Raw genomic sequence first — 82,998 nt, 5'->3', positions numbered from 1 at the left:
CCATGCCCGTGATTATTTTCGCGGGCATGGCCCGCTCCCACAGATAATCACCAGCCTCCCTAACGTGGACGAACGGCCGCTCCCGCCATGTTGCAGTCATTGCAGATGCAATTACGGCGAATGATCGTGAACGGATTCTGGGAAGAGAGCGCCTGGACGTCGCGGCTGCCACATCCAGGCGAAGAGAGGCGGCACGGGATGAGCCCGTGCCGCGTGGGCAGGTCAGACGCCGATTTCGCCGCCGTCGTTGCGCTGGATCACCACCGTGGAGGCGCGTGGGCGGACGGTGGTGCCGGCTGGCGTTTCTTCGGTGGCAACGTCGCTATAGGGCCAGTTGCCCGGGTGCTGGATGTTGACGAACATCGACTTGTTGTCTGGCGTGAAGGCGATGCCGGTCACTTCACAGCCGTTGGGGCCGACGAAGAAGCGGCGCAGGTCAACCTGGTTCTGCGCGTTGACCGGTACCTGCTGGCCATTGCTGTCGACCAGGTTGCTGGGGATCACCGCCAGCATCTGGTCGTTGGTGTAGCTGGTCACGCTGGATTCGCCGTTGTCGGTCTGGATCCACAGCACCCCACGGCTGTCGAAGCTCATGCCGTCCGGGCTGGCGAACTGGTTGAGTTCGGTCAGGCCGGAGCGGTTGATGTCCGGGGTTCCCGAGGCATTGGCGCCGAACACGAAGATGTCCCAGGTGAAGCTCAGCTGATCGTCGCTGTCGTGCCAACGGATCACGTGGCCGTGGCGGTTCGGGCCACGTGGGTTGGCGGCGTCGACTTGCGCGGCGGTGCGCGCGCTGTTGTTGGTCAGGGTCAGGTAGACATCGCCATTGAGCGGGTTGACCGCGGTCCACTCCGGTCGATCCATCGGCGTTGCACCGACGGCATCGGCCGCGCCGCGGGTGTTGAGGATGATCCCCGGCAGATCGGTGAACTTGGCGCCCAGGGTGCTGCCGTCGGTGGTCGGGGTGGTCGCCACCAGCGGGATCCAGGCACCGCTGCCGTCGGCATCGAAACGGGCCACGTACAGGGTACCGTTGTCCATGTACTTGGCGCCGGTGGCCAGGCGGTCGCTGGGGTTGGCGTCGGCGGCCTCCCACAGGGCGTTGGACACGTACTTGTACAGGTACTCGTTGTTCGAGTCGTCGCCGCTGTAGAACACCACCGGCTTGCCGACCACCGGCAGTGCCGGCCAGCAGCCCTCATGGCGGAAGCGGCCCAGGGCGGTACGCTTGACCGCGCGGGTGCTGGCATCGAAGGGATCGATCTCGACGATGTAGCCGTAGGTGCTGGCTTCGTTGCGGTAGTCATCGGTGGCCGACGCACCGCTTGGGGTGATGTTGAAGCGGGTGAATTCGTCGTTCTGTTCCGAGGCGTCCCCGGCGGCGGTTTCCCAGCCATAGCGGCCGGTGCTGGTAGCGATACCGATACGCGACTGATCGGCAGGGCGGGTGCCGGTATTGATGAAGATCGACGGCCAGTTCTCTTCGCAGGTCAGGTAGGTGCCCCAGGGGGTGTAACCGTTGCCACAGTTGTTGTTGGTGCCGCGGGTCTGGGTGCCGGTCGGCGAGAACTTGGTCTTCAGGTGGTCGGTGCCGCTCAGCGGGCCGGAAATGTCCATCACGCTGGCGGTGGTGAAGCGGCGGTTCAGTGGGTCGTTATCGACCACCTGCCAACGCCCGTTGACCTTGCTGATGCGGATGACACCCGCGCCATGGGCGTTGATTTCCTTGCGCACTTCCTCGGCCGGGCGGCGGCCGTTGACGGTGGTCGGGCCATTGGGGTGCAGGGCGTCTTCGTCGATGTATTCGTAGTTGACCGCCAGCAGGCCATCTTCGGAACTGTCGTTGATGGGGAAGAAGTGCATGCCGTCGTGGTGCATGCCGGCCGAGTTTTCCTGGTCGGTGGCAGTGTTGCTGCCATCGTTCTTCCAAGGCGCGGCCAGAGAATTCAGCGGCGTGCCCCAGGGCGCCAGCACGTAGGCGCTGTAACCGGCCGCCACCACGCAGGCATCGGTGCGCGAGCCGGCGATGGACTGGAAGCCGAGGGCCAGTTTCGGCTCGGCCGGTGGCTCGCTGGGGGAGCTGTCGTTGCTGGAGCCGCCGCTGTCGAAACAGCCGGTGAGGCCGGTGCCGGCGATCATCGCGATCGCCGCGCCAAGGCCGCCACGCATCACGCTGCGGCGGCTCAGGTAGGCATCCAGAACCGAGGCCATGGGCAGGTTGCCACTGGTATTGCGATCCAGGTTATCGCCGGTATCTCGACTCATCAGGTCATGTCCTTTTTCTGTTGAAGCGGCTTGAGGAAACCGGGACTTTAGAGACCGTGTGTGATGATTTTTTGGCAGTTGTGTTAATGGCTATTGAAAGCTTTGTGACGCTAGCTTTCTGATTTATTTGATTTTTTCAAAATACAGTGGTGGTGGGGCTGTCGAATAACCGCCATTAAACTGTCACATTAGCTGCCCAGTATCCCGCCCCGACAATGCATAAAGATGAGGCGAGCGGGGCGATGACAGACATCGGCAGACGGGAAGTGATGAGCTGGATGGGCATCGGGGCGATGGCGCCGCTGCTCAGCGCATGCTCGGGCTTCGCGACACCGCGGCCGGACGGGCAGGCGGAGCTGGATCTGCTGTATGTCGCCGATACCCTGGATGCCCGCCAGCCGGGTCAGCCGGTGGTGCCGGCCACCCGGCTGGGGCCGGTTTCCCACCTCGGCCGCGCGCCCTGGCTCAGTGGCAGCCATGCCCACCAGGCGCGCAGCGAACTCAATCCGCTGCTCGATGCGCGCCTGGCCGAGGGCGTCAGCACCGGTGGTTACGCCGTGCTGGGCGCGCTGCTGGAAGAGCTGCGCCAGCGCCAGGGTGCCGAGCGCTGCCTGACCCTGGAGAACGGCCAGGGCTGGAATGGCAGCGGGCTGGCCTACCTGACCCAGGGCGAGAGTGGCGCCCAGGGTAGCCAGCTGCTGGGCAGCGAGGTGCGGGTCTGCAGCGATGAGCGGGTGTTGTGGCCGCAGCGCTGCGCCGGCCTCTATCGCCAGTTTGCCCAGCCGGTGCTGGGTGCCGGGCTTGCCGAGGAGCAGGCGCAGGCGCTGGGCGTGCAACCCTTCACGCTGATCCGCCGCGCCGGCCTGCGGATCGCCGTGGTCGGCATTACCGACCCTTATGCCGGCGACCAGAAGGCGTCCCTGAAACAGTGGTACCAATCGCTGTTGCCGGCCTTCAAGCAGGCGCGTGGCCAGGCCGATCTGGTCATCGCCCTGGCCGACGTGGGCACCGGGCCCGGCCTGTGGCTGGCCGAGCGGCTGAGCGACGCCGATCTGCTGCTGTGTGCCCGTGGGCAGGATTTCTGGCCGACGCCGATCGAGGTGCTGCAGAGCAGCGGCAGGCGCGTGCCGGTGGTGCTCGGTGGCTGCCGGGCCAGCGGTGCCTTTCATATCGGCTGCCAACGCCAGGCGGGGCAGTGGACCTTCGTCGCGCGCTTTCACCCCGCCTTCGAGCAGCTGCTTTCCCCGGCAGGCCAGGCCCATGCAGCGAACCTGCGCAGCCAGCTGCAGGGCCAGCGCGCGCCCCACGCCGCCTGGCTCGACCAACCGCTGGCCAGGGCGCCGCAGGCGCTGTGGCGGCGTGACACCCGCGGTGGCAGCTGGGATCGCCTGCTCCATCAGGCACTCTCCGATGACGGCCAGATGCAGGTGTTGCTGCCTGGCCTGCGTTACGACAGCCCGGTAGCCGCCGGCCAGGCGATTACCCGCGAACAGCTGATCAGCCTCACCGGCGGCTACCCGGCCGCGGTGGTCGAGGCGCCAGTAAAACCGCTCGAAAGCGTGCTGGAAAACGCCGCCGAGCAACTGTTCGGCGACCCCCTGCTGCTCGACAACAGCCAGGATCTGCCGCGCTGGCAGGGGCAGGCCTGGCAGGTCAGCTACAGCCCGAGCGGCAAGCGGGTTTCCGGCCTGGCGCCCCTCGACGGCCTGTGTCGCAGCGTTTCCCTGAGCGCCGACGCCGGCGCCGGCGAGCCGCTCTGGCAGCGTGTGGAAACCTGGTTGAGCAGGCAGCCAGCCGACTGGCAATTGCCAGCTTTGCAGCTGCCCAGCGTGCGCTATGTGCAGGGCCATCCTGGCTGGCACCCCAGAGGCGTCAGTTGATCAGCGCGCAGCGTTTGTGGCGCGGCCTGTGGCTGACCCTCGGTGCATGGCTGGCAGCGCAGTGCGTGCTGCAGCTCAGTCGTGAGCCGCAACCGGCCCGTGCCGCCGCCGTCGAGGTGGCCGCGCCGCCGGGCCTGTTGGTGGGCCACTGGCAGCTGCAGGCCGACGGCGGCGACTTGCCGTTGACCCGCTTGCCGATCCAGTACCTGGGTGGGCTGCGCGCCCAACCGCTGAGCGCCACGGTGGTGGTGCTGCGCTACGGCCAGCAGGTGCGTAGCTACCAGCTCGGGCAACGCCTCGCGCCCGGCATCGTGCTGCAGTACATCGACGAAGCGGGGCTGATTTTCGATAACCAGGGGCGGCGCGAGCGCCTGCCCTGGCCGCCACGGCCAGCCGTGACCGGCTTCAAGCGGCAAGGATAAGAGATGATCGTTCGCTACTGCCTGGCCGCGCTGCTGGCCCTGGGTGCCACCCCGATTCTGGCCGAGGAGGTGCTGGACCTGCCGGTCGCCGAGTCGCCGCTGTACGAGGTGAATTTCGTCGACACCGAGCTCAGCGAGTTCATCGACAGCGTGTCGCAGATCACCGGCATCACCTTCATCGTCGACCCGCGGGTCAAGGGCAAGGTCACCGTGCGCACCGTCGAGCGCCATGACAGCGAAGCGATCTACGACATCTTCCTGGCGCAACTGCGTGCCCAGGGCTTCGCCGCGGTCAACCTGCCCAACGGCAGCGTGAAGATTCTGCCTGACCAGGCCGCACGCCTGGAGCCGGTGCCCGTGGACCCCAGCGGCGGGCAGCCGGCCGCCGGCGACGGCATCGCCACCCGGGTATTCAGCGTGCGCAACGCCGCCAGCGAGCAGCTGCTCGGCATCATCAAGCCGCTGATCGATCCGCGGGTCGGGGTCATCACCCCGTATCCTGCCGCCAACCTGCTGGTGGTCACCGACTGGCGCAGCAACCTGGCGCGTATCGACCGCCTGCTCGCCGAACTCGATCAGGTCAGCGACGAGCCGCTGCAGGTGATGCCCCTGCAGCACGCCAGCGCCGCCGACACCAGCGCGCTGATCACCCGCCTGTTGGCCAACGACAAGGGCGCCGACAGCGCCCAGGTGATCGCCGACCCGCGCAGCAACGCCCTGCTGGTGCGCGGCAGTGCCGACAGCCGTGAGCGGGTGCGCGCCCTGCTCAAGCAACTGGATCGCCCGGGCGGCGAGCTGCGCGCCTCCAACACCCAGGTGATCTACCTGCGCCATGCCAACGCCAGTGAAGTGGTCAAGGTGCTGCGCGGTCTCAGCCAGGAGGCGCCCCAGGCGCCCGGCGAAGGCGCCGAGGGCGCCCAGGTCGCGCGCCTGCCGATCAGCGATTCGGGGGTGCGCCTGGAGTACGAGGAGGGCACCAACGCGGTGGTGATGGTCGGCCCGGACAGCGAGCTGGCGGCCTACCGCTCGATCGTCGAGCAACTGGACATCCGCCGCGCCCAGGTGGTGGTCGAGGCGATCATCGCCGAGGTTTCCGATTCCCGCGCCGAGGAGCTGGGCGTGCAGTGGCTGTTCGCCGACGAGAAACTCGGCGCCGGGGTGGTCAACTTCAGCGCCGGTGGCGCCAATATCGCCAGCATCGCAGGTGCCGCGGCCAGTGGTGACAACGCCGCCCTCGGCGAGCTGCTGTCGGGCGTCAACGGTGCGACCGCCGGCATCGGTAATTTCGGTGGTGGCTTCAATTTCGCCGTGCTGCTCAATGCACTGAAGAGCAAGAGCGGCTTCAACCTGCTGTCCACCCCGACCCTGCTGACCCTGGACAACGCCGAGGCGTCGATCCTGGTAGGCCAGGAAGTGCCCTTCGTCACCGGCTCGGTGACCCAGAACAACAGCAACCCGTACCAGACCATCGAGCGCCGCGAGGTCGGCGTGAAGCTGCGCATCAAGCCGCAGATCAATATCGACAACAGCGTGCGCCTGGACATCGTCCAGGAAGTGTCGTCGATCGCCGACTTCGCCTCGGCCAGCGACGTGATCACCAACAAGCGCGAGATCAAGACCAAGGTGATGGTCGAGGACAACGGCCTGATCATTCTCGGCGGGCTGATCAGCGATGAAACCAGCAATACCGATCAGAAGGTGCCGCTGCTCGGCGACATTCCCGGCCTCGGCCGGCTGTTCCGCTCCACCGGCAAGAGCGGCGTGAAGCAGAACCTGATGGTGTTCATCCGCCCGCGCATCCTGCGCGACGGGCCGAGCATCGCCAGCTTCAGTGCCGAGAAATACCAGAACCTGCAGCGCGAGACGGCGCTCAAGTTGCCGGCGCTGGACGGCGATGCCGGGCTGCAGCAGCTATTCCCGGCCAGCCGTGCGCGCCTCGATGGGGGCGCCTGGTAATGAGCCTGCTGCCCTATCGCCTGGCCCGGCAAGCCGGCCTGGCCTGGGTGCCCGGCGAGGGCAGCTGGGGCCTGTGGCTGTGCGAGGACGCCGACACCGACCAGTTGCAGGAACTGTTGCGCGTCGCGGGCGCGCCGGGTGCGGTATGCCACTTGTCGCGGGCCGAGTTCGAACAACGCCTGGGCCAGCTGTACCAGGCTGGCGAGGGGGCCAATGCGGCGCTGATCGAGGGCATCGGCGAGCAGGTCGATCTCGACAGTTTGATGAACGACATGCCGCGCATCGAGGACCTGCTGGAGAGCGATGACGAGGCGCCGGTGATCCGCCTGATCAACGGCCTGTTCGCCCAGGCCCTGCAGTTGCAGGCCTCGGATATCCATATCGAGACCTTCGAGCAGAGCCTGGTGGTGCGCCTGCGCATCGACGGCCACCTGCGCGAAGTGCTGCGCCCGCCACGGGCACTGTCGGCGATGCTGGTGTCGCGGATCAAGGTCATGGCGCGCCTGGACATCGCCGAAAAGCGCCAGCCCCAGGATGGCCGTATCACCCTGCGGGCCGCTGGTCGCGAGGTCGACGTGCGGGTTTCCACCCTGCCGGGCATCCATGGCGAGCGGGTGGTGATGCGCGTGCTGGACAAGCAGGCCAGCCTGCTGGCGCTGCCCAACCTGGGCATGCCGCCCGCGGTGGAGCAGGGCCTGCGCGCCTGCCTGGGCCGCCCCAACGGTATCGTGCTGAGCACCGGGCCGACCGGCTCGGGCAAGACCACCACCCTGTACGCCAGCCTCAACAGCCTGAATGACGGCAGCCGCAACATCCTCACCGTCGAAGATCCGGTGGAATACGCCATCACCGGCATCGGCCAGACCGCCATCAACCCGCGGGCCGGGCTGACCTTCGCCAGTGGCCTGCGGGCGATCCTGCGCCAGGATCCGGACGTGATCATGCTCGGCGAAATCCGCGACCGGGAGACCGCGCAGATCGCCGTGCAGGCCAGCCTTACCGGGCACCTGGTGCTGTCGACGCTGCACACCAACAGCGCCGTGGGCGCGGTGACCCGCCTGCGCGACATGGGCATCGAACCCTTCCTGATCGCCTCGTGCCTGCGTGGCGTGCTCGCCCAGCGCCTGGTGCGCCGCCTGTGCAGTTGTGCCGAGCGGCGCCCGTTGCAGGCCGCCGAGCGGCAGCTGCTGCCGGAGCTGGCCGGGCTCGATCACAGCTTTCATCCGCTCGGCTGCGAGCTGTGCCAGGGCAGCGGCTATCAAGGCCGCCTGGGGCTGTACGAATTCATCGAGCTGGATGACGGGCTGATCGCCCTGCTGTACAGCGGCGCCAGCGAGGTGAGCATGCACGCCTACCTGGAAGACCGTCGGCAGAGCCTGGCGGCCATGGCCTGCGATTGCCTGGGCCGCGGCGACACCAGCCTCGCCGAAGTGCTGCGCGCGGTGCAGGGCTGAGCATGCCGACCTATCGCTATCAGGCCGTCGACCTGGCCGGCAAGGCGCACAAGGCCAGCCTGCAGGCGGACAGCGAGCGCCACGCCCGGCAGTTGCTGCGCGAAAACGGGCTGTTCGCCCGTGAGCTGCACCGTCACGACCCGCAAAGCCGCCAACCGCGCCGCCAGCGGGTCAGCCGCGCGCAGTTGTGCGAGTTGACCCGGCAACTGGCGACCCTCACCGGCGCCGGCATTCCGCTGGTCGACGCCCTGGGCACCCTGGAGCGGCAACTGGTGCAGCCAGCCCTGCGCAGCTTGCTGGTGGCGGTGCGCGGCTCGCTGGCCGAGGGCGTTGGCCTGGCCCGCAGCCTGGCCCGCCAGGGCGGGGTGTTCTCGACCCTGTACTGCGCGCTGGTCGAGGCCGGTGAGCGCTCCGGTCGCCTGGCCCAGGTGCTCGAACGCCTGGCCGAGCACCTCGAACAGGTGCAGCGCCAGCAGCACAAGGCGCGCACCGCGCTGATCTATCCGGCGGTATTGATGGGCGTCTCCCTGGCCGTGGTGATCGGCCTGATGACCTTCGTGGTGCCCAAGCTCACCGAGCAGTTCGCCCATGCCGGGCAGAGCCTGCCATGGATTACCACCTTGCTGATCGGCATCAGCAACACCCTGGTGCTGCTCGGTCCCTGGCTGCTGGGGGCGGTACTGCTGGCGGCGTTGCTCGGCAAGTTGCTGCTGCGCAAACCGCACTGGTGCCTGCGCCGCGACGATCTGCTGCTGCGCCTGCCCCAGGTCGGCGTGCTCCTGCAGGTGCTGGAGAGCGCACGACTGTCACGCAGCCTGGCGATCCTGGTCGGCAGCGGCGTGCCGTTGCTCGAGGCCCTGCAGGTGGCCACCGCCACGGTCAACAACCGGCGCATCCGCCTGGCCCTGGAACGGGTCAGCAGCGAGGTGAAAGGCGGCGTCAGCCTGCATCGGGCGCTGGAGGCCAGCGGCCACTTCCCGCCGTTGCTGCTGAACATGGTCGCCAGTGGCGAAGCCAGCGGCACCCTGCCGGACATGCTCGAACGCGTGGCGGACAACCAGGAGCGTGGCTTCGCCCGCCAGGTGGACACCGCCATGGCGTTGTTCGAACCCTTGATGATTCTGGTGATGGGCGGCGTGGTGCTGTTCATCGTAATGGCCGTGCTGCTGCCGATCATGCAGCTCAATCAGGGCCTGACACTGTAAGGAGGAGCGCCATCATGCGCAGCAATCGTTTCACCCAACGGGGCTTCACCCTGATGGAAATCATGGTGGTGATCTTCATCATGGGCCTGCTGATCGCCGTGGTCGCACCCAGCGTGCTGGGCAGCCAGGACAAGGCCATGAAGCAGAAGGTGATGGCCGACCTGTCGACCTTCGAGCAGGCCCTGGACATGTACCGCCTCGACAACCTGCGCTTCCCCAGCAACGAGCAGGGGCTGTCGGCACTGGTGGCCAAACCGACCGTCGAGCCGCTGCCGCGAGCCTGGCGCGCCGACGGCTATATCCGCCGCCTGCCCGATGACCCCTGGGGCAAGCCGTATCAGTACCGCAGCCCCGGCCAGCATGGGCGGGTCGATATCTATTCGTTGGGCGCCGATGGCCTCGAAGGCGGCGAGGGCATCGATGCCGACCTGGGCAACTGGGAGCTTTGAGCGGCCGCTTATGACCCTTTGCCGGAACGCGATGGCAATCAACCAACGTAGGGTGGACGACGCTTCATCCGTCCACCGTTGCAGCGGCGCGATGGTGGATGAAAAGCGCGTCATCCACCCTAGGTCTGCGCAGCGCGGGTTCAGTCTGCTGGAGTTGCTGGTCGTGCTGTTTATCGCCGGCCTGCTGACCAGCCTCAGCGTGGCCTGGCTCGACAGCGGCCAGGCGCCGGCGCGGCAGGCCCTGGAACGCCTCGCTGCGGCCAGCCGCGCCCAGGCTGCAGAGGCGCTGCACGCCGGGCAGATTCATGGCCTGCGCTGGAACGGCCGGCGCCCGGAGTTCGTGCGCCAGGTTCGCGATCAGCAGGGGCTGCGCTGGCAGGTCGAGGCGGTCGCGCTGGGCGAATGGCCGGCGCTGCTGAGGCCTGACTGGCCGGCTGCCGGCGAGCCGCGCCTGGTGTTCACGCCAAACGGTGTCGGGCGTGCGCAGGCATTGCGCTGGCACTGGCCCGAGGGCGGTGAGCAATGGCAGTGGGACAGCGCCGGGCGCTTGCAGCGGACGTCGCTGCGATGAAGCGCCAGCGTGGGTTCACCCTGCTCGAAGTGATGGTCGCCCTGGGTATCGCCGCCACGCTGGCGGTCATGACCAGCCAGGTGCTGCGCCAGCGCCTGGCCGTGCAGCAGAGCGTTCAGCAGCATCAGCTCGGAGCGCTGTGTGCCCGTGAGCTGGAAGCACGTTTTGCGGTCGAGCAACTGTGGCCGGCGCAGAACAGCCTCACCGGGGTGCTCGTCCAGGGCCCTGGCAGCTGCCACTGGCAACTGCAGATGCAGGGCACCGGGGTACGCAACCTGCGGCGTGCCGAGCTGAGCCTGTTCGCTGATGGCGAGCGCCGTGAGTCGCTGGGGCTGTATCAGCTGTTTCTGGTGCGCCCGTGAGCGCCAGGCAGGGCGGTTTGACCCTGATCGAGCTGCTGGTCGCCCTGGCGCTGACGGCCTTGCTCGGTGTGCTGTTGGCCGCCCTGGTCAACGGCTGGATCAATGTGCGCGAGCGCCTGTCCCAGGGCTCGCCAGGTATGCCGGTACTGGATTTCTGCCTGGCCCTGGAGCGGCGCTTCGACACCACCGTGCTGCGCCAGCTGCATGAGCGCCGCTTGCCGCTGGCGTTGAACTGGCTGGATTGGCAGCCAAACGAGCTGCAACTGCAATGGGTGGCGCTCGGCGCCTGGCCGAGCGCCGAGGGCGGCGCCCGCCTGCAGCGCCAGCGCCTGGCTTACGACCGGCGCAGCCAACGTCTGCTGCTGCACACCGCCAGTGATCTGTACGCCACCGGCGCACCGCTGTGGACCCTGCGCGAGCAGCTGGACGGGGTGCAGTCGGTGAGTTTCAGTTTTCGCCAGGACAGCCGCTGGCTGGCCTGGCCATCGACGGACAGGCTGCGCCCGGACCGGGGCGTGCGCCTGACGTTTCAGCGTGATGGAGCGCCCTATGTCTGTACCTTCGCCCTGCCGTGGGGCCGTTCATGAAACTTGAGCGTTGGCGTCGCCGCGCGGCACGGCCGTGGTTGTTGCTGCGCCCGGGGGCCCATGCCGAGGCCTGGCAGTGGGCGCGGGTCGAGCAGGGCCGCGTACAGGCCTCAGGCTCGGGAGAGCCGCCGGCGATGCCGGGCGCACGGGTGGCGCTGGTGCTGCCGGGCGAGCGCTGCAGCCACTTCCAGGTAGCTGCGCCGCCGGGGCTCAAGCGTCACGAGTGGCCGTTGTTGCTCGAGGATCGCCTGCTGCAGAGCGCCGAGGAGCTGGCCTGCGGCTGCCTGGCCCGAGAGCCCGGCAGTATGCGCCTGGTTTGCGTCGAGCAGGCGCTGCTCGACGGTTGGCTGGCGCGATGCGCCGAGTGGCAGCTGGATGTGCAGCGCTGCTGGGCGCAGTTCCAGCTGTTGCCGGTGCCGGCTCCCGGCGCCGCCTGGTGCTGGCGCCAGGAGGGCGGGGCGAGTCTGTTCGTCGGTAGCAGCGCCGAGGCACGCCAGCACTGGCTGGCATGGCCGGTCGAGCTGCAGGCGGTAGCGCCTGCCGGTATCTGGGGCGAGCTCGAGATACACCGGCTCGAGGGCGCCTGGCCCGAGCCGCTCGCCGCGCTGGATGGCCTGCCCAGCCTGTTCGAACGGCGCCGGGCGCAGCGCCAGGCCCGCCTGCCCGGCCCTGGCCTGTGGCGTCTGCCGGCTGCCTGCCTGGCCTTGGCGGTGCTCTGGGCGGGCCTGTGGGCCAGCCAGCAATGGCGGCAGCAGGGCGTGTATCAGGCACAGGTGGAGGCCGTGGTCGGCCCGGTCACTTCATTGCGCGAAGCCGCGCAGCGGGTGAAACAGCAGCGGCTGGGCGCGGATGAGCGGCAGCTGCGCCTGCGACAATTGCAACACCTGCAGACCGAACTCGATGGCTGGTTGCGCGCCAACGCCGGCTGGCAACTGAGCGCTGCGCAGTTCGATGGGCAGCGCTGGAGCCTGCGCCTGCAGGGGCACGAGGCCGTCGACGATTCAACCTGGCAGGCGATGGCCAGCGCTATCGGCGTCGCGGTGCAGGTGACCCAGGCCAGCGACGAACTCAATCTGACTTTCGATCTGGGAGGCGCATCATGAGCCTGAATCTTCAGCACCGCGGCGTACGCCTGCTGGCGGTGGCGATCATCGCCGTGCTGCTGGCGCTGCTGGCCTGGCGTGAAGGCCAGCAGCGCTGGCAGGCCTTTGGCCAATGGCAGGCGCTGGCAGGTTCGAGCCTGGCCCTGGGCGCCGACAGGACGCTGAGCGCCGATGACCTGCAGCAGGCCGCCAAGGCCCGCAACATCAGCATCGAAGCCCTGGAACCGGACACCGGGCAATGGCTGGTACGCGGTCGGTTGCAGGACGAACGGGTGTTGCAGGACTGGCTCCTGCAGCTGGAGCGGGAGGGCGCGCAGCTGTTGCGCTGGAGCCTGCGCCGTGAAGAGTCGGCGCTGCACTTCGAACTGGCGCTGCAGCGATGAGTCGGCGCGCCTGGCTGTGGGCGCTGCTGGTATTTGCCATCACCCTGCTGGTCGAGCTGCCCGCCCGCTGGCTGTTGGCGCCGCTGCCGATACCGCTGGCAGGTATCAGCGGCAGTATCTGGCAGGGCCAGGCCGAGCGCCTCGGTGATCTCGGCCCGCTGCGTTGGGCGTGGCAACCCTGGCGGGCGACGGCCCAGGCCAGTGCCGGTTATCAGGGGCAGCGCTGGCAGTTGCAGGTGTCCGGCTGGCCCTGGCGTTGGCATGCGGCGCTGCAGCCGGCCAGTGATGCGCACACCCTGGCGACCGATTATCGCCTGGCGGGGCAGTGGCAGGGCATGATCGAGCTGACCGGCAGCGGCTCACGCTGCCTGTCGGCGAAGGGCAATTTACAGGTTGATGGGCTGGCGCTGCAGGCGCCCTGGCAACTGGAGTTGGGCCAGGCCCGTGTGGCGCTCGATTGCACGGCGGGCTGGAAACTGGCAGGGCAGTTGAGTTTGCCCGGTCAGCATCATGCCGACCTGGCGGCCGACCTGCTGGCCAGGCAGGCCAGGTTGACGGGGCGCGTCGAGCCTGGCGCGGCGCTGCAACCGCTGCTGGTCAGCGCGCAATGGCTGGCACCGGGCGGCACCCAGGTGGCGCGTACTATCCGTTGGTAATCACCCCAGCTCAATAGCCTGTTAGGGGCGGATCTCGATCAGCGTGCCGTCTTTAACCAACGCCCAGACCTCGCGCATGTCGGCGTTCTTCATGGCGATGCAGCCCTCGGTCCAGTCCAGGGTATGGAAGAACCACTCGGGGTATTCGTCGTCCAGCGGCGTGCCGTGGATCATGATCATGCTGCCCGGTTTCACGCCGGCGGCCTTGGCCTGTGCCTGGTCACGGGCGTTGGGGTAGGAGATGTGCATGGACAGGTTGTACTTCTCGCTCTTGCGCCGCCAGTCGATCCAGTAGAAACCTTCCGGCGTGCGCAGGTCGCCCTCGCGCAGCTTGGCGCCGAGCGGCTGCTTGCCCAGGGAGATGCGATACGACTTGAGCGTCTTGCCCTGGCTGATCAGTTGCAGCCGGCGCTGGGATTTCTCCACCAATACCTTGTCGACGGTCGCCACGGGAGCGACGGGCGCAGTGGCGGCATGCCCGGCCAGGGCCAATGAGAAGAGCGTGAAGGCGAGCAACCAGCGCATGGGGATTTTCGACTGAGCAGATGGCCGGCGGGCGGCGGAGGCTCATTCTAAGGCAGGCGTATATAAGCGCCTAGGGGCAGGCGACCTGTGCATCGAATTGCCTGGGTAGCCTGGCGTAGCGCGCAGCGAAACCCAATCCCGGGTATCGCTGCGTTCAACGTCAGGCTACGGCGTACCTATCAGGAAAGCGACGGCAGTTCGTTGGGGCGCAGGTCGAACACCAGCACTTCGGCCTGCTGGCCATGGCTCAGGTGCAGCTCGCGCACGTCGCGCAGGCGCACACCATCACCGGCCTGCAACTGCTCGCCGTTGAGCTGAACGCTGCCGCGGGCCACATGAACGTAGGCGTAGCGGTTGTCGTCCAGTTGCAGATGAGCCTGCTCGTCAGCGTCGAACAGCCCGGCGTACACCCGCGCATTCTGCCGTACGCTCAGCGAGCCATCGGCGCCATCCGGCGAGATGATCAGCTGCAGGCGGCCGCGTTTCTGCGCTTCGCTGAAGTGCTCCTGCTGGTAGCGTGGCTCGGCCTGGCGCTCGCTCGGCACGATCCAGATCTGCAGGAAGTGCACCGGCTCGCTGGGCGAGTGGTTGAATTCGCTGTGCGACACACCGGTACCGGCGCTCATCAGCTGCACGTCGCCGGGGCGGATCACCGAGCCGGTGCCCAGGCTGTCCTTGTGCTCCAGGGCGCCTTGCAGCACGTAGGAGAAGATCTCCATGTTGCGGTGCGGGTGCTCGCCGAAGCCCTGGCCGGCGCTGACGGTGTCGTCATTGATCACCAGCAGGTCGGAGAAGCCACGCTCCTTCGGGTTGTTGTAGCTGGCGAACGAGAAGGTGTGGAAGGAGTTGAGCCAGCCATGGTTGGCATGGCCACGGTCGGTCGCTTTACGGATAGCCAGCATGATGAATCCTCCGGTTGATGAGTGCGGCCTTGGTCGGCGGCATGGAGGTGATCTTACTTGCTGTCGGGAGATTGATTAACCGGCTGTAAATGGACTTATTGTCCTATTGAGGTTGACGGTTTCAGGCGCTCAGGTGCTCGATCTGCTGCTTGATGAAATCCGAGAACACCTGCACTGCGCGGACGGATTGTCGGTGCTGTGGATACACCGCATACACCGCCGCCGAGGCCGGCCAGTGCTGATCGAGGATCGGCAGCAGTGCGCCGCTGTCCAGGGCCTGGCCGACGATGAAGGTGGGCAGGTAGGCGATGCCCATGCCGGCGACGGCCGCATCGCGGATCAGCTCGCCGTTGTTGGCGCGCAACTGGCCGCGCATGCTCAGGCTCCTGGGTTTGCCGGCCTCGCGCAGGCGCCATTCCACGTGGCGGCTGTGGCCGTAGAGCAGGCAGGCATGCTGCTGCAGTTCGTCGAGGTTGGCCGGCGTGCCGTGTTCCTCGAGGTAAGCGGGGCTGGCGCAGAGGATGGTCTGCATGTCGGTCAGGCGCTTGGCGATCAGGCTGGAGTCTTCCAGGGTGCCGATGCGGATCGACATGTCGTAGCCATCGGCGAGCAGGTCGACGGCGCGGTCGTTGAGGTCGATCTCCAGGTTGATGTGCGGGTGTTGCTGCATGAACAGCGGCAGCACCTGGCTCAGGTGCAGGGTGGCGAAGGTCATCGGCGCGCTGACCCGCAGGGTGCCGCGCAGGGAAGCGCCCTGGGCCGAGACCAGCTCCTGGGCATCGCGCAGGTCGGCGAGGATGGTGGTGGCCTTGTCGTACAGCAGCAAGCCCAGTTCGGTGGCCTGCAGGCGGCGCGTGGTACGGTTGAGCAGGCGCACGCCAAGCAGCGCTTCCAGGGCGGCGACGCGGCGGCTGACGTACTGTTTGGTCACCCCGAGGGTGTCGGCGGCAGCGGTGAAGCTGCCCGCGTCCAGGGTGGTGACGAACAGGCGCAGGTCTTCGACGTTCATGGGCTTCTCATCGGTTGGCCTGCGATTATTACCGGGTGCGTGGGCTTCGCGCCATCGGCTATCCTCGGCGTCTGCCTCAACTGCCCAGGACGCCTCGATGTTCACCAGCAAGTTGCCCGCTGTCGGCACCACCATCTTCACCACCATGTCCCAGTTGGCGGCCCAGACCGGCGCCATCAACCTGTCCCAGGGCTTCCCAGATTTCGATGGCCCAGAGGCGCTGCGCGAGGCGCTGGCCCGGCATGTGGCGGCGGGGCACAACCAGTACGCGCCGATGACCGGCCTGCCGGCGCTGCGTGAGCAGATCGCCGTGAAGATCGAGGGGCTGTACGGTCGCAAGGTCAGTGCGGACAGCGAAGTGACCGTCACGCCGGGCGCCACCCAGGCGATCTTCTGCGCGATCCAGGCGCTGATTCATCCGGGCGACGAGGCGATCGTCTTCGACCCCTGTTACGACAGCTACGACCCCAGCGTGACCCTGGCCGGCGGGCGTTGCATCCATGTGCCGCTGGCCGAGGGTAGTTTCGCCATCGACTGGCAACGCCTGGAAGCGGCGCTGAGCCCGCGCACCCGGTTGATCGTGCTCAACACACCGCACAACCCCAGCGGCGCGCTGATCGGCCGCGCCGAGCTGGACCGCCTGGCCGCGCTGATCCGCGACCGTGACATCCATATCCTCAGCGATGAAGTCTACGAGCACCTGGTGTTCGACGGCCGCCAGCACGCCAGCGTCCTGGCCCATGACGAGCTGTATGCACGGGCTTTGGTGGTCAGCTCGTTCGGCAAGACCTACCACGTCACCGGCTGGAAGACCGGTTATGTGGTGGCGCCGCCGGCGCTGAGTGCCGAGCTGCGCAAGGTGCACCAGTACGTCAGTTTCTGTGGCGTCACGCCGCTGCAATACGCATTGGCCGACTTCATGGCCACCTGCCCGGAACATGTGGCCGAGCTGCCGGCGTTCTACCAGGCCAAGCGCGACCTGTTTTGCGACCTGCTGGCCGGTTCGCGTTTCACCTTCACGCGCACGCCGGGCACCTATTTCCAGCTGGCCGATTATTCGGCGATCCGCCCGGAGCTGGACGACGTGGCCATGGCCCAATGGCTGACCCGCGAGCATGGCGTGGCGGCGATTCCGGTGTCGGTATTCAGCGAGCGGCCGGACCCGGCACAGCGGCTGGTGCGCTTCTGCTTCGCCAAGCGCGAGGACACCCTGCGCCAGGCCGCGGAAAAACTCAGCGCCATCTAGCGCCTTGTAGGGTGGACAACCGCGAAGCGTTGTCTACCGCTTGGCATGCGATATCACGGAGGGCTATCCATGAGCAAACAAGACCACCTCGAACTGGCGCTGATCCAGAGTGACCTCGCCTGGCACGACCCGGCGGCCAATCGCGGCCACTTCGAGACGCAGCTGCAGCAGGCCGCGGGCGCCGATCTGGTGATCCTGCCGGAGATGTTCAGCACCGGCTTTTCCATGCAGTCGGCCGAGCTGGCCGAACCGGAAAACGGCCCCACCAGCCAGTGGCTCAGGGAGCAGGCGCAGCGCTTGAATGCGGTGATCACTGGCAGCCTGATCATCCAGGCCGCCGATGGCAGCTACCGCAATCGCCTGCTGTGGGCGCGGCCGGACGGTTCGCTGGCCCATTACGACAAGCGCCACCTGTTTCGCATGGCCGGCGAACACCAGCACTATGCCGCCGGCGAGCGCCAGGCGGTGTTCGAGGTCAAGGGTTGGCGGGTGCGCCCGCTGATCTGCTACGACCTGCGCTTCCCGGTATGGAGCCGCGATGCCAAGGGCACCGACCTGCTGCTCTACACCGCCAACTGGCCAGCAGCGCGACGCCTGCACTGGAACCGCCTGCTACCGGCGCGCGCCATCGAAAACCTCTGCTACGTGGCAGCAGTCAATCGCATCGGCGTGGACGGCAAGGGCCACCCCTACAGCGGCGATTCCCAGGTGCTGGATTTCCAGGGCGACAGCCTGCTCGATGCCGGAGGCAAGGCCGGCGTGTTCCATCAGCGCCTCGACGGCGCGGCCCTGGCCGCCTACCGCGAGCGCTTCCCGGCGCATCAGGATGCCGATCCGTTCGAGTTTCGCTGAGCCAGAAACGCCACCGGCCCGGCTCGCAAGGGCGAGACCGGGCCGGTGTGCGATCAGCTGCTCGCGTTACGCCGCGCTCTGATCCTTGGCCAGGGAGGCCATGTCGATCACGAAGCGGTACTTCACGTCACTCTTGAGCATGCGTTCAAAGGCTTCGTTGATGTTCTGGATGTCGATCATTTCGATGTCCGAGACGATGTTGTGTTCGGCGCAGAAGTCGAGCATTTCCTGGGTTTCGGCGATGCCGCCGATCAGCGAGCCGGCCAGGCGGCGGCGCTTGAGGATCAGGCTGAACACTTCCGGCGACGGGTGTGGCGAGTCCGGTGCGCCGACCAGGGTCATGGTGGCGTCGCGCTTGAGCAGGCCGAGGAAGGCATCCAGGTTGTGCGGCGCCGCGACGGTGTTGAGGATGAAGTCGAAGCTGTTGGCGTGGGCGGCCATCTCGTCGGCGTTCTTCGACACCACCACTTCGGCGGCGCCCAGGCGCAGGGCGTCTTCACGCTTGTTCGGCGAGGTGGTGAACAGCACCACATGGGCGCCCATGGCCGCGGCGATCTTCACGGCCATGTGGCCAAGGCCACCGAGGCCGACCACGCCGACCTTGTCGCCTTTTTTGACGTTCCACTGGCGCAGCGGCGAGTAGGTGGTGATGCCGGCGCAGAGCAGCGGCGCAACGGCGGCCAAGTTCTCGGTGTGGCGGATGCGCAGCACGAATTTCTGGTCGACGACGATGTTGTCCGAGTAACCACCGTAGGTGTTCTCCCCACCGAACATCGGGCCGTTGTAGGTACCGGTGAAGCCGGCTTCGCAATATTGCTCCAGGCCTTCCGAGCACGACGGGCAGCTCTGGCAGCTGTCGACCATGCAGCCAACGCCGGCCAGATCGCCGACCTTGAAGTTCGTGACGTTGCTGCCCACGGCCGTCACCTTGCCGACGATTTCGTGGCCGGGTACCGAGGGGTACAGGGTGTTCTTCCACTCGTTGCGCGCGGTGTGCAGGTCGGAGTGGCAAACGCCGCAGTAGAGGATGTCGATCTGCACGTCGTTGGCGCCGACGGCGCGGCGCTGGAAGCGGTAGGGCGCGAGAGGTTTGCTGGAGTCCTGGGCGGCGTAGCCGAGAATGGTGGTCATGGGCAATTCCTGTCGTCTGTCAATCAGCGGCTTGTGGCCGCGTGGGTGGGTAAGCGTAGTGCAGCCCTGTGTCGGGTCGATTGCACAATCCTGTCGCTGTCTGTCCTGATCCTGCGTTTTTAGGAGGTGCAGGCAGGTGGATGGTTCCCGTGCCCTGCCTGCGGGCTGGTTCTAATTCGCCTGCCCACGCTCTGCCCGGGTCTAGCACCAGGCGTGATGACGGCGTGGTTAACGCCGCGCAGAGGGATCGGCTAGCGACTGTTGAGGCGCGCGCGCAGCAGCGGGGTGAGTTCGTCGAACAGCGCCTGTACCGAGCGTAGTGCCAGGCAGTCGGGGCGGGTCAGCAGCCACAGGTGGGTGTCACAATCAACCAGGGCCTCGCTCAGGCGCTCCACGCCATCCAGGCTGCGGGCCATGAAGTCGGGCAGGGCGGCGATGCCCAGGCCGGCCTGCACCAGGGTGGCGACCGCCGACATGCTGCTGCAGCGGTAGCGTGGCACCAGGCTGGGGTGCACCTGATGGCGCCAGGCCACGGTGATGTGGTCGGGCATCGAGTCGTCCGGGGCGATCCACGGCACCGAGGTGGGGGCCTGCACAAAGGCGTCGCGGTGTTCCGGGCGGCCGTAGATGTAATAGGCGGTATGGCCGAGTTGACGGCCAACCAGGTGTTCGGGCGGCGCGTTGGACAGGCGCAGGGCGATGTCCGCGTCGCGGCGGCTGAGGTTGGCGAAGGTGTTGGTGGTGGCCAGCTCCAGCGACAGCGCCGGGTAGCGCGGCATCAATTCGGCCAGGCTCGGCAGCAGCAGGTTCTGCAGTACCGCATCGGTGCAGGTCAGGCGCACGGTGCCACTGATGACTTTCTCGCCCTGCTGCAGGGCGATGCGCGCGGCATCCAGCGCCTGTTCGGCGCGCTCGGCCTGCTCGGCCAGGGCCTGGGCGCTCTGGTTCGGCATGTAGCCGCGGCGGCTCTTCTCGAACAAGGCGATGCCAAGGTTGGCCTCCAGCTTGCGGATGGCCCGGAACACCGTCGACACATCCACCTGCAATTGCTCGGCGGCCCGTGCCAGAGAACGGCCGCGCACCAGGGCGAGCACCAGGGCAAGGTCGACATGGCTGATCTGGTATTGCGTAGATGCAATCATAAATTGCTCTGTTGCCAGTATCGGTTGCGTGTGCGCCCACTTATACTCAAGGCGTTGCCTAGAATCAAATCCGCTAGCGGATACCCAGAATAATGAGGCGCCAAGGCTCGTGAGATGTCTTCCGCGGGCGCGCCGATGCGAAAGGATGTATTTCCCATGACTTCGGTTACCCCCCGTGTCGTTCAGCTCAACGAAGCGAACACCTTCCTCAAGGATCACCCCGAGATCCAGTACGTCGACCTGCTGATCACCGACATGAACGGTATCGTGCGTGGCAAGCGTGTCGAGCGCGCCAGCCTGCACAAGGTCTACGAAAAAGGCATCAACCTGCCGGCTTCGCTGTTCGCCCTGGACATCAACGGCTCCACAGTGGAAAGCACCGGCCTGGGTCTGGATATCGGCGACTCCGACCGGATCTGCTACCCGATCCCCGACACCCTGTGCAAGGAGCCGTGGCAGAAGCGCCCCACCGCGCAACTGCTGATGACCATGCACGAGCTGGACGGCCGCCCGTTCTTCGCCGACCCCCGTGAAGTGCTGCGCCAGGTGGTGGAGAAGTTCGACGAGTTGGGCCTGACCATTTGCGCCGCGTTCGAGCTGGAGTTCTACCTGATCGACCAGGAGAACGTGAACGGCCGTCCGCAGCCGCCGCGCTCGCCGATTTCCGGCAAGCGCCCGATCTCCACCCAGGTCTACCTGATCGACGATCTCGACGAGTATGTCGACTGCCTGCAGGACATGCTCGAAGCCGCCAAGGAGCAGGACCTGCCGGCCGACGCCATCGTCAAGGAAAGTGCCCCGGCGCAGTTCGAGGTCAACCTGCATCACGTCGAAGACGCCATCAAGGCCTGCGACTATGCGGTATTGCTCAAGCGCCTGATCAAGAACATCGCCTACGACCACGAGATGGATTCCACCTTCATGGCCAAGCCCTACCCGGGCCAGGCCGGTAACGGTCTGCATGTGCACATCTCGCTGCTCGACAAGAAAACCGGGCAGAACATCTTCGCCACCGACGACCCGGAACAGCACGCACCGCTGCGCCATGCCATCGCCGGGATCCTCGACACCATGCCGGCGTCGATGGCCTTCCTGTGCCCGAACGTCAACTCCTACCGCCGTTTCGGTGCGCAGTTCTATGTGCCGAACGCGCCAAGCTGGGGCCTGGACAACCGCACCGTGGCGGTGCGCGTGCCGACCGGCAGCAGCGATGCGATCCGCATCGAACACCGGGTGGCCGGCGCCGACGCCAACCCGTACCTGATGATGGCCTCGATCCTCGCTGGTATTCACCACGGCCTGACCAACAAGCTGGAGCCGGGCGCGCCCATCGAGGGCAACTCCTACGAGCAGCTCGAGCAGAGCCTGCCGAACAACCTGCGTGACGCCCTGCGTCAGCTGGACGAAAGCGAAGTGATGAACAAGTACATTCGCCCCGAATACATCGACATTTTCGTCGCCTGTAAGGAAGCGGAAATGCACGAGTTCGAGACCACCATTTCCGACCTCGAATACAACTGGTATCTGCATACCGTCTAAGGGAGTGATGAGCATGAGCATGACTCGCCAGGATTGGGAGCAGCGTTACCAGAGCCTGCGCATCGAGGGCCGGGCCTTTATCGACGGCAGCTATCGCGATGCCGTGGGCGGCGCGACCTTCGACAGCATCAGCCCGGTGGACGGGCGGCAGCTGGCCAGCGTGGCCAGCTGCATGGCCGAGGATGCCGAGCTTGCCGTCAAGGCCGCTCGCGACGTTTTCCAGCGCGGCGACTGGGCAAAGCTCGCCCCGGCGCAGCGCAAGCGTGTGTTGATCGCGTTTGCCGACAAGCTGCTGGCCAATGCCGAGGAACTGGCATTGCTGGAAACCCTCGACATGGGCAAGCCGATCAGCGATTCGCTGAGCATCGACGTGCCGGCGGCGGCCAACGCCATCCGCTGGAGCGCCGAGGCGGTCGACAAGCTGTATGACGAAGTGGCGCCCACGCCCCACGACCAGCTGGGTCTGGTGACCCGTGAGGCGGTCGGCGTGGTGGCGGCCATCGTGCCGTGGAACTTCCCGCTGCTGATGTCCAGCTGGAAGCTCGGCCCGGCGCTGGCTGCCGGCAACTCGGTGATCCTCAAGCCCTCCGAGAAATCGCCGCTGACCGCCATCCGTGTCGCCCAGCTGGCGCTGGAAGCCGGCATTCCGGCTGGCGTGTTCAACGTGTTGCCCGGTTACGGCCACACCGTGGGCAAGGCCCTGGCCCTGCACATGGATGTCGACACCATCGTGTTCACCGGCTCCACCAAGATCGCCAAGCAATTGATGATCTATGCCGGCGAGTCGAACATGAAGCGCGTGTGGCTGGAGGCCGGCGGCAAGAGCCCCAACATCGTCTTTGCCGATGCGCCGGACCTGCAGGCCGCCGCCGACGCAGCCGCCACCGCCATCGCCTTCAACCAGGGCGAAGTGTGCGTCGCCGGCTCGCGCCTGCTGGTGGAAAGCTCGATCAAGGAGCGCTTCCTGCCGATGGTGGTCGAGGCGCTGCAGAAGTGGAAGCCCGGTCATGCCCTGGAGCCGGACACCCGTGTCGGCGCGCTGGTCGACGACGGCCACCTGGCCAGCGTGCTGGGGTTCATCGAGTCCGGTCGCGAGGAGGGTGCGGAGATTCTCACCGGCGGCGAGCGGGCCCTGCAGGAGACCGGCGGCAGCTACGTGCAGCCGACCCTCTTCGCCGGTGTGAACAACGCCATGCGCATCGCCCGCGAGGAGATCTTCGGGCCGGTGCTGTCGGTGATCACCTTCGACAGCGACGAGGAAGCCATCCGCATCGCCAACGACACACCCTACGGCCTGGCCGCAGCGGTATGGACGCGCGACATCACCCGCGCCCACCGCACCGCACGGGCGTTGCGTGCCGGCAGCGTATGGGTGAACCAGTACGACGGCGGCGACATGACCGCACCGTTCGGCGGCTTCAAGCAATCGGGCAATGGCCGCGACAAGTCGCTGCATGCCTTCGACAAGTACACCGAACTGAAAGCCACCTGGATCAAGCTTTGAGAGTAGCAACCGGCCTCGCTTGGTCTCGAATGGATTTGCCCCAAGGCGGAGCATTGCAGTTAAGGAGTTTCACATGACTCAACACGTCGACAGTTACTACGCCGCCTCGCGCAACCCGCGGGTCGATTACCCAGCGCTCACCGAAGTCGTCGAGACCGATGTGTGCGTCATCGGTGCCGGTTACACCGGCCTTTCCACCGCGCTGTTCCTGCTGGAAAACGGTTTTCGCGTCACCGTGCTCGAGGCCGCCAAGGTCGGCTTCGGCGCCTCTGGGCGCAATGGCGGGCAGATCGTCAACAGCTACAGCCGCGATATCGACGTCATCGAGAAGCAGGTCGGCGCGCGCCAGGCCCAACTGCTTGGCGAGATGGCCTTCGAAGGCGGGCGCATCATCCGTGAGCGGGTCGCCAAGTACGGCATCCAGTGCGACCTGAAGGACGGTGGCGTGTTCGCCGCCATCACCGGCAAGCAGCTGGGCCACCTCGAAGCCCAGAAGAAGCTGTGGGAGCGCTACGGCCATACCCAGCTGGAACTGATGGACGAGCGGCGCATTCGCGAAGTGGTCGGCACCGACCGCTATGTCGGCGGCATGCTGGACATGAGCGGCGGTCATATCCATCCGCTCAACCTGGCCCTGGGTGAAGCCGCTGCGGTGGCATCCCTGGGTGGCGCGATCTACGAGCAGAGCCCGGCGACCCGCATCGACCGCGGCCCGCAGCCGGTAGTGCACACACCGAACGGGCAGGTGAAGGCCAAGTTCGTGGTGGTGGCCGGTAACGCCTACCTGGGCGGGTTGATGCCGGAACTGGCGGCCAAGTCTATGCCCTGCGGCACCCAGGTGCTGACCACCGAGCCGCTGTCGGACGAACTGGCCCACAGCTTGTTGCCGCAGGATTACTGCGTGGAAGACTGCAACTACCTGCTCGACTACTACCGCCTCAGCGCCGACAAGCGCCTGATCTACGGCGGCGGTGTGGTCTACGGTGCGCGCGACCCGGCGGACATCGAAGCGATCATCCGCCCCAAGCTGCTCAAGACCTTCCCGCAGCTCAAGGACGTGAAGATCGATTACACCTGGACCGGCAACTTCCTGCTGACCCTGTCGCGCCTGCCCCAGGTCGGCCGCATCGGCGAGAACATCTACTACTCCCAGGGCTGCAGCGGCCACGGCGTGACCTACACGCACCTGGCCGGCAAGGTGCTGGCCGAGGCGCTGCGTGGCCAGGCCGAGCGTTTCGACGCCTTTGCCGGGCTGCCGCATTACCCGTTCCCGGGTGGGCAGCTGCTACGCGTGCCGTTCACGGCCCTGGGCGCCGTTTACTACCAGCTGCGTGACCGCCTGGGCATCTGATGCTGCGTCTGCCGGCGCACGCCGTCGGCAGGCTTTTCCGGAGAGAACACCATGACCCGCATGCCCCTGATCGGCGTGACTGCCTGCCGGCAGCAACTCGGCAAATACGATTCGCACACGGTCGGCGACAAGTACGTCGAAGCGGCGGCCCATGCCGGCTTGCCGCTGGTGCTGCCGGCACGCAGCACGCCGAGCGACCCAGAGCAGTTGCTCGAGCAGCTCGACGGCATCCTGTTCACCGGCTCGCCGTCCAACGTCGAGCCCCGGCATTACCAGGGCGCGCCGAGCCTGGAAGGTACCCAGCACGACCCGAGCCGTGACGCCAACACCTTGCCGCTGCTGCGCTTGGCGATCGCCAAGGGGGTGCCGGTGTTCTGCATCTGCCGCGGCTTCCAGGAGCTCAACGTGACCCTGGGCGGCACCCTGCACCAGCGCGTGCAGGAGCTTCCGGGCTACCTGGATCACCGCGAGCCGCAGCGCGATTCGGTGGCCGAGCAGTACGCGCCGCAGCATGCGGTCAGCGTGCAGCCGGGTGGGCTGTTCGAGCGGATCGGCCTGCCGGCGCAGTTCCAGGTCAACTCGCTGCACAGCCAGGGCATCGATCGCCTGGCCGAGCGCCTGCGTGTCGAGGCGTTGGCGCCCGATGGCCTGGTTGAAGCCGTATCGATTGCCGACTCGGCGGGCTTTCTGATCGGCGTGCAATGGCACCCGGAATGGCGCTTCAGCGAAAACCCCGAATCGCTGGCCCTGTTCCAGGCATTCCGCGATGCCTGCCAGGCCTACGCCAGGGCGCGCGACGCCCGCTGAGTCCGCCCGGAGCCCGCTCGGGTTCCGGTTGCTCTGACCTGAACGGGTCGGGATCTCCCGCAGGCCCCTGGCCGTCGGCCGCAGCCGCTGGCTTGGCGCTGCTCGCCGTGGAGATCCTGACCACGTTCGGCAAAACAATTCCAAGACGATGGCAGAGACTTATGAGTGATTACCCAGATGCGTCGGCATCGCCCGTAAAGGCCGCTCCTGTGGCCGGTGCGGCCGCTGTGATTTCCGGCAAGGGCCTGGCCCAGGGCAAGGTCGGGTTGTTGGCCTGCGTGGTGTTGGGCATCTCCACCATCGCGCCGGTGTATACCCTGACCGGCGCCCTGGGCCCGACCGTGCGTGAGGTCGGGGTGTACCTGCCAGCGGTATTCATCGTCGGCTTCTTGCCGATGCTGCTGGTCGCCTTGGGCTACCGCGAGCTGAACGCCGCGGAGCCGGACAGCGGCACCTCGTTCACCTGGTCGGCGCGTGCTTTCGGGCCGATGATCGGCTGGATCGGCGGCTGGGGGCTGGTCACCGCCACCACCATCGTGCTGTCCAACCTGGCCGGCATCGCGGTGGACTTCTTCTACCTGTTTCTCGCCCAGCTGACCGGCCTGGACTGGCTGGCCGACCTGACCCGCAACCTGCTGGTGAATATCGTCACCTGCTGCGTGTTCATCGCCATGGCGGTGTGGGTCTGTTGCCGCGGCATCGGCATGACCATGAGTGTGCAGTACACCCTGGTGGCGCTGCAGCTGGTGGTGCTGATCGGCTTTTCCATTGCCGCGTTCGTCGCCTCGCCGGACAGCTCGCCAGTGGTGTTTCACCCCGAGTGGTTCAACCCGTTCAACATCGATTCGTTCTCCGCCTTCGCGGCAGGCCTGTCGCTGTCGATCTTCATCTTCTGGGGCTGGGACGTGTGCCTGACGGTCAGTGAAGAGTCGGTGGGCAGCGAGAAGGTGCCGGGGCGCGCGGCGACCATCACCGTGCTGCTGATCCTCGCCCTCTATCTGTTCACCGCGGCCGCCACCCTGCAGTTCGCGGGTACCGGCGACACCGGCCTTGGCCTGGGCAATGCGCAGATCCAGGAGAACGTCTTCGCCCACCTGGCCGGCCCGGTGATGGGGCCGCTGGCGATCCTCATGTCCATCGCGGTGCTGGCCAGCACCGCGGCGTCGCTGCAGTCGACCTTCATATCGCCGGCACGCACGTTGCTCGCCATGGGCTACTACCGCGCGGTACCAAAGCGTTTCGCCAGCGTGCATCCGCTGTCGCAAACGCCGCGTTACGCGACCATCGCCGCCGGCATCGCCACCGCGGTGTTCTACGTGACCATGCGCACCCTGAGCGAGAACGTGCTGGCCGACACCATCACGGCCCTGGGCATGATGATCTGCTTCTACTACGCGCTGACCGCCTTCGCCTGCGTCTGGTACTTCCGCCACAGCCTGTTCGACAGCGCGCGGCACTTCTTCATGCGCGGCCTGTGCCCGCTGGTGGGCGCGGTGATGCTGTCGATCATTTTCTGGCAGACCACCTTCGACAGCATGTCGCCGGACTTCGGCAGCGGCTCGCACATCGGTGGCCTCGGCCTGGTGTTCGTGATCGCCGTGGTGATCCTGCTGCTGGGCCTGGTACTGATGTTCATCGCCCGCTGGCAGGCGCCAGCGTTCTTCATGGGCAACACCCTGCAGCGGCAGATGAAGTCCGTAAAAGCAGAGCTGTAGCCTGGCGTTGAGCGTAGCGATACCCAGGGCAATTCCCGGGTGTCGCTGCGCTCGACCCGGGCTACAAATGCGTTGTTTCAGAAACGACAAAGGGACGCCGCAGCGTCCCTTTGTCGTTTACCGCAGGCTGCTTATCAGGCGGCCTGGGTCTTTTCCTCGGCTTGTTTCACCGCGCGGTTAAGGGCGCTGAACAGCGCGCGGAAGCTCGCCGTGGTGATGTTCTCGTCGATGCCGATGCCGTGCAGCGGGCGCTGGCCATCGAGACGGATCTCGATGTAGCAGGCCGCCTTGGCGTTGGCGCCGCCACCAATGGCGTGCTCGTGGTAGTCCATCACCTCGACGGCGACCGGCAGGCTCGAGGCCAGGGCTTCCAGCGCGCCCTTGCCCGAACCGCTCCAGCGCTGTTCCTGGCCGTTGACCTGCACCTTGGCCTCGACGCGGCTTTCACCGTTCTCTTCTTCCAGGCGATGGCCCTTCAGCTCGTAGGGCGAGGTGGCCTTGAGGTATTCGCTGTCGAGCAGCTTGTGGATCTGCGAGGCGGTCATTTCCAGGCCCAGGCGATCGGTTTCCTTCTGCACCACCTGGCTGAACTCGATCTGCATGCGGCGCGGCAGGTTGATGCCGTATTCCTGCTCGAGCAGGAAGGTGATGCCGCCTTTGCCGGACTGGCTGTTGACGCGGATCACCGCCTCGTAGTCGCGGCCGATGTCGGCGGGGTCGATCGGCAGGTACGGCACTTCCCACAGCGCACCTTCCTGCTGCTGGGCGAAGCCCTTGCGGATGGCGTCCTGGTGCGAGCCGGAGAAGGCGGTGTGCACCAGGTCACCGACGTACGGATGACGCGGGTGTACCGGCAGCTGGTTGCAGTCCTCGACCACCTTGCGCACCGCGTCGATGTCGGAGAAATCCAGCTGCGGGTTGACGCCCTGGGTGTAGAGGTTCAGCGCCAGGGTCACCAGGCAGACGTTGCCGGTGCGCTCGCCGTTACCGAACAGGCAGCCTTCGACGCGATCGGCGCCGGCCATCACCGCCAGCTCCGAAGCGGCCACGCCGGTGCCGCGGTCATTGTGGGTATGCACGCTGATCAGCACGCTGTCGCGGCGGTCGACGTGGCGGCCGAACCATTCGATCTGGTCGGCGTAGTTGTTCGGCGTGGCGCACTCGATGGTCGCCGGCAGGTTGAGGATCAGCGAGTTGGCCGGAGTCGGCTGGAACACCTCGATCACCGCGTTGCACACCTCGACGGCGAAGTCGATCTCGGTGCTGCTGAACACTTCCGGCGAATACTCGAAGCCCCACTGGGTCTCAGGCGCAGCAGCGGCCAGGCGCTTGATGGTGGTGCCGGCGGAAACGGCGATGGCTTTGACGCCGGCCTTGTCCTGGTTGAAGACGATCTTGCGGAAGCTCGGTGCGCAGGCGTTGTAGTAGTGGACGATGGCCTTCTTGGCGCCCTTGAGGGACTCGAAGGTGCGCTCGATAAGGTCGTCACGGGCCTGGGTCAGTACCTGGATGGTCACGTCGTCCGGGATGTGGCCGCCTTCGATCAGCTCGCGCACGAAGTCGAAGTCGGTCTGCGAGGCGGACGGGAAGCCCACTTCGATTTCCTTCAGGCCGACCTGCACCAGGCATTTGAAGAAGCGCATCTTCTTCTCGGCATCCATCGGCTCGATCAGCGACTGGTTGCCGTCACGCAGGTCGGTGGACAGCCAGATCGGCGCCTTGTCGATGATCTTGTCCGGCCAGGTGCGGTCGGGAATCTGGATCTGGGTGAACGGGCGGTACTTCTGCGAAGGGTCTTTGAGCATGCTCATGAATCAATCCTGAAGGCGAGGGCCCGCGTGGGCCGTGCTGAAAAAAACAGAGAAATCGAAAGGCGAGAAAAGGCGGCCGGCAGACCCTACCGCAGTCGCTGCGCGACGAGGCAGAGATTGGCGTGTTGCCGCAGCAGGATGAGGGTCTGGGAGATAGTCATGGGCTCAACCCTAACCATTGAGGGTAAAGCTGGCAAGCCTGTGTTGAAAATTGGTGAAAACCACCAAGGTGAACTCCTTGGTGGTTTTTTATTGCGGCTAAAAAGCGTTTTCAGCTTGTCGGTTGCGCAGCGTTTTCAGCTGGTGTCGGTGCGTGCAGGTTGGGACGCAGCTCGCGCATGTCCGCCCCACTCGGGTGCTGGAACACCCGCAGGCCGAACTCCGGCAGGATCGCCAGCAGGTGGTCGAAGATATCCGACTGGTAGCCTTCGTAAGCCGCCCAGGCCACGGTATTGGTGAAGCAGTAAAGCTCCAGTGGCAGGCCGTCGGCGGTGGGTTGCAGCTGGCGCACCAGCAGGGTCATGTCCTGGTTGATGCCGCGGTGCTGGCGCAAATAGAGCTCGACGTAGGCGCGGAAGGTGCCGATGTTGGTCACCCGCCGGGTGTTGGCCGGCTCCTGGGCCGCTTCGGCCAGTTCGGTGTTCCAGCTCAGCAGCTCGCTCTGCTTGCTGCTCAGGTACTGGCCGAGCAGCAGGAAGCGCTGCAGGCGGGCGATTTCGTCGGGGCTCAGGAAGCGCACGCTGGTCTGGTCCAGGTACAGGCAGCGCTTGATACGCCGCCCGCCGGATTCCTGCATGCCACGCCAGTTCTTGAACGGGTCGCTGATGAAGCGTTTGGTCGGGATGGTGGTGATGGTCTTGTCGAAGTTCTGCACCTTGACCGTGTGCAGGGCGATGTCGATCACATCGCCGTCGGCGTTGAGCTGCGGCATCTCGATCCAGTCGCCGACGCGGATGATGTCGCTGGAGGAAATCTGCACGCTGGCGACCAGCGACAGCAGGGTGTCCTGGAAGATCAGCATCAGCACCGCGGCCATGGCACCGAGGCCGGAGAGCAGGATCAGCGGCGAGCGATCGATCAGCGCGGCCACCATCAGGATCGCCGCGATGGCGTAGATGACGATGGTCACCACCTGGATGTAACCCTTGATGGGCTTCAGGTGAGCGTTGGGGCGGCGCTGGTAGAGCATGTTGATCAGGTTCAGCACGCCGCCGATGGCCAGGGCGATGGTGAGGATGATGAACGCGCTGCAGACGTTCTCCACCACCGTGACCACGGCCTCGGGCAGGTGCGGGATCACCTTGATGCCACTGGTGAGGATCAGTGCCGGCACGATATTGGCCAGGCGGCGTACCACGTGGGAGTCGCCGAGTATCTTGTCCTGGCCGACGCTGGTCGAGCGCAGTGCCCGGTAGAGGCCGCGCACCAGAATGCGCTTGACCACCCAGTTGGCGATCCAGGCACCGAGAATCAGCAGGCTCAGGCTGATCAGGGTGTGCAACTCCGGGTATTGCTGAAGCCACTTGAGGGTGGCCTGGTAGTGTTCGTTCATCGCGTCTCTCGCTGGTTTCATGACCCCCATCGCCGGTGCGCCGGGCGATAGCGCGCGTACCTTAGCAAACCCAGGTTGCCGGCGGGTATCTGCGCATCTCTGGTAACCATTGGCTCAGCTGATGCGCAGGCAGCGCTGGGGCGCAGGGGATGATCGACGCGGTGCACGCCGCCGCTCACGCCGTCACTTGGCGTAGGCGTACTCGCCGCCTTTTTCCAGGGCGCGTTGGTAGGCGGGGCGGGCGTGGATGCGTTCGAGAAAGGCGCTGAGGCGCGGGCGGCTGGCGTCCAGGCCGGCGCGAGCGGCAGCGGCTTCGAGCGGAAAGCTCAGCTGGATATCGGCGGCGCTGAACGCTTCGCCGGCGAACCAGGTGCGCTCTCCCAGCTCGCCTTCCAGGTAATCCAGGTGCAGCTTGAGTTGCGGGGCGACGAAGGCGTTCTTGACCTTCTGGGCGATGCCCCGGGCGACGGGTTTGACGAAGAACGGCATCGGGCTGCTTTCCAGCTTGTCGAACACCAGCTTGAGCAGCAGCGGCGGCATGGCCGAACCTTCGGCGTAGTGCAGCCAGTAATTGCAGCGCAGGCGTTCCGGGCTATCGGCAGGGGGCAGCAGGTGCGGGCCGTAGCGGTTGGCGAGGTAGTCGATGATGGCGCCGGATTCGGCCAGCGTAAGGTCGCCGTCGGTGACCACCGGCGACTTGCCCAGCGGATGCACGGCGCGCAGTTCCGGCGGAGCGAGCATGGTCTTGGGGTCACGCTCGTAGCGCTTGATCTGGTAGTCGACGCCCAGCTCTTCGAGCAGCCAGAGGATGCGCTGCGAGCGCGAGTTGTTCAGGTGGTGGACGGTGATCATGGTGGCTCCTTGGAGAGGTCGCGCAATCGCCGGTCAGCGAGTCGCGTCAGGTTAGCCGCGAACGGGTGATGCTGCCGCCCTATATTGGCTCAGGGCTTGAACGCGCCAATGAAGATCGCCGGGTCGACCCGCGCATCGTTGAGGCTGACGTTCCAGTGCAGGTGTGGGCCGGTGGCGCGGCCGGTGGCGCCGACCTTGCCGAGCACGCCGCCGCGCGGCAGCTCGTCGCCGACCTTCACACCGATCTCCGAGAGGTGGCAGAACATGCTGATCAGGCCCTGGCCGTGGTCGACGAACACCGTCTTGCCGTTGAAGAAGTAGTCGCCCACCAGGATCACCTTGCCGGCCGCCGGTGCCTTGATCGGCGTGCCGCGGTTGGCGGCGAAATCCAGCCCCGAGTGCGGGTTGCGTTCTTCACCATTGAAGAAGCGGCGCAGCCCGAAGGGGCTCGACAGGGGCCCGTTGACCGGTTTGTCGAACAGCAGGTTGCTCGGCTGGCGCGGGCTGAACTGCCGGTAGGCGCGGGTCTGCTCGGCCAGTTCCTTTTCGATGCGCGCAAGGTTCTTGGCGTTGGGATTGACCTGCTGCTGGTTCTTGATGGTGATGCGCTGCTCGACGTACTGCTTGCTGCCCACCTGGAAACTCAGGCGCTGGCCGGCGGATTCGATCTGCTGGGTGCCCGGTTTGACGCTCAACGGGATGCCGACGATGGCGATCCAGCGCAGCCCGTCCTCTTTTACCACCAACACCGGCTTGCCCTGATAGGTGGCGCTGGGCGCACTGGCGCTGTTGCCCAGGTCGACCACCGCTACGCCGCCCGGCACCGGCTTGTTGAGCAGCCGGCTGATAAAGCCTTCGGCGTGGGCGGGCAGGGCGAGGCACAGAGTGAAGAGCAACAGCAGGGAGCGCATGGGGTGTCCTTATCGGTATCAGTCCAGCAGCGAAAGCGTGACCGGGGCGAGGTGATTGTCTTCGACGCGCACTTGCAGTTCGCCTTCGCCCAGGCGCGCCTTGAGGCGCTGCCCGGGCTGGGTGGCGGCGGCGCTGCGAATCGCCCGGCCGCGCTCGTCGAGCAGAATGCTGTAGCCACGCCCCAGGGTTGCCAGCGGGCTGACCACATGCAGCGTCTGCATCTGGCTCTGCAGCAGCAGGTGGCGCGCCTTGAGGCCTTCCTTCATCGCCCGCGGCAGGCGCTCGGCCAGGCTGTCGAGGCGCTGGCGCAGCAACGTGAGATGGCGCCCGGGGTGTTGACCGGCCAGGCGGGCCTGCAATTGAGCCAGCTTGTGGCTGCGTTGATTGAGCTGCTGGGTGAAGGCGCGGCGCAGGCGCATGTCCAGATCGTCGAGGCGCTGGGCCTGCTGACGCAGCCGCTCGCCGGGATGGCGCATGCGCCGGGTCAGGCCATCGAGGCGCATGCGCTCGCGGGCCAGGCGGCCGTTCATCGCCAGGGTCAGGCGCCGTTGCAACACGCTGACGCGCTGGGTCAGATCGTTGCTGTGCGGTGCCAACAGCTCGGCGGCGGCCGATGGTGTAGGCGCACGCACGTCGGCGACGAAGTCGCTGATCGACACATCGGTCTCATGGCCTACCGCGCTGACGATGGGCGTCACGCAGGCGGCCACGGCGCGGGCCACGGCTTCCTCGTTGAAGCACCAGAGGTCTTCCAGCGAGCCGCCGCCGCGGGCCAGGATCAAGGCATCGAAGCCCTGGGCATCGGCCAGCTTCAGCGCGCGGACGATCTGCGCCGTGGCCTCGCGGCCCTGCACAGCGGTGGGAATCAGGCTCAGCTCGACCTGCGGGGCGCGGCGGCGGAACACGCTGATGATGTCGCGGATCACCGCGCCGGTCGGCGAGCTGACGATGCCGATACGCCGCGGGTGGGCGGGCAGGGCGCGTTTGCTTTCGGCGGCGAACAGGCCTTCGGCGCCGAGCTTTTCCTTCAGCGCCTCGAAGGCCAGGCGCAGGGCGCCGTCGCCAGCGGGCTCCACGGCGTCGAGAATCAGCTGGTAGTCGCCCCGGCCCTCGAACAGCGAGACCTTGCCGCGCACCTTCACCGCCAGGCCGTCGCGCAGCGCCTGGCGCACCCGAGCGGCGTTCTGCCGGAACAGCGCGCAACGCACCTGGGCCTGGCTGTCCTTGAGGGTGAAGTAGATATGCCCGGAGGCCGGCCGCGCGAGGTTGGAAATCTCGCCCTCGACCCAGATGCCCCCGAAGACATCTTCGAGCAACAGGCGCGCGCGGTTGTTGAGCTGGCTGACGCTGAGCACCTCGCGGTCGAGGTTCAGGCGTTGGAACGGGTCTTTGATCATGGCCGGCATGATAAGCCGAGCCGCGTACATGGCGAAACCGCGGTCGACCGGCGTCTCGCCAGAGGCCAGGGCAGCGGCATAGGCACAGGCCGGCTGGTCGTCACTCAGCCCTGGTTCTCGGCCTTGAGAAAATCCACGAAGGCGCGCAGCGGCGAAGGCACGTGGCGGCGATCGTTGTAGTACAGATACGGGCCGTCGAAGCCCTGCCACCAGTGCTCCAGTACCGGTATCAGCGCGCCCTGCGCGAACAGCGGGCCCAGGTACTCCTCGAAGGTGTAGATGATGCCGACGCCGGCCACGGCAGCGCCCACCTCCAGATCCTGGGACGACGACAGCAGCGGCCCCTGGGGCGGCACGCGGACGGTCTCGCCGTCCTTTTCCAACTCCCAGACGCCCAGCTTGCCGCTCTCGAAGCGGTGGCCGATCAGGCGGTGTTCGAGCAGGTCACGCGGGTGCTGCGGCATGCCGTGGCGTGCCAGATAGGCCGGCGAGGCGCCGGCCACGAAGCGCTGCCGGCGTGGCCCGATGGGCACCGCGATCATGTCCTTGGCCAGGCTTTCCTCGTAGCGCACACCGGCATCAAAGCCGCCCGCGACCACGTCGACGAAGGTGTTGTCCATCGCCACCTCGACGCTGACGCCGGGGTAGCGTTCGAGAAACGCGGGGATCAGGCGCGGCAGCACGAAGCGGGCGATGGGCACCGGCACGTTGAGGCGCAAGGTGCCCATGGGCTGTTGCGCCTCGTCGTCAAGATCACTGAAGGCCGCGCCGATTTCAGCGAGGGCCGGGCGCAGCCGCTCCAGCAGGCGCGCGCCAATTTCGGTGGGGTACACGCTGCGGGTGGTGCGGTTGAGCAGGCGCACGCCGAGGTCGCTTTCCAGGCGGCGCACGCAATCGCTGATCGACGAAGCCGGCATGCCGCGCTTCTGCGCAGCCACCCGAAAACCGCCGGCTTCGACCACGGCGGCGAACAGGGCAACGTCCGTCAGGTTGGGCTGGCGCATGGGAAGGGCTCTCGAACTGGAGGGTTGATCGTACGGCTGCCCGTACACAGCGTCCAGTTTTATACGGCTTATCGTGGCCCGCCACCCGTTGAACAATGGTCTACGTCGACGGGCCGCCTTGCCGCGAACCGTCGGATTCCTACCCACGAGAGGACCGAACAATGACAACCAGCATCCTGGCAACGGCCACCCCGGCCACCCCGGCCAACCGCGGCGCCACCTGGCGCAAGTGGCTGGCGACCCTCAGCCTGACCCTGGGCTTCGCACTCGAGGCGAACAGTGTCTCCGCCCAGCAAACCGCACCCAAGCCGGACTGGAGCCTGGCCGACATGCCCTCGCAGAGCGGGCGTATCTTCCTGGTGACCGGCGGCACCAGCGGCATGGGCTTCGAAGATGCCAAGGCCCTGGCCGCCGCTGGCGCCGAAGTGGTGATCGCCGCCCGCAACCCCCAGCGGGGCAGGGAAGCGATAGCGCGTATCAAGGAGGAAATTCGCGGCGCCCAGGTGCAGTTCGAAGAAGTCGACCTGGCCGATCTGGCTTCGGTCAAGGCCCTGGGCGAGCGCCTGAATGCCAAACTGCCGCGCCTCGACGGGCTGATCAACAATGCCGCGGTCATGGCGCCGCCTGAGCGCGGAACCTCGGCCGATGGCCATGAGCTGCAGCTGGCCACCAACTACCTGGGGCACTTCGCCCTGACCGGCCATGTGCTGCCGCTGCTGCGCAAGAGCACTGCCCCGCGGGTGGTCACCCTGTCGAGCATCGCGGCGTTGCGCGGCAACCTCGACTTCGATGACCTGCAGTCCGAGCGGGCCTACAACCCCTATGTCTCCTATGCGCAATCCAAGCTGGCGACCTTGATGTTCGCCTTCGAGCTGCAGCGCCGGAGCCAGGCGCAGGGCTGGGGCATCCAGAGCATCGCCGCGCACCCGGGTGTTGCCGTGACCGAGCTGATCGCCCGCGGCCCGGGGCTGGACAGCGAGTTCGGCCGCAACTGGGCCAAGGATCGCGACGAGTACCATTCCGCCGCCCAGGGCGCACTGCCTACGCTGTATGCCGCCACTGCGCACCAGGCCCAGGGCGGGGCCTATTACGGGCCGACCGGCGAGGAAGAAAAGCGCGGGCCGCTGGGCCTGGCCACGGTGCCAGAGGTGGCCAAAGATGCCGGCGCCGCGGCACGCCTGTGGACGGTTGCCGAGCAACTGACCGGCGTTACCTACCGCTGATAACTCGCCAGGAGCGGCCATCATGCTTTCTACAATTCTGCCGCGGCGCCTCGGCGCCGCCATCAACGCCGAGCGCCACGAGCTGGGACCGGCGCTTGCCGGGTTCGCGTTGTTCTTCTGCCTGTTCTCCGGCTATTTCATGCTGCGGCCCATCCGCGAGTCGATGGGCATCATGGCCGGTGTCGACAACCTGCAATGGCTGTTCACCGCCACCTTCGTGGTGATGCTGGTGGCCGTGCCGCTGTTCGCCTGGCTCAGCTCGCGGGTGCCGCGCATCCACTTCGTCGACTGGGTGTACGGCTTCTTCTGCCTGAACCTGCTGGCCTTCGCCGTGCTGTTCCAGCTCAGCGAGGAGAACGTCTGGCTGGCACGGGTGTTCTACGTGTGGATCTCGGTCTACAACCTGTTCGTGGTGTCGGTGGCCTGGAGCCTGATGGCCGACGTGTTCGACAGCCAGCAGGCCAAGCGGCTGTTCGCCTTTATCGCCGCGGGTGCCAGCGTCGGCGGCCTGGTCGGGCCGGCCATGAGCGCGTTGCTGGTCGGTGTTGTCGGCGAAAGCGGGCTGGTGCTGCTGGCTGGCGTGCTGCTGGGTGTCGCCCTGGCGCTCAAGGCGCCGCTGATGCGCTGGCGGGAAGTCGGCGGCGCCGGCCGGCCTGGCGCGGTGAAGGCCGAGAGTTCGCGCAAGCCGGTGGCCGGCAACCCGTTCAGCGGTCTGACGCGGGTGCTGCAATCGCCGTATCTGTTGGCCATCGCCGGGTTCGTGGTGCTGCTCGCCACGGTGACCACCTTTCTGTACTTCGAGCAGGCGCGCCTGGTGGCCGAACGCTTCCCGGACCGCGACGCGCAGATTCGCGTGTTCGGCATCATCGATGTGCTCGTGCAGGCCGGCGCCTTGCTGTCACAGCTGTTCATCACCGGGCGCATCGCCCAGAAGCTGGGCGTGCGGGTGCTGTTGGCCATGGTGCCGCTGCTGGTCTGCGTGGGTTTCATCGGCCTCGCCCTGGCGCCCACCTTCGCCATGCTGGCCGCGCTGATGATCGTGCGCCGTATCGGTGAATACGCCTTCGTGCGGCCCGGCCGGGAAATGCTCTTCGCCCCGCTGGACGCGGAGAGCAAGTACAAGGCGAAGAACTTCATCGACACCGTGGTCTACCGCGCCGGCGATGCGCTTAGCGGCTGGGTGAAGAGTTTCCTCGATCTGCTTGGCCAGGGCGCGGTACTGGTGGCGCTGGTGGGCGCGGGTTGTGCGTTGCTCTGGGGAGCGCTTGGCTGGTACCTGGGCAGGCAGGCCGACGACATGAGCCGGCGAGGCACGGCCGAGGCAGAGGAGGGCACCAAGGCGCTGCTTGCCACTAACTAATGACCGTTCCTCACGCTCCGCGTCGAATCAGGTGCAGTAGCGGGCGCGGAGCGCCCAGGGCTGCGTTCCCAGGCGGAGCGTGGGAACGATCAGCAGGTTCTTCACGAGTTCTCATAGGGCTTTGACACGTGCTGATGCTCGACCACCCATGAGCCATTGACCTTTCTCAAGCAGAATGTCGCACGTACCAAGTCCTGAAACGTTCTACCGTCTGGCAGCTTACCACCGCAGCGGATGAAGCAATGGGCGAACGCGACATCGTCACCGGCAGTGATCGTCAGGTTCTCAAGATCGAACACCGCTTCACCCTCTGTTTGCGGCTGCCACTCGTCCCAACTGCTCCTGTAGGATTCCGCACTTTCGTACTTCATTGGCGGCAACACATCGAAGATCACCAGGTTCGCGGCGTGGTTGTTCAGAACGTGATCTATCCGGCCTTGCCTGGTTGCCGTGGCCCACTCTTCGAGCACGGTGCGAACTTCGCAGTCGGCTTTGGTTAGTGTCATTGTTCTTTCTCCCTTTGACGACGTTCTCAGGCGCATAACCTTTGGTTAAGGGGCGAGCTTCAGCTCTTGCCAGTGAGCGAAGCGAATCAGCTGTCATTCCATCGGCTGGCGAATGATGGTTTTCCATTTTTCCGGCGCTGCCCTGCGTATGTCGCTCAGGTAGATCTCGTGGTGCTTGCCCCTCAGTGCCGAGTGGCGTGATATGTAGTCGTGCACCCGTTGGATTGTCGGCCCCTCGGCAGCGAATGGGCCAACGTGCATGATTTGCGCGCAGCGGCCCTCTTTGAATGGTTCGAACCGAATCTTTCGTAACCCAGGCAGCCCCTTCCTGTCTTGAGCGTGGGTGATCGCTGCCTGAACCAGCTGCTTGGTGGCTTCTGGTGGCTGCATGATCATCATCGTCCATTTCCAGTTGTCTTTATCGTCGCGGTCGAAGCTGGTCAAGTCGTCGGCCCACCACAAGCCCTCGAGTGGCATTACGACGTAGTCGAGCGCATTTTCCCGCTTTAGCGCGAACTTGATGGTGTACGCGGCACAGTAGAGGGCTTCGACTGCCTCCTTGTACTTCTCGGTGGTGTTGGGGTTGCCCTCGCCATCGATCATGAGAGAGTTGAACGCAGGTACGTCTACCTCGACGACCGTTTTTGCGGAAGGCTTGTATAGGGGCTTTAGCTCGCTTTTCAGGTCAATCGTATTCACCAACCCTCCTATGGCGGCCAACGCCTGAGTCAACCCACGCTGCGAAGCGGCGCCGGCTTGGACGAATCGTTAGGGCGCACCCGACGGCTATACATGCTGAAGGATATTGATCAGCCGGCCCATTGGATCACGCACGTAGAACCGCTTCACGCCCCACGGCTCGGTGGCGGGCCCGTACTCGACCGTGATCCCCGCCTCTTCGATCCTGCGCAGCGCCTCTGCCAAGTCATCCACCTCTACAGACAAATGGGGCACCTCCATTCCCGACCCACCCTCGGATGCGACACTGACCTGAACTGTCATTTGCGTGTCGCCGGTGTACGTTCGGATCCAGCCGTGATTCATGGCCAGTTCCAGACCGAGTACCCCGCGATAAAAGGCATCCGCCTCTGCGGGGCTGGTCGCCTGAATATCAGCGACGATGCGTTTCACTTTCATTGGCTGGCCTTCGCAGCGGCTGTGCGCCCTGACGTTTGGTTAAGGGGCGGGCTTTAGCCGGTCCCAGTGAGCGAAGCGAACGATTTGAACCACTAGTTAGGCTCACGGTGAGTACCGAACAAGATACGGCTCGTCTTTGGATGCTAGGCAATTGTTTCGAAAGCAAAATTCGATGGCACCCCAACGTAGAGATGTTTCGAGAAACTGCCCCGTTATTCCGTGATAGCGTGCTGACTCAAACACGCCAGGAAGCTTGGACAGGGAAGCGTAAGTAAAGTTAGATAAGCCAAATTTTGGAATGGTATTGAAGTCAAGAGGTTCGCCTGTGTCCATTTCAATCGACATGTTGAGGGATCTCTCAACGGCGCCCACCGAAGGAGAGAATACTAGGATCGTCGCGTACGGCCCCTTGTCTTCGCCGGTGAATTCTCGGTTATGGGGAACAGTGAATAGATATGTGGACGGCCCAATTGAATATAACGACTCGCTTGCCTTAACGGTCGGATACGGAATATCAGAGAGCGGACTCCATGATTTAAACCACGATGCGTCATTCATATGAGCGGGCCTAACGATTAAGCTAAGGGGCCGGTTTCGCCGGTCCCAGCGAACGAAGTGAGTGATTTGAGCGCATTGTTGGACACCGCACTCACCTTATTAGCTTAGAAAGCGAACGTATAACTGCCATAGCGTAATTCCGACTGCTGCAATAGCACTGCCTATAAGCGTTAAGGCTTTTTGGTTGCTAGCGTCTGTTAGCCATTTCCAAGAGGCTTCACTCCAGCTGCCAATACTCAGCTTATGCTGTTTTTCAAAACGGTCTCTCTCTGACTTTGTTATCAGCAAGTCTTTGGGTTCAAAGTAGAGTGGTTGCGCATAGCCTGTGCCACTTTCTTTATTTCTTTCTGCTGATGTGTACAGGACTGATACTGCAATTTGCTCGCCCTCTTTTGCTTCAAGTATCCGCCGAGCATCATTTGCCTTGAGGTATCTTATTGGCTGATAAGTAAAGTTTGGGGCAACAAATTGCATGGTGCTTACGGTGGTTGTTCGGATTGCCCCATCGGGTTCAATGGTCTCGCGTTTGTGGCTCCCGATTTCTCTCAAGTAAACGGAGTAAATCAGGAGGTCTCTCCTTGCATAATCGAGTAAAGTCGTTTGATCGACCTTTGAACGAGCCCAGCGATCCATAATTTCAGTCAAAGTGAAATATTCTTTTTCAGGGGCTGGCATTTGGGGGGTACCTCGATATTAGCTTGTGGTGCCCAACGATTAAGCTAAGGGGCCGGCTTTAGCCGGTCCCAGCGAACGAAGTGAGAGCTTTGAGCGTATTGTTAGGTGTTTGCTTAGCACTGATAGCGGTCTTTTATGTGAGCGTTGTAATAGGTACCTTTTGATGCTGACCGCATGAAGCCTTCGTATATATGCGCTGGAACGCGACAGAAGTCGTACGTGTGGCCCTGCTGAAATGTGATTTTCATTCTTCGGCTTGCAGGGTCGTAGCCAATTGCGATGATGGCTGTTGAGCGTACACGTATCATTTCCATGGCATTCACCTAACGTTTGGTTAAGGGGCGGGTTTAGCCCGTCCCAGTGAGCGAAGCGAGCGATTTGAACCACTAGTTAGGTTGCCGGGCGCCGAAGAGTGAGCAGCGCAGCTCCGAAAGACATAAACACCCCCCAACTACACGGTTGATCCATTTTACAAAATGGGGCTTCTGTAGCACGTTTTTCGCGCGAGCAGCAACCGTCGCATAGGCAAGGAGAGCGAAGAACGATAAAACCATAAAAATACTTGTGAGAATGAAGAATTGTGGCAACAACGGCTCTTGTTCGCTGATGAACTGCGGAAAAAGTGCCGTAAAAAATAGAATAGGTTTCGGGTTGAATGCAGCCATAAAAAATGCTTCACGATATAGCAGAAAAGGGCTATGTGTTTTGGTATTAGATAATTGACTAGCTTCAGCTCCCAGTACTGAGGTACGACCAAATAAGTGCCTAATACCGACATAAAATAGGTATAGGGCACCTAGGACTTTGACGATACTAAATAGAAGTGCTGAGGATTTAAGCAGCAGCCCCAAGCCAAGCATTGCAGCTGCTGATAAGCAGAAAAGGCCAGTAATGTTGCCCATAGAAGACCAAATAACCGCACGCATACCAAATGTTACGCCATTGCGCAGAGCCAAAAGGATTGCTGGGCCTGGACTAAGAATTGCGAGACCGGCAACTGCAGAAAAGGCAAGAACGGTTTCAATATTCATAGGTTACCTAACGTTTGGTTAAGGGGCGGGCTTTAGCCCGTCCCAGTGAGCGAAGCGAGCGATTTGAACCACTAGTTAGGTTTACACTGATCGAAATGCAAATTTTCGAAATTCAGAGATTTGTTCCTGATCTTTGAACCAAGATTTAGGAAGCATTTCAAATATGAGGTCACATTGGTAGAGAAGGAAAATACTCTCGCTTTCCTTGATCATTAAGTAATCAGACCATTTTCGCTTTGATTGCCCACTGATGCCCTTGGCCTCAAGGTATTCACTATTCCATGTGTAAAAAAATGGTGATGAAAGATCTTTTTGTTGACTGTAAAGGCGACGGGTTTTCCATGGAATATAGAAAACTGACATGACGAGTTCGCCAATTACGCCACCAACACCAGCACTCCCGATAATGAAGCCTAATTTCTGTTGGAAGAAGAAAAAGCTCATCACTCCAACTGCGATGGCTGCTACAGATACCGCATAGTAGACACGGACTGATTTAGCTCTGTGTAGCCGCTGAGCATTGAGGTAATCGGATGCAGATATGGAACCGGTGATCATTGGATACCTAACTTTTGGTTAAGGGGCGGGCTTTAGCCCGTCCCAGTGAGCGAGGCGAACGATTTGAAGCATTTGTTAGCTGTTACTTGACCAGAACTCATGACCTAATGCCTCTTGCGCGATTTTTCTCGCATGCTCGTCATAGAGCCTACAGCTTTCGATATATTGTAAGAACTCCCGGCATACTTGCTTTTTACCGCCCAAAAATCCGGAGAACCGATCATGGAAATACTGCTTTAATTCCTGACTTTCTTCATCAGGTAGCATTGTGTGGATTATTTGCCAAGAACTTGATTTAATCTTTGGTTCGTCGAAATCACTTGGCGATTCAATAATCGCACTCATGTATGCGGGGAGGTAAAACTCCATGCCAGCAGCATCTAAATAACTCAAAGCCATCATGCATTTGAGAAGGTGCTCTTTCGGTACATCCCACCATTTTCCAATGTAATCGTCTCGTTGAGTTATCTCTCGAAGAATTCTTTCATCTTTGACCCAGTCGTCCTTCGCTACGGCCGCGTGTAGGCCGCAATGTGAAGGGAATGGTACTTCCAAAAATTCTTTTCGAATTTTATGACTTAACGCTTCAGTGGAGTTCATAAATTCACAACTAACGTTTGGTTAAGGGGCGGGCTTTAGCCCGTCCCAGTGAGCGAAGCGAACGATTTGAACCAGTTGTTAGCTGCATACACTCAGGACCGGCCTTTGAATTTTATGTACTCGTGATTTTTACACAAAGCTCTTTTTAGCGTGCCATCGGTTCTTATGATGGAGGCTCCATAGCTAGTATTTATGAAAATCTCACCTTCTGAGGTCATCCATGATTTTTCTGGGGCGGCATCAAGACCGAACAACAACGTGTAATCTAAATTTGAGCCATTTTCGCTTACTAAATATACTCGACCACTGCTATTCATTAGGTGAGAAAGACCGGCAACAACGATTATTCCGACTTCTGTTCTGAATATTTCATGGATATTGTCTTTGAGTAATATTTTGTGAGTTTTGTCGGGCTCTATAAGTACCAGTTCGCCACCCCATTCGCCTCTGTTACTTCCGGCGAGCCATTTATCTCCTATTTTCATGGCTACATGTGGGGTTTGGTTGGCCGTATGCGCTTTTCTTCCGTACTCAATGCGTGCAGGAAAGTTAACTTCATATGAAAGATCTTCCAGTTGATCTTTGTCGCTATCAAGTTTTAGCTTTGTATTTTCTGTGTGTTCGTTGTTATTAGCGCAGTTGACAATAGAGAGCGGAGTGGCAAAGGCTTTTATGCCATGTAAAGCAACACAGATACTAAAGATAATATTTATTGATCTACGCATATTTTTCTTATGAGCTAACGTTTGGTTAAGGGGCGGGCTTTAGCCCGTTCCAGTGAGCGCAGCGAACGGTTTGAACCACTTGTTAGCATCGCAGTACGCGCTTGGCCGTGGCAATGAATTTTTGATGAGCTCAACGACTTCCGAGACCATTGCATTTACGGCTTTTACATCATCATCTACCCATTTTGGCCAGTCCCAATCGTTTCGATGTTGATCTGGTACAACCCTCTGGAGACGGCCATTACCGATTGGCGCTGATTTTTTAGCGAGCAACCAACTAAACTCATTGCTTTTTTGCCATAGAGCTTCACGCAGATTTTCTAATTCTTCGTTTAGAAATTTTGATTCTGCGTAATTCCATTCGGACACAAAGGTATCTATTTCGTCTAGTGACTCAAGATTAAATGAGTTTCCAAAGTCATGTGACTGAAGCAAGTATATTGAGCGCGATCCAGATGGTATGGTTGCCATAAATTTTATATATAAGACTTTATCCGCCTCTATAGTGGCTATTTTATCTTGATTGCTTAATTTTTCATGGCTCAGTTGAAGCCATTTGCTGAAGATGTTATGAGCAAAGGCAGATGTAATTAGGGAAAATCCAACCCAGTAATCAGCGGCGCCAGAACTCAATTCTGCAAGCGAAAAGTGATTGCCTGAGTTCAGATTAAAGGTATCGACTAGCCAGTTGTAGAGGACTAGTTTCAATGGTGTTGGCGTCAGAACAACACCCACGCCAAGGCTGATGATCGCCCAAGTGATCTTGTTGGAGAAGTCTGGAAAAAACCACCTCCTGCCTAGTTTAATAATTAATTCGCGAATATCGGTTTTGCTAAACACGGGGGCTCCATTCTGGGTGCTAACGTTTGGTTAAGGGGCGGGCTTTAGCCCGTCCCAGAGAGCGAAGCGAACGATTTGAACCATTTGTTAGGCTATGTAAGATGTATTATTGTTTCGTCCAGTGGCGATATGGCTTGCTTCTGAGACGAAACGAAGTTTATGCCTGAAATTGGTGACTCAGCAGATTGACAGAACCCCCAATAAGGTCCGTGTTCGCCATCCTTAGGATAGGCCACAATGCTAATTGAGCTCTCGTCTGTGTACTCCGTGTATATGCCAAGAAACATTTTGGAGCTAACCACTTCTGGCTCTTTGGAAAAAGGATTGCGTTCGGGAAGAACGCTGCCAAGCACCAGCGCCAAATCTTCATCTGGAAGTGCTTTGAGGGCGGCCACTAATTCAAGGTTGTTCATGTTCTGTTTTGGTTGCCTAACGCCGCGCTCTGCGGCAAATTTGGAGCGCAGCGGAAAATTTGTCCGACAGCAGCGCCTTGTTAAATTCAATCTTCATCAGTTATTAAGAACAAGGTACAACCAGCGCCAGAAACAGCATAGACGGATAATTCAAATGTTGCCCCGGTTATTCTCCCTGACCACCCGCATACAACGCCTTCTTCTGAGCCTGGGATTGAGCAGTGAGTGTAAAAAGTGGCCCCCTCAGGTAACGAAGACATAAATTCATTAGCAAGGCCTTGGGCTTCCGATAAAGGCATATATGTATATGAGCTGTATGCCAGGCCGCGACGAAACCCAGTAGTTAAAAGAAGGCGAGATTGTTCTTCAGAGATTTCCTTCAACATCTCTTTACATTCACTCAGATCAGCTTCGACATCCTCGATTCGAGGCATAATTTCAAGTAAACCACTATCGAAATCAGTTTTTTCTGATGTTTTAATTTGGAGACAACCTCCAAACTCCTCAAATTTTTCGTACATTGCTCGATAGCTCATTGGAATTTAACGTTTGGTTAAGGGGCGGGCTTTAGCCCGTCCCAGTGAGCGAAGCGAACGGTTTGAACCAATTGTTATGCGCTTAACCGAAGAGGCCAGAGATTGCACTAGTTATGCCTTCGACTATAGCTAGGACGCCGTCGATCATCGCTTCGAGAGTGCCTAAGAGTATTTCTAATGGACCGTCATTACTGAGAGCAACAGGTGTTGCCACGCCTGCAACAGAGAGCGCTACAGCAGCCACAGCAACAGAATGGAAACCCGCCGCTAGAATGTAGATCACGGATGACAGAAGTAGCGTAACGCCGAGGGAATTAAAGATTCTGAGGCCAAGTGACCGTTTGGTTTTCTTTTTCATTTACTCTCCATGTATAACAGAATGCCAAATTGCCGTTGGCGCATAACGTTTGGTTAAGGGGCGGGCTTTAGCCCGTCCCAGCGAGCGGAACGAGCGATTTGAACCAGTTGTTATGCATTGAGCAACTCGGAATCAAACCATACATCTTCAAAATTATTGCCGTCGATAAGAAAACGGTAGCCAGCAGGTAGATCAAGGTAGCCTGCCACCTCTGGCAGGTAGCTGTCGATGTGCTCTATATGCAATGGATAAAAGAAATCGTCAGCGTCGGACAGCTCGCTGCCACACCAGATGTACCAGCCATTACTACCATTTTCTGGTTTATGCCTAAGCCCGTTAATGGGTAACTTCCCGACGGTACTTAAGGCAATTCCAAGTTTTGACCCGCTCTCTGGTTTCTGAGGGGTGACATTCTTCCATTCGCAGATGGTCTGTTCCTTCAGGATTTTCACGGTGTTACTCCGAAGGTGCATAACGTTTGGTTAAGGGGCGGGCTTTAGCCCGTCCCAGCGAGCGGGGCGAGCGATTTGAACCACTAGTTAGAAGTCGTGTACTGTTAGCCCAGGTTTGCCATCAAAGATTTTTTCAAGGGCAGCCGAGATATTTTTGAACTCAAGATCGTCGACCTGAAATTCAATAATATATTTTTCATGCCCATCTAATTTCTTGGCTGGCTCTGGAGGGATCTTTGCCTGTATTTGATTTCTATAAAGATCGACCGCAAGAGTGTCGACTCTTTCGTTTACTTGATCCACAACCATAATTTCTATTTCTTTTGACTCCGGTCTTCGAGTTAGCGAGAAACAATAATTCTTGGACTCATCAACGCAGTAAATCAAGGCCATTTCATAGAAGGGATCATGCGGTGATCCGCTGACTGTCGCATGTAGGATCATGTTGAGTCCTTCTAACGTTTGGTTAAGGGGCGGGCTTCAGCCCGTCCCAGTGAGCGCAGCGAACGGTTTGAACCACTAGTTAGAGGCTGGCTGCTCAGTTGCTTTGCTAATCTTTTTACGTGTTTGACTGGCTAATAAAAGTAAGCTGAGCGAAACAAACAACAACCCCAACGGGTCAAAAATTAACGATGCGTTTTGCCATGGGGTCATTTTTATATTGGCAGCTATCATATTGCCACGCTCATCATTTACATATGAAACCATATCTTGGCTGAAAGAAATTTCATGCATTATTCTAAGTGCAATCATCGCTGATGTGCTTAGAGTAATTATTAATCCGGGTAGGGTGTATTTTACTTTAACTAAAGCTAGACCCGCGATAATAAAAACGGCTAGCGCTGCATGGTATCCGTACTCAATCAGATACTGAGTTATCAATTTAAGCCTCTAACGCTAAATTAAGGGGCGGGCTTTAGCCCGTCCCAACGAGCGCAGCGAGTGGCTTGAATGCCTGGTTAGGCTTCGGTGCCTCGCCGGGCGCAATTGACGAAACGACTCGCTGCTGGATATTGGACTTTGAGCATACGCGTGCAAACCTTCCGGTAAAAGCGCATGGGAATACAAAAATTCGACATACGCGGAATGCCCTACTACCTCGACGCGTATTTGAGTTTGTTGGTGCAAATGTTTCGGCGCGGACTCGAACGAACGACGCGAACTTGCAGACTGACAAAGCCAATTGTTATTTGAACGCATAACTTCCCTGCCCGGTTTTTGCTCTTACGCCTAACGTTTGGTTAAGGGGCGGGCTTTAGCCCGTCCCAGTGAGCGAAGCGAACGGTTTGAACCATTTGTTAGGCATTGGGCCTCGATCTGAACCGTTATCTGATTTTTTGCCACGAACAATCAAGGTGTTGGAGTACTTGAGTAAATTTTGAGGTGTCAATTGGGCCGATGTGTGCGACTTCTATTATTGGCATTACATTATGACCATATGCATTATTTCGTTTCCATTGATCTATTAGGTCGATGCCTTCAATTAATGAATCCTGAACTAGCTCTCGATTGATTTCAATCCAGATTTTATTGCCGCCGTTATTGTTCATAGGCACAAAGGTAAACCAACTGGCTACATATTTCTCGCTGTACGAGTCCGGGTTGAAATCGGTGAAATCAAAGAGACTAATTCCTCCTAGGGTGCGTACATACGGGTAGTGTTTTGGCCCTTGCGCGGTGCAATATCTGGAAGCATCCGGAATGTTTGGCTCCGGAAGTATGGCACCGGTTTCAAGAATCAGCTCATAGCGTGCGGGCGTAGTAGAGTGCCAGAGTCGATTCAAGAGGATTTGCGGAAACGATGCCATGAAAAATGCCTAACGTTTGGTTAAGGGGCCGGCTTTAGCCGGTCCCGAGTGAGCGAAGCGAACGACTTGAACCAGTTGTTAGCCGTTACGGATGTTTCAGTTAAGAAATTAAGTTGTTCCAATGCTTGTGAACAATTTCTGTGGCAGAGCTCCTGGATGTTAGGCATTCCCTTACCATGGCTTCAAGCACGTAATGGTTGAAATTTTTCAGGTGACCTTGGATTGACTCTATTGTGAGTTCAAGGGCGTAATCGAAATTCTCTGACTTGAATTTATTGCTTTTAAATTTCTCGAAAATGAACGTAATAATTTTTTGTGCGTAGTGATGCTCTGGGTGCTGCTCTGAAGATGCCTCCGAAGGCTCCTGCAAGCGTTCGATAACTATTTGTACAAGAGCCAAAATGGAGTCAAGTTTCAACTGAATTTCAGGGATCTCTTTGTTCAAAAAGGCCTTAATGAAGATGGCGGTGCTTTGATTCTGCTGGATTTCTAATATCAGCTCTTCATGATTATGCTTTATTAGCCACTCAATGAAGCTTTGGAAGTCTTTTGTATTTTTCCCATCTCGGCTCGCCGAGAATGCAGATAGTAACCCTACGATTGATGCGTATCCGGATGCTAACTCTGCAAGCATGGGTTTACCTTTAGCGGCTAACGTTTGGTTAAGGGGCCGGCTTTAGCCGGTCCCGAGTGAGCGAAGCGAGCGGCTTGAACCAGTTGTTAGGCTCCAACTGCATTGGGCTGTATCTGAGGTTTAGGCGGAATAATTGAACGTAGTTCTGAGAAGTCATTTTCTGAGCGAGCCGCAATTTCAGACCAGGCGCGTTCGAATGCAGGGCGGCTTATATTGGATTTCATTCCGTCCTCCCAGAACTTCCAGGTTTTATTTGAAATGCGTTTTGTTTGCTTTAGAAATACTTGCTCATTGCAAAGGTCAAAGTAATGATACATTTCGTCAAAGCTAGCAGCATACTCCTCGTCCGTTAATGGCTCTCCAAGTAATGCTTTAGTCGGTAGCCTTGCCGCTAGTTCTCTATATTCCTTTGCTAGGGAATCTTCGAACGTAGTTTCTGCTTGTTTTTTTGATAGCCATATCTGCCATGCGGCGAATATGACTGCGGCCGCCGTTGCTAGATTCGCTGCATCTGATAAGTATGAGGCCACAGTATTTCTGCCCTTGGTGCCTAACGTTTGGTTAAGGGGCGGGCTTTAGCCCGTCCCAGTGAGCACAGCGAACGATTTGAACCATTTGTTATGCAATTACAACTGTGCCTTTCCTGACGACTGCTGCTCTTGGATTGGTTCGGCTCGACGATATAGTGCCAAAAGAATTTTCAACTGTACAAGCTCATTTCCGTTCGTGATTTTTTGTACGGCACTTACTTGTTCTGGACGCAAGTTGAATTCGGAAGATAGGCGCCTAATTGATTGCTGTATAAATACGATGTCGTCTTGCATTAATTTTGACTCGGCCTCTTGAACCTTGATATGGCCTAACCTTCTTCTGTGATAACTTTTTACTATTGTGTCGTATGTTTTGTTGATGGCCAATGCTGAGGCGCATAGCGCACTAACTAAAATACTAACATCTGAAGCGATAGCTATAACGCCACTGAGCTCAATAAAACCCGGAGAGGCATATTGAATTCTATTTATTTGGAGGCGGTATTCATCTGGAGTTAAGCCGTAGGAACCTTTGAAAAAATTAACAACACTGTAACCGCCACCCCATGGGTAAGTGGAAAAATCTAGCCCGACGTATATCCCCTCATCTACGCACTTGAGAACATAGAAAAAGCTATATAGCTGAACGTATTCTTTGGTGACTACGGAAAGATCTTGTAGCTCCCAGCGTTTATCCAGCTTTATTTCAATTTTTCCAATGTCCATACGGTTTCTCAATAAGTGCATAACGATAAAGCTAAGGGGCGGGCTTTAGCCCGTCCCAGTGAACGAAGTGAGCGATTTGAGCGCCTTGTTAGGCATTCCGCTCGCCATTAGTTGAAAGTCTATGCTTTTGCATAAGTCCAAGCCCCCTGTCCTGAGTTGCAAATAGCAGCGCTTGAAAACGCTCTATATCATCAATCAATGAATCTAGGACTGGGAGCTTGAAGTGTGTGCGAATGAACTTGAGCACATGATTGTACCGGGTAGCGGCAGACGGATGTGATTCTGACTCCAAAAACATGCTGCACTTTAAATGTGAAATAACGGTGTAGAAGAGCAATGCCCCTAGCGCTACCTCAAACTCAGCCTGATCCGAGCTATCGCCAAACGTGGACCAGAGAGGGAGCGCTAGACCCAATAAATCAGCTTCAATCTCTTTACGATGTTTTGCGGACAATCCCTGATTTAGAAAAGGAGCAATACGGATTTCCAGCAGTTCAGAGGTTGTTGCGTCTCGTCCAGTATGGCCTAGTAGGTGATGAGCTATTTCGTGGCCAAGCACTACGCGATCCATGAGAGTTGCAATTCTGGCAGCGTTGTCCGCGAGATGATCTGATGGATATATCAATGTTTCATCTTTAAGTCGTATCTCGTTGCCGTTTATTCCCCACTCCAACTGCGCGTTTGCAAGCTTATTTAGGCCTTTTACGACTCCAGCCATTGACAGCAGGACATCCTCAGAATCATCCGGGAGCTCCTGACGTAACGCACAAAGATTTATGAATTCCCCGAAGAGAATTGCATACTGAAAACAAAGATCGGATAGCCCTACGTAGAAGAAAACCAAATCCCCTTCGAATCGTCCCCCAGCATGAATTGCTCCAGCGTTAGCTAAGAAATCTTTTCGTTTAGCCACGAACATACGAGAAATACTGTCTGAAAACGTTCCCGATGTGCTCGCGATAAAATTCTCAATATAGCTTTCAATCAGGATGTCATTGCTCAGATTTGGTACGTGCCCAACAATATTGCTTAGGTCTTCCTTGGAGCTTTTCTCATCGTAAATTGCGCTCTGATGGGCCTGTTGATAGTTCTTTCCGGCCTCATCTGGCGCGATTTCTGAATAGTAAAATTCGCGTGCTGAAAGCATTTCTAGTCCGTTCTCGGATGCCTAACGTTTGGTTAAGGGGCGGGCTTTAGCCCGTCCCAGAGAGCGAAGCGAACGATTTGAACCATTTGTTAGGCTATGTAAGATGTATTATTGTTTCGTCCAGTGGCGATATGGCTTGCTTCTGAGACGAAACGAAGTTTATGCCTGAAATTGGTGACTCAGCAGATTGACAGAACCCCCAATAAGGTCCGTGTTCGCCATCCTTAGGATAGGCCACAATGCTAATTGAGCTCTCGTCTGTGTACTCCGTGTATATGCCAAGAAACATTTTGGAGCTAACCACTTCTGGCTCTTTGGAAAAAGGATTGCGTTCGGGAAGAACGCTGCCAAGCACCAGCGCCAAATCTTCATCTGGAAGTGCTTTGAGGGCGGCCACTAATTCAAGGTTGTTCATGTTCTGTTTTGGTTGCCTAACGTTTGGTTAAGGGGCGGGCTTTAGCCCGTCCCAGCGAGCGGAGCGAGCGATTTGAACCAGTTGTTATGTGTTACCGCAATTTCGAGGCATAACCTCGGTTGACATATATTTTTATGTAGCCATTAAGCCCGTGGCCGGCGATGGCCAAGGACTTCATTTGCTCTATGTGTTGCTGGCCCGCGCTTCGGTAGTTGTATAGGTATGTTGCGCCAGTTGTGAATTGCACGGTTATCGAGTCGTGCCCTATCTCATAAAAAGCCACGCCAGAATCGCCGCCTAGATTCTTGTACCTTTCCATAGTCATTGCTCCTGATTTTTATTTGAATGCACTTAGGCCAATAGGTGTCCTACAACGCCGCCGACTCCAATAGCCCATGTTGTTTCAAAAAGCGAGCTTATGAGAACACGAGTACGAGCAGTTAATGTTTTCACCATAGACACCTCCTTAATGTTGTTTTGATCCGAAGGAACCAAATTGATACTTGCGTAGCGCAACAAAACCAGCAGAAGGGCTACAGAGCCAACAAGCGCCACAGGGACTGTCAGTCCCCCACCTATTACCCCTATCGGCCTAAATGCACTCCTTACACATAACAGTGATTAGATAGAATTCTGCATTAACGCAATAGTAGAGCGTTCTATATAAGTACGCATCGATCGCCATCACATAAATAAAAAATCTATCTTAATCAATCATTTATACGGTCTCTGCTGACGGCAGCCGGTATTCGCTTGACTTCCGCTTTTAGCTCATCCATTACTACTGTACAAAAAAACAGCTCAGGTAGATCGACATGGACAGTCCTCCCGCCAAGCCACGCCTGCGTGAGCAGGTAACAGCCGTGATGCGCACGCATCATTACAGCATCCGAACCGAAAAGTCGTATTGGTACTGGATTCGTTATTTCATTCGCTTCAATGGGTTACGTCATCCGTTGGAGCTAGGGACCACCGAGGTCAATGCATTTTTGACCTGGCTGGCAGTGGAGCGCAAGGTCGCGGCTGCTACTCAGAATCTGGCTCTCAATGCATTGGTCTTTCTCTACGCAAGGGTTTTGGAACAACCACTCGGTCAGGTTGGTGAGGTGGTGCGGGCCAAGCGCTCTCAGCGTATTCCCTGTGTACTGACGCATGCCGAAGCAACAGCGTTAATCGCGTTGCTCGGTCAGCCTTATCAACTGCTAGCTTCTTTGATGTATGGCGCAGGTTTACGCGTGGTGGAGGCTGCGCGGCTGCGTATCAAGGATGTGGATTTCGAGCGCCAGGTGCTGACCGTACATGACGGCAAGGGGGCAAAAGACCGCACGACGCTGCTGCCAGGCTCACTGATCACTCCACTACTGGAGCGTAGGCAGCGTATGTTCGACGCATGGAAGCACAAAGATGCGTTTTACCGGCAGCCGGTCAGTCTGCCCTTCGCCCTACGACGCAAGTACCCCGATGCCGGTCATTCGTTCGAATGGCAATGGCTGTTTCCATCCAGCGCGCTCTGCATGGACGAAGATGGCCACGTCGTTCGTCATCACATTCATGTTACATCCATCCAGAAGGCCGTTCGGCAAGCCGTGCGCCGCAGCGCACTGCACAAACCGGCAAGCTGCCATACCTTTCGCCACAGCTTTGCCACCGAGTTGCTGCGCCGTGGCAGTGATATTCGAACCGTACAAACACTGCTTGGCCATGCTGATGTACGCACGACGCAGATTTACACCCACGTTCTGGGGCAAGGCTTTGCCGGTGTCGTCAGCCCGTTGGGGTGAGCAACCGGTAGCCCGAACGTACCGCCGCCATGGCCTCGCATCAGCCAGCGAGCGGGGTGGATCTGGGCGCGTAGCCGGCGCTGTTCTCATTCACCATCGTGGTCGTCGGGCTGCGCGATGTTCACCCTGGACGCTGGTGCTGAATATCGTCTGGCTGGATCAGCAAGAGCACTGATTCGAACGCTTGCTTTTCAGGCGCAGGGCGTAAGTCGCGCAGCCAATAAAAAACCTGCAAGCGCAGGTTTTTTATTGAGCACGGTAGGGCGAGGGATTAAACCCGCTCAGCCCACATATCGTATTCATCGGCATCGACGATGCGTACGCGCACCTTGTCGCCTGGCTGGAAGTCGGTGCCTTCGATAAACACGCTGCCGTCGATTTCCGGGGCGTCGGCCCAGGAGCGGGCGACGGCGCCCTGGTCGTCGACTTCGTCGATCAGCACGTCCATTTCGCGGCCGATCTTCATCTGCAGGCGAGCGGTGCTGATGGCCTGTTGGTGGGCCATGAAGCGATCCCAGCGATCCTGTTTAACGTCATCGGGCACGATGTCGACGTCCAGGTCGTTGGCTGGCGCACCTTCTACTGGCGAGTACTGGAAGCAGCCGACGCGGTCGAGCTGGGCTTCGGTCAGCCAGTCGAGCAGGTACTGGAAGTCTTCTTCGGTTTCGCCGGGGAAGCCGACGATGAAGGTCGAGCGGATGGTCAGGTCCGGGCACTGCTCGCGCCAGGATTTGATGCGCGCCAGGGTGCGGTCTTCGAAGGCCGGGCGCTTCATCAGCTTGAGGACGCGCGGGCTGGCGTGCTGGAAGGGGATGTCCAGGTACGGCAGCAGCTTGCCGGCAGCCATCAGCGGGATGATGTCGTCGACGTTGGGGTAGGGGTACACGTAGTGCAGGCGCACCCACACGCCCATGCTGGAGAGCGCTTCGCAGAGCTCTTTCATGCGCGTCTTGACCGGCTGGCCGTTCCAGAAGTCGGTCTTGTACTTGAGGTCGACGCCGTAGGCGCTGGTGTCCTGGCTGATCACCAGCAGTTCCTTGACGCCGGCCTTGACCAGGCGCTCGGCCTCGCCCAGCACGTCGCCGACCGGACGGCTGACCAGCTTGCCGCGCATCGAGGGGATGATGCAGAAGCTGCAGCTGTGGTTGCAGCCTTCGGAAATCTTCAGGTAGGCGTAGTGGCGCGGGGTGAGCTTGACGCCTTGCGGCGGCACCAGATCGATCAGCGGGTTGTGGTCCTGGCGCGGCGGCACTACCTCGTGCACGGCGTTGACCACCTGCTCGTACTGCTGTGGGCCGGTGACCGACAGCACGCTGGGGTGCACGTCACGGATGCTGCCTTCTTCGACGCCCATGCAGCCGGTGACGATGACCTTGCCGTTTTCCTTGATCGCTTCGCCGATCACTTCCAGGGACTCGGCCTTGGCGCTGTCGATGAAGCCGCAGGTGTTGACCACCACCACGTCGGCGTCCTGATAGGTCGGCACGACCTCATAACCTTCCATGCGCAGTTGGGTCAGGATGCGTTCGGAATCGACCAGGGCTTTCGGGCAGCCAAGGGAGACGAACCCAACTTTCGGGGTGGCGGTGGTGGTCATGCAGGTGAACCTCAGGGCTAAGACGGGCCGGGCGCTTTGCGCGCCTCTGGTCAAAAAGTGCGCAATTCTAGCGGCGCCTCGGCGGTATTTCCAGTTGATCTTTACCGTGCGGCGGGAAAATAACCGGTATTGCCATGGCCGCTCACTGGCTGTGGCGGATCAGGGCGGGGATGGCACGCAGGTAGATCAGCTCGCCGACCAGCTCCACCAGCGTCTGGGTGATGATCGCGGCGGCCGCCAGCATGCGCAGCTCGGCCGGCAATGCCATGGCCAGGGGCAACACCACCAGCGAATTGCGTGTCGAGGCGCTGAAGGTCACGGCCACCCCTGTGCCCGTCGGTAGCTGGAACAACCGCGCGGTCAGTGCGCCGATCAGCGGGGCGACGAGCAGGAAGGCCAGGTAGATCGGCACAACCGGGAGCAAACGTTCGATGTCACGCACGATAGGCGTGATCTGCGCACCCACCACCAGCATCAGCACGGCCGCCATGGCCGGCACCGGCAGCCAGGCCCAGCCATGGCTCCAGGCGCTGGCGGCCCGCGAGTGTTTCGCCGCCGCTTCGGTAAGCACCGCCAACACCAGGGGTGCGACGATCAGGGTCAGGAAGGCTTCGATAAAGGGTGCGCTGGCAATCGGTACCGCGAGCGAGTCGCCGAGCATCAGCGTCAGGTACAGCGGCAGCAGGGCGAGTTGCAGCACCAGGAGGATGGGCGTGGCGGCCAGCAGCCGCCGCGAGTCGCCCTTGCCGATATGGGTGAAGACCACCACGTAATCGATGCACGGGGTCAGCAGCACCAGCAGGGCGCCGATCAACAGGGCCGGGTGGCTGGCGAGCGGACGGGTGAGCAGCCAGACGAGCAGGGGGATCAGAACGAAGTTGGCGACCAGCAGGGCGGCCATGAAGCGCCGATCGATCAGGGCTTCGCGCAACGTGAGGAAGGGAATCTGCAAGAACATCGTGTACATCAGTACGGCGATGGCCGGGGTGATCAGCATTTGCAGGCTGGCGGCGTGCTCTGGGGCCAGCAGCCCCGCCATGCACGCCACCAGCACGGCGAGCAGGTAGAGGGGCACCTGCTGGCGTTCCAGTGTCTCCCTGCTCATGCTGCCACCCCTGTCAAAAGCCGCACAGCCTAGGTGCTGGTTGTGCGGCTGTCGAGGGGCCTGTCAACCGTTCAGTGCTGGCGCTTCTTGATCGCGGCGATCAGGCGCTCGGCCAGCGCGGGGTAGTTTTCATCGTAATGATGGCCGCCCGGCAGCTCGAGTTTCTCGCCGACGCTCTGCTCCTGGGTGCAGCCGCTTTCCGGCGCTTCCTCGGTGCCGTAGACGCACAGCACCTTCTCGGCCGGCAGCTTGATCAGCTCCGGGCCGGTGGCGGCTTCGTCGGCGTCCTTGCCGAGCCAGCCTTCTACCCGAATCTCGAACGCGCCGCTGCGCGCCAGGGCCAGCAGCAACACGGCGTCGACCTGCTGCTTGTCGCTGTCGGGCAGGCGGTTGTAGAGCGCCGGCATCACGTCGGCACCGAAGGAGTAGCCGATCAGCACGAAACGCTTGGCGTGCCACTTCTCGCGGTAATCGCGCATCATCTCGGAGAGGTCGCTGGCGGCCTGCTCCGGGCTCTTGCGTTGCCAGAAGTAACGCAGGGTATCGACGCCGACCACCGGGTAGCCGCGCTTGGCCATCTGCTCGGCCACGGCCTTGTCCAGGTCGCGCCAGCCCCCGTCGCCGGAGTAGAACAGGCTCACGGTATCGCCAGGCGGCGTGGACGGCACCTCGACCACCGGCAGGTCGTCGCTGGCGCCCTGCAGCAGGCGGCGCACCTGGGTGATCAGCAGCGCCTTGGGCGCGCTGTGGTAATCGCCGATCAGGGTTTCGGCATTGCTCTGCTGGCGCACGAACAGGGCGGTGGCGTCATCCGGGTTGTCGTTCCACACGGCCAGCCAGTGACCATGGGCACTGGTTGCCGGGGGCGGGCTTGGGCAGTCGGTTTTCTCCAGCGAGAAGCCGACCGAGATCGCCTGCGCCTTGTCGTCGGTCTGGGTGGCCAGCCACCGCCAGGCGAGCATGGCGGCGTTGTCGCTGCCGGCCAGCAGGTTCAGTGGCCCGCCTATCTGCCTGGTGGCTTCTTGCAGGTTCTGCGTCTGGGCTTCACAGCTCTGCGGCGAGGCCGGGTACTGGCCGATCACGGCGTGGTTGGACTGCGCCAGTTCCAGCAGTTCGTCATCACCGAGCAACTGATCGTTCGGCAGTACCAGCAGTACGCGGCGGTGCACCTTGCCGCCCGGCGTGGCCACCCGCAACTCGTTGCCCGCAGCCAGCGGGTGATGCGCCAGGCTCGCCGCGGCAGGCGGGCGCAGCCAGTAGTAGAGGCCGCCGGCGATCAGTGCCAGCAGCAGGGCGAGGATGGGCAGGAGACGTTTGGCAGTACGGGTCATCAGCGTTTCACCAGTCCGGTAAAGCCACCGGCGATCAGCGCGGCGGTGTCGGTCAGTGCCACCAGCGGGTCGAGCCCTGCGGGTACGGCCATGTAGCGGGGCTCCCAGTCAGGCTGGAACTTGTCCTTGAAGCGGCGCAGGCCCTGGAAGTTGTAGAACGCCTCACCACGCTTGAACACCAGGGCGCCAAGGCGCTGCGTCAGCGGTGCGCCGCGGCGTGGCTGGAGACCCGAGAGCGGCACCATGCCCAGGCTGAAGCGGGCGAAGCCGGCGGCCTTGAAGTGCAGGATCAGGCCGAGCATGAGGAATTCCATGGTCAGCTTCGGCGCGTCCGGCAGCACGCGCATCAGGTCCAGGGTGGCCAGGTCGCGGCTGTCGGTTTCCAGCAGGTTGGCGAAGGCCACCGCGCGGCCTTCGACCCGGGCGATGACGATGCGGAAGCGGTTCAGGTAGGCCGGATCGAAACGGCCCAGGGAGAAGCCTTTCTCGCGCATCTGCTTGCCGCCCAGCCAGGCATCGGAGATGGTGCGCAGCTCGTCGAACGGTGCCTGGCCGGGTTCATGGAACTCCAGGATCAGGCCATCGCGCTGGCCGCGGTTCCAGGTGTAGCGCAAGTCCTTCATGGCCTTGCCGGTGCTTTCCAGCTCGAAGCGGTTCAGGTCGACGCGCGCTTCTTCGCCAAGCTTGATGGCGGTCAGGCCGATGTCCATGTACAGCGGCAGGTTTTCGGCGCGCACCTGGTAGAACACCGGGCGGGTGTGGTGGCGGTCGCACAGGTCGCGGAACTGCCACACCAGTTCGGCGCGGCGCTGCGCCGTGCCGATGGGGTCGAACAGCGCGATCATGCTGCGCGCACGGCGCGAGTACATCAGAAAGGCGTCGCCTTCGGGGTGTATCAGCAGCGCCTTGTCGCCGGTCAGGGCGAGGCCGCCATCGGCCTGGCCGGAGGCCTTGACGATCTGCGCGGCACGGTCCAGCTCCTCGCTGCTCGGCAGGGTGATGGCTGGCGGTGCGGCGCGTAGCAGCCAGGCCAGGAACACCACGCCAAGCACCAGTACGCAGCCCAGGGCGGCACGCAGGCCCCGTGGGGCATCGGCGTTGACCGCGAATTGCCACCACAGCTGGTGCTCGTAGGGCACGTCCTGATACGCGAAGAACAGCAGCCAGATCGACGCGCCGAGCACGCAGGTACTGGCCGCCAGGTGCCAGGGCGAGAAGGGCAGTTCCATCAGCCGGCTGGGGCGGTAGAAGTAGGGGCGAAACAGCGCCAGCAGGCCGGCGGTGATGCTCAGCAGCAGCGCTTCTTCCCAGTCGAAGCCCTTGAGCAGGGACAGGATGGCACCGGTGATCAGCAGGCCCAGGGTCATTGCCCAGGCTGCCGACAGGCGCCGCCGCAGCCCCTGAGCGAGCAGCAGACAGAGCAGGCCAATCAGGCTGGCGCCAAAGTGCGAGGCATCGATCAGGCGGTGGGGGATGAGAAAATCAAGGATCTCCAGGCGCTCGTCCAGGCTCGGCGTGGCACCGGAGAACAGCAGCACCATGCCGGAAATGAACACCAGCAGCGCGAGGATCGGCGCAGCCAGACCGCTGGCCGCACGGATCGCCTGGCGCGCGCTGATGAGGCGGCGCAGTTCCATGCCCAGCAACAGCAGGCAAGCCACCAGCAGCGGCAGCACGATGTAGATGAGGCGATACAGCAGCAGTGCGGCGGCCAGGGGCGCTGCGCCCAGTTCGCTGGCAAAGGCGGCGAGCAGCACGGCTTCGAACACACCGACGCCACCCGGCACGTGACTGAGCACGCCGGCCGCCAAGGCGATCAGGTAAACCAGCAGGAACGTGCTGAAGGGCGGGGCCTCGGGCAGCAGCAGATACAGCACCCCGGCGGCGGCACTGACATCAATCAGGGTGATCAGTACCTGCAGCAGCGTCAGCTTGGCATCGGGCATGCGCAGCAGGTGCCGGCTCACCCGCACGGTCACGCAGTCCGGTGCCGGACGCTCTTTGAGCCGGGCGCGGTGCAGCTTCAACAGCAGCGCAGCGGCAATGGCCAGGATGACCAGACTGATAGTCACCAGCACCGGTTGCGGCAGGCGCAATGCGGCGGCGGCATCGGCGGGGTCAGCCAGTGCGGCGAGCGCGGCAAGTACCGGCAGGGCGCAGCCAAGCGAAAGGCTGGCGAATACCGTCATGCGAGCGATCTCGAGCCCACCGATGCCATGCCGCGAATACAGCCGATAGCGGATCGAGCCGCCCGAAAGCATCGACAGGCCAACCGCGTTGCCGATGGCGAACGCACAGAAACCGCCGGTGGCCAGGGTTCGGCCGGGAAGGCTGACGGCCGCATAGCGGCTGGCCGACCATTCATAGCCGAGCAGGGCGATAAAGCCCGCAATGGTCAGGCCGACGGCGCCGAACAGATTGGCCGTGGGCACCGCCAGGATGGAGGCGTGCAGCGCGCTGGGGTCCAGCTCATTGAGCAGATGACGGCAGGCGAGCAAGGCAATCACGAACAGTGCCAGAGCGACACTCAGGCCCAGAGGCTGGCGGTATCGATCCAGGCGCTGGCGCCAGAGCAGAAGTTGAGATTTGGGCAGGGAAGGTGGAACAGTAGCGTCGGAGCTGGCGCGCATCGGATACCTCTTGGGCAGTGCGGCTCAGATTGAAGGGCGGAATCCAAGTTCCAATTTGTATCAAACAATGTATGAGCTTGAGCGAAGCGCTTCAAGGTGTCTATCGCAGGCACCTGGAAAGATTAGTCGGTAAGCGTGGAATGTGATGACGAGGCTGATTTTTCAACGCCCATAAACAAAAGCCCCGACAGCGAACTGTCAGGGCTTTCGTTTCGAAGGTGGTTGCGGGAGCCGGATTTGAACCGACGACCTTCGGGTTATGAGCCCGACGAGCTACCAGACTGCTCCATCCCGCGGCGCCAATTGTATACGGGATGAGACTTGTGTCAATCGATTTCTGCTTTTCAATCAATTAGTTAAATCGAAAGGGCAGAAAAACAAAAAGGCCACTCGATTGAGTGGCCTTTCTGGGTATCTGGTTGCGGGAGCCGGATTTGAACCGACGACCTTCGGGTTATGAGCCCGACGAGCTACCAGACTGCTCCATCCCGCGGCGCCAATTGTATAGGGGATGAGACTTGTGTCAACCGATTTCTGCTTTTCAATCAATTAGTTAAGTCGAAAGGCAGAAAAACAAAAAGGCCACTCGATTGAGTGGCCTTTCTGAGTATCTGGTTGCGGGAGCCGGATTTGAACCGACGACCTTCGGGTTATGAGCCCGACGAGCTACCAGACTGCTCCATCCCGCGGTCGCCATTCTATTCATCTGAGCCACGCTGTCAACGCTTATCGGGGAAAAATCTGTTTTCCGTTCAAATGGTTAGCGTAGGGGGTTGGATGCGCCCGCGGCTTTAACACGCGTGTTGCGGGCGCTCCAGCGCTATTGTTCGGTCGGGGCTCGCAGGCCGATCGAGCGCTGCCGCCGGTACCGATCACTCGGTACCGGCCCCGATCAGATCACGAACTCTCCGACTACCCGGTTCAGGCCAACGGCAAGTTTCGACACCTCGCCACTGGCCATGGCGGTCTGGCTGGCGCCATCGGCGCTTTGCGTCGACAAATCGCGGATGCTGGTGATATTGCGGTCGATTTCGCGCGCCACCTGGGCCTGTTCCTCCGCTGCGGTGGCGATAAGGATGTTGCGCTCGTTGATAAGGGTGATGGCCTCGGCAATCTGTTGCAGCGAGCTGTTGGCATTCTGTGCGACCGATGTGGAGTCGCTGGCCATCTGCTGGCTATGCTCCATGGCGCGGACCGCCTGCACGGAGTCGCTCTGTATGCCGCCGATCATCTGCTCGATTTCCTGGGTGGACTGCTGGGTGCGGTGCGCCAGTGCGCGTACCTCATCGGCCACCACGGCGAAACCACGGCCTTGTTCGCCAGCGCGCGCCGCTTCGATGGCCGCGTTGAGGGCCAGCAGGTTGGTTTGTTCGGCGATGGCGCGAATCACCTCGACCACCTTGCTGATTTCCTGGGCGCGCGACGACAGCTGCTGCACCTGGCCGCTGGTATTGCCGACGTTCTGGGTCAGGTCCTGGATGGCCTTGAGCGTGCGTGCCACGTTGTCAATGCCGGCGCTGGTGAGCGCATGGGTGCGCTGCGAAGCATCGGCGGCTTCCGCTGCGTTACGGGCAACCTCGTCGACGGCCGCGCTCATTTCGGTAACCGCCGTGGCTGCCTGGTTGACCTCGTCGTTCTGGCGAACCAGGCCGCGGCTGGATTCCTCGGTGACCGAGGTCATCTCTTCGGAGGCCGAGGCCAGTTGGTTGGAACTGTCGGCGATGTGGCCAATGGTCTGGCGCAGGTTTCCCTGCATCTGATGAAGGGCGCTGAGCATGGCGGCCGCTTCGTCCTTACCGATCACCAGGATCTTTTCCGTCAAATCCTTCTTGGCGATGCGCTGGGCGATCTGCACCGCTTCGCTGATCGGCACGGTAATGCTGCGGGTCAGCAGGTAGGCCAGCAGAATCGTGGCGACGATCGCGATGGCGATCAGGGTGCCGACCAGCATCAGCCCGGTGGAATAGGCCTGGCTGGCGCGAACGCCCGCCGCTTCGGCGCCGCGGTCGTTGTATTCGCGCAGGGTGGTAATCTGCTCCTGCATGGCATTGGTCACCGGCCTGATCGTGGTGTTGATCAATGCCAAGGCCGCAGCACTGTCGCCGTTGCGCATCAAGGGCTCGAACTGGTCGAGCAGCCGTGCGTAGGCTTGGGAGCTGGCACGGATCTCCGCGTAGAGCTTGCGATCCCCTTCGCCTGACACCAACTTCTCATAGCTGTTGATCGCATCGAAGAACGCCGTCCGGTATCCCGCGAAACCATCGAGGGTCTGCTGGCGAATTTGCGGGTCGTCCGAGGTGGTGCCCCGCAGGCTTTCCAGTCGCAGCCGCAGTACGCCGGCATTCATCAGCCCCGCCACGCGCACGCTGGCCATCCAGTTGGTTTCTACATCCTGTTCGACCTCGCGCAGGGTTTTCATCTGGATGATCGCCACTGCGCCCAGCAGTACGACGATCAACACGATTAATGAGAAAAACAAGGCCGCCCGGGGAGCCACATTTATACGTCGTAGAAGCATGATGATCGCCTTTCGCTGGATGGAACGCAGTTACCCAGGCTATCGGCCACCCCAGCAGCGGCTTCACCCCATATCCGACGTGAGGTCGTGTATTTTCGGAATGGGGTGGAACTTTCGGATAGCCGGCATAAAGGTGCTGAAACGCACTGCCGTGCGCTGCATTGAGCCTAGGCCAGGTCGGCGCATTGCGCTGGCCCTGTAAGCATAGGCGGAGGACAATAGTGGGGCCGCGGCAAGTCGTCGGCTGCCGTGAACGCTGCGGCGTCGGAGTTGACTATCTACAACGCCCTGGCCGTTTTGCCAGCGTGTGAAAAAGCGCATTGCCTGCGCGATAGCGACGCCCCTTGCAGGTTGCCGATAATCTCTTTCAATCCTGGAACACTCGATAGATTTGCATGGACAGGCGGCAGCGAAAGATCATCCACATTGACTGCGATGCCTTCTATGCGTCGGTCGAGATGCGCGACAACCCGGCCCTGGCCGACAAGCCGATGGCGGTGGGCGGTTCGGCCGATCGGCGCGGGGTGATCGCCACCTGCAACTACGAAGCGCGCGCCTATGGCGTGCGCTCGGCGATGGCCTCCGGGCACGCGCTGAAATTGTGCCCGGACCTGCTGATCGTCAAGCCGCGCTTCGACGTGTACCGCGCGGTGTCCCGGGAGATTCACGGGATCTTTCGCGATTACACCGACCAGATCGAGCCGTTGTCCCTGGACGAGGCCTTTCTGGATGTCTCCAACTGTGAGCATTTCGGCGGCAGCGCCACGCGTATCGCCCAGGACATTCGCCGGCGCGTGTCCAGCGACCTGCATATCACCGTGTCGGCCGGGGTGGCGCCCAACAAGTTCCTGGCCAAGATCGCCAGCGACTGGCGCAAGCCCAACGGCATCTTCGTGATCACCCCGGATCAGGTCGAGGATTTCGTGGCCGAGCTGCCGGTCAACAAGCTGCACGGGGTCGGCAAGGTCACCGCGGACAAGCTCACCCGCCTGGGCATACGGACCTGCCGCGATCTGCGCGAGTGGAACAAGCTGCGCCTGGTGCGTGAGTTCGGCAGCTTTGGCGAGCGCTTGTGGAACCTGGCCCATGGCATCGACGAGCGGGTGGTGCAGACCGACAGCCGCCGCCAGTCGATGAGCGTGGAGAACACCTACGATCAGGATCTGCCCGACCTGCAGGCCTGTCTGGCGCAACTACCGGCCTTGCTGGAGGAACTGGAGCGGCGCATGACGCGCCTGGACAGCAGTTACCGGGCGGGCAAGCCGTTCGTCAAGGTCAAGTTCCACGACTTTACCCAGACGACCCTGGAGCAGGCCGGCGCGGCGCGGGATCTGGAAAGCTATCGCGTGCTGCTGAGCAATGCCCATGCCCGGGGCAATCGGCCCGTGCGCTTGCTGGGGGTCGGCGTGCGCCTGCAGGACTTGCGCGGCAAGCACGAACAGCTGGACTTGTTCACCGCGCTTGAACGGTAACGCGGCGCCGGGAAGGAGGTGGGCCATTGAGCCCACCCCGACCGGCTTGTTCGCCTATTCGTCAGGCCACAGGCGGATCGGTTTGCCGCTGGCCGGCCACAGGCGCAGTTGCTCGATGGGCGAGATATCCCAGCGCTCGATGGTGGTCAGGCTCTGCAGAAAGCGGTTTTCCTGCTCCATCAGCGCCGGCGCGCACATTTTGCGGGTGCTGCCGGGGTTACTGATGGTCAGCTTGTCGCCAGCCAGGGTATAGCTGGCGAACCAGTGGTTGCAGCCGGCATTGCCGTAGGCGCGGCCATCTTCGCCAAGGATGATGGTCAGGTGGCTGTTGTCGATCAGCGGGCGTTCGCCGATCCATTCCACGCGGTAGGTGCGCTCGGTTTCCAGCTGCACGGGTTTTGCCGCGCAGCCAGCCAGGGCTGCAGTGAGCAAGCCAAGGGCGAGAAGCGGTTTCATCAGGCCTCCTTTTTGATACACGCAGGGCACAGGTGCTTGTCCTGCTGTTTGCGCCAGCCGAGCTCGGCAAGGCGCGCATCGGCGGCCGGCGTCTGGGCTTTTTTACCCAGGGCAGTGTCGACCGCGAATTCGAAGTCCAGTTGCTTGCCGCAGCTGTCGCAGGTCACTTCCCAGTTGAAGATCGACAGCTCGGTGAAGGCCGGCCCATGAGCGACCGCGACCCATTGGCCGGGCGGATTGATCAGGTGGCGAACCTTGTCGACCTGCAGGCGCATGCTCAGGTCGCGGCTGCCCTTGAGGCTGACCACCAGGGTATCGTTGCCTTTGATCGAGCCACCGTTGCCGGTGACCTGATAGCGGCCGGGAGCCAGGGCGCGGCACTCGATCAGGGTGTGTTCGGGGTTGAGCAGGTTGTAGCGAAAATCGTGTTCGGCCATGGATCCTCCGGGTGAGAGCGGCATTCTAGCAGGGCGCGACCACGGCGGGCGGGGTAGCGACGCCTGGAGTGACGCCGAAGCGGTCATCAGGCAGCGGGAAAGATTTCCCGCAAGGCGGCGCGATACAGGGCGAAGGCTGCCACGGCGCCGCCGACGGCTTCTTCACGCTGGCTTTCGCTCAGCTCCAGGCCGTCGAGCAGGGCCACGAACTGGCGCCAGTGCAGGCTACGACCATCCGGGTGGGCGGCCAGGTGGCGGGCACCTCTTTCGGCGCTCAGGCCGATCAGCTGGGTTTGCTTGAACAGAAAAGCGGCGCCCAGGTTGGAACCCTCGCTGCAGTACAGCCAGCCCAGGCCGGCATGCACGCTGGGTGGCGTGACCGGGGTTGGGGTGGGCGGATGGGCAAGGCCCAGATCCGTGAGGTCGGCACACACCGCGCTGAAGCGCGGCATTTCGTGCAGCCCGGGCAGCAGGCGATTGAGCTCGCTAGCGTGGTACAGGGCATCCAGGGCGCCATGGAAGCGATGCTGCAGGCGCAGGAAACACCCGTACCGCGCGAGGCTCTCGAAGGGCCGCGACTGCATCACCAGCGTGTCGACACTGTCGTGCTCACGGCGGGTGCCGGCTTTCAGCTGCTTGCTCAGGGGCAGTTGCGCCGGCGGCAGCACTTGCATCGCCGCCACCTGGGCTGAGGTGTCCAGATCAAACGGCGGCATCGTGGGCTTCCTGTTGCAGGCGCTCGATGGCCTGCTCGAGTTCGTCCAGGCCGCTGCTGCGGATCGGCTGATCCTGCTTGAGCCGGGTTTCGCTGTGCTGGCAGGCGGCGCGCAGTTGCGGCACGCCGCAGTAGCGGGTGGCGCCGTGCAGGCGGTGGATGCGTTCGATCAGGGCGTTGCGGTCGCCATCGGCGCGTGCCTGGCGGATCGCCTGCAGGTCACCCGGCAGCCCGGCCAGCAGCATGTTGAGCATGTCGGCGGCCAGGTCGGCCTTGCCGGCGGCCAGGCGCAGGCCTTCTTCCTTGTCGAGCACGGCCGTGGCAGGCGCCGCCGCGGTATCGGGTTGCGGCTCCTGGTGGTTGCTGGCCAGGCTCAGGCCGGTCCATTTGAGCACCACCTGGGCCAGCTGGCGCTCGCTGATCGGCTTGGTCAGGTAATCGTCCATGCCGCTTTGCAGCAGGGTGCGCTTTTCGTTGGCCAGGGCGTGGGCGGTCAGGGCGACGATGGGCATCGGTGTGCGCGCGTTGTCGTGCTCCCACTGACGGATCGCCTCGGTGGTCTGGCGACCATCCATGCCGGGCATCTGCACGTCCATGAACACCAGGTCGAAGTCCTGCTCCTGGGTGATCACCAGGGCGTCGAAGCCGCTGCTGGCGACCGTGACCTTGGCGCCCATGTCGTCGAGCAGGGTCTGCACCAGGAGCAGATTGGCGGCGTTGTCATCGACGCAGAGAATGGCCGGCGAACGCGTCAGGTTGTGGTGCGGCGCCTGGCGCGCCTGGCGCGGCGCCACCAGTTCCGTCAGCGCGCGCTGCAGGCGCCGGGTACAGGCCGGCTTGGCCTGCAGCTGGCTGTGCCAGTCCGGCACGTTGTCCTGGTAGAGCGTCTGTTCGGTGGTGGGGCAGAGCACCACGCTCTTGCAGCCCAAGGCCTCGAGATCCCAGACCCGTTTGCCCAGCTCCGTGGGCGCCAGGTCGTCGCTGGTGATGCCGAGAACGGCGCAGCTGAAGGGTTGTGCGGAGCCGGCAGCCTGGGCCACGGCTTCGCAGAGGCTATTGATGTCGAGGAATTCGCTGACCTGCAGGCCGCAATCTTCCAACTGGTGCTGCAGTGCCTGGCGGGCCAGTTCGTGGGCTTCGAGGATCGCCACGCGGCGGCCAGCCAGGGCACGGGGGTGCTCGTCCGCCTCGCTGCGCGCCTTGGGCAGGTTGAGGCTGACCCAGAATTCGGAGCCTTCGCCCGGCGTGCTGTCGACGCCGATTTCACCGCCCATCTGCTCGATCAGGCGCTTGGAAATCACCAGGCCCAGGCCGGTGCCGCCGGCCTGGCGCGACATCGAGTTGTCGGCCTGGCTGAAGGCCTGGAACAGCGCACGCAGGTCTTCTTCACCCAGGCCGATGCCGGTGTCGCGCACGCTGATGCGCAGCTGGGCGCGGTCGGCGGTTTCTTCCTCGACCATGGCGCGGATGACGATGCTGCCCTCGCGGGTGAACTTGATGGCATTGCTGACCAGATTGGTGAGCACCTGCTTGAGGCGCAGCGGGTCGCCCGACAGCCATACCGGGGTGTCGCGATAGACCAGCGAGAGCAGCTCGAGCTTCTTCTCGTGGGCGGTTGGCGCGAGGATGGTCAGGGTGTCCTGCAGCAGGTCGCGCAGGTTGAAGGGGATGTTTTCCAGCACCAGCTTGCCGGCCTCGATCTTCGAGAAGTCGAGCACCTCGTTGATGATGCTCAGCAGGCTGTCGGCGGACTTTTCGATGGTGCTCAGGTAGTCCTGCTGGCGCGGGCTGAGCTCGCTCTTCTGCAGCAGGTTGGTGAAGCCGAGGATGCCATTGAGCGGCGTGCGGATCTCGTGGCTCATGTTGGCCAGGAACTCGGACTTGATACGGCTCGCCTCCAGGGCCTCCTTGCGGGCGAAATCCAGCTCGATGTTCTGGATCTCGATGTTTTCCATGTTCTGGCGCAGGTCCTCGGTGACTTGGTCGATGCTGTGCTGCATTTCCTCCTGGGCGGCCTGCAGCGATTCGGCCATGCGGTTGATGCCCGAGGCCAGCTCGTCCAGCTCGTGGCTGCCCAGTGGCGGCAGGCGGGTTTCCAGGTGGCCGTCCTTGAGCAGGGCGACGCCGTGCTTGATGCGCAGCAGGGGGTCGTTGATGCTGCGGCTCATGCGCAGGGCCAGCAGGCCGGTGATGATCAGCCCGGTGACCACCAGCAGCAGGCTGGTGAGCAGGCTGCGGTAGCCGCTGAGCAAGGTGTTGTGGTGCGACAGCTCCAGCTCCACCCAGCCGATTGCCCCGGCCTCGCCGTCGCTGCGTTCGTCGCCGCTGAGGGTCAGGTGCTGGGCCAGCACCGGCAGCAGGAAGCGGGTAGCGTCCTGGCTGCTGTGTTCGGCGATGTCCACGGTGTCGCTGTCGATCAGCGGGCGCTGGTTGAGCATGCTCGGGCCCGCATGGGCCAGGCGCTCGCTTTGCGTGTCCAGAAAGGTCACCGCACGCACGTCCGGCTGTTCCAGGGCTTCGGTGGCGATGCGCTGCAGCAACGCCTGGTCGCCATGCAGCAGGGCGGGGGCGGCCAGGGGCGCCAATTGTCCGGCGATCATGTGGCCGCGTTGCAGCAGTTGCGCCTGCAGCCCGGAAAGTTGCATCCAGATGAAATAGCCGCCCAACACCAGCGCCAGCAGGCTGGTGGGCAGCAGGGTAAGCATCAGTACCCGCCCCTTGATGCCGATATCCTTGAACACGCAATGCCCCCTTTCGACGATGCCAGGCAGTGTAGCGATTCCCGCCTTGCGACGCTTGCCCCGTCGCAAGGCGGGTTACGGGTACCCGGGCGTTAGGTAGAATCGCTCGCATTTGCTTGCCAGAGCCATTTCGCCATGACCCTTTCACCCAGCAGCGCCACCCGGATTCTTGCCGTCGAAGATGACCCGGCCCTGGCCTCGCACCTGCAGGCGCACCTGCAGGGCTGCGGCTTTGACGTGACCCTCAGCCACGACGGCAGTGAAGGCCTGCGCCTGGCCCGGGAGCAGCACTTCGACCTGATCCTGATGGACATTCTGCTGCCCGGCAGCAATGGCCTGGACGTGCTGCAACGCCTGCGCGAGCAGCGCCACGTGCCGGTCATCCTGATGTCTGCCCTGGGCGCCGAGCAGGACCGTATCGCCGGCTTCAGCAAGGGGGCCGACGACTACCTGCCCAAGCCGTTCAGCCTTGGCGAGCTGAGCGTGCGTATCGAGGCCATTCTGCGCCGGGTAGCCTATGAGCGGCGTGGCCAGCCGCCGTTGCAGGTCGATGCGCTGCGCTTTCACGAAGAGCGCTGCGACGTCTGTCATGAAGGCCAGTGGGCGATGCTCACCTCGACCGAGTACCGCCTGCTGGAAACCTTTTCCCGGCACGCCGAGGAGGTGCTCAGCAAGGCCTTCCTGTACCAGCACGTGCTGCATCGCGGCTATTCCCAGCATGACCGCAGCCTGGACATGCACGTCAGCAACGTGCGTCGCAAACTCAAGACCATCGGCTACGCCAGCACGCGCCTGGAGTCGGTATGGGGCAAGGGTTACGTACTGACGGCGCGGGAATCCTGAGGTGCCGGAGCGGCATTCGCTGTTCTGGAAACTGATCGTCGGCCTGGCCCTGTTCTGTCTACTGACCATCAGCATGCACATGGATCTGGAACGGCGGGTGTACGACTCGATGTCCACGCTGCCCGCGCACAGCCAACAGCAGCTGAAAGCCTTGGCCGGCGAGGCGGAAGCGGCCTGGCGGGGGCACGGTCGCGAAGGTCTGGACGGGTTTCTGCACGACCTCTATCTGCGTGAGCAGGTGTGGGTCGTGGTGGTGGACCAGCACCACCAGTCGTTGTCCTCCTGCCCGCTCAGCGAAGAGGAGGCGCTGCGCCTGAGCTTCGTGCGCCGGCTCGACCAGAAGGTCGGCCGGCCCGGCGGCCAGCCGGTGTTCTATGTGCCGTTCAGCGATGGCAATGGGCGCCTGGTGATGGAGCTGCCGCCGCGCCTGGATCCACGCAGCGACCGCCCCTTGTGGGACTTCTTTCTGCGCAGCGTGCTGCCCGCCTGCCTGGCCATCCTCCTGGCTACCCTGTTGTATCGCTGGCTGATCGGGCCGCTGGTGATCCTGCGCCGCCAGGCCAATGGCCTCAGTGCCGGCGACCTGAGCGCCCGGGTGGGCCCGCCGGTGGCGAGCCGCAAGGACGAACTGGGCGAGCTGGGGCGCGCCTTCGATCATATGGCCGAGCGCCTGCAAGGCACCGTGGTTTACCAGCGGCGCTTGTTGCGTGACCTGTCCCATGAGCTGCGTACGCCGCTGAGCCGGCTGCGCGTGGCCAACGACGGCGAGAGCGACCCGCAGGTGCTGCGCCAGCGCCTCGACCGCGAGATCACCATCATGCAGAACCTGGTGGAGAACTCCCTGGAGCTGGCCTGGCTGGACTCCGAGCGCCCGCAATTCGAGCGCGAGCCGATTCGCCTGCTGCAGCTCTGGGACATGCTGGTCGAGGACGCCTGCTTCGAAGCCGGCTGGTGCCGCGAGCGCATGCTGTTCGAGGCCGATGAAGAGTGCACGGTGTACGCCAACCTGACCAGCCTGGCCCAGGCCCTGGAAAACCTGCTGCGCAACGCCATTCGCCATTCACCGCCGCAAGGGCGGGTGCGCCTGAGCGGCGTGCTTGAAGGTGACTGCTGGCATTTGTGCCTGGTCGACGACGGCCCCGGTATCGAGGAGCGCTACCTGGAAACTATTTTCGAGCCCTTCGCTCGGCTCGACAGTGCGCGCCCCGGTGACGGCGGCTTCGGCCTCGGCCTGAGCATCGCACGCAGTGCCATTGCCTTGCAGGATGGTCGCCTGTGGGCGCAGAGCCCGCCAGGCAGCGGGCTGCAGATGCACCTGCTGCTGCCGGCTGCCGAGGTCCAGGGGCAAACTGTATAGACTGTAAATGATGTTTACTCTCATATGGTATTGACTATCATTTGCGCCGCTATCGCGGTGGGAAGGCTCTAGGGAGAGCCTTCGGGAGATCCACCACCGCCGTTTTCGCCCGCCCGGGCCTGACAATCATGCGGTAAGGGAACGTCGATGAATCCGAAGTACACACCGAGTCTGCTGGCCACGGCCGTCATGCTGGCATTCAGCGCGCCGGCTGCGTATGGGCAGCTGGACGAACAGGCTTCCACGGACGAAGCATCTGTTCTGCACCTTGGCGAGCGCCATGGCTCGTCGCTGGAGCTCGGCTCCACGGTGGTGACTGCCGCCGGCACCGAGGTCGATCTGCGTGATGCCCCGGCCAGTATCAGCGTGGTCACCCGTGAGGACATCGAGCGCAAGCCGATGGCCAGCATCGCCGAAGTGTTGGGCACGTTGCCCGGGGTTACCGGCGGCTATTCGGCGACCGGGGCGGGGTCGAAGATTTCCTTTCGCGGTATGCCGGACAGGTACACCCTGATTCTGGTCGACGGCAAACGTATCGGCAGCTCGCAGCTGCTGGGCCATAGGCCTGACACCATCCCCCAGGATCTCGACTGGCTGTCGCCGGAGTCCATCGAGCGCATCGAGGTGGTCCGCGGCGCCATGTCGTCGCTGTATGGCTCGGAGGCGATGGGCGGGGTAATCAACATCATCACGCGCAAGGTCGCGCCCGAGTGGGGAGGCTCGATAACCTCCAATTACAGTCGCCCGCAACCCCGCGACTCGGGTGACACCTCACAGATCGGCGTCAATCTCAGCGGCCCGCTGACCGACAGCCTCGGTTTGCGCCTTGGCGGCAGCTTCAGTGACCGCGAGTCCGACTCGAACGCCACGGGGTCGACCGGCGCCTTGTCGAAAAACGTCAATGCCAAGCTCAATTGGCAGGCCTCGGAAAACCACAGCTTCAGCGTCGATGCCTCTGCTGGTGAGGAACGTGCGCGTTCCTTCGATAACCTCGAAGCCCGGGAGGCCGCCGGTGAGACCAACGAGACATTCGGCTCCTCGAAAATGATCAGCCGAGGGTTCGGTATTGGCCATGAAGGGCGTTTCGGTGAGGTGGGTACCAAGCTCGACCTGTACGTCAATACCTTCGAGAACAAGGCCGACCCGGCTGAAAGCGACAATGCAGGAGCAAAATCCAAGGAGGCGGTAGCGGATTTCAAATTCGACGTGCCGTTCGAGCTGGGCGTCAGCCAATGGTTGACCGCAGGCTTGCAGTACAAAGAGGAAGAGGTCGAGAACCCGGGCAATATCGGCAATATCGCCGCCTTCGTTCCGCCAGGCCAGGCAAAAGCGCTGGCTGCAGAGAAGAACCCTGAAGGGTGGGCGTGGGCGGTCTTCGCCGAGAATCAGGTATTCCTGCGGGACGACCTGACCCTGACCCTGGGCCTGCGTACCGACCGTACCGACGGCTTCAGCGCCCATACCAGCCCACGCGCTTATCTGGTCTATCACCCAGCCGACGCCTGGACGATCAAGGGCGGGGTTTCCAAGGGGTTCCGTGCCCCCAACCTGAAGGAGCGCTCCCTGAGCTCGGGTACCTCATCGATGGGCATGGGCTGTACCTCGCTGGCGCCGCTTGGCTACATGGGCGGCCAGTGCTTCATGGTCGGTAATCCGGATCTGGAACCGGAGATCAGCACCAACTACGAGCTGGGTGTGGCCTTCGACGAAAACGAATACCGCTTAGAAGCCACTTACTTCACCAGCAAGATCAAGGACATGATGCAGAATGGCTTCCTCGGCCAAGTCAACGGCATCTGGTACACCCAGCAGTACAACATCGAGGAAGCCAAGACCAGTGGCGTCGAGTTGTCGTTCGGGGTGCCGATCAGTACCGCGGTATCGTTCAGCGGTAATGCCACGTACATGATCGAGTCGGAAAACACCACGACCGGTGAAGCGCTGCTGATGACGCCCGAGTGGACAGCCAATGCGCTGCTCGAGTGGCAGGTCAACAATCAGCTCTCCACCTACCTGTCGGCCCAGTATCTCGGCAAACAGCTGTATCGCCCCTCGGCAACGGGCGCGGACCGGTTCGCCGAAGCCAACACCACGGTGGATCTGGGTGGCAATTATGCCGTCAACAAGAACCTCACGCTGCGCGCTGGCGTACAGAACGTCTTCAATGACGCCGTTGAGACCGATGACGATTATGGCGACGGCGATCCGCGCACCTTCTACGTAGGATTTACCAGTCGCTTCTAGCGAGTGCGCTGCCCGTCGATCCGGCCTTTCAGGTGCCGAGCGCCCTGGTGGGCTGGATCTTGCCGTTTATCCCTGAGTTGTTGCCTGTGCTGGAGCCTGCCAATGAGCCGCCGTGAGGGCTATGTGATCGACGTTCCCTATCCCCTGCATTTCCACAAGGAAATGCAGCCGGTGTGGATGAGTTACATCGCCACCAGCCTGGCGTGCAGCGCCCCGGATATCACGCAGCCGTACCGATACTGCGAACTAGGCTGTGGCGCGGGTATCAACTTGCTGGTTGCAGCGGCGAGCAATCCACTCGGCGAGTTCGTGGGCGTCGACTTCAACAGTGGCCACATCGCACTGGCTCGGCAGGCGGCACAGCGCATCGGGCTGACGAACCTGCAGTTCATCGAAGCCAGCTTTGGCGACTTCGCCGCTGGCGAGCAGCAACCGTTCGACTTCATCGCTTGCCATGGCACCTGGTCCTGGCTGCCACCCCAGGCCCAGGCCAGCATCCTGAAAGCGCTTTACCGCTTCCTGAAGCCAGGCGGGCTGTTCTACCTGCACTACATGTGTCACCCCGGTGCGACGCGGCTGACCGCCATTCAGAAAGTCCTGCATGAAGTGTCGTTGGCCACGCCCGGTGACTCGGCCAATGCTGTTCGGCAGGGCGTCGAGCTGCTGCGTTGCCTGGCCGATAACGGCGCGGGTGCCTTCGAAGACAATCCAGGGCTCAAAGATGAACTGGCGGCGTTGGAAAAGGCGCACGAGACCTACCTGGCCCACGACTTTCTGACCGATTACTGGCGGCCGCAACATTGCGCCGATGTGCATCGAGTCGTTGCCCAGGCCGAGCTGACTTACATCGGTAGTGCCGACTGCTTCGAGAACATGGATAGCCTGGCCATACCCGGCAACATCCAGCCGATTCTCAATGGCTTGCCGTCGACCGCTCTGCGCGAAACGGTCAAGGACCTGGCGCGTAACCAGCACCAGCGCCTGGATATGTTCCAGCGCCAGCCCAACCCCATGACTGCCGAGCAGCATCTGCTCGAGCTGGATCGCGTTTGCTTCACGGCACTGGATTCGATGCCGGTGCCGGGAGGGCTGTCGTTTGCCACGCCGATCGGCATCGTTCCTGGGCCGCAGCCGATCTTCGAACCATTGCTTCGCCAGTTGCTGGCGGGCCCCAAGGCATTTTCCGCGTTGCGCTGCCTGCCGGAGTTCTGCCATGAACCGGGGGTATTGCTGCAGGCGTTGCAGATGCTGATGTGGGCCGGATACGCACATCCCATGCGAGCCGAGAAAACCGCTGCACCGGCAGCTGGCAGGCTCGATGCGTGGCTGGCGGCCAAGGCAATAGCGCTGAGCCTGGTGCCCGAGTGCGGAACGGCAGCCATGCACGATGTCAGCGGTACGCCGCTCATCGCCGGCCCCACGCAGCGTTAGATGAATCGGTTATCAGCTTAGATCGGCTGGTTCGCATGCGTGCAGCTGTCACCTGGGAGCGCCGCTAACCGCGGGCTTCGGCTGGCCAGGCTGGGATCCCGGGGGCCATTAGGCGCCGTAGCGGGGAGTAGGGGTTGTGCTGATTTGCCGGTATCATGGCCGCCCCCTGCAGCCGTCTGGACCCGATCGACGCCATGACCCAGCAATACCCCACGATCGCCGAATGCGTCGGCAACACGCCCCTGGTTCGCCTGCAACGCCTGCCCGGCACCACCAGCAACACCCTGCTGGTCAAGCTCGAAGGCAACAACCCGGCCGGTTCGGTAAAGGACCGCCCGGCGCTGTCGATGATCACCCGTGCCGAGCTGCGCGGTGATATCGCGCCCGGCGACACGCTGATCGAGGCCACCTCGGGCAATACCGGCATCGCCCTGGCCATGGCCGCGGCGATCAAGGGTTACCAGATGATCCTGATCATGCCGGACAACTCCAGCGCCGAGCGCAAGGCGGCGATGACCGCCTACGGCGCCGAGTTGATCCTGGTCAGCAAGGAAGAGGGCATGGAAGGCGCCCGTGACCTGGCGCTGGCCATGCAGGCCGAGGGCCGCGGCAAGGTGCTCGATCAGTTCGCCAACGGCGACAACCCGGTCGCCCACTACACCGGCACCGGCCCGGAAATCTGGCGCCAGACCGGTGGGCAGATCACCCATTTCATCAGCTCCATGGGCACCACCGGCACCATCATGGGCGTGTCGCGCTACCTCAAGGAGCAGAACCCGGCCGTGCAGATCGTCGGCCTGCAGCCGATGGAAGGCGCGGCGATTCCGGGCATCCGTCGCTGGCCCCAGGAATACCTGCCGAAGATCTTCGAATCCGAGCGGGTCGATCGCATCGTCGACATGGCCCAGGCCGAGGCCGAGGACGTGATGCGCCGCATGGCCCGCGAAGAGGGCATCTTCTGTGGCGTGTCGTCCGGCGGCTCGGTGGCGGCCATGCTGCGCCTGTCCCGTGAGCTGGAAAACGCCGTGCTGGTCGCCATCGTCTGCGATCGTGGCGACCGATACCTGTCCACCGGCGTGTACGACGCCGTGGCGCGCTGATGGCCCGCAAGAACGGCGGCCTGCGCTTTCAACCCAGTGGTGGTACCCGGGCCGCCCAGGTGCCGGTGGGCAAGAAGCAGCGCCTGACGATCGAGCGCCTGGCCAACGATGGCCGGGGCATCGCCTTCAGCGACGGGCGCACCTGGTTCGTCAGCGGCGCGCTGCCGGGGGAGGAGGTCGAAGCCCGGGTACTGGATGCCCGTAGCAAGGTGATCGACGCACGCACCGAGCGGGTGCTCCAGGCCAGCCCCGAGCGGCGCGCCGAGCCCTGTGTGCATGCGCGCATCTGCGGCGGTTGCAGCGTTCAGCATATCCCCCATGCCGAGCAGCTGGCGCTCAAGCAGCGCATGCTCGCCGAACAGCTGCAGCGCCTTGGCGGCGTGCAGCCCGAAAGCTGGGTCGAGCCACTGACCAGCCCGGAATTCGCCTACCGTCGCCGTGCCCGTATCGCGGTGCGCTGGGATGCGCGCAACAAGCGCCTGGAAGTCGGCTTTCGCGCCGCGGCCAGCCAGGACATCGTCGCCATCAGTGAGTGCCCAGTGCTGGTCGAGCCGCTGCAGCCGATTCTGCGTGCACTGCCCGCCCTGCTGGGCGGTTTGCAGGCGCCGCGTGCCATTGGTCATGTGGAACTGTTCCAGGGCACCGCCAGTGCCATTCTGGTGCGCCACACCGAGCCCTTGGGCGAAGTGGATCTGGCCCGCCTGCAGGCATTCTGCTCGGTGCATGATGCCCAGTTGTGGCTGCAGGGCGAGGGCGCGCCGCAACCGCTGGATGCCACGCAACCGCTGGGCTACCGGCTGCAGGAATGGGATCTGCAGTTGGCCTATCGGCCTGGCGATTTCGTGCAGGTCAACGCGGCCGTCAACGAAGCGATGGTGGCCCAGGCCTTGCAATGGCTGGCGCCGCGTGAACACGAGCGGGTGCTGGATCTGTTCTGCGGCCTGGGCAATTTCGCCCTGCCGCTGGCCCGGCGGGCACGTGAGGTGATTGCGGTGGAAGGTGTGCAGGCGATGGTCGAGCGGGCCACGGGCAATGCCCGCAGCAATGGCCTGGCCAATGCGCACTTTTATCAGGCCGACCTGTCCAACTCGCTGGCCGAGGCCGGCTGGGCAACTGGCGGCTTCGACGCCATCGTGCTCGACCCGCCGCGCGATGGCGCGCTACAGGTGGTTCGGCAGGTCGGCAGCCTGGGTGCCAAGCGCTTGGTTTACGTTTCCTGTAACCCGACGACGCTGGCGCGCGACAGTGGCGAATTGTTGCAACAGGGCTATCGCTTGAAGAAAGCCGGTATTCTGGACATGTTTCCGCAAACGGCGCATGTCGAGGCGATGGCGCTGTTCGAGCTCTAAGCTGTCAGTAATGCAGTGGCGCACAGGAATTGCGCCGTTTGGTCAAACCGACCGGCTCGCAGAAGCCCGGCGACATTCAACGGGGCGTGCCCCGTGATAGGGAAGGTAATAGATGGTTCAGGTTAGAGTGCACCAGCCGATCAACGACGATGGCAGTATCAATCTCGAGGCCTGGCTGGAGCACGTCACGAGTGTCGATCCGGCCCTCGACCGCGATGCGTTGCGCGCCGCCTGTGAATTCGCCCGGGCGGCCGAGCAACAGGCCAATGCTGCGCAGAACCTGTGGACCGAAGGCACGTCCAGTTTCAGCGCCGGTCTGGAAATCGCCGAAATTCTCGCCGACCTCAAGCTCGACCAGGATTCCCTGGTGGCCGCCGTCATCTACCGCGGTGTGCGTGAAGGCAAGATTCCCCTGGCTGACGTGCGCCAGCGCTTCGGCCCGGTGGTGGCCAAGCTGATCGAAGGCGTGCTGCGCATGGCGGCCATCAGCGCCAGCCTCAACCCGCGTGGCGAGTCCATGGTGCTGGGCTCCCAGGCCCAGGTCGACAACCTGCGCAAGATGCTGGTGGCCATGGTCGACGACGTGCGCGTGGCGCTGATCAAGCTGGCCGAACGTACCTGCGCGATTCGCGCCGTCAAGGACACCGACGAGGAGCGCCGCCAGCGCGTGGCCCGCGAGGTGTTCGACATCTACGCGCCGCTGGCCCACCGCCTGGGCATCGGCCATATCAAGTGGGAGCTGGAGGACCTGTCCTTCCGCTACCTGGAACCCGAGCAGTACAAGCAGATCGCCAACCTGCTGCACGAGCGGCGCCTGGATCGCGAGCACTACATCAACGAAGTGATGGAGCAGCTGCGCGAGGAGCTCGAAGCCACCGGCATCAAGGCCGACATCAGTGGCCGGGCAAAACATATCTATTCGATCTGGCGCAAGATGCAGCGCAAGGGCCTGCAGTTCAGCCAGATCTACGACGTGCGCGCGGTGCGCGTGCTGGTGCCGGCGGTGCGCGACTGCTACACCGCCCTGGGTATCGTGCACACCCTGTGGCGGCACATTCCCAAGGAATTCGACGACTACATCGCCAACCCCAAGGAGAACGGCTACCGCTCGCTGCACACTGCGGTGCTCGGCCCGGAAGGCAAGGTGCTGGAGGTGCAGATTCGCACCTCCAACATGCACGAAGAGGCCGAGCTCGGCGTTTGCGCCCACTGGCGCTACAAGGGCACCGACGTCAAATCGGGCGCCAGCAGTCATTACGAAGAAAAGATCTCCTGGCTGCGCCAGGTGCTCGAGTGGCACGAGGAACTCGGCGATATCGGCGGCCTGGCCGAACAGCTGCGCGTCGATATCGAACCGGATCGGGTTTACGTGTTCACCCCGGACGGCCACGCCATCGACCTGCCCAAGGGCGCCACGCCGCTGGACTTCGCCTACCGGGTGCACACCGAAATCGGCCATAACTGCCGCGGCGCCAAGATCAACGGCCGCATCGTGCCGCTCAACTACAGCCTGCAGACCGGCGAGCAGGTAGAGATCATCACCAGCAAGCAGGGCACGCCGAGCCGTGACTGGCTGAACTCCAACCTCGGCTACGTCACCACCTCGCGGGCCCGGGCGAAGATCGTCCACTGGTTCAAGCTGCAGGATCGCGACCAGAACGTCGCCGCCGGCAAGGTCATGCTCGAACGCGAGCTGGCGCGGGTTGCGCTGCCGCCGGTGGACTTCGAGAAGCTCGCCGAGAAGGCCAACCTCAGAACCGCCGAAGACATGTTCGCGTCCCTGGGCGCCGGTGATCTGCGCCTGGCGCAGCTGGTCAACCTGGCCCAGCAGTTGGTCGAGCCGGAGCGTGGCAACGAGCAGCTCGAGCTGATCCCGCGCAAGGCCCAGGGTTTCAAGCCGGGCAAGCGTGGCGACATCCAGATCCAGGGCGTGGGCAACCTGCTGACCCAGATGGCCGGTTGCTGCCAGCCGCTGCCGGGCGACCCCATCGTTGGCTACATCACCCTGGGGCGCGGGGTCAGCATCCACCGCCAGGATTGCGCGGCGGTGCTGCAGCTGGGCGGGCGTGAGCCGGAGCGGATCATCCAGGTCAGCTGGGGGCCGGTGCCGGTACAGACCTACCCGGTGGACATCATCATCCGCGCCTACGACCGTTCCGGCCTGCTGCGCGACGTGACGCAGATGCTGCTCAACGAGAAACTCAACGTGCTGGCAGTCAACACCCGCTCGAACAAGGAAGACAACACGGCGTCGATGTCGCTGACCGTGGAGATTCCCGGGCTCGATGCGCTGGGTCGCCTGCTGGGGCGCATCTCGCAGCTGCCCAACATCATCGAGGCGCGTCGCCACCGCGCGCCCTGAGCCGTTACCCGGGCATGGGGCGTCAAGGCGCCGCGTGCCCGCATCGACTGGATCTTGTCATGTATCAACTCACCGATCTGCTCAACCTGATGGCTCGCCTGCGCGACCCGCAGCACGGCTGCCCATGGGATTTGCAGCAGTCCTACGCGAGCATCGTGCCGCACACCCTCGAAGAGGCCTACGAGGTGGCCGACGCCATCGAGCGTGAGGCATTCGACGAACTGCCCGGCGAGCTCGGCGACCTGCTGTTCCAGGTGGTCTATTACAGCCAGTTGGCCAGGGAGGAGGGGCGCTTCGATTTCGCCGCGGTGGTCGATGGCATCACCCGCAAACTGGTGCGTCGCCACCCCCACGTATTTCCCGATGGCGACCTGTATGGGCCGCTCGATCAGCCGCGCCTGAGCGAGGCTGAAGTCAAGCAGCGCTGGGAGGCGATCAAGGCCGAGGAACGAGCCGAGCGCGCCGCGGCGCCAGAGCAGCTTTCGCTGCTCGACGATGTGCCGAACGTGCTGCCAGCCCTGAGCCGCGCCAAGAAGCTGCAAGGCCGCGCCGCCCGGGTCGGTTTCGACTGGCCGGATGCCTTGCCGGTGCTCGACAAGGTGCGCGAAGAGCTCGATGAAGTGCTCGAAGCGATCAGTGAAAACGACCCGGAGGCCATTGCCGAAGAAATCGGCGATCTGCTGTTCAGCGCCACCAACCTGGCCCGGCACCTGAAGGTCGACCCGGAAGCGGCATTGCGCGCTGCCAACGCTAAATTCGAGCGGCGTTTCCGATTTATCGAGCAGGCATTGCGCGAAGCCGGGCGGCCCATCGAGAATTGCACCCTGGATGAGCTCGACGCCCTGTGGGGCGAGGCCAAGAAAATCGACAAGCAGCGCGGCTGCTGAGCCGGATGGCGCAGCAGCCTCGACGAGAATCCGATGGGCATGCCCATCTCATTAAATTGTCTGCGGATAGGTAGGTTATGGCGATTTCACTACGTGACCAGTTGCTCAAAGCCGGGTTGGTCAACGAGAAGCAGGTCAAGCAGGCCAGCAAGCAACAGCACAAACAGCAGCGCATGGTGAAGAAAGGCCAGGCTGAAGAGGACAACAGCAGCCAGCTCGCGGCCCAGCAGGCCAAGGCCGAGAAGGCGGCGCGCGACCAGGAACTCAATCGCCAGCAGCAGGAAAAGGCCGAGCAGAAGGCCCGTGCCGCGCAGATCAAGCAACTGATCGAGGCGTCGCGCCTGCCCAAGCTGACCACCGAGGACTACTACAACTTCGTCGACGACAAGAAGGTCAAGCGCCTGCCGGTCAATGCGCTGATGCGCGACAAGCTCAGCCGCGGTTCGCTGGCCATCGTGCGTCATGGGGGTGGCTACGAAGTGATCCCGCGTGAGGCCGCCTTGAAGATTCAGGAGCGTGATCCGCAGCGCGTGCTGCTGCTCAATACGCCGACCGAGGCGCCGGACGCGGATGATCCGTACGCGGCCTACCAGGTGCCCGACGACCTGATGTGGTAAGCCGTCAGCCATGAAAAAGCCCGCGTGATGCGGGCTTTTTCATGGGATTCCGATTTATTGCGAATGAGCCGCCTCTGGGTCGTGGGCTTCCAGCTCCGCCTGATACGCGACCGCTTCCTCTTCGGACGGGAAGATGCCGACCAACTGGTCGTTCTGGTACACGTCCCAGACCCGCAGGCCCTCGGCCTGGGCTTCGTGGGACATATGGTGTTCGTCACGCTCGGTCACTACTAGTACGCTCATCTTATTTCTCCAGTATTGCCGGACAAATGCTGCGCAAGGCGGTTGCGCTCGTGCTTAGCCTGCTAAGCAACGACATATTTTGTGACTGTATTAATTAGTTACAAGTTCCCAGGCGCTTCGCTTGTGCATGTTTTTTTTCAGCCTCGGGGCTGAATCGCGGGCATAAAAAAACCGGGGCAGGCCCCGGTTTCTCTGGTATGCGGCAGGCTGATCAGTCGCGACGGCCTTCGACATTCTTGCCGTCGACCGTGCCCGACTTGAGCATGATCTGGTATTCCTTGCCGTCCTTCTCGACCTGGTGCAGGCGCACCAGCAGGTAATCCCAGTCCTTGGCGAACCACAGGATGGTCTTGCGGCTGCTTTGCGTCGGGTCGCGCACGCGCTCTACCTTGATCGCATCGATCAGGCCAGCGGCGGTGCGCACCACCTCTTCGCCGAGCACGCGGAAGTCGTAGGTCTCGATCTCGTCGCCATCGACCACCTGATAGCTCATGCTTTTCTGGCCGGCGGCCACGTCATGCTGCAGGGCCAGCTGGTAGGTCGACTTGTCCTGCATGCCGCGGTTGAGCGGGAAGCGCACGGGATCGCCCCGGTCGCTGCCGATCACCTGCTTCTGCGACCAGTCGAAGTCGAACTCGACGTCTTTGCTCTTGCCCAGGCCGCTGCGCTCGAACTTGTAGCTCTGCGGCAGGAAGGCATCGTTCTCGACGGTGAAGGTGCTCTGCTCGGTCAGGCCGGCGACCAGCATGGAGGCCTTGAACACCAGCTGCCAGCGGCCGTCATCGAGCTTTTGCAGGCTGCGTTCGGCGGAGCCGCTGACCGGCACCTGCTTCCAGTCGGCGGTGTAGCTGGCGGAGAAGGGCTTCGGCTCTGCGGCGAGGGCAGGCAGGCTGAACAACGCCAGGGCAAGCATTAGGGCGCGGCGCATGGAATCTCCTTGCAGTTGATGGGGTAACCGGTGGGCGGCAATGCAACACCGTCGAACCGGGGGCCTGCTTGTGTGAGCTGCAAACGGCCCTCGGCGAACCAGCGCACGGCCAGCGGATAGATCCGGTGCTCCTGGGCGTGAACCCGTTGCGCCAGGCTGGCGGCCGTGTCCTGCGAATGTACCGGGATTACTGCCTGTACGACCAGAGGGCCACCATCGAGTTCCTCGGTCACGAAGTGCACGCTGCAGCCATGCTCGGTGTCGCCAGCTTCCAGGGCGCGCTGATGGGTATGCAGGCCCTTGTGGCGCGGCAGCAGCGAGGGATGGATGTTCAGCAGGCGGCCGTGGTAGTGGCGCACGAAGGCGGGGGTGAGAATGCGCATGAAGCCGGCGAGTACCACCAGCTGTGGGGCGAAGTCGTCGATGGCCTGCATCAGCGCGGCATCGAAGGCGTCGCGGCCCTGGTAATCACCGTGCTCGAGCACGCGGGTGGCGATGCCCGCGTCCCGCGCACGTTGCAGGCCATAGGCATCGCTGCGGTTGGCGATCACCGCGGCGATGCGCACCGGGTTTTCGCCATCAGCGGTGCTGTCGATCAGCGCCTGAAGGTTGCTGCCGGTGCCCGACAATAGCACCACTACATTGCAGGATCGCGGCATTAGGTGCCTATCAGTGGGTTTTCAGGTTGTTCAGCACCACGCGCTCGGCGCCTGCTGCGGCTTCGGCGATCTGGCCGATCACCCACGGCTGCTCGCCAGCGGCACGCAGGGTTTGCAGAGCCACCTCGACCTGATCCTGGGCGACGCAGATGACCATGCCCACGCCGCAGTTCAGCACGCGGTGCATTTCATGCTCGTCGACGTTGCCCTTCTCCTGCAGGAAGTCGAACACCGCAGGGCGCTCCCAGCTGGCTACGTCGACGACCGCCTGGGCATTGTCGGGCAGCACGCGTGGGATGTTGTCGAGCAGACCGCCACCGGTGATATGGGCCATGGCCTTGACTGCGCCGGTGTCCTTGATCAGCTTGAGCAGCGGCTTGACGTAGATGCGCGTCGGCGCCATCAGCAGGTCGGCCAGGGGCTTGCCGTCGAGCTGGGTGTTTTCGATATCGGTGCCGGAGACTTCGAGGATCTTGCGGATCAGCGAATAGCCGTTGGAGTGCGGGCCTGAGGAGGGCAGGGCGATCAGCGCATCGCCAGTGGCGACCTTGGAGCCGTCGATGATCTCGGCCTTCTCGACCACGCCCACGCAGAAGCCGGCCAGGTCGTAGTCTTCGCCTTCGTACATGCCCGGCATCTCGGCGGTTTCACCACCGACCAGCGAGCAGCCCGCCAGTTCGCAGCCAGCGCCGATGCCGGTGACCACGGTCGCGGCAACGTCGACGTTGAGCTTGCCGGTGGCGTAGTAGTCGAGGAAGAACAGCGGCTCGGCGCCACACACCACCAGGTCGTTGACGCACATGGCGACCAGATCCTGGCCGATGCTGTCGTGCTTGTTGAGGTTCAGCGCCAGGCGCAGCTTGGTGCCCACGCCGTCGGTGCCGCTGACCAGCACCGGCTGCTTGTAGCCGGCCGGGATCTCGCACAGGGCGCCGAAGCCGCCCAGGCCACCCATGACTTCAGGACGGGCGGTGCGCTTGGCTACGCCCTTGATGCGCTCGACCAGGGCTTCGCCCGCGTCGATGTCCACACCTGCGTCCTTGTAGCTGATGGAGGGTTGCTTGCTCATAGATCCAGGCCTTTGGAAGGGGAAAGTCGGAATAGCGTCGGCCCCTCGGGGCCGTTCTGCGAAGGCGCGCGATTTTATCAGGCTTGCCCGGCAGCGGCCAGTCACCGCGCCGAGTGCGGGTCGCGGTGCCGGGGCGGTTGGCGGTGAAACCTGGCCCCGCCTGGTCGGTCACACGCAGGCCAGCTTGCGCGGTATTGGCCGCGTGGCTTGCGATGCCATGGCAACAGCCCCTAAGGTATAGCGCCACGGTTCGATTGCCGTGCGCCGTCTTTTCCCAGCCGAGAGCCCTTCATGCGCCCGACCTTCCGCCCCCTGCTTCTGTGTCTGTCACTGCTGAGCCTGCCGACTCT

The 82,998-nt window shown here is 62.3% G+C and carries 80 protein-coding genes and 3 tRNA genes (1 of these 83 running past the window's edge); 33 read left to right on the top strand and 50 right to left on the bottom strand.

Annotated elements, in window-relative coordinates; all coding sequences use genetic code 11:
- Positions 1-222: 222 nt before the first annotated feature.
- On the bottom strand, positions 223-2,265 hold the full coding sequence (locus tag QYS36_RS11485) for a PhoX family phosphatase (RefSeq protein WP_308839595.1): 2,043 nt from the start codon (positions 2,263-2,265) through the stop codon (positions 223-225).
- 242 nt (positions 2,266-2,507) lie between these two features.
- Here QYS36_RS11485 and QYS36_RS11480 point away from each other — a divergent pair, with 242 nt between their 5' ends.
- The 12 genes from QYS36_RS11480 (at position 2,508) to QYS36_RS11425 (ending at position 13,293) form a co-directional block, all read left to right on the top strand.
- Positions 2,508-4,145 carry a lipoprotein UxpA gene (locus QYS36_RS11480; protein WP_308839594.1) on the top strand — a complete coding sequence of 546 codons (1,638 nt, stop codon included), beginning with the start codon at positions 2,508-2,510 and terminating at the stop codon, positions 4,143-4,145.
- Positions 4,142-4,567 carry a pilus assembly protein PilZ gene (locus QYS36_RS11475; protein WP_308839593.1) on the top strand — a complete coding sequence of 142 codons (426 nt, stop codon included), beginning with the start codon at positions 4,142-4,144 and terminating at the stop codon, positions 4,565-4,567. The genes QYS36_RS11480 and QYS36_RS11475 overlap by 4 nt, the downstream gene beginning before the upstream one ends.
- A gap of 3 nt (positions 4,568-4,570) precedes the next feature.
- Entirely contained in the window at positions 4,571-6,523 is a 1,953-nt protein-coding gene (gspD, locus tag QYS36_RS11470) for a type II secretion system secretin GspD (protein WP_308839592.1), read from the top strand.
- Positions 6,524-6,528: 5 nt separating this feature from the next.
- Positions 6,529-7,977, top strand: a complete 1,449-nt coding sequence (locus tag QYS36_RS11465; protein ID WP_308839608.1) for an ATPase, T2SS/T4P/T4SS family — start codon at positions 6,529-6,531, stop codon at positions 7,975-7,977.
- 2 nt (positions 7,978-7,979) lie between these two features.
- Positions 7,980-9,182 (top strand): type II secretion system inner membrane protein GspF, encoded by a 1,203-nt coding sequence (gspF, locus tag QYS36_RS11460; protein ID WP_308839591.1) that lies wholly within the window; start codon positions 7,980-7,982, stop codon positions 9,180-9,182.
- 14 nt (positions 9,183-9,196) lie between these two features.
- Positions 9,197-9,631: a type II secretion system major pseudopilin GspG gene (gspG, locus tag QYS36_RS11455; protein WP_308839590.1), complete on the top strand. Its 435-nt coding sequence runs from the start codon at positions 9,197-9,199 to the stop codon at positions 9,629-9,631.
- A 91-nt stretch (positions 9,632-9,722) separates the two neighbouring features.
- Positions 9,723-10,202, top strand: coding sequence for a type II secretion system minor pseudopilin GspH (gspH, locus tag QYS36_RS11450; RefSeq protein ID WP_308839607.1), 480 nt, complete (start codon positions 9,723-9,725; stop codon positions 10,200-10,202).
- Positions 10,199-10,564, top strand: coding sequence for a type II secretion system protein (locus QYS36_RS11445; RefSeq protein WP_308839589.1), 366 nt, complete (start codon positions 10,199-10,201; stop codon positions 10,562-10,564). The genes gspH and QYS36_RS11445 overlap by 4 nt, the downstream gene beginning before the upstream one ends.
- Positions 10,561-11,151, top strand: coding sequence for a prepilin-type N-terminal cleavage/methylation domain-containing protein (locus QYS36_RS11440; protein ID WP_308839588.1), 591 nt, complete (start codon positions 10,561-10,563; stop codon positions 11,149-11,151). The genes QYS36_RS11445 and QYS36_RS11440 overlap by 4 nt, the downstream gene beginning before the upstream one ends.
- Positions 11,148-12,254, top strand: a complete 1,107-nt coding sequence (locus tag QYS36_RS11435; protein ID WP_308839587.1) for a GspL/Epsl periplasmic domain-containing protein — start codon at positions 11,148-11,150, stop codon at positions 12,252-12,254. Before QYS36_RS11440 ends, QYS36_RS11435 begins: the two co-directional genes overlap by 4 nt.
- Positions 12,251-12,637 carry a type II secretion system protein GspM gene (gene gspM / locus QYS36_RS11430; RefSeq protein WP_308839586.1) on the top strand — a complete coding sequence of 129 codons (387 nt, stop codon included), beginning with the start codon at positions 12,251-12,253 and terminating at the stop codon, positions 12,635-12,637. Before QYS36_RS11435 ends, gspM begins: the two co-directional genes overlap by 4 nt.
- On the top strand, positions 12,634-13,293 hold the full coding sequence (locus QYS36_RS11425; protein WP_308839585.1) for a hypothetical protein: 660 nt from the start codon (positions 12,634-12,636) through the stop codon (positions 13,291-13,293). Before gspM ends, QYS36_RS11425 begins: the two co-directional genes overlap by 4 nt.
- A gap of 21 nt (positions 13,294-13,314) precedes the next feature.
- Here QYS36_RS11425 and QYS36_RS11420 read toward each other — a convergent pair whose 3' ends face one another.
- From QYS36_RS11420 to QYS36_RS11410, 3 genes are all read right to left on the bottom strand, one after another.
- Positions 13,315-13,818 (bottom strand): L,D-transpeptidase family protein, encoded by a 504-nt coding sequence (locus QYS36_RS11420; protein WP_308839584.1) that lies wholly within the window; start codon positions 13,816-13,818, stop codon positions 13,315-13,317.
- Between the two features lie 179 nt (positions 13,819-13,997).
- Entirely contained in the window at positions 13,998-14,720 is a 723-nt protein-coding gene (locus QYS36_RS11415) for a pirin family protein (protein ID WP_308839583.1), read from the bottom strand.
- 121 nt (positions 14,721-14,841) lie between these two features.
- Complete coding sequence (locus QYS36_RS11410) at positions 14,842-15,729, bottom strand: LysR family transcriptional regulator (protein ID WP_308839582.1); 888 nt, start codon at positions 15,727-15,729, stop codon at positions 14,842-14,844.
- Positions 15,730-15,826: 97 nt separating this feature from the next.
- Between QYS36_RS11410 and QYS36_RS11405 the strand changes: the two genes are divergently transcribed.
- Together QYS36_RS11405 and QYS36_RS11400 are read left to right on the top strand one after the other, a co-directional pair.
- Positions 15,827-16,975, top strand: a complete 1,149-nt coding sequence (locus tag QYS36_RS11405) for a pyridoxal phosphate-dependent aminotransferase (protein ID WP_308839581.1) — start codon at positions 15,827-15,829, stop codon at positions 16,973-16,975.
- Between the two features lie 69 nt (positions 16,976-17,044).
- Positions 17,045-17,827 (top strand): amidohydrolase, encoded by a 783-nt coding sequence (locus QYS36_RS11400; RefSeq protein ID WP_308839580.1) that lies wholly within the window; start codon positions 17,045-17,047, stop codon positions 17,825-17,827.
- A gap of 66 nt (positions 17,828-17,893) precedes the next feature.
- Here QYS36_RS11400 and QYS36_RS11395 read toward each other — a convergent pair whose 3' ends face one another.
- On the bottom strand, positions 17,894-18,958 hold the full coding sequence (locus QYS36_RS11395; protein WP_308839579.1) for an NAD(P)-dependent alcohol dehydrogenase: 1,065 nt from the start codon (positions 18,956-18,958) through the stop codon (positions 17,894-17,896).
- Between the two features lie 251 nt (positions 18,959-19,209).
- Positions 19,210-20,100, bottom strand: a complete 891-nt coding sequence (locus QYS36_RS11390) for a LysR family transcriptional regulator (RefSeq protein WP_308839578.1) — start codon at positions 20,098-20,100, stop codon at positions 19,210-19,212.
- A 156-nt stretch (positions 20,101-20,256) separates the two neighbouring features.
- Between QYS36_RS11390 and QYS36_RS11385 the strand changes: the two genes are divergently transcribed.
- The 5 genes from QYS36_RS11385 to QYS36_RS11365 all read left to right on the top strand — a co-directional run bounded on the left by QYS36_RS11385 (position 20,257) and on the right by QYS36_RS11365 (position 27,016).
- The gene (locus QYS36_RS11385; RefSeq protein WP_308839577.1) at positions 20,257-21,639 is read left to right on the top strand and encodes a glutamine synthetase family protein; all 1,383 of its coding nucleotides are present in this window, start codon (positions 20,257-20,259) and stop codon (positions 21,637-21,639) included.
- A 13-nt stretch (positions 21,640-21,652) separates the two neighbouring features.
- A complete protein-coding gene (locus tag QYS36_RS11380; protein ID WP_308839576.1) occupies positions 21,653-23,143 on the top strand; it encodes an aldehyde dehydrogenase in 1,491 nt (496 codons plus the stop codon).
- A gap of 73 nt (positions 23,144-23,216) precedes the next feature.
- Positions 23,217-24,494 (top strand): FAD-binding oxidoreductase, encoded by a 1,278-nt coding sequence (locus tag QYS36_RS11375; RefSeq protein WP_308839575.1) that lies wholly within the window; start codon positions 23,217-23,219, stop codon positions 24,492-24,494.
- 51 nt (positions 24,495-24,545) lie between these two features.
- Positions 24,546-25,301 carry a gamma-glutamyl-gamma-aminobutyrate hydrolase family protein gene (locus QYS36_RS11370; protein ID WP_308839574.1) on the top strand — a complete coding sequence of 252 codons (756 nt, stop codon included), beginning with the start codon at positions 24,546-24,548 and terminating at the stop codon, positions 25,299-25,301.
- Between the two features lie 161 nt (positions 25,302-25,462).
- Positions 25,463-27,016, top strand: coding sequence for an APC family permease (locus QYS36_RS11365; protein WP_308839573.1), 1,554 nt, complete (start codon positions 25,463-25,465; stop codon positions 27,014-27,016).
- 134 nt (positions 27,017-27,150) lie between these two features.
- Here QYS36_RS11365 and leuA read toward each other — a convergent pair whose 3' ends face one another.
- From leuA to QYS36_RS11335, 6 genes are all read right to left on the bottom strand, one after another.
- Positions 27,151-28,827 (bottom strand): 2-isopropylmalate synthase, encoded by a 1,677-nt coding sequence (gene leuA / locus QYS36_RS11360; RefSeq protein WP_308839572.1) that lies wholly within the window; start codon positions 28,825-28,827, stop codon positions 27,151-27,153.
- A gap of 271 nt (positions 28,828-29,098) precedes the next feature.
- Positions 29,099-30,379 (bottom strand): mechanosensitive ion channel family protein, encoded by a 1,281-nt coding sequence (locus QYS36_RS11355; protein ID WP_308839571.1) that lies wholly within the window; start codon positions 30,377-30,379, stop codon positions 29,099-29,101.
- A gap of 183 nt (positions 30,380-30,562) precedes the next feature.
- A complete protein-coding gene (locus QYS36_RS11350) occupies positions 30,563-31,231 on the bottom strand; it encodes a glutathione S-transferase (RefSeq protein WP_308839570.1) in 669 nt (222 codons plus the stop codon).
- Between the two features lie 89 nt (positions 31,232-31,320).
- Positions 31,321-32,142: a peptidoglycan DD-metalloendopeptidase family protein gene (locus QYS36_RS11345; RefSeq protein WP_308839569.1), complete on the bottom strand. Its 822-nt coding sequence runs from the start codon at positions 32,140-32,142 to the stop codon at positions 31,321-31,323.
- A gap of 18 nt (positions 32,143-32,160) precedes the next feature.
- Positions 32,161-33,540: an exodeoxyribonuclease VII large subunit gene (xseA, locus tag QYS36_RS11340; RefSeq protein WP_308839568.1), complete on the bottom strand. Its 1,380-nt coding sequence runs from the start codon at positions 33,538-33,540 to the stop codon at positions 32,161-32,163.
- A 104-nt stretch (positions 33,541-33,644) separates the two neighbouring features.
- Positions 33,645-34,544, bottom strand: coding sequence for a LysR family transcriptional regulator (locus QYS36_RS11335; protein WP_308839567.1), 900 nt, complete (start codon positions 34,542-34,544; stop codon positions 33,645-33,647).
- A 161-nt stretch (positions 34,545-34,705) separates the two neighbouring features.
- Between QYS36_RS11335 and QYS36_RS11330 the strand changes: the two genes are divergently transcribed.
- Positions 34,706-35,767 carry an SDR family oxidoreductase gene (locus tag QYS36_RS11330; protein WP_308839566.1) on the top strand — a complete coding sequence of 354 codons (1,062 nt, stop codon included), beginning with the start codon at positions 34,706-34,708 and terminating at the stop codon, positions 35,765-35,767.
- Positions 35,768-35,789: 22 nt separating this feature from the next.
- A complete protein-coding gene (locus QYS36_RS11325) occupies positions 35,790-37,127 on the top strand; it encodes an MFS transporter (RefSeq protein WP_308839565.1) in 1,338 nt (445 codons plus the stop codon).
- 101 nt (positions 37,128-37,228) lie between these two features.
- On the opposite strand, the gene QYS36_RS11320 is transcribed toward QYS36_RS11325, so the two are convergent.
- The 22 genes from QYS36_RS11320 to QYS36_RS11215 form a co-directional block, all read right to left on the bottom strand.
- A complete protein-coding gene (locus QYS36_RS11320; protein WP_308839564.1) occupies positions 37,229-37,633 on the bottom strand; it encodes a nuclear transport factor 2 family protein in 405 nt (134 codons plus the stop codon).
- Between the two features lie 93 nt (positions 37,634-37,726).
- Positions 37,727-38,332: a GyrI-like domain-containing protein gene (locus tag QYS36_RS11315; protein WP_308839563.1), complete on the bottom strand. Its 606-nt coding sequence runs from the start codon at positions 38,330-38,332 to the stop codon at positions 37,727-37,729.
- Between the two features lie 87 nt (positions 38,333-38,419).
- On the bottom strand, positions 38,420-38,770 hold the full coding sequence (locus QYS36_RS11310; protein ID WP_308839562.1) for a VOC family protein: 351 nt from the start codon (positions 38,768-38,770) through the stop codon (positions 38,420-38,422).
- A 657-nt stretch (positions 38,771-39,427) separates the two neighbouring features.
- Positions 39,428-40,003: a hypothetical protein gene (locus QYS36_RS11305; RefSeq protein WP_308839561.1), complete on the bottom strand. Its 576-nt coding sequence runs from the start codon at positions 40,001-40,003 to the stop codon at positions 39,428-39,430.
- Between the two features lie 113 nt (positions 40,004-40,116).
- Positions 40,117-40,311: a KTSC domain-containing protein gene (locus QYS36_RS11300; RefSeq protein WP_308839606.1), complete on the bottom strand. Its 195-nt coding sequence runs from the start codon at positions 40,309-40,311 to the stop codon at positions 40,117-40,119.
- 78 nt (positions 40,312-40,389) lie between these two features.
- Positions 40,390-41,034, bottom strand: coding sequence for a LysE family translocator (locus tag QYS36_RS11295; RefSeq protein WP_308839560.1), 645 nt, complete (start codon positions 41,032-41,034; stop codon positions 40,390-40,392).
- A gap of 81 nt (positions 41,035-41,115) precedes the next feature.
- Positions 41,116-41,592: a YcxB family protein gene (locus tag QYS36_RS11290; protein ID WP_308839559.1), complete on the bottom strand. Its 477-nt coding sequence runs from the start codon at positions 41,590-41,592 to the stop codon at positions 41,116-41,118.
- Positions 41,593-41,667: 75 nt separating this feature from the next.
- Positions 41,668-42,192, bottom strand: coding sequence for a DUF6714 family protein (locus tag QYS36_RS11285; protein ID WP_308839558.1), 525 nt, complete (start codon positions 42,190-42,192; stop codon positions 41,668-41,670).
- 92 nt (positions 42,193-42,284) lie between these two features.
- Positions 42,285-42,917: a hypothetical protein gene (locus QYS36_RS11280; RefSeq protein WP_308839557.1), complete on the bottom strand. Its 633-nt coding sequence runs from the start codon at positions 42,915-42,917 to the stop codon at positions 42,285-42,287.
- Between the two features lie 39 nt (positions 42,918-42,956).
- Positions 42,957-43,757 carry a hypothetical protein gene (locus tag QYS36_RS11275; protein ID WP_308839556.1) on the bottom strand — a complete coding sequence of 267 codons (801 nt, stop codon included), beginning with the start codon at positions 43,755-43,757 and terminating at the stop codon, positions 42,957-42,959.
- Between the two features lie 92 nt (positions 43,758-43,849).
- A complete protein-coding gene (locus QYS36_RS11270) occupies positions 43,850-44,170 on the bottom strand; it encodes a hypothetical protein (RefSeq protein ID WP_308839545.1) in 321 nt (106 codons plus the stop codon).
- An 86-nt stretch (positions 44,171-44,256) separates the two neighbouring features.
- Entirely contained in the window at positions 44,257-44,691 is a 435-nt protein-coding gene (locus QYS36_RS11265; protein WP_308839555.1) for a hypothetical protein, read from the bottom strand.
- 97 nt (positions 44,692-44,788) lie between these two features.
- Complete coding sequence (locus QYS36_RS11260) at positions 44,789-45,064, bottom strand: hypothetical protein (protein WP_308839554.1); 276 nt, start codon at positions 45,062-45,064, stop codon at positions 44,789-44,791.
- 110 nt (positions 45,065-45,174) lie between these two features.
- Entirely contained in the window at positions 45,175-45,516 is a 342-nt protein-coding gene (locus tag QYS36_RS11255) for a hypothetical protein (RefSeq protein ID WP_308839553.1), read from the bottom strand.
- Positions 45,517-45,603: 87 nt separating this feature from the next.
- Positions 45,604-45,960 (bottom strand): hypothetical protein, encoded by a 357-nt coding sequence (locus tag QYS36_RS11250; protein WP_308839552.1) that lies wholly within the window; start codon positions 45,958-45,960, stop codon positions 45,604-45,606.
- Between the two features lie 75 nt (positions 45,961-46,035).
- Complete coding sequence (locus QYS36_RS11245; RefSeq protein ID WP_308839551.1) at positions 46,036-46,398, bottom strand: hypothetical protein; 363 nt, start codon at positions 46,396-46,398, stop codon at positions 46,036-46,038.
- 443 nt (positions 46,399-46,841) lie between these two features.
- The gene (locus QYS36_RS11240) at positions 46,842-47,324 is read right to left on the bottom strand and encodes a hypothetical protein (protein WP_308839550.1); all 483 of its coding nucleotides are present in this window, start codon (positions 47,322-47,324) and stop codon (positions 46,842-46,844) included.
- A gap of 100 nt (positions 47,325-47,424) precedes the next feature.
- Positions 47,425-47,958 carry a hypothetical protein gene (locus QYS36_RS11235; RefSeq protein WP_308839549.1) on the bottom strand — a complete coding sequence of 178 codons (534 nt, stop codon included), beginning with the start codon at positions 47,956-47,958 and terminating at the stop codon, positions 47,425-47,427.
- An 86-nt stretch (positions 47,959-48,044) separates the two neighbouring features.
- Entirely contained in the window at positions 48,045-48,488 is a 444-nt protein-coding gene (locus QYS36_RS11230; protein ID WP_308839548.1) for a hypothetical protein, read from the bottom strand.
- A 96-nt stretch (positions 48,489-48,584) separates the two neighbouring features.
- Positions 48,585-49,214, bottom strand: coding sequence for a hypothetical protein (locus QYS36_RS11225; protein WP_308839547.1), 630 nt, complete (start codon positions 49,212-49,214; stop codon positions 48,585-48,587).
- Positions 49,215-49,302: 88 nt separating this feature from the next.
- Entirely contained in the window at positions 49,303-50,361 is a 1,059-nt protein-coding gene (locus tag QYS36_RS11220) for a hypothetical protein (RefSeq protein WP_308839546.1), read from the bottom strand.
- Between the two features lie 94 nt (positions 50,362-50,455).
- On the bottom strand, positions 50,456-50,776 hold the full coding sequence (locus QYS36_RS11215) for a hypothetical protein (RefSeq protein WP_308839545.1): 321 nt from the start codon (positions 50,774-50,776) through the stop codon (positions 50,456-50,458).
- A gap of 815 nt (positions 50,777-51,591) precedes the next feature.
- On the opposite strand from QYS36_RS11215, the gene QYS36_RS11210 reads away from it, so the two are divergent.
- On the top strand, positions 51,592-52,557 hold the full coding sequence (locus QYS36_RS11210; protein ID WP_308839544.1) for an integron integrase: 966 nt from the start codon (positions 51,592-51,594) through the stop codon (positions 52,555-52,557).
- 271 nt (positions 52,558-52,828) lie between these two features.
- Here QYS36_RS11210 and rimO read toward each other — a convergent pair whose 3' ends face one another.
- The 8 genes from rimO to QYS36_RS11170 all read right to left on the bottom strand — a co-directional run bounded on the left by rimO (position 52,829) and on the right by QYS36_RS11170 (position 61,738).
- Positions 52,829-54,154 carry a 30S ribosomal protein S12 methylthiotransferase RimO gene (rimO, locus tag QYS36_RS11205; RefSeq protein WP_308839543.1) on the bottom strand — a complete coding sequence of 442 codons (1,326 nt, stop codon included), beginning with the start codon at positions 54,152-54,154 and terminating at the stop codon, positions 52,829-52,831.
- A gap of 142 nt (positions 54,155-54,296) precedes the next feature.
- A complete protein-coding gene (locus QYS36_RS11200; protein WP_308839542.1) occupies positions 54,297-55,259 on the bottom strand; it encodes an arsenic resistance protein in 963 nt (320 codons plus the stop codon).
- 71 nt (positions 55,260-55,330) lie between these two features.
- The gene (locus tag QYS36_RS11195; RefSeq protein WP_308839541.1) at positions 55,331-56,590 is read right to left on the bottom strand and encodes an AcvB/VirJ family lysyl-phosphatidylglycerol hydrolase; all 1,260 of its coding nucleotides are present in this window, start codon (positions 56,588-56,590) and stop codon (positions 55,331-55,333) included.
- Positions 56,590-59,220, bottom strand: coding sequence for a bifunctional lysylphosphatidylglycerol flippase/synthetase MprF (mprF, locus tag QYS36_RS11190; RefSeq protein ID WP_308839540.1), 2,631 nt, complete (start codon positions 59,218-59,220; stop codon positions 56,590-56,592). Before mprF ends, QYS36_RS11195 begins: the two co-directional genes overlap by 1 nt.
- Positions 59,221-59,439: 219 nt before the next feature.
- A tRNA-Met gene (locus QYS36_RS11185) sits at positions 59,440-59,516 on the bottom strand.
- A gap of 120 nt (positions 59,517-59,636) precedes the next feature.
- A tRNA-Met gene (locus tag QYS36_RS11180) sits at positions 59,637-59,713 on the bottom strand.
- Between the two features lie 119 nt (positions 59,714-59,832).
- Positions 59,833-59,909 (bottom strand) — tRNA-Met (locus tag QYS36_RS11175).
- Between the two features lie 203 nt (positions 59,910-60,112).
- Positions 60,113-61,738 (bottom strand): methyl-accepting chemotaxis protein, encoded by a 1,626-nt coding sequence (locus QYS36_RS11170; RefSeq protein ID WP_308839539.1) that lies wholly within the window; start codon positions 61,736-61,738, stop codon positions 60,113-60,115.
- A 395-nt stretch (positions 61,739-62,133) separates the two neighbouring features.
- Here QYS36_RS11170 and dinB point away from each other — a divergent pair, with 395 nt between their 5' ends.
- Positions 62,134-63,210: a DNA polymerase IV gene (gene dinB / locus QYS36_RS11165; RefSeq protein ID WP_308839538.1), complete on the top strand. Its 1,077-nt coding sequence runs from the start codon at positions 62,134-62,136 to the stop codon at positions 63,208-63,210.
- Positions 63,211-63,264: 54 nt separating this feature from the next.
- On the opposite strand, the gene QYS36_RS11160 is transcribed toward dinB, so the two are convergent.
- From QYS36_RS11160 to QYS36_RS11145, 4 genes are all read right to left on the bottom strand, one after another.
- Complete coding sequence (locus QYS36_RS11160) at positions 63,265-63,666, bottom strand: META domain-containing protein (RefSeq protein WP_308839537.1); 402 nt, start codon at positions 63,664-63,666, stop codon at positions 63,265-63,267.
- Complete coding sequence (locus QYS36_RS11155; RefSeq protein ID WP_073265632.1) at positions 63,666-64,103, bottom strand: hypothetical protein; 438 nt, start codon at positions 64,101-64,103, stop codon at positions 63,666-63,668. The genes QYS36_RS11160 and QYS36_RS11155 overlap by 1 nt, the downstream gene beginning before the upstream one ends.
- A gap of 86 nt (positions 64,104-64,189) precedes the next feature.
- Positions 64,190-64,777 carry a biliverdin-producing heme oxygenase gene (locus QYS36_RS11150; protein ID WP_308839605.1) on the bottom strand — a complete coding sequence of 196 codons (588 nt, stop codon included), beginning with the start codon at positions 64,775-64,777 and terminating at the stop codon, positions 64,190-64,192.
- A 28-nt stretch (positions 64,778-64,805) separates the two neighbouring features.
- Positions 64,806-67,559: an ATP-binding protein gene (locus QYS36_RS11145; protein ID WP_308839536.1), complete on the bottom strand. Its 2,754-nt coding sequence runs from the start codon at positions 67,557-67,559 to the stop codon at positions 64,806-64,808.
- Between the two features lie 135 nt (positions 67,560-67,694).
- Here QYS36_RS11145 and QYS36_RS11140 point away from each other — a divergent pair, with 135 nt between their 5' ends.
- From QYS36_RS11140 to QYS36_RS11100, 9 genes are all read left to right on the top strand, one after another.
- Entirely contained in the window at positions 67,695-68,402 is a 708-nt protein-coding gene (locus tag QYS36_RS11140; RefSeq protein WP_308839535.1) for a response regulator transcription factor, read from the top strand.
- 1 nt (position 68,403) lies between these two features.
- Positions 68,404-69,759: a histidine kinase sensor domain-containing protein gene (locus QYS36_RS11135; RefSeq protein WP_308839534.1), complete on the top strand. Its 1,356-nt coding sequence runs from the start codon at positions 68,404-68,406 to the stop codon at positions 69,757-69,759.
- 147 nt (positions 69,760-69,906) lie between these two features.
- Positions 69,907-72,003, top strand: a complete 2,097-nt coding sequence (locus tag QYS36_RS11130; RefSeq protein ID WP_308839533.1) for a TonB-dependent receptor domain-containing protein — start codon at positions 69,907-69,909, stop codon at positions 72,001-72,003.
- Between the two features lie 102 nt (positions 72,004-72,105).
- Positions 72,106-73,434, top strand: a complete 1,329-nt coding sequence (locus QYS36_RS11125; RefSeq protein ID WP_308839532.1) for a class I SAM-dependent methyltransferase — start codon at positions 72,106-72,108, stop codon at positions 73,432-73,434.
- 194 nt (positions 73,435-73,628) lie between these two features.
- Entirely contained in the window at positions 73,629-74,534 is a 906-nt protein-coding gene (gene cysM, locus QYS36_RS11120) for a cysteine synthase CysM (RefSeq protein ID WP_308839604.1), read from the top strand.
- Positions 74,534-75,883, top strand: coding sequence for a 23S rRNA (uracil(1939)-C(5))-methyltransferase RlmD (gene rlmD / locus QYS36_RS11115; protein WP_308839531.1), 1,350 nt, complete (start codon positions 74,534-74,536; stop codon positions 75,881-75,883). The genes cysM and rlmD overlap by 1 nt, the downstream gene beginning before the upstream one ends.
- 112 nt (positions 75,884-75,995) lie before the next feature.
- Entirely contained in the window at positions 75,996-78,245 is a 2,250-nt protein-coding gene (gene relA, locus QYS36_RS11110; RefSeq protein WP_308839530.1) for a GTP diphosphokinase, read from the top strand.
- Between the two features lie 59 nt (positions 78,246-78,304).
- Positions 78,305-79,132: a nucleoside triphosphate pyrophosphohydrolase gene (gene mazG, locus QYS36_RS11105; protein ID WP_308839529.1), complete on the top strand. Its 828-nt coding sequence runs from the start codon at positions 78,305-78,307 to the stop codon at positions 79,130-79,132.
- Positions 79,133-79,209: 77 nt separating this feature from the next.
- Positions 79,210-79,749 (top strand): DUF2058 domain-containing protein, encoded by a 540-nt coding sequence (locus tag QYS36_RS11100; protein WP_308839528.1) that lies wholly within the window; start codon positions 79,210-79,212, stop codon positions 79,747-79,749.
- Between the two features lie 54 nt (positions 79,750-79,803).
- On the opposite strand, the gene QYS36_RS11095 is transcribed toward QYS36_RS11100, so the two are convergent.
- From QYS36_RS11095 to purM, 4 genes are all read right to left on the bottom strand, one after another.
- Entirely contained in the window at positions 79,804-79,992 is a 189-nt protein-coding gene (locus QYS36_RS11095; protein ID WP_308839527.1) for a hypothetical protein, read from the bottom strand.
- A gap of 211 nt (positions 79,993-80,203) precedes the next feature.
- Entirely contained in the window at positions 80,204-80,920 is a 717-nt protein-coding gene (locus tag QYS36_RS11090) for a DUF3108 domain-containing protein (RefSeq protein ID WP_308839526.1), read from the bottom strand.
- Positions 80,905-81,579, bottom strand: coding sequence for a phosphoribosylglycinamide formyltransferase (gene purN / locus QYS36_RS11085; RefSeq protein ID WP_308839525.1), 675 nt, complete (start codon positions 81,577-81,579; stop codon positions 80,905-80,907). The genes QYS36_RS11090 and purN overlap by 16 nt, the downstream gene beginning before the upstream one ends.
- A 10-nt stretch (positions 81,580-81,589) precedes the next feature.
- A complete protein-coding gene (gene purM, locus QYS36_RS11080) occupies positions 81,590-82,648 on the bottom strand; it encodes a phosphoribosylformylglycinamidine cyclo-ligase (protein ID WP_308839524.1) in 1,059 nt (352 codons plus the stop codon).
- Between the two features lie 291 nt (positions 82,649-82,939).
- Here purM and QYS36_RS11075 point away from each other — a divergent pair, with 291 nt between their 5' ends.
- Positions 82,940-82,998, top strand: partial view of a DUF2066 domain-containing protein gene (locus QYS36_RS11075; protein ID WP_308839523.1) — the beginning only. 1,042 nt of this gene lie beyond the right edge of the window; the window shows 59 of its 1,101 coding nt (coding positions 1-59); it begins with the start codon at positions 82,940-82,942; its stop codon lies beyond the right edge, outside the window.

Source organism: Pseudomonas sp. G34 (assembly GCF_031119625.1).
Classification (GTDB): Bacteria; Pseudomonadota; Gammaproteobacteria; order Pseudomonadales; family Pseudomonadaceae; genus Aquipseudomonas.
This window is presented reverse-complemented; position numbering and strand designations above follow the sequence as displayed.

Coding starts and splice junctions, on each gene's coding strand:
- QYS36_RS11485 (WP_308839595.1), bottom strand. CDS start 2,265: ATGAGTCGAGATACCGGCGATAACCTGGATCGCAATACCAGTGGCAAC.
- QYS36_RS11480 (WP_308839594.1), top strand. CDS start 2,508: ATGACAGACATCGGCAGACGGGAAGTGATGAGCTGGATGGGCATCGGG.
- gspD (WP_308839592.1), top strand. CDS start 4,571: ATGATCGTTCGCTACTGCCTGGCCGCGCTGCTGGCCCTGGGTGCCACC.
- gspF (WP_308839591.1), top strand. CDS start 7,980: ATGCCGACCTATCGCTATCAGGCCGTCGACCTGGCCGGCAAGGCGCAC.
- gspG (WP_308839590.1), top strand. CDS start 9,197: ATGCGCAGCAATCGTTTCACCCAACGGGGCTTCACCCTGATGGAAATC.
- gspH (WP_308839607.1), top strand. CDS start 9,723: ATGGTGGATGAAAAGCGCGTCATCCACCCTAGGTCTGCGCAGCGCGGG.
- QYS36_RS11445 (WP_308839589.1), top strand. CDS start 10,199: ATGAAGCGCCAGCGTGGGTTCACCCTGCTCGAAGTGATGGTCGCCCTG.
- QYS36_RS11435 (WP_308839587.1), top strand. CDS start 11,148: ATGAAACTTGAGCGTTGGCGTCGCCGCGCGGCACGGCCGTGGTTGTTG.
- gspM (WP_308839586.1), top strand. CDS start 12,251: ATGAGCCTGAATCTTCAGCACCGCGGCGTACGCCTGCTGGCGGTGGCG.
- QYS36_RS11425 (WP_308839585.1), top strand. CDS start 12,634: ATGAGTCGGCGCGCCTGGCTGTGGGCGCTGCTGGTATTTGCCATCACC.
- QYS36_RS11420 (WP_308839584.1), bottom strand. CDS start 13,818: ATGCGCTGGTTGCTCGCCTTCACGCTCTTCTCATTGGCCCTGGCCGGG.
- QYS36_RS11415 (WP_308839583.1), bottom strand. CDS start 14,720: ATGCTGGCTATCCGTAAAGCGACCGACCGTGGCCATGCCAACCATGGC.
- QYS36_RS11410 (WP_308839582.1), bottom strand. CDS start 15,729: ATGAACGTCGAAGACCTGCGCCTGTTCGTCACCACCCTGGACGCGGGC.
- QYS36_RS11405 (WP_308839581.1), top strand. CDS start 15,827: ATGTTCACCAGCAAGTTGCCCGCTGTCGGCACCACCATCTTCACCACC.
- QYS36_RS11400 (WP_308839580.1), top strand. CDS start 17,045: ATGAGCAAACAAGACCACCTCGAACTGGCGCTGATCCAGAGTGACCTC.
- QYS36_RS11395 (WP_308839579.1), bottom strand. CDS start 18,958: ATGACCACCATTCTCGGCTACGCCGCCCAGGACTCCAGCAAACCTCTC.
- QYS36_RS11390 (WP_308839578.1), bottom strand. CDS start 20,100: ATGATTGCATCTACGCAATACCAGATCAGCCATGTCGACCTTGCCCTG.
- QYS36_RS11385 (WP_308839577.1), top strand. CDS start 20,257: ATGACTTCGGTTACCCCCCGTGTCGTTCAGCTCAACGAAGCGAACACC.
- QYS36_RS11380 (WP_308839576.1), top strand. CDS start 21,653: ATGAGCATGACTCGCCAGGATTGGGAGCAGCGTTACCAGAGCCTGCGC.
- QYS36_RS11375 (WP_308839575.1), top strand. CDS start 23,217: ATGACTCAACACGTCGACAGTTACTACGCCGCCTCGCGCAACCCGCGG.
- QYS36_RS11370 (WP_308839574.1), top strand. CDS start 24,546: ATGACCCGCATGCCCCTGATCGGCGTGACTGCCTGCCGGCAGCAACTC.
- QYS36_RS11365 (WP_308839573.1), top strand. CDS start 25,463: ATGAGTGATTACCCAGATGCGTCGGCATCGCCCGTAAAGGCCGCTCCT.
- leuA (WP_308839572.1), bottom strand. CDS start 28,827: ATGAGCATGCTCAAAGACCCTTCGCAGAAGTACCGCCCGTTCACCCAG.
- QYS36_RS11355 (WP_308839571.1), bottom strand. CDS start 30,379: ATGAACGAACACTACCAGGCCACCCTCAAGTGGCTTCAGCAATACCCG.
- QYS36_RS11350 (WP_308839570.1), bottom strand. CDS start 31,231: ATGATCACCGTCCACCACCTGAACAACTCGCGCTCGCAGCGCATCCTC.
- QYS36_RS11345 (WP_308839569.1), bottom strand. CDS start 32,142: ATGCGCTCCCTGCTGTTGCTCTTCACTCTGTGCCTCGCCCTGCCCGCC.
- xseA (WP_308839568.1), bottom strand. CDS start 33,540: ATGATCAAAGACCCGTTCCAACGCCTGAACCTCGACCGCGAGGTGCTC.
- QYS36_RS11335 (WP_308839567.1), bottom strand. CDS start 34,544: ATGCGCCAGCCCAACCTGACGGACGTTGCCCTGTTCGCCGCCGTGGTC.
- QYS36_RS11330 (WP_308839566.1), top strand. CDS start 34,706: ATGACAACCAGCATCCTGGCAACGGCCACCCCGGCCACCCCGGCCAAC.
- QYS36_RS11325 (WP_308839565.1), top strand. CDS start 35,790: ATGCTTTCTACAATTCTGCCGCGGCGCCTCGGCGCCGCCATCAACGCC.
- QYS36_RS11320 (WP_308839564.1), bottom strand. CDS start 37,633: ATGACACTAACCAAAGCCGACTGCGAAGTTCGCACCGTGCTCGAAGAG.
- QYS36_RS11310 (WP_308839562.1), bottom strand. CDS start 38,770: ATGAAAGTGAAACGCATCGTCGCTGATATTCAGGCGACCAGCCCCGCA.
- QYS36_RS11305 (WP_308839561.1), bottom strand. CDS start 40,003: ATGCCAGCCCCTGAAAAAGAATATTTCACTTTGACTGAAATTATGGAT.
- QYS36_RS11300 (WP_308839606.1), bottom strand. CDS start 40,311: ATGATACGTGTACGCTCAACAGCCATCATCGCAATTGGCTACGACCCT.
- QYS36_RS11295 (WP_308839560.1), bottom strand. CDS start 41,034: ATGAATATTGAAACCGTTCTTGCCTTTTCTGCAGTTGCCGGTCTCGCA.
- QYS36_RS11290 (WP_308839559.1), bottom strand. CDS start 41,592: ATGATCACCGGTTCCATATCTGCATCCGATTACCTCAATGCTCAGCGG.
- QYS36_RS11285 (WP_308839558.1), bottom strand. CDS start 42,192: ATGAACTCCACTGAAGCGTTAAGTCATAAAATTCGAAAAGAATTTTTG.
- QYS36_RS11280 (WP_308839557.1), bottom strand. CDS start 42,917: ATGCGTAGATCAATAAATATTATCTTTAGTATCTGTGTTGCTTTACAT.
- QYS36_RS11270 (WP_308839545.1), bottom strand. CDS start 44,170: ATGAACAACCTTGAATTAGTGGCCGCCCTCAAAGCACTTCCAGATGAA.
- QYS36_RS11265 (WP_308839555.1), bottom strand. CDS start 44,691: ATGTACGAAAAATTTGAGGAGTTTGGAGGTTGTCTCCAAATTAAAACA.
- QYS36_RS11260 (WP_308839554.1), bottom strand. CDS start 45,064: ATGAAAAAGAAAACCAAACGGTCACTTGGCCTCAGAATCTTTAATTCC.
- QYS36_RS11250 (WP_308839552.1), bottom strand. CDS start 45,960: ATGATCCTACATGCGACAGTCAGCGGATCACCGCATGATCCCTTCTAT.
- QYS36_RS11240 (WP_308839550.1), bottom strand. CDS start 47,324: ATGGCATCGTTTCCGCAAATCCTCTTGAATCGACTCTGGCACTCTACT.
- QYS36_RS11235 (WP_308839549.1), bottom strand. CDS start 47,958: ATGCTTGCAGAGTTAGCATCCGGATACGCATCAATCGTAGGGTTACTA.
- QYS36_RS11225 (WP_308839547.1), bottom strand. CDS start 49,214: ATGGACATTGGAAAAATTGAAATAAAGCTGGATAAACGCTGGGAGCTA.
- QYS36_RS11220 (WP_308839546.1), bottom strand. CDS start 50,361: ATGCTTTCAGCACGCGAATTTTACTATTCAGAAATCGCGCCAGATGAG.
- QYS36_RS11215 (WP_308839545.1), bottom strand. CDS start 50,776: ATGAACAACCTTGAATTAGTGGCCGCCCTCAAAGCACTTCCAGATGAA.
- QYS36_RS11210 (WP_308839544.1), top strand. CDS start 51,592: ATGGACAGTCCTCCCGCCAAGCCACGCCTGCGTGAGCAGGTAACAGCC.
- rimO (WP_308839543.1), bottom strand. CDS start 54,154: ATGACCACCACCGCCACCCCGAAAGTTGGGTTCGTCTCCCTTGGCTGC.
- QYS36_RS11200 (WP_308839542.1), bottom strand. CDS start 55,259: ATGAGCAGGGAGACACTGGAACGCCAGCAGGTGCCCCTCTACCTGCTC.
- QYS36_RS11195 (WP_308839541.1), bottom strand. CDS start 56,590: ATGACCCGTACTGCCAAACGTCTCCTGCCCATCCTCGCCCTGCTGCTG.
- mprF (WP_308839540.1), bottom strand. CDS start 59,220: ATGCGCGCCAGCTCCGACGCTACTGTTCCACCTTCCCTGCCCAAATCT.
- QYS36_RS11170 (WP_308839539.1), bottom strand. CDS start 61,738: ATGCTTCTACGACGTATAAATGTGGCTCCCCGGGCGGCCTTGTTTTTC.
- dinB (WP_308839538.1), top strand. CDS start 62,134: ATGGACAGGCGGCAGCGAAAGATCATCCACATTGACTGCGATGCCTTC.
- QYS36_RS11160 (WP_308839537.1), bottom strand. CDS start 63,666: ATGAAACCGCTTCTCGCCCTTGGCTTGCTCACTGCAGCCCTGGCTGGC.
- QYS36_RS11155 (WP_073265632.1), bottom strand. CDS start 64,103: ATGGCCGAACACGATTTTCGCTACAACCTGCTCAACCCCGAACACACC.
- QYS36_RS11150 (WP_308839605.1), bottom strand. CDS start 64,777: ATGCAAGTGCTGCCGCCGGCGCAACTGCCCCTGAGCAAGCAGCTGAAA.
- QYS36_RS11140 (WP_308839535.1), top strand. CDS start 67,695: ATGACCCTTTCACCCAGCAGCGCCACCCGGATTCTTGCCGTCGAAGAT.
- QYS36_RS11130 (WP_308839533.1), top strand. CDS start 69,907: ATGAATCCGAAGTACACACCGAGTCTGCTGGCCACGGCCGTCATGCTG.
- QYS36_RS11125 (WP_308839532.1), top strand. CDS start 72,106: ATGAGCCGCCGTGAGGGCTATGTGATCGACGTTCCCTATCCCCTGCAT.
- cysM (WP_308839604.1), top strand. CDS start 73,629: ATGACCCAGCAATACCCCACGATCGCCGAATGCGTCGGCAACACGCCC.
- rlmD (WP_308839531.1), top strand. CDS start 74,534: ATGGCCCGCAAGAACGGCGGCCTGCGCTTTCAACCCAGTGGTGGTACC.
- relA (WP_308839530.1), top strand. CDS start 75,996: ATGGTTCAGGTTAGAGTGCACCAGCCGATCAACGACGATGGCAGTATC.
- mazG (WP_308839529.1), top strand. CDS start 78,305: ATGTATCAACTCACCGATCTGCTCAACCTGATGGCTCGCCTGCGCGAC.
- QYS36_RS11100 (WP_308839528.1), top strand. CDS start 79,210: ATGGCGATTTCACTACGTGACCAGTTGCTCAAAGCCGGGTTGGTCAAC.
- QYS36_RS11095 (WP_308839527.1), bottom strand. CDS start 79,992: ATGAGCGTACTAGTAGTGACCGAGCGTGACGAACACCATATGTCCCAC.
- QYS36_RS11090 (WP_308839526.1), bottom strand. CDS start 80,920: ATGCGCCGCGCCCTAATGCTTGCCCTGGCGTTGTTCAGCCTGCCTGCC.
- purN (WP_308839525.1), bottom strand. CDS start 81,579: ATGCCGCGATCCTGCAATGTAGTGGTGCTATTGTCGGGCACCGGCAGC.
- purM (WP_308839524.1), bottom strand. CDS start 82,648: ATGAGCAAGCAACCCTCCATCAGCTACAAGGACGCAGGTGTGGACATC.